This is a genomic window from Citrobacter sp. 506 (assembly GCF_050434985.1).
Classification (GTDB): Bacteria; Pseudomonadota; Gammaproteobacteria; order Enterobacterales; family Enterobacteriaceae; genus Citrobacter; species Citrobacter braakii.
On the sequence record NZ_JBNDJN010000003.1, the window covers coordinates 286,138 to 401,480 of the forward strand.

General features: G+C 53.1%; 101 protein-coding genes, 3 tRNA genes, 2 pseudogenes and 1 other annotated feature (2 of these 107 only partly in view). Of the genes and pseudogenes, 64 read left to right on the plus strand and 42 right to left on the minus strand.

The genetic code is table 11. The features are described from left to right. On the plus strand, nucleotides 1-136 hold the final stretch of the coding sequence (locus ABIE10_RS14330; protein ID WP_019078313.1) for a DUF1435 domain-containing protein. Its footprint begins 140 nt before the window's first position; 136 of the gene's 276 nt are visible here — the last part of the coding sequence; its start codon lies off the left edge, out of view; the stop codon is at nucleotides 134-136. 39 nt (nucleotides 137-175) lie between these two features. Here the strand turns inward: ABIE10_RS14330 and ABIE10_RS14335 are convergent. The 4 genes from ABIE10_RS14335 to rsmC form a co-directional block, all read right to left on the minus strand. After that, nucleotides 176-261, minus strand: a tRNA-Leu gene (locus tag ABIE10_RS14335). 31 nt (nucleotides 262-292) lie between these two features. Continuing rightward, nucleotides 293-378 (minus strand) — tRNA-Leu (locus ABIE10_RS14340). A gap of 28 nt (nucleotides 379-406) precedes the next feature. After that, nucleotides 407-493: transfer RNA gene (locus ABIE10_RS14345), tRNA-Leu, on the minus strand. Between the two features lie 209 nt (nucleotides 494-702). Continuing rightward, the gene (gene rsmC, locus ABIE10_RS14350) at nucleotides 703-1,731 is read right to left on the minus strand and encodes a 16S rRNA (guanine(1207)-N(2))-methyltransferase RsmC (RefSeq protein WP_016151599.1); all 1,029 of its coding nucleotides are present in this window, start codon (nucleotides 1,729-1,731) and stop codon (nucleotides 703-705) included. Between the two features lie 103 nt (nucleotides 1,732-1,834). On the opposite strand from rsmC, the gene holD reads away from it, so the two are divergent. The 8 genes from holD to ABIE10_RS14390 all read left to right on the plus strand — a co-directional run bounded on the left by holD (nucleotide 1,835) and on the right by ABIE10_RS14390 (nucleotide 8,344). Further along, nucleotides 1,835-2,248, plus strand: coding sequence for a DNA polymerase III subunit psi (gene holD, locus ABIE10_RS14355; RefSeq protein ID WP_003837254.1), 414 nt, complete (start codon nucleotides 1,835-1,837; stop codon nucleotides 2,246-2,248). Continuing rightward, entirely contained in the window at nucleotides 2,217-2,663 is a 447-nt protein-coding gene (rimI, locus tag ABIE10_RS14360; RefSeq protein WP_005123887.1) for a ribosomal protein S18-alanine N-acetyltransferase, read from the plus strand. The genes holD and rimI overlap by 32 nt, the downstream gene beginning before the upstream one ends. Nucleotides 2,664-2,677: 14 nt before the next feature. Next, complete coding sequence (yjjG, locus tag ABIE10_RS14365; protein WP_016151600.1) at nucleotides 2,678-3,358, plus strand: pyrimidine 5'-nucleotidase; 681 nt, start codon at nucleotides 2,678-2,680, stop codon at nucleotides 3,356-3,358. Nucleotides 3,359-3,450: 92 nt separating this feature from the next. Then, on the plus strand, nucleotides 3,451-5,040 hold the full coding sequence (gene prfC / locus ABIE10_RS14370; protein WP_016151601.1) for a peptide chain release factor 3: 1,590 nt from the start codon (nucleotides 3,451-3,453) through the stop codon (nucleotides 5,038-5,040). Between the two features lie 305 nt (nucleotides 5,041-5,345). Further along, complete coding sequence (gene osmY, locus ABIE10_RS14375) at nucleotides 5,346-5,963, plus strand: molecular chaperone OsmY (RefSeq protein WP_016151602.1); 618 nt, start codon at nucleotides 5,346-5,348, stop codon at nucleotides 5,961-5,963. Between the two features lie 127 nt (nucleotides 5,964-6,090). Further along, on the plus strand, nucleotides 6,091-6,252 hold the full coding sequence (locus ABIE10_RS14380) for a DUF1328 domain-containing protein (RefSeq protein WP_003019081.1): 162 nt from the start codon (nucleotides 6,091-6,093) through the stop codon (nucleotides 6,250-6,252). A 245-nt stretch (nucleotides 6,253-6,497) separates the two neighbouring features. Then, nucleotides 6,498-7,571 (plus strand): patatin-like phospholipase family protein, encoded by a 1,074-nt coding sequence (locus ABIE10_RS14385; protein ID WP_429156108.1) that lies wholly within the window; start codon nucleotides 6,498-6,500, stop codon nucleotides 7,569-7,571. Beyond that, nucleotides 7,568-8,344 (plus strand): metal-dependent hydrolase, encoded by a 777-nt coding sequence (locus ABIE10_RS14390; protein ID WP_216403933.1) that lies wholly within the window; start codon nucleotides 7,568-7,570, stop codon nucleotides 8,342-8,344. The genes ABIE10_RS14385 and ABIE10_RS14390 overlap by 4 nt, the downstream gene beginning before the upstream one ends. A 32-nt stretch (nucleotides 8,345-8,376) precedes the next feature. On the opposite strand, the gene ABIE10_RS14395 is transcribed toward ABIE10_RS14390, so the two are convergent. After that, entirely contained in the window at nucleotides 8,377-9,240 is an 864-nt protein-coding gene (locus ABIE10_RS14395) for a YjjW family glycine radical enzyme activase (protein WP_103766857.1), read from the minus strand. Next, nucleotides 9,212-10,762, minus strand: a complete 1,551-nt coding sequence (locus tag ABIE10_RS14400) for a YjjI family glycine radical enzyme (RefSeq protein WP_095715613.1) — start codon at nucleotides 10,760-10,762, stop codon at nucleotides 9,212-9,214. The genes ABIE10_RS14395 and ABIE10_RS14400 overlap by 29 nt, the downstream gene beginning before the upstream one ends. A gap of 261 nt (nucleotides 10,763-11,023) precedes the next feature. Between ABIE10_RS14400 and deoC the strand changes: the two genes are divergently transcribed. From deoC to deoD, 4 genes are all read left to right on the plus strand, one after another. Beyond that, nucleotides 11,024-11,803: a deoxyribose-phosphate aldolase gene (gene deoC / locus ABIE10_RS14405; RefSeq protein ID WP_016155634.1), complete on the plus strand. Its 780-nt coding sequence runs from the start codon at nucleotides 11,024-11,026 to the stop codon at nucleotides 11,801-11,803. Between the two features lie 179 nt (nucleotides 11,804-11,982). Continuing rightward, nucleotides 11,983-13,305, plus strand: a complete 1,323-nt coding sequence (gene deoA, locus ABIE10_RS14410) for a thymidine phosphorylase (protein WP_016151609.1) — start codon at nucleotides 11,983-11,985, stop codon at nucleotides 13,303-13,305. 50 nt (nucleotides 13,306-13,355) lie between these two features. After that, complete coding sequence (deoB, locus tag ABIE10_RS14415; RefSeq protein ID WP_047500118.1) at nucleotides 13,356-14,579, plus strand: phosphopentomutase; 1,224 nt, start codon at nucleotides 13,356-13,358, stop codon at nucleotides 14,577-14,579. Nucleotides 14,580-14,778: 199 nt separating this feature from the next. After that, nucleotides 14,779-15,498, plus strand: a complete 720-nt coding sequence (deoD, locus tag ABIE10_RS14420; RefSeq protein ID WP_000224864.1) for a purine-nucleoside phosphorylase — start codon at nucleotides 14,779-14,781, stop codon at nucleotides 15,496-15,498. Nucleotides 15,499-15,582: 84 nt separating this feature from the next. On the opposite strand, the gene lplA is transcribed toward deoD, so the two are convergent. Next, entirely contained in the window at nucleotides 15,583-16,599 is a 1,017-nt protein-coding gene (lplA, locus tag ABIE10_RS14425) for a lipoate--protein ligase LplA (protein WP_016151611.1), read from the minus strand. Nucleotides 16,600-16,619: 20 nt separating this feature from the next. Further along, a complete protein-coding gene (locus ABIE10_RS14430; protein ID WP_016155636.1) occupies nucleotides 16,620-17,261 on the minus strand; it encodes a YtjB family periplasmic protein in 642 nt (213 codons plus the stop codon). A 115-nt stretch (nucleotides 17,262-17,376) separates the two neighbouring features. Between ABIE10_RS14430 and serB the strand changes: the two genes are divergently transcribed. The 3 genes from serB (at nucleotide 17,377) to nadR (ending at nucleotide 21,106) form a co-directional block, all read left to right on the plus strand. Then, complete coding sequence (gene serB / locus ABIE10_RS14435) at nucleotides 17,377-18,345, plus strand: phosphoserine phosphatase (RefSeq protein ID WP_429156114.1); 969 nt, start codon at nucleotides 17,377-17,379, stop codon at nucleotides 18,343-18,345. 83 nt (nucleotides 18,346-18,428) lie between these two features. After that, nucleotides 18,429-19,811 carry a DNA repair protein RadA gene (gene radA / locus ABIE10_RS14440; RefSeq protein ID WP_016151613.1) on the plus strand — a complete coding sequence of 461 codons (1,383 nt, stop codon included), beginning with the start codon at nucleotides 18,429-18,431 and terminating at the stop codon, nucleotides 19,809-19,811. Nucleotides 19,812-19,876: 65 nt separating this feature from the next. Next, a complete protein-coding gene (gene nadR / locus ABIE10_RS14445; protein ID WP_016151614.1) occupies nucleotides 19,877-21,106 on the plus strand; it encodes a multifunctional transcriptional regulator/nicotinamide-nucleotide adenylyltransferase/ribosylnicotinamide kinase NadR in 1,230 nt (409 codons plus the stop codon). A gap of 99 nt (nucleotides 21,107-21,205) precedes the next feature. Here nadR and ettA read toward each other — a convergent pair whose 3' ends face one another. Then, nucleotides 21,206-22,873, minus strand: coding sequence for an energy-dependent translational throttle protein EttA (ettA, locus tag ABIE10_RS14450; RefSeq protein ID WP_003019019.1), 1,668 nt, complete (start codon nucleotides 22,871-22,873; stop codon nucleotides 21,206-21,208). Between the two features lie 409 nt (nucleotides 22,874-23,282). Between ettA and sltY the strand changes: the two genes are divergently transcribed. Beyond that, entirely contained in the window at nucleotides 23,283-25,220 is a 1,938-nt protein-coding gene (sltY, locus tag ABIE10_RS14455; RefSeq protein WP_109017571.1) for a murein transglycosylase, read from the plus strand. 89 nt (nucleotides 25,221-25,309) lie between these two features. Next, a complete protein-coding gene (gene trpR, locus ABIE10_RS14460) occupies nucleotides 25,310-25,636 on the plus strand; it encodes a trp operon repressor (protein ID WP_019078321.1) in 327 nt (108 codons plus the stop codon). Nucleotides 25,637-25,711: 75 nt separating this feature from the next. Here trpR and yjjX read toward each other — a convergent pair whose 3' ends face one another. Further along, nucleotides 25,712-26,227, minus strand: a complete 516-nt coding sequence (yjjX, locus tag ABIE10_RS14465; protein WP_200046620.1) for an inosine/xanthosine triphosphatase — start codon at nucleotides 26,225-26,227, stop codon at nucleotides 25,712-25,714. A 52-nt stretch (nucleotides 26,228-26,279) separates the two neighbouring features. Here yjjX and gpmB point away from each other — a divergent pair, with 52 nt between their 5' ends. Further along, on the plus strand, nucleotides 26,280-26,927 hold the full coding sequence (gene gpmB / locus ABIE10_RS14470; RefSeq protein ID WP_016151619.1) for a 2,3-diphosphoglycerate-dependent phosphoglycerate mutase GpmB: 648 nt from the start codon (nucleotides 26,280-26,282) through the stop codon (nucleotides 26,925-26,927). On the opposite strand, the gene robA is transcribed toward gpmB, so the two are convergent. Then, the gene (robA, locus tag ABIE10_RS14475; protein WP_016151620.1) at nucleotides 26,924-27,793 is read right to left on the minus strand and encodes an MDR efflux pump AcrAB transcriptional activator RobA; all 870 of its coding nucleotides are present in this window, start codon (nucleotides 27,791-27,793) and stop codon (nucleotides 26,924-26,926) included. The genes gpmB and robA overlap by 4 nt on opposite strands. Before the next feature lie 211 nt (nucleotides 27,794-28,004). Between robA and creA the strand changes: the two genes are divergently transcribed. The 4 genes from creA to creD are packed head-to-tail and all read left to right on the plus strand — an operon-like array spanning nucleotide 28,005 to nucleotide 32,029. Then, nucleotides 28,005-28,478, plus strand: coding sequence for a protein CreA (gene creA, locus ABIE10_RS14480; protein ID WP_016151621.1), 474 nt, complete (start codon nucleotides 28,005-28,007; stop codon nucleotides 28,476-28,478). Between the two features lie 12 nt (nucleotides 28,479-28,490). Then, nucleotides 28,491-29,180, plus strand: coding sequence for a two-component system response regulator CreB (gene creB, locus ABIE10_RS14485; RefSeq protein ID WP_047500122.1), 690 nt, complete (start codon nucleotides 28,491-28,493; stop codon nucleotides 29,178-29,180). After that, a complete protein-coding gene (gene creC / locus ABIE10_RS14490; protein WP_103766853.1) occupies nucleotides 29,180-30,604 on the plus strand; it encodes a two-component system sensor histidine kinase CreC in 1,425 nt (474 codons plus the stop codon). Before creB ends, creC begins: the two co-directional genes overlap by 1 nt. Nucleotides 30,605-30,661: 57 nt before the next feature. Further along, nucleotides 30,662-32,029 carry a cell envelope integrity protein CreD gene (gene creD / locus ABIE10_RS14495; RefSeq protein ID WP_323667698.1) on the plus strand — a complete coding sequence of 456 codons (1,368 nt, stop codon included), beginning with the start codon at nucleotides 30,662-30,664 and terminating at the stop codon, nucleotides 32,027-32,029. Nucleotides 32,030-32,090: 61 nt separating this feature from the next. Here the strand turns inward: creD and arcA are convergent, their stop codons facing one another. Continuing rightward, on the minus strand, nucleotides 32,091-32,807 hold the full coding sequence (gene arcA / locus ABIE10_RS14500; RefSeq protein WP_001194359.1) for a two-component system response regulator ArcA: 717 nt from the start codon (nucleotides 32,805-32,807) through the stop codon (nucleotides 32,091-32,093). A gap of 95 nt (nucleotides 32,808-32,902) precedes the next feature. Between arcA and yjjY the strand changes: the two genes are divergently transcribed. From yjjY to thrC, 6 genes are all read left to right on the plus strand, one after another. Beyond that, a complete protein-coding gene (yjjY, locus tag ABIE10_RS14505) occupies nucleotides 32,903-33,043 on the plus strand; it encodes a protein YjjY (protein ID WP_042998021.1) in 141 nt (46 codons plus the stop codon). Nucleotides 33,044-33,442: 399 nt separating this feature from the next. Further along, the gene (locus ABIE10_RS14510) at nucleotides 33,443-34,129 is read left to right on the plus strand and encodes a tRNA/rRNA methyltransferase (protein WP_016151625.1); all 687 of its coding nucleotides are present in this window, start codon (nucleotides 33,443-33,445) and stop codon (nucleotides 34,127-34,129) included. Between the two features lie 206 nt (nucleotides 34,130-34,335). Further along, nucleotides 34,336-34,462, plus strand: a sequence feature (Thr leader region). Next, a complete protein-coding gene (gene thrL, locus ABIE10_RS14515) occupies nucleotides 34,341-34,406 on the plus strand; it encodes a thr operon leader peptide (protein ID WP_032337689.1) in 66 nt (21 codons plus the stop codon). Its footprint overlaps the feature before it by 66 nt. Nucleotides 34,463-34,485: 23 nt before the next feature. Next, nucleotides 34,486-36,948 (plus strand): bifunctional aspartate kinase/homoserine dehydrogenase I, encoded by a 2,463-nt coding sequence (gene thrA, locus ABIE10_RS14520; protein ID WP_047500133.1) that lies wholly within the window; start codon nucleotides 34,486-34,488, stop codon nucleotides 36,946-36,948. A gap of 1 nt (nucleotide 36,949) precedes the next feature. After that, nucleotides 36,950-37,879 (plus strand): homoserine kinase, encoded by a 930-nt coding sequence (thrB, locus tag ABIE10_RS14525; protein WP_016155645.1) that lies wholly within the window; start codon nucleotides 36,950-36,952, stop codon nucleotides 37,877-37,879. Nucleotides 37,880-37,882: 3 nt separating this feature from the next. Next, nucleotides 37,883-39,169, plus strand: coding sequence for a threonine synthase (thrC, locus tag ABIE10_RS14530; RefSeq protein ID WP_047414490.1), 1,287 nt, complete (start codon nucleotides 37,883-37,885; stop codon nucleotides 39,167-39,169). 84 nt (nucleotides 39,170-39,253) lie between these two features. On the opposite strand, the gene yaaA is transcribed toward thrC, so the two are convergent. Both yaaA and ABIE10_RS14540 read right to left on the minus strand, forming a co-directional pair. Continuing rightward, nucleotides 39,254-40,027, minus strand: coding sequence for a peroxide stress protein YaaA (gene yaaA / locus ABIE10_RS14535; RefSeq protein WP_016155647.1), 774 nt, complete (start codon nucleotides 40,025-40,027; stop codon nucleotides 39,254-39,256). Nucleotides 40,028-40,104: 77 nt separating this feature from the next. After that, the gene (locus ABIE10_RS14540; protein ID WP_103928888.1) at nucleotides 40,105-41,535 is read right to left on the minus strand and encodes an alanine/glycine:cation symporter family protein; all 1,431 of its coding nucleotides are present in this window, start codon (nucleotides 41,533-41,535) and stop codon (nucleotides 40,105-40,107) included. 274 nt (nucleotides 41,536-41,809) lie between these two features. On the opposite strand from ABIE10_RS14540, the gene tal reads away from it, so the two are divergent. From tal to ABIE10_RS14555, 3 genes are all read left to right on the plus strand, one after another. Further along, complete coding sequence (tal, locus tag ABIE10_RS14545; protein ID WP_016151631.1) at nucleotides 41,810-42,763, plus strand: transaldolase; 954 nt, start codon at nucleotides 41,810-41,812, stop codon at nucleotides 42,761-42,763. Between the two features lie 110 nt (nucleotides 42,764-42,873). Then, nucleotides 42,874-43,461: a molybdopterin adenylyltransferase gene (gene mog / locus ABIE10_RS14550; protein ID WP_200080205.1), complete on the plus strand. Its 588-nt coding sequence runs from the start codon at nucleotides 42,874-42,876 to the stop codon at nucleotides 43,459-43,461. A gap of 124 nt (nucleotides 43,462-43,585) precedes the next feature. Beyond that, complete coding sequence (locus ABIE10_RS14555; RefSeq protein ID WP_047500141.1) at nucleotides 43,586-44,893, plus strand: MFS transporter; 1,308 nt, start codon at nucleotides 43,586-43,588, stop codon at nucleotides 44,891-44,893. Between the two features lie 35 nt (nucleotides 44,894-44,928). On the opposite strand, the gene satP is transcribed toward ABIE10_RS14555, so the two are convergent. After that, on the minus strand, nucleotides 44,929-45,495 hold the full coding sequence (gene satP / locus ABIE10_RS14560) for an acetate uptake transporter (protein WP_047358362.1): 567 nt from the start codon (nucleotides 45,493-45,495) through the stop codon (nucleotides 44,929-44,931). A 611-nt stretch (nucleotides 45,496-46,106) separates the two neighbouring features. Between satP and dnaK the strand changes: the two genes are divergently transcribed. From dnaK to nhaR, 4 genes are all read left to right on the plus strand, one after another. Continuing rightward, nucleotides 46,107-48,029 carry a molecular chaperone DnaK gene (gene dnaK / locus ABIE10_RS14565; RefSeq protein ID WP_016151634.1) on the plus strand — a complete coding sequence of 641 codons (1,923 nt, stop codon included), beginning with the start codon at nucleotides 46,107-46,109 and terminating at the stop codon, nucleotides 48,027-48,029. Nucleotides 48,030-48,114: 85 nt separating this feature from the next. Further along, nucleotides 48,115-49,248, plus strand: a complete 1,134-nt coding sequence (dnaJ, locus tag ABIE10_RS14570) for a molecular chaperone DnaJ (protein ID WP_008786151.1) — start codon at nucleotides 48,115-48,117, stop codon at nucleotides 49,246-49,248. 209 nt (nucleotides 49,249-49,457) lie between these two features. Further along, nucleotides 49,458-50,624: a Na+/H+ antiporter NhaA gene (gene nhaA, locus ABIE10_RS14575; RefSeq protein WP_016151635.1), complete on the plus strand. Its 1,167-nt coding sequence runs from the start codon at nucleotides 49,458-49,460 to the stop codon at nucleotides 50,622-50,624. A gap of 38 nt (nucleotides 50,625-50,662) precedes the next feature. Next, complete coding sequence (gene nhaR / locus ABIE10_RS14580; protein WP_429156129.1) at nucleotides 50,663-51,562, plus strand: transcriptional activator NhaR; 900 nt, start codon at nucleotides 50,663-50,665, stop codon at nucleotides 51,560-51,562. A 48-nt stretch (nucleotides 51,563-51,610) separates the two neighbouring features. On the opposite strand, the gene ABIE10_RS14585 is transcribed toward nhaR, so the two are convergent. Continuing rightward, a complete protein-coding gene (locus ABIE10_RS14585; RefSeq protein WP_429156130.1) occupies nucleotides 51,611-53,650 on the minus strand; it encodes a glycoside hydrolase family 31 protein in 2,040 nt (679 codons plus the stop codon). A 40-nt stretch (nucleotides 53,651-53,690) separates the two neighbouring features. Beyond that, a complete protein-coding gene (locus tag ABIE10_RS14590) occupies nucleotides 53,691-55,064 on the minus strand; it encodes an MFS transporter (protein ID WP_103766848.1) in 1,374 nt (457 codons plus the stop codon). A 778-nt stretch (nucleotides 55,065-55,842) separates the two neighbouring features. Between ABIE10_RS14590 and ABIE10_RS14595 the strand changes: the two genes are divergently transcribed. Both ABIE10_RS14595 and ABIE10_RS14600 read left to right on the plus strand, forming a co-directional pair. Further along, nucleotides 55,843-57,324, plus strand: a complete 1,482-nt coding sequence (locus ABIE10_RS14595) for a glycoside hydrolase family 18 protein (protein ID WP_019078334.1) — start codon at nucleotides 55,843-55,845, stop codon at nucleotides 57,322-57,324. A 257-nt stretch (nucleotides 57,325-57,581) separates the two neighbouring features. Beyond that, a complete protein-coding gene (locus ABIE10_RS14600) occupies nucleotides 57,582-58,307 on the plus strand; it encodes a winged helix-turn-helix domain-containing protein (RefSeq protein ID WP_103766847.1) in 726 nt (241 codons plus the stop codon). Between the two features lie 110 nt (nucleotides 58,308-58,417). Here ABIE10_RS14600 and ABIE10_RS14605 read toward each other — a convergent pair. After that, a pseudogene (locus ABIE10_RS14605) lies at nucleotides 58,418-58,760 on the minus strand (transposase domain-containing protein); the annotation flags it as partial. A gap of 68 nt (nucleotides 58,761-58,828) precedes the next feature. Beyond that, a complete protein-coding gene (gene rpsT / locus ABIE10_RS14610; RefSeq protein ID WP_003018940.1) occupies nucleotides 58,829-59,092 on the minus strand; it encodes a 30S ribosomal protein S20 in 264 nt (87 codons plus the stop codon). A 105-nt stretch (nucleotides 59,093-59,197) separates the two neighbouring features. Between rpsT and ABIE10_RS14615 the strand changes: the two are divergent. From ABIE10_RS14615 to ABIE10_RS14655, 9 genes and pseudogenes are all read left to right on the plus strand, one after another. Next, nucleotides 59,198-59,413 (plus strand): annotated as a pseudogene (locus tag ABIE10_RS14615) (DUF2575 domain-containing protein). Between the two features lie 7 nt (nucleotides 59,414-59,420). Further along, nucleotides 59,421-60,359: a bifunctional riboflavin kinase/FAD synthetase gene (ribF, locus tag ABIE10_RS14620; RefSeq protein WP_003829725.1), complete on the plus strand. Its 939-nt coding sequence runs from the start codon at nucleotides 59,421-59,423 to the stop codon at nucleotides 60,357-60,359. Nucleotides 60,360-60,396: 37 nt separating this feature from the next. Beyond that, on the plus strand, nucleotides 60,397-63,213 hold the full coding sequence (gene ileS / locus ABIE10_RS14625; RefSeq protein WP_016151638.1) for an isoleucine--tRNA ligase: 2,817 nt from the start codon (nucleotides 60,397-60,399) through the stop codon (nucleotides 63,211-63,213). Continuing rightward, complete coding sequence (gene lspA / locus ABIE10_RS14630) at nucleotides 63,213-63,710, plus strand: signal peptidase II (protein WP_003018932.1); 498 nt, start codon at nucleotides 63,213-63,215, stop codon at nucleotides 63,708-63,710. Before ileS ends, lspA begins: the two co-directional genes overlap by 1 nt. 117 nt (nucleotides 63,711-63,827) lie before the next feature. Continuing rightward, the gene (fkpB, locus tag ABIE10_RS14635) at nucleotides 63,828-64,277 is read left to right on the plus strand and encodes an FKBP-type peptidyl-prolyl cis-trans isomerase (protein WP_003018929.1); all 450 of its coding nucleotides are present in this window, start codon (nucleotides 63,828-63,830) and stop codon (nucleotides 64,275-64,277) included. 1 nt (nucleotide 64,278) lies between these two features. Beyond that, nucleotides 64,279-65,229 (plus strand): 4-hydroxy-3-methylbut-2-enyl diphosphate reductase, encoded by a 951-nt coding sequence (ispH, locus tag ABIE10_RS14640; protein WP_047500149.1) that lies wholly within the window; start codon nucleotides 64,279-64,281, stop codon nucleotides 65,227-65,229. Nucleotides 65,230-65,295: 66 nt separating this feature from the next. After that, the gene (gene rihC, locus ABIE10_RS14645; RefSeq protein WP_016155659.1) at nucleotides 65,296-66,210 is read left to right on the plus strand and encodes a ribonucleoside hydrolase RihC; all 915 of its coding nucleotides are present in this window, start codon (nucleotides 65,296-65,298) and stop codon (nucleotides 66,208-66,210) included. A gap of 97 nt (nucleotides 66,211-66,307) precedes the next feature. Further along, nucleotides 66,308-66,871 carry a glucose-6-phosphate isomerase family protein gene (locus ABIE10_RS14650; protein ID WP_429156136.1) on the plus strand — a complete coding sequence of 188 codons (564 nt, stop codon included), beginning with the start codon at nucleotides 66,308-66,310 and terminating at the stop codon, nucleotides 66,869-66,871. Then, nucleotides 66,864-67,646, plus strand: a complete 783-nt coding sequence (locus tag ABIE10_RS14655; RefSeq protein WP_047414458.1) for a glucose-6-phosphate isomerase family protein — start codon at nucleotides 66,864-66,866, stop codon at nucleotides 67,644-67,646. The genes ABIE10_RS14650 and ABIE10_RS14655 overlap by 8 nt, the downstream gene beginning before the upstream one ends. A gap of 41 nt (nucleotides 67,647-67,687) precedes the next feature. Here the strand turns inward: ABIE10_RS14655 and ABIE10_RS14660 are convergent, their stop codons facing one another. The 5 genes from ABIE10_RS14660 to ABIE10_RS14680 are packed head-to-tail and all read right to left on the minus strand — an operon-like array spanning nucleotide 67,688 to nucleotide 72,001. Continuing rightward, the gene (locus tag ABIE10_RS14660; protein ID WP_016151643.1) at nucleotides 67,688-68,506 is read right to left on the minus strand and encodes a PTS system mannose/fructose/sorbose family transporter subunit IID; all 819 of its coding nucleotides are present in this window, start codon (nucleotides 68,504-68,506) and stop codon (nucleotides 67,688-67,690) included. Next, on the minus strand, nucleotides 68,506-69,306 hold the full coding sequence (locus ABIE10_RS14665; RefSeq protein ID WP_429156139.1) for a PTS mannose/fructose/sorbose/N-acetylgalactosamine transporter subunit IIC: 801 nt from the start codon (nucleotides 69,304-69,306) through the stop codon (nucleotides 68,506-68,508). Before ABIE10_RS14665 ends, ABIE10_RS14660 begins: the two co-directional genes overlap by 1 nt. A gap of 10 nt (nucleotides 69,307-69,316) precedes the next feature. After that, nucleotides 69,317-69,811, minus strand: a complete 495-nt coding sequence (locus tag ABIE10_RS14670) for a PTS system mannose/fructose/N-acetylgalactosamine-transporter subunit IIB (RefSeq protein WP_003837349.1) — start codon at nucleotides 69,809-69,811, stop codon at nucleotides 69,317-69,319. A gap of 11 nt (nucleotides 69,812-69,822) precedes the next feature. Then, nucleotides 69,823-70,251 (minus strand): PTS sugar transporter subunit IIA, encoded by a 429-nt coding sequence (locus tag ABIE10_RS14675; RefSeq protein WP_016151645.1) that lies wholly within the window; start codon nucleotides 70,249-70,251, stop codon nucleotides 69,823-69,825. Nucleotides 70,252-70,255: 4 nt separating this feature from the next. Further along, entirely contained in the window at nucleotides 70,256-72,001 is a 1,746-nt protein-coding gene (locus ABIE10_RS14680) for a class I mannose-6-phosphate isomerase (protein ID WP_047417256.1), read from the minus strand. Nucleotides 72,002-72,188: 187 nt separating this feature from the next. Between ABIE10_RS14680 and ABIE10_RS14685 the strand changes: the two genes are divergently transcribed. The 5 genes from ABIE10_RS14685 (at nucleotide 72,189) to caiF (ending at nucleotide 79,669) form a co-directional block, all read left to right on the plus strand. Continuing rightward, on the plus strand, nucleotides 72,189-73,196 hold the full coding sequence (locus ABIE10_RS14685) for a LacI family DNA-binding transcriptional regulator (RefSeq protein ID WP_016151647.1): 1,008 nt from the start codon (nucleotides 72,189-72,191) through the stop codon (nucleotides 73,194-73,196). Nucleotides 73,197-73,329: 133 nt separating this feature from the next. Beyond that, nucleotides 73,330-74,151, plus strand: coding sequence for a 4-hydroxy-tetrahydrodipicolinate reductase (gene dapB, locus ABIE10_RS14690; protein ID WP_016151648.1), 822 nt, complete (start codon nucleotides 73,330-73,332; stop codon nucleotides 74,149-74,151). A 456-nt stretch (nucleotides 74,152-74,607) separates the two neighbouring features. Beyond that, a complete protein-coding gene (carA, locus tag ABIE10_RS14695; protein WP_103283466.1) occupies nucleotides 74,608-75,756 on the plus strand; it encodes a glutamine-hydrolyzing carbamoyl-phosphate synthase small subunit in 1,149 nt (382 codons plus the stop codon). A 17-nt stretch (nucleotides 75,757-75,773) separates the two neighbouring features. Continuing rightward, nucleotides 75,774-79,001, plus strand: a complete 3,228-nt coding sequence (gene carB / locus ABIE10_RS14700; RefSeq protein ID WP_047498316.1) for a carbamoyl-phosphate synthase large subunit — start codon at nucleotides 75,774-75,776, stop codon at nucleotides 78,999-79,001. Between the two features lie 272 nt (nucleotides 79,002-79,273). Beyond that, nucleotides 79,274-79,669, plus strand: coding sequence for a carnitine metabolism transcriptional regulator CaiF (gene caiF / locus ABIE10_RS14705; RefSeq protein WP_016151651.1), 396 nt, complete (start codon nucleotides 79,274-79,276; stop codon nucleotides 79,667-79,669). Between the two features lie 42 nt (nucleotides 79,670-79,711). On the opposite strand, the gene caiE is transcribed toward caiF, so the two are convergent. From caiE to caiT, 6 genes are all read right to left on the minus strand, one after another. After that, nucleotides 79,712-80,308 carry a carnitine operon protein CaiE gene (gene caiE, locus ABIE10_RS14710; protein ID WP_049042508.1) on the minus strand — a complete coding sequence of 199 codons (597 nt, stop codon included), beginning with the start codon at nucleotides 80,306-80,308 and terminating at the stop codon, nucleotides 79,712-79,714. A gap of 60 nt (nucleotides 80,309-80,368) precedes the next feature. Next, a complete protein-coding gene (gene caiD / locus ABIE10_RS14715) occupies nucleotides 80,369-81,154 on the minus strand; it encodes a crotonobetainyl-CoA hydratase (RefSeq protein WP_000004376.1) in 786 nt (261 codons plus the stop codon). A gap of 54 nt (nucleotides 81,155-81,208) precedes the next feature. After that, nucleotides 81,209-82,762: a crotonobetaine/carnitine-CoA ligase gene (gene caiC / locus ABIE10_RS14720; protein ID WP_429156145.1), complete on the minus strand. Its 1,554-nt coding sequence runs from the start codon at nucleotides 82,760-82,762 to the stop codon at nucleotides 81,209-81,211. A gap of 62 nt (nucleotides 82,763-82,824) precedes the next feature. After that, nucleotides 82,825-84,042: an L-carnitine CoA-transferase gene (gene caiB / locus ABIE10_RS14725; protein WP_429156147.1), complete on the minus strand. Its 1,218-nt coding sequence runs from the start codon at nucleotides 84,040-84,042 to the stop codon at nucleotides 82,825-82,827. 105 nt (nucleotides 84,043-84,147) lie between these two features. Beyond that, nucleotides 84,148-85,290 (minus strand): crotonobetainyl-CoA dehydrogenase, encoded by a 1,143-nt coding sequence (gene caiA / locus ABIE10_RS14730; protein WP_003018898.1) that lies wholly within the window; start codon nucleotides 85,288-85,290, stop codon nucleotides 84,148-84,150. A 34-nt stretch (nucleotides 85,291-85,324) separates the two neighbouring features. Continuing rightward, nucleotides 85,325-86,842: an L-carnitine/gamma-butyrobetaine antiporter gene (gene caiT / locus ABIE10_RS14735; RefSeq protein WP_019078351.1), complete on the minus strand. Its 1,518-nt coding sequence runs from the start codon at nucleotides 86,840-86,842 to the stop codon at nucleotides 85,325-85,327. Nucleotides 86,843-87,323: 481 nt separating this feature from the next. Between caiT and ABIE10_RS14740 the strand changes: the two genes are divergently transcribed. The 9 genes from ABIE10_RS14740 (at nucleotide 87,324) to folA (ending at nucleotide 95,615) form a co-directional block, all read left to right on the plus strand. Continuing rightward, nucleotides 87,324-88,094 (plus strand): electron transfer flavoprotein FixA, encoded by a 771-nt coding sequence (locus tag ABIE10_RS14740; RefSeq protein WP_016155670.1) that lies wholly within the window; start codon nucleotides 87,324-87,326, stop codon nucleotides 88,092-88,094. A 15-nt stretch (nucleotides 88,095-88,109) separates the two neighbouring features. Continuing rightward, nucleotides 88,110-89,051 carry an electron transfer flavoprotein subunit alpha/FixB family protein gene (locus ABIE10_RS14745; RefSeq protein WP_016155671.1) on the plus strand — a complete coding sequence of 314 codons (942 nt, stop codon included), beginning with the start codon at nucleotides 88,110-88,112 and terminating at the stop codon, nucleotides 89,049-89,051. A gap of 49 nt (nucleotides 89,052-89,100) precedes the next feature. Then, nucleotides 89,101-90,387 (plus strand): FAD-dependent oxidoreductase, encoded by a 1,287-nt coding sequence (locus ABIE10_RS14750; protein ID WP_047358345.1) that lies wholly within the window; start codon nucleotides 89,101-89,103, stop codon nucleotides 90,385-90,387. Continuing rightward, complete coding sequence (fixX, locus tag ABIE10_RS14755) at nucleotides 90,384-90,671, plus strand: ferredoxin-like protein FixX (protein WP_000203736.1); 288 nt, start codon at nucleotides 90,384-90,386, stop codon at nucleotides 90,669-90,671. Before ABIE10_RS14750 ends, fixX begins: the two co-directional genes overlap by 4 nt. A gap of 109 nt (nucleotides 90,672-90,780) precedes the next feature. Further along, nucleotides 90,781-92,124 (plus strand): MFS transporter, encoded by a 1,344-nt coding sequence (locus ABIE10_RS14760; protein WP_016151659.1) that lies wholly within the window; start codon nucleotides 90,781-90,783, stop codon nucleotides 92,122-92,124. Nucleotides 92,125-92,214: 90 nt separating this feature from the next. Continuing rightward, complete coding sequence (locus ABIE10_RS14765; protein WP_003018880.1) at nucleotides 92,215-92,448, plus strand: YgdI/YgdR family lipoprotein; 234 nt, start codon at nucleotides 92,215-92,217, stop codon at nucleotides 92,446-92,448. Between the two features lie 103 nt (nucleotides 92,449-92,551). Beyond that, the gene (gene kefF, locus ABIE10_RS14770; protein WP_016151660.1) at nucleotides 92,552-93,082 is read left to right on the plus strand and encodes a glutathione-regulated potassium-efflux system oxidoreductase KefF; all 531 of its coding nucleotides are present in this window, start codon (nucleotides 92,552-92,554) and stop codon (nucleotides 93,080-93,082) included. Next, nucleotides 93,075-94,937 (plus strand): glutathione-regulated potassium-efflux system protein KefC, encoded by a 1,863-nt coding sequence (kefC, locus tag ABIE10_RS14775; protein ID WP_016151661.1) that lies wholly within the window; start codon nucleotides 93,075-93,077, stop codon nucleotides 94,935-94,937. The genes kefF and kefC overlap by 8 nt, the downstream gene beginning before the upstream one ends. Nucleotides 94,938-95,135: 198 nt before the next feature. Further along, entirely contained in the window at nucleotides 95,136-95,615 is a 480-nt protein-coding gene (gene folA, locus ABIE10_RS14780) for a type 3 dihydrofolate reductase (RefSeq protein ID WP_016151662.1), read from the plus strand. A gap of 94 nt (nucleotides 95,616-95,709) precedes the next feature. Here folA and apaH read toward each other — a convergent pair whose 3' ends face one another. Genes apaH through lptD form a run of 6 tightly spaced genes read right to left on the minus strand, consistent with a single transcriptional unit; the run spans nucleotide 95,710 to nucleotide 102,455 of the window. Continuing rightward, complete coding sequence (gene apaH, locus ABIE10_RS14785; RefSeq protein ID WP_429156155.1) at nucleotides 95,710-96,558, minus strand: bis(5'-nucleosyl)-tetraphosphatase (symmetrical) ApaH; 849 nt, start codon at nucleotides 96,556-96,558, stop codon at nucleotides 95,710-95,712. Nucleotides 96,559-96,568: 10 nt separating this feature from the next. Next, nucleotides 96,569-96,946, minus strand: a complete 378-nt coding sequence (gene apaG / locus ABIE10_RS14790) for a Co2+/Mg2+ efflux protein ApaG (protein ID WP_003018867.1) — start codon at nucleotides 96,944-96,946, stop codon at nucleotides 96,569-96,571. A 2-nt stretch (nucleotides 96,947-96,948) separates the two neighbouring features. Then, nucleotides 96,949-97,770, minus strand: coding sequence for a 16S rRNA (adenine(1518)-N(6)/adenine(1519)-N(6))-dimethyltransferase RsmA (gene rsmA / locus ABIE10_RS14795; RefSeq protein WP_003018865.1), 822 nt, complete (start codon nucleotides 97,768-97,770; stop codon nucleotides 96,949-96,951). Next, nucleotides 97,763-98,755: a 4-hydroxythreonine-4-phosphate dehydrogenase PdxA gene (pdxA, locus tag ABIE10_RS14800; protein WP_429156158.1), complete on the minus strand. Its 993-nt coding sequence runs from the start codon at nucleotides 98,753-98,755 to the stop codon at nucleotides 97,763-97,765. Before pdxA ends, rsmA begins: the two co-directional genes overlap by 8 nt. Continuing rightward, nucleotides 98,755-100,041: a peptidylprolyl isomerase SurA gene (gene surA / locus ABIE10_RS14805; protein WP_131380614.1), complete on the minus strand. Its 1,287-nt coding sequence runs from the start codon at nucleotides 100,039-100,041 to the stop codon at nucleotides 98,755-98,757. Before surA ends, pdxA begins: the two co-directional genes overlap by 1 nt. A 53-nt stretch (nucleotides 100,042-100,094) precedes the next feature. After that, nucleotides 100,095-102,455, minus strand: coding sequence for an LPS assembly protein LptD (lptD, locus tag ABIE10_RS14810; protein WP_316147050.1), 2,361 nt, complete (start codon nucleotides 102,453-102,455; stop codon nucleotides 100,095-100,097). A 343-nt stretch (nucleotides 102,456-102,798) separates the two neighbouring features. On the opposite strand from lptD, the gene djlA reads away from it, so the two are divergent. After that, a complete protein-coding gene (djlA, locus tag ABIE10_RS14815; protein ID WP_429156161.1) occupies nucleotides 102,799-103,614 on the plus strand; it encodes a co-chaperone DjlA in 816 nt (271 codons plus the stop codon). Nucleotides 103,615-103,708: 94 nt separating this feature from the next. On the opposite strand, the gene rluA is transcribed toward djlA, so the two are convergent. The 3 genes from rluA to polB all read right to left on the minus strand — a co-directional run bounded on the left by rluA (nucleotide 103,709) and on the right by polB (nucleotide 109,815). Beyond that, nucleotides 103,709-104,368 carry a bifunctional tRNA pseudouridine(32) synthase/23S rRNA pseudouridine(746) synthase RluA gene (gene rluA / locus ABIE10_RS14820; protein WP_235117100.1) on the minus strand — a complete coding sequence of 220 codons (660 nt, stop codon included), beginning with the start codon at nucleotides 104,366-104,368 and terminating at the stop codon, nucleotides 103,709-103,711. Nucleotides 104,369-104,379: 11 nt separating this feature from the next. Continuing rightward, on the minus strand, nucleotides 104,380-107,286 hold the full coding sequence (gene rapA, locus ABIE10_RS14825) for an RNA polymerase-associated protein RapA (protein ID WP_101700374.1): 2,907 nt from the start codon (nucleotides 107,284-107,286) through the stop codon (nucleotides 104,380-104,382). A gap of 177 nt (nucleotides 107,287-107,463) precedes the next feature. Further along, nucleotides 107,464-109,815, minus strand: a complete 2,352-nt coding sequence (polB, locus tag ABIE10_RS14830; RefSeq protein ID WP_429156164.1) for a DNA polymerase II — start codon at nucleotides 109,813-109,815, stop codon at nucleotides 107,464-107,466. A 600-nt stretch (nucleotides 109,816-110,415) separates the two neighbouring features. Here polB and ABIE10_RS14835 point away from each other — a divergent pair. After that, on the plus strand, nucleotides 110,416-110,799 hold the full coding sequence (locus ABIE10_RS14835) for a DUF4751 family protein (protein WP_016155677.1): 384 nt from the start codon (nucleotides 110,416-110,418) through the stop codon (nucleotides 110,797-110,799). 44 nt (nucleotides 110,800-110,843) lie between these two features. Here the strand turns inward: ABIE10_RS14835 and araD are convergent, their stop codons facing one another. Genes araD through araB form a run of 3 tightly spaced genes read right to left on the minus strand, consistent with a single transcriptional unit; the run spans nucleotide 110,844 to nucleotide 114,819 of the window. Next, on the minus strand, nucleotides 110,844-111,539 hold the full coding sequence (gene araD / locus ABIE10_RS14840; protein WP_103766839.1) for an L-ribulose-5-phosphate 4-epimerase: 696 nt from the start codon (nucleotides 111,537-111,539) through the stop codon (nucleotides 110,844-110,846). Between the two features lie 57 nt (nucleotides 111,540-111,596). Then, complete coding sequence (gene araA, locus ABIE10_RS14845) at nucleotides 111,597-113,099, minus strand: L-arabinose isomerase (RefSeq protein ID WP_016155678.1); 1,503 nt, start codon at nucleotides 113,097-113,099, stop codon at nucleotides 111,597-111,599. 10 nt (nucleotides 113,100-113,109) lie between these two features. Next, nucleotides 113,110-114,819, minus strand: coding sequence for a ribulokinase (gene araB, locus ABIE10_RS14850; RefSeq protein WP_016151675.1), 1,710 nt, complete (start codon nucleotides 114,817-114,819; stop codon nucleotides 113,110-113,112). A gap of 339 nt (nucleotides 114,820-115,158) precedes the next feature. Between araB and araC the strand changes: the two genes are divergently transcribed. Next, nucleotides 115,159-115,343, plus strand: partial view of an arabinose operon transcriptional regulator AraC gene (araC, locus tag ABIE10_RS14855; RefSeq protein WP_003018834.1) — the 5' end (the start) only. The gene runs 661 nt beyond the window's last position; only the first 185 of its 846 coding nucleotides appear in the window; the start codon lies at nucleotides 115,159-115,161; its stop codon lies off the right edge, out of view.

A 115,343-nucleotide genomic window follows, 5' to 3' on the forward strand; every position in this document is an offset into this window, starting at 1 on the left:
GATGATTGTATTAGGATTACTGTTGACTTCACTCATGCTGTACCACAAGCGTTTGCGGCATTTTGTCCTGTTGCCTTCATGTGCGGCGCTGATCGGCGGCATTGTTCTGGTGATGATGAACGGGAATCAGGGATGAACAAAACAGGGAAGAAAATCGAGAGGGAAATAAGATAATTGGTGCGAGGGGGGGGACTCGAACCCCCACATCCTAAGGACACTAACACCTGAAGCTAGCGCGTCTACCAATTCCGCCACCTTCGCACAGTCATCTTATTTTTTGATATCGCCTCGTTGGTGCGAGGGGGGGGACTCGAACCCCCACATCCTAAGGACACTAACACCTGAAGCTAGCGCGTCTACCAATTCCGCCACCTTCGCCCAGTGCGAGCAATATCAACGTGGATTATGGTGCGAGGGGGGGGACTTGAACCCCCACGTCCGAAAGGACACTAACACCTGAAGCTAGCGCGTCTACCAATTCCGCCACCTTCGCATACCATCGACACTCAAAAAAGTATCGTTACCACGGAGGCGCATTCTAGTGGTTTTCAACTTTTCGTCAATAGTTAATTGCCCAGGACGCGCTTAATTGATGTAAAAATGGGCGCTAAACGCAGGCCGTGTAAACGAAGTGCCACCCCGCATTTCGCAAACCCTGCCGGATGGCGGTGCAGGCACCTTATCCGGCATGGGATGGCCGTTCTACTTCTTCGCCTGACGCGTCATGATGGTGCGATAGACCTTGAAGCGACCGGTCTGCGCGATAACTTCGTGGAAGCCAAACACTTCATCCAGTACCTTCGGATAAGGCAGGAAGGCGTTCGCCACGATACGCAGTTCACCGCCGCTGTTGAGGTGGCGCACTGCGCCGCGAATCAGCGTTTGCGCGGCATCGAGGCTGGTCTGCATCCCATCGTGGAACGGTGGGTTGGAGATGATCATATCAAAGCGACCCGTCACGTCAGAAAAGACGTTACTGGCGATTACGTCTCCTTCAATACCGTTGGCAGCAAGCGTTGCGCGGCTGGCTTCAACGGCGGCGGCACTAACATCGCACAGGGTTAAGCGCACTTTTGGCGAGTGGCTGGCTAAGGCGACGGAGAGTACACCTGCACCGCAGCCGACATCCAAAACTTTGCCTTTGGTGTGCGGCGTCAGCGTGGAGAGCAGCAGTTGGCTGCCAACATCCAGGCCGTCACGGCTGAATACGCCCGGCAGCGTTTTGATGGTCAGATTTTCGGTCTGGTATTCATCCCAGTATTTTTCTGCATCAAAGACCGGCTGTTTTTCCAGACGACCATGGTACAGGCCACAGCGACGCGCGCTGTCGACTTTGTTCAGCGGCGCGTATTCGGCCAGCATCTGCTCTGCGCTACGAACGCCGCTGCGGTTCTCACCAACAACAAAAATATCGGTGCCCACCGGTAACAGCGACAGAATGTTCATCAACTGGAACTGGGCTTCCGGCTTATTCTTCGGCCAGTAGTAGATCAGCGTATCGCTATCGGCAACGTCATCGGCCTGCGCGACGAGGCTAAAGCGAACGTTGTCACCCATCTGGCGGTTAAGCACCTGCCAGTGGTGAAGCTGCTGAGTGTGCGCACGGCTGGCGGCGCATTCAAAATGGGCAGGCAGGTCATCCTGCAAATCACCGGCAAACAGAATACGGCTTTGTTCGAAATCATCACTGTGGCGCAGCAAGACTTCACTTGCCGGGGTAAAAGCAGACATGGAGTGCTCCTTAAATTGTACAGCGGGGGATTATAGTTGTTTGATGGCACGGATTCGACAAATTTGCTATATTTGCGCCCCTGATAGACAGGAGTGTTTCGCTATGACATCCCGACGAGACTGGCAGTTACAGCAACTGGGCATTACGCAGTGGTCATTGCGTCGTCCCGGCGCACTGCAGGGCGAGATCGCGATTTCAATTCCTGCGCACGTCCGTTTGGTGATGGTTGCTGCACAATTACCCGCACTAACTGAACCGTTGATGAGCGATATTTTACGCGCATTAACCGTCAGCCCGGATCAGGTTTTACAACTGACGCCTGACCGTGTCGCCATGCTGCCGCAGGGCAGTCGCTGTAATAGCTGGCGGCTGGGAACCGAAGAGCCGCTGCTGCTGGAGGGCGCTCAGGTCGAGAGTCCTGCGTTTAATGAATTACGGGAAAACCCCGCGGCCCGCGCCGCGTTATGGCAACAAATCTGCGCATATGAACACGATTTCTTCCCTCGAACCGACTGATTTACCTGCAGCATTTCAGATTGAAAAACGCGCCCACGCTTTTCCGTGGAGTGAAAAAACATTTGCCAGCAACCAGGGCGATCGCTACCTCAATTTTCAGTTGAGGGTTGACGACGTAATGGCCGCCTTTGCGATTACACAGGTCGTGCTGGATGAAGCTACGCTGTTCAATATTGCCGTCGATCCTGACTTTCAGCGCCGGGGCCTGGGGCGTGAGCTACTGGAATACCTGATCGATGAGCTGGAAAAGCGTGGCATTTTGACACTGTGGCTTGAAGTGCGCGCCTCAAATGCTGCCGCTATCGCGCTGTACGAAAGCCTGGGCTTTAACGAGGCGACGATCCGGCGCAATTACTATCCGACGGCCGATGGTCATGAAGACGCCATTATAATGGCATTGCCAATCAGCATGTAAGACAAGGTGTAATGATGAAGAAGTGGGACTGGATTTTCTTTGATGCCGACGAAACGCTGTTTACGTTTGACTCGTTTACCGGCTTACAGCGGATGTTTCTCGACTATAGCATTACCTTTACCGCTGAAGATTTTCAGGACTACCAGGCCGTAAATAAACCGCTGTGGGTGGATTATCAAAACGGTGCGATAACCTCATTACAACTCCAGCACGCTCGTTTTCAGAGCTGGGCTGAACGCCTGAAGGTTGAGCCAGGCCAGCTTAATGACGCCTTTATCAATGCGATGGCGGAGATTTGCTCGCCGTTGCCAGGGGCGGTTTCTCTGCTCAATGCGATTCGTGATAAAACAAAAATCGGTATTATTACTAACGGCTTTACGGCGTTGCAGCAAATCCGCCTTGAGCGGACGGGGCTGCGCGACTATTTCGACCTGCTGGTGATTTCTGAGCAGGTTGGCGTGGCAAAACCCGATCCCCGTATTTTTGACCATGCGCTGGAGCAGGCGGGCAATCCTGAGCGTTCTCGCGTACTGATGGTGGGCGACACCGCAGAGTCCGATATTCTTGGCGGCATTAACGCCGGGCTATCCACCTGCTGGCTAAATACGCACCACCGCGAGCAGCCAGCGGGCATTCAGCCGACCTGGACCGTGGCGTCATTAAGTGAACTGGAGCGGCTCCTGTGTAAACACTGATTGCCTCCCCCCCGTTGATGGGTAAAATAGCCGCAATTTTTCGTATTCAACTTGCACGGCCTGTTGCCGTGCTTACCTAAGAAGATTTGACTATGACGTTGTCTCCTTATTTGCAAGAGGTGGCCAAACGCCGCACTTTTGCCATTATTTCTCACCCGGATGCCGGTAAAACGACAATTACTGAAAAGGTACTGTTATTCGGACAGGCGATTCAGACCGCCGGTACGGTAAAAGGCCGTGGCTCCAGCCAGCATGCGAAATCTGACTGGATGGAAATGGAAAAACAGCGTGGTATCTCCATTACCACCTCTGTGATGCAGTTTCCATATCATGACTGCCTGGTAAACCTGCTGGACACCCCAGGGCACGAAGACTTCTCTGAAGATACATACCGTACTCTGACGGCGGTGGACTGCTGCCTGATGGTCATCGACGCCGCAAAAGGTGTTGAAGACCGGACCCGTAAGCTGATGGAAGTTACCCGTCTGCGTGATACCCCGATCCTGACCTTTATGAACAAACTCGACCGTGACATCCGCGATCCGATGGAGCTGCTGGATGAAGTCGAGAATGAACTGAAAATCGGCTGTGCGCCGATCACCTGGCCGATTGGCTGCGGTAAGTTGTTCAAAGGCGTCTATCACCTATATAAAGACGAAACTTACCTGTACCAGACGGGTAAAGGGCACACCATTCAGGAAGTGCGCATTGTTAAAGGTCTGAACAACCCGGAACTCGATGCCGCCGTGGGGGAAGACCTGGCGCAGCAGCTGCGCGACGAGCTGGAGCTGGTGCAGGGCGCGTCTAACGAGTTCGACCATGAGCTGTTCCTCGCGGGCGAAATCACCCCGGTATTCTTCGGTACCGCGCTCGGTAACTTCGGCGTTGATCATATGCTGGATGGCTTAGTGGAGTGGGCGCCTGCGCCGATGCCGCGTAAAACCGACACCCGCGTCGTTGAAGCCTCAGAAGAAAAGTTCACCGGCTTCGTGTTTAAAATTCAGGCCAACATGGACCCGAAACACCGTGACCGCGTGGCGTTTATGCGCGTGGTGTCCGGCAAGTACGAGAAAGGTATGAAAATGCGCCAGGTGCGCATTGGTAAAGACGTGGTTATCTCCGATGCGCTGACTTTTATGGCCGGTGACCGTTCTCACGTGGAAGAAGCGTATCCGGGCGATATTCTGGGTCTGCACAACCATGGCACTATCCAGATTGGCGATACCTTTACCCAAGGCGAAATGATGAAGTTCACCGGTATTCCGAACTTCGCGCCGGAGCTGTTCCGTCGCATTCGTCTGAAGGATCCGTTGAAGCAGAAACAGCTGCTGAAAGGGCTGGTTCAGCTGTCCGAAGAGGGCGCAGTGCAGGTTTTCCGTCCGATCGCTAATAACGATCTGATCGTGGGCGCTGTTGGTGTGCTGCAGTTCGACGTGGTGGTTTCACGCCTGAAGAGCGAATACAACGTTGAAGCGATTTATGAGTCGGTCAACGTAGCGACAGCACGCTGGGTAGAGTGTTCTGACGTCAAGAAATTCGAAGAATTCAAGCGTAAAAACGAAATTCAGCTGGCGCTGGATGGCGGCGATAACCTCACTTATATCGCGCCGACCATGGTTAACCTGAATCTCACCCAGGAACGTTACCCTGACGTTCAGTTCCGCAAAACGCGCGAACACTAATCGACCTTCAGGGCACGGTATCCGCCGTGCCCTACAACTTTTCCTGTCTTTTAAATCCCTTGCGGAATGTTCTTAAAACCTCTCGTTTTTCTTTTGTTTGCACGTTTTTTAGTCAATCTGGACTGCGATCACGAAATCCTGAACTATATTTAACAATGTGATGACATAAATGTCGGCGTTAAATGCTTTTTAGGCTGCCTGTTGCAGCTTCTATTGCTGATATTTATTCCACTTACAAGATTAGTTGCTGGCTCAAGCCGTTTACGGCAGAGCGCAGCTTTTAGCAAACATACAGGAATACATCGATGACAATGACAGGACTTAAGATTTCTAAAACGCTGCTGGCCGTGATGCTGACCTCCGCTGTTGCAACGGGTTCTGCTTATGCAGAAAACTCCACGACGGATAAAACGCAATCCGGCGTCGAAAGTGCGGGGCAGAAAGTCGATAGCTCCATGAACAAAGTCGGTAATTTCATGGATGACAGCACCATCACTGCGAAAGTAAAAGCCGCGCTGGTGGATCACGATAGCATTAAGAGCACCGACATTTCCGTTAAAACCGACCAGAAGGTGGTGACGCTAAGCGGGTTTGTTGAAAGCCAGGCACAGGCCGAAGAGGCCGTTAAAGTCGCCAAAGGCGTTGAGGGTGTGACCTCCGTTAGCGACAAACTGCACGTACGTGATAGCAAAGACACTTCTGTAAAAGGCTATGCGGGCGATACGGCAATCACCAGTGAGGTAAAAGCCAAGCTGCTGGCCGATGATATTGTCCCTTCCCGCAAAGTGAAAGTTGAAACCACCGATGGCGTGGTACAGCTTTCAGGAACCGTTGAATCACAGGCTCAAAGCGATCGCGCTGAGAGCATCGCCAAAGCGATTGATGGCGTGAAAAGCGTCAAAAACGATCTTAAAACTCACTAATTAGACTTAATTCGTCCTCCCGACGTTTGTCGGGAGGCGTGTTGTGCACCACACTGAAAATATCGCCGATGGGCAGCCTGAGTGCTCATATCAAGCGGTGACATTAACTATGGTAAAGGAGAAGCGCATGTTTCGATGGGGCATCATATTTCTGGTTATCGCGTTAATTGCCGCTGCACTGGGTTTTGGTGGACTGGCGGGTACCGCTGCTGGCGCAGCGAAAATTGTTTTTGTGGTGGGGATCATTCTGTTTCTGGTCAGCCTGTTTACAGGTCGTAAACGGCCCTAGCGACATCCCCTTTATTCTTCAAGTTAAAGGTGCGCTGGCTACGCGTGCTCGCCCGTATCACTTACCAGAGTAAGCAGATCGGGATTCACGCCCTTGCCGCCTTCTTGTGACTCGAATTATTTTGGGGATTAACCGTAAAGATAACTTGCTACTAAGCCAGTCCACCGGACTGGCTTTTACGGTTTTAGCATCAGGCAATTTGCGTTACTTTGTTGTTCTATTACAAAAACAACAGGAAGGCAGAGGTGGGGCAGAGAATACCCGTCACGCTCGGTAATATTGCGCCGTTATCGTTACGTCCGTTTCAACCAGGCAGTATGGCGCTGGTGTGTGAGGGCGGCGGACAAAGAGGCATCTTCACCGCTGGCGTACTGGATGAATTCATGCGCGCGCAGTTCAACCCTTTTGATCTCTTCTACGGGACATCCGCTGGCGCGCAAAACCTTTCAGCCTATCTTTGTAACCAGCCGGGTTACGGCCGTAAAGTCATCATGCGTTACACTACCCGACGTGAATTTTTTGACCCGGTGCGCTTTGTGCGCGGGGGAAATTTAATCGATCTCGATTGGCTGGTGGATTCGACCGCGTCCCAGATCCCGCTGGCGATGGATAACGCCGAGCGCCTGTTTGCCGCAGGGAAATCGTTTTATATGTGCGCCTGTCGGGGCGATGACTACACGCCAGGCTATTTTTCGCCGAACCGGCAAAACTGGCTCGATCTTATTCGTGCCTCCAGCGCGATTCCAGGGTTCTACCGCGCAGGGGTTGCGCTGGATGGTGTGAATTATCTCGATGGGGGAGTCAGCGACGCCATTCCCGTGCAGGAAGCGGCGAAGCAGGGGGCAAAAACGCTGGTGGTTATCCGCACCGTGCCTTCGCAAATGTATTACACCCCGCAGTGGTTCAAGCGTATGGAACGCTGGCTGGGCGAAAGCAGCCTGCAACCGCTGCTGAATCTGGTCCAGCACCATGAAGCCAGCTATCGCGCGATTCAGAGTTTTATTGAGAAACCGCCGGGCAAGCTGCGTATCTTTGAGATCTACCCGCCCAAACCGCTCCATAGCATGGCATTAGGAAGCCGTATTCCGGCGCTGCGGGAAGATTACAAGACCGGACGCCTGTGTGGTCGTTACTTCCTGGCAACCGTCGGCAAGCTGCTGGCGAAAAATGCGCCGCTGCCTCGTCAGACGCCGAAGATTGTGGTGCCGGGACCGGTCGTGGTTCCACCTGCGCCGGTGGCTAACGACGCTCACGCCCCCGTGGTGACCAATGCGCCTCAGGCTAACGACACGACGTTTAATAATGAGGATTTGGCGTGAGTTATCGTTTTATTGATACGCATTGTCACTTTGATTTTCCGCCGTTTACGGGCGATGAATCTGCCAGTATTCAGGGCGCGGCTGACGTCGGCGTGCAAAGCATTATCGTTCCGGCCACCCAGGCGGCAAATTTTTCCCGTGTACTGGCGTTAGCGGAAAATTACCCTCCATTGTTTGCCGCCCTGGGGCTGCACCCCATTGTTATTGAACAACATAGCGATGACTGTCTGGAGCAGTTGCAGCAGGCGCTGGATAAGCGCCCGCAAAAGCTGGTGGCGGTAGGCGAGATTGGGCTGGATCTTTATCGGGACGATCCGCAATTCGATAAGCAAGAGCGGCTGCTGGAAGCGCAGCTTAAGCTGGCGAAGCGTTACGAACTGCCGGTGATCCTGCATTCGCGGCGCACTCATGACAAGCTGGCGATGTACCTGAAACGCCATGCTTTACCGCGAACCGGCGTGGTGCATGGATTTTCCGGGAGCGTGCAGCAGGCCGAACGTTTTGTGCAACTGGGCTACAAAATTGGCGTGGGCGGCACCATTACCTATCCGCGCGCTAGTAAAACCCGCGAGGTAATGGCGCAACTGCCGCTGGACTCACTGCTGCTGGAAACTGACGCGCCGGATATGCCGCTCAACGGCTTTCAGGGACAGCCCAATCGCCCGGAGCAGGTGGTCAGAGTCTTTAATGTCCTCTGCGAGCTGCGCCTGGAACCTGCGGATGTTATCGCTGATGCGCTGTATCGCAATACGACGGCGTTATTTGATTTTTAATTGCCGGACGACGGATACGTCGCATCCGGCAATTACAGGTACAGCGCCGGGAAGATCAAATTATCCACTCCGCGCTCGCGCAATCCTTGCGCCAGTTGCTCCACATCCTCAGGCGTGGCGCTCGGCCAGTCCTTCGCTTCGCCGTACACCCCGTGCGCATGAAAGGCATTTAGCCGCACCGGAACATCACCTGAACGTTTGATAAACGCCGCCAGCGCATCGATATGCTGTAGATAATCCACGTGGTCAGGAATAACCAGCAGGCGCAGTTCCGCAAGTTTTCCCTGCCCAGACAAAAAGGTAATGCTTTGTTTAATCAGCGTGTTATCGCGGCCAGTCAACTGTCGATGACACGCGCTATCCCAGGCTTTTAAATCGAGCATTACGCCGTCGCATACCGGCAGTAGTTTTTGCCAGCCGGTTTCGCTCAGCATGCCGTTGCTGTCTACCATGCAGGTCAGGTGTTGCAACTGCGGATCGGTTTTGATCGCGTTAAACAGCGCCACGATAAACGGCAACTGGGTGGTCGCTTCGCCGCCGCTGACCGTAATTCCTTCAATAAACAGCACCGCCTTGCGAATATGCTGCAGCACTTCATCAACGCTCAGGGTTTGCGCCATCGGCGTGGCCTGCTGTGGGCACATGTGCAGGCAGGTATCGCACTGCTGACATACGTCGGATTGCCATCTCACTTTCCCCGCACTCAGGCTCAGCGCTTCATGCGGGCAATGCAGGACACATTCCCCGCAGTCGTTGCAGCGTCCCATCGTCCACGGATTGTGGCAATTTTTACAGCGCAGGTTACATCCTTGCAGAAACAGAGCCAGGCGACTGCCCGGCCCGTCGACGCAGGAGAAAGGAATGATCTTACTTACTGAAGCGCATCTGCTGTTCATGGCTAATCACGCGAGGTTGTCGTTCCAGAATGCGCGTATTGCGCGCGGCTTCTTCGCCCAGCCAGGTGGTGTTGGTGCGTGAACCTTCGGCGCGATATTTTTCCAGATCCGACAGGCGTACCATATAGCCGGTGACGCGGACCAGATCGTTACCACTCACGTTGGCAGTAAACTCACGCATCCCAGCTTTAAACGCCCCGAGGCACAATTGCACCAGCGCCTGAGGATTGCGCTTGATGGTTTCATCCAGCGTGAGAATGTCGCTGATCCCAGCGTGATAATACGCATGATGCGGTGCGACGGTTTGCAGGTGAGTGATCGGATCCGGCTCATCGCCGTAGGGCAGACGCGCGCCCGGCGTGGTGCCGATGTCAGAACTGATCCCTGACTGTGCGTGCAGCATTGCGCGCTGCTTCCAGCCAAATTTCACCGGGGTACTTTCTACAAACTCCGCCAGTTGGGCGCTGATGCGATAGCCGAGCTGATTGGCGACCTCGTCTTTTCCGTAGCGAGCATTCTGCCCCGCCTTATCGCACAGCAGATTCACCGCCTCCGCCAGGCCATACATGCCGAACATAGGGACAAAACGTTCGGGATCAATCAACCCTTCCTGCACCAGGAAGCTATTCTCAAAGAAATGTGATTTTTCATAGAGGAATTCACATCGTGAATCAATGATGGCGATTTGCTGCTGGCAATAGTGCGGTAGGGTGCGCGTAAAGAAGTCATCGACAGAGGTGCTGCGCTCTGCGATGGCTTTCAGATTGAGCCTGACCAGCGTGCTTCCACCCCCGGCGAGCGGCAACGAGTTGTAACAGCTGACGACGCCATACTGACCTTTTGTGAAAATTTTATCATTTTCGGGGCCGTTGGAAATGTGCGGCTTACTGCACTCGCAGATATTTTTCGCCACGTTGAGCAGCAGGTCGTCAGGTGTAATTTGCGGATCATAAATGAACGTCAGATTAGGCGAAACCTGCTTTAACTCTGCGTCTGCGCGTAAAATTGCACGGGTGACAGGCGTATCAGCGGGGCCGATATTGGCATGCATAAATGCGTCTGGCAGGGTTCTGTCGAGATAACGCCAGAAACGTTTTATTCGAATATCGATCTCATCTTGTGTTAGAATTCTAACATACGGTTGCAACAGAACGTCGAGCTGGCCGAGATAGACCGGCATCGAGGTGACTGACGGAACGTGGTGATACAGGATGGTGAGTAAGGATAACGCGTCATCAAGATCCCTGGCTCCTTCCAGTTCCAGCCATGAGGAACCGTTGGCCAGAAAACGCGCGTAGTCGGGTAAAACATAGCGCGGTTTGAACGGGGCATGACCTTCATACATATCGCAGATCACCCCGTCATCCAGCGCCTGGCGAGCCTCAGCAGGTAGTTGCGGGTAAGGCAGCGCGTTTTCAGCCTCCAGCGCCAGGAAGTGGCGTTTCTGCTCAGGGCTGAGCACCGGACTGGTCACGATTTGTTGGCAACGCTGTTGCAGCGCGAGTTCGCTTGAAGTGGGCATCGTTGATTCCTTTTTATCCCGAAGGTGTAACGCCATTGTAGAAAGCAACGCCGCCACAACCTTTGATCCGGATGCGCCTGATGCCACCGCATCCCTTCTTGAAAGGTGATTTATTTGAAGTAGATCTCATTAGAGTAATGCAAATCTGTATGTGGTTTTCATTAACTGTGATGTATATCGAAGTGTAATAGCGAGCGGATGTTAGAATACTAACAAACTCGCAAGGTGAAATTTTATACGGCGATGCCGTTGGAGAATGTTATGACCGATTTAACAGCAAGCAGCCTGCGTGCACTGAAACTGATGGACCTGACCACCCTGAATGACGACGACACCAATGAAAAAGTGATCGCGCTGTGTCATCAGGCGAAGACCCCGGTAGGCAACACTGCCGCTATTTGCATCTATCCGCGTTTCATCCCTATCGCGCGTAAGACGCTGAAAGAGCAAGGCACTCCGGACATCCGTATTGCAACCGTGACCAACTTCCCGCACGGCAACGACGACATCGAGATTGCGCTGGCTGAAACCCGCGCGGCGATTGCCTACGGCGCAGATGAAGTTGACGTGGTGTTCCCTTACCGTGCCCTGATCGCCGGTAACGAGCAGGTTGGTTTTGATCTGGTTAAAGCATGTAAAGATGCGTGTGCGGCGGCAAACGTGCTGCTGAAAGTGATCATCGAAACCGGTGAGCTGAAAGAAGAGAGTCTTATCCGTAAAGCGTCTGAAATCTCCATCAAAGCGGGTGCTGATTTCATCAAAACCTCTACCGGTAAAGTGCCGGTAAATGCGACGCCGGAAAGCGCACGCATCATGATGGAAGTGATCCGCGACATGGGCGTTTCTAAAACTGTAGGTTTCAAACCGGCAGGCGGCGTGCGTACCGCAGAAGATGCACAGCAGTTCCTGGCGATTGCTGACGAACTGTTTGGCGCTGACTGGGCCGATTCCCGTCACTATCGTTTTGGCGCATCCAGCCTGCTGGCGAGCTTGCTGAAAGCGCTGGGTCACGGCGATGGTAAGAGCGCAAGCAGCTACTAATTACTCGTCATACTGCAAGCCGCAGGTGCGTTAGCTGCACTCCCTCACCCCAGTCACTTACTGTAGTAAGCGCCTGGGGATGAGCTTCCTTGCCGCTTCCTGCGACTCGAATTGTTTAGAGTAATCATTCATTGCAGTGGGTTTTCCGCTGCATTTAACCTGATTTATCGGGGGTTACCATGTTTCTCGCACAAGAAATTATTCGTAAAAAACGTGATGGTCATGCGCTGAGCGATGAAGAGATTCGCTTCTTTATCAATGGGATTCGCGACAACACCATCTCTGAAGGGCAAATCGCCGCCCTGGCGATGACCATTTTCTTCCACGATATGACAATGCCTGAGCGTGTTTCGCTGACCATGGCAATGCGTGATTCAGGAACCGTGCTGGACTGGAAAAGCCTGCAACTGAACGGCCCGATTGTGGATAAACACTCTACCGGCGGCGTGGGTGACGTAACGTCACTGATGTTAGGCCCGATGGTCGCTGCATGTGGCGGCTATATTCCGATGATCTCCGGACGTGGTCTGGGTCATACCGGCGGTACGCTCGATAAACTGGAAGCCATCCCAGGGTTTGACATCTTCCCGGACGATGCGCGTTTCCGTGAAATTATTAAAGACGTGGGTGTGGCGATTATTGGGCAAACCAGCTCGCTCGCACCGGCGGACAAACGTTTTTATGCCACCCGCGATATTACCGCGACGGTGGATTCCATCCCGCTGATTACCGGCTCTATCCTGGCGAAAAAGCTGGCGGAAGGACTGGATGCGCTGGTGATGGATGTGAAAGTAGGCAGCGGCGCCTTTATGCCGACCTATGAGCTTTCTGAAGCGCTTGCCGAAGCGATTGTCGGCGTGGCGAACGGAGCGGGTGTACGTACCACCGCGCTGTTAACCGATATGAACCAGGTACTGGCATCCAGCGCAGGTAACGCGGTAGAAGTCCGCGAAGCGGTGCAGTTCCTGACAGGTGAATACCGCAATCCACGTCTGTTAGACGTCACGATGGCGCTGTGCGTGGAAATGCTGATCTCCGGCAATCTGGCGAAAGACGATGCCGAAGCCCGTGCGAAATTGCAGGCGGTGCTGGATAACGGCAAAGCGGCAGAGATTTTTGGTCGCATGGTTGCGGCGCAGAAAGGCCCGACCGATTTCGTCGAAAATTATGCGAAGTACCTGCCGACGGCAATGCTCAGCAAAGCGGTATATGCTGATACCGAAGGTTTTGTCAGCGCTATGGATACCCGTGCGCTGGGAATGGCGGTTGTTTCCATGGGCGGCGGTCGTCGTCAGGCTTCGGACACCATTGATTACAGCGTTGGCTTTAGCGACATGGCGCGTCTGGGCGACAGCGTAGACGGACAGCGTCCGCTGGCGGTGATCCACGCCAAAGATGAAGCCAGCTGGCAGGAAGCGGCGAAAGCGGTCAAAGCGGCAATTAGCCTTGACGATAAAGCGCCAGAAATTACACCGACAGTCTATCGTCGTATTACCGAATAACTGTATACTGATCTGATCGCTTTTTTGCGGCGCAGATGTTGGAGAACAAGATGAAACGTGCATTTATTATGGTGCTGGACTCCTTTGGTATTGGTGCGACTGAAGATGCGGATCGCTTTGGCGACGTAGGCTCAGACACTATGGGACACATTGCAGAAGCCTGTGCGAAAGGCGAAGCTGACAAGGGTCGCAAAGGTCCACTGAATCTGCCTAACCTGACCCGTCTGGGCCTGGTGAAAGCTCACGAAGGTTCTACCGGTAAAATTGCTGCTGGTATGGACGGTAACTCGGAAGTGATTGGTGCCTACGCCTGGGCGCATGAACTCTCTTCCGGGAAAGACACGCCGTCTGGCCACTGGGAAATCGCGGGTGTTCCGGTTCTGTTTGACTGGGGTTATTTCTCCGATCATGACAACAGCTTCCCGCAGGAACTGCTGGATAAACTGGTCAAACGTGCCAACCTGCCGGGCTACCTCGGCAACTGCCACTCTTCCGGTACCGTGATCCTGGATCAACTGGGTGAAGAGCATATGAAAACCGGCAAGCCGATTTTCTATACTTCCGCAGACTCCGTGTTCCAGATTGCCTGTCACGAAGAGACTTTTGGCCTGGATAAACTCTACGAACTGTGTGAAATCGCTCGTGAAGAACTGACCGAAGGTGGTTACAACATCGGTCGTGTTATCGCGCGTCCGTTTATCGGTGATAAAGCGGGTAATTTCCAGCGTACCGGTAACCGTCACGATCTGGCCGTTGAGCCGCCAGCACCGACCGTGCTGCAGAAACTGGTCGACGAGAAAGACGGTCACGTGGTTTCCGTCGGTAAAATCGCGGATATCTACGCTAACTGCGGCATCACCAAAAAAGTGAAAGCTACCGGCCTGGACGCGCTGTTCGACGCCACCATCAAAGAGATGAAAGAAGCGGGTGATAAGACCATTGTCTTCACTAACTTCGTTGATTTCGACTCTTCCTGGGGACATCGTCGCGATATCGCTGGTTACGCTGCAGGTCTGGAACTGTTCGACCGCCGTTTACCTGAACTGATGGAACTGGTGGGTGAAGATGACATTCTGATCCTGACTGCTGACCACGGCTGTGACCCGAGCTGGACCGGCACTGACCACACCCGTGAGCACATTCCGGTGCTGGTTTACGGCCCGAAAGTGAAACCAGGTTCTTTAGGTCACCGTGAAACTTTCGCGGATATTGGCCAGACGCTGGCGAGCTACTTTGGTACATCGCCGATGGACTACGGTAAAAACATGCTGTGATACCCGTTGTCTTTCGCGCTGTAGATGCGTTGACTTCATTCGCTCACCCCGGTCACATAGGTAATCTATGTTCCCGGGGGTTCCGAATTCGTCGCCTTCCTAAAACGCGAAATCCTTAGGGTATTTGAATTCGTTTTGTCGGTTGGGTAAGGCATTGCTACCCCCCCGACAAAAACAATAAATCAAAAGGGAACTGAAGATGGCAACTCCACATATTAATGCAGAAATGGGTGATTTCGCTGACGTCGTATTGATGCCGGGCGACCCGCTGCGCGCAAAGCATATTGCTGAAACTTTCCTCGAAGATGTTCGTGAAGTGAACAACGTTCGCGGCATGTTAGGTTTCACCGGTACTTACAAAGGCCGTAAGATCTCCGTTATGGGGCACGGGATGGGTATCCCGTCCTGCTCTATCTACACCAAAGAGCTGATCACCGATTTTGGCGTGAAGAAAATCATTCGCGTAGGCTCCTGCGGCGCTGTGCGTATGGACGTTAAACTGCGTGACGTGGTTATCGGTATGGGCGCCTGCACCGACTCCAAAGTAAACCGTATCCGTTTTAAAGATCATGACTTCGCAGCTATCGCTGACTTCGACATGGTGCGTAACGCAGTTGATGCGGCAAAAGCGCTGGGCGTAGACGCGCGCGTGGGCAACCTGTTCTCCGCTGACCTGTTCTACTCTCCGGACGGCGAAATGTTCGACGTAATGGAAAAATACGGCGTGCTGGGCGTGGAAATGGAAGCGGCGGGTATCTACGGCGTTGCGGCTGAGTTTGGTGCGAAAGCGCTGACCATCTGCACCGTGTCCGACCATATCCGTACTCACGAGCAGACCACTGCCGCTGAACGTCAGACGACCTTCAACGACATGATCAAAATCGCACTGGAATCCGTTCTGCTGGGCGATAAAGAGTAAGTGTTGTGATGCCCGGTAGCGCTGCGCTTACCGGGCTACAATCGATGTATGCCGGACCGCCATCCGGCATTTTCAGGCCAGCGTTTAGCTCACTGCACTGGCAATCCACGCTGACAGCTCGCGTAACTCTTTCTCCTGCTGTGGGAAATCAACCAGCAGCGCTTCGCACTCCTGTTGCAGCATATCCGCACGGTACAAACACCCCTGCAGACGACCCGCCAGCGCTTCTAACGGCGCGGGATTGAGGCTGTCGGTAAAGACCTGCGTACGGGTGATATGACCTTTTTCCACGTCGAAATGCAGCTCAACGCCGCCCCAGGTGAAACGCTCGTCCAGAAGGTGCGAGAACGCAGGCGCCTGACCAAAATTCCACTCCCAACTGCTCTGACGGGCAAAGGTTTCGGCAAAGTTCGGCAGATCCGGGGTTTTGTCCGGCGAGATAATTTCCGCTTCGACACGTTCGCCGTAGTGGGCAAAAAAGGCTTCCGTGATGGCCTGACAGACCTGTTGATGGGTGATGCCCGGCAACAGCTCCGTTAGATTCGCTACGCGTGAGCGAACCGAGGTGATGCCTTTGGCGGCGAGTTTCTTTTTATCCGGATTGAGATAGTTTGCCAGGCGGCTGAGATCGGCGTTCAACAACAGCGTGCCGTGGTGGAATCCGCGGTCTTTCGTTTCCCGATAAGCAGAGCCGGAAACTTTGCGATCGCCGTCTGGCGTTTTCACGACCAGATCGTTACGCCCGGAGGCGTCGGCGTCTACGCCCAGCGCGTTCAGGGCATGGAGGACAATAGCGGTAGAGATGGTTTTGTCGTACTCCGGTTTACCGGCCATAAAGGTAAAGCAGGTATTGCCTAAGTCATGGAACACCGCGCCGCCGCCGCTGCTGCGACGGGCGAGCCGCACGTTGTCTTCTTCCATACGGCGGGTATTACACTCTTTCCACGGGTTTTGCGCCCGGCCAATCACCACCGTATCGGCGTTACGCCACAAGAACAGGACGCGCTGCGTGGCGGGCATCTGGCGAAAAATGCACTCTTCGACCGCGAGGTTAAACCACGGATCGTAAGAGTCTGAGATAAGCAGGCGTAGTGTCGTCATGGTCGATTTCCTTTCTGTTATTACTCTTTCTTCTCGTTGTCTTCTTCCTGTACCGGTTTGTTGGCGGTCAGCAGGAAAGGGGATTGCTGCCAGCGGGTGCGCTTGCCTTGCAATAAGGTACGGGTGAGCACCACGCCAATTGCCAGTGACAGAAGCAGCATTAGGCGTAAGATGTTGGTGGTGTTATCCACCTGCTTGGCTTCGGTGGCGAGCGTGTGGGTATCCAGCGTCAGGCGTAGATAGCCCAGCGGACCATTTCTTCCCTGAATGGGCTCGACAATCTGCTGGTTAAAATAGCCCCCGGCTTTTTTGCCGTCCAACGCCAGTCGGTCTCGAACGTTGACGCTCTCACCGGTGCGTGTAATCAGGTCTCCCTTTTCATCGTAGACGCCCGCATCCAGAATACGGCTACTTTCCGTGAGCTGCGAGAGTACCGCTTTAATGCGTTTTTCATCCGGCGTTTCGGTACGCATCAGCGGGGCGACGTTCAAGGAGACCTGGCGAGCCAGCGTGCGCGCCAGCTCTTCGAGCTGCGGATTACGCTGCTGTTGGTGGCTTTGACTAAACCAGGACGCGCCCTGCATCAGAGCAACGAGCAGCGCAAGGCAGGACAATACAATCACTGCACGATGAAGTCGGAATTTCAGTTTTGTGCGAGCCATATTCCACCTGCTGAAAATTTGAGACTTAATGTTGCCAGAAGCGCTGGTTACAGGGTAGCCTCATGCGTTATTTTCCCCTGATGATTCCGACCCGAACGATTTTACAGGAGCTTTAATGCCTAACATTACCTGGTGCGATCTACCTGAAGATGTTTCTCTGTGGCCAGGTCTGCCTCTCTCTTTAAGCGGTGATGAAGTCATGCCGCTGGATTACCACGCGGGCCGCAGTGGCTGGCTGCTGTACGGTCGTGGGCTGGATAAACAACGGTTAACGCAATACCAGAGCAAACTGGGTGCGGCGATGGTGATCGTGGCGGCGTGGTGCGTTGAGGATTATCAGGTGATTCGTCTGGCGGGCTCGTTAACGCCGCGTGCGGCAAAACTGGCGCATGATGCCAAACTGGATGTTGCGCCACTGGGTAAAATTCCGCATTTGCGCACGCCGGGTTTGCTGGTGATGGACATGGATTCAACGGCTATCCAGATCGAGTGTATCGATGAAATTGCCAAACTGGCGGGAACCGGCGAAATGGTTGCCGAAGTCACCGAACGCGCGATGCGCGGCGAGCTGGACTTTACCGCCAGCTTGCGCAGCCGCGTGGCGACGTTGAAGGGCGCTGATGCCAATATTTTGCACCAGGTGCGCGAAACGCTACCACTGATGCCTGGCCTGACTCAGCTGGTGTTAAAACTGGAAACGCTCGGCTGGAAAGTGGCAATTGCCTCCGGCGGTTTTACCTTCTTTGCCGATTATCTGCGTAACAAACTACGTCTGACGGCGGCTGTGGCAAACGAGCTGGAGATCATGGACGGTAAATTCACCGGCAACGTGATCGGCGATATCGTCGATGCGCAGTACAAAGCCAACACCCTGACCCGCCTGGCGCAGGAGTATGAGATCCCGATGGCGCAGACGGTGGCGATCGGCGATGGCGCCAACGATCTGCCGATGATTAAAACGGCTGGACTGGGTATAGCGTATCATGCCAAACCCAAAGTGAATGAAAAGGCGGAGATTACGATCCGTCACGCTGACCTGATGGGCGTGTTCTGCATTCTCTCTGGCAGCATGAACCAGAAATGATTTAATTGCCTGATGGCAAAGTGACCGTAGGCCGGATAAGCGCCCACGCTGTCCGGTAAACGCGCTAACGAAAGAGGTAAAACGTGGCCAAAGCTCCAAAACGCGCCTTTGTTTGTAACGAATGCGGGGCCGATTACCCGCGCTGGCAAGGGCAATGCAGCGCCTGTCAGGCCTGGAACACCATTACCGAGGTACGCCTTGCTGCGTCACCAACGGTGGCGCGTAACGAGCGGCTCAGCGGCTATGCCGGGAATGCGGGCATCGCAAAAGTGCAGAAGCTGTCTGATATCAGCCTTGAAGAGTTGCCGCGTTTTTCCACCGGATTTAAAGAGTTTGACCGCGTGCTGGGCGGCGGTGTGGTGCCCGGCAGCGCCATCCTGATTGGCGGTAACCCCGGCGCAGGGAAATCAACGCTGCTGCTGCAAACGCTGTGCAAGCTCGCTGAGCAGATGAAAACCCTGTACGTCACCGGCGAAGAGTCCTTGCAACAGGTGGCGATGCGCGCGCATCGACTCGGTCTGCCGACGGCGAATCTGAACATGCTGTCGGAAACCAGTATCGAACAAATTTGCCTGATTGCCGAAGAAGAACAGCCGAGGTTGATGGTTATCGACTCCATTCAGGTGATGCACATGGCGGACATTCAGTCTTCGCCGGGCAGCGTGGCACAGGTGCGCGAAACCGCGGCTTACCTGACCCGCTTTGCCAAAACGCGCGGCGTGGCGATTGTCATGGTCGGCCACGTCACCAAAGACGGCTCGCTGGCCGGTCCAAAGGTGCTGGAGCACTGTATTGACTGCTCGGTGCTGCTCGACGGCGATGCCGATTCTCGTTTTCGTACTCTGCGTAGCCATAAAAACCGCTTTGGCGCGGTGAATGAGCTGGGCGTCTTTGCCATGACCGAACAGGGGCTGCGTGAAGTTAGCAACCCTTCCGCTATCTTCTTAAGCCGTGGCGATGAAGTCACCTCCGGCAGTTCGGTTATGGTGGTCTGGGAAGGCACGCGCCCGTTGCTGGTGGAGATTCAGGCGCTGGTCGACCATTCGATGATGGCGAATCCGCGTCGTGTTGCGGTCGGCCTGGAGCAGAACCGTCTGGCGATTCTGCTGGCCGTGCTGCATCGTCACGGCGGCTTGCAGATGGCGGATCAGGACGTGTTCGTCAACGTGGTCGGCGGCGTGAAGGTTACCGAAACCAGCGCCGATCTGGCACTGCTACTGGCAATGGTTTCCAGCCTGCGCGACCGACCGCTGCCGCAGGACTTAGTGGTCTTTGGCGAAGTGGGACTGGCGGGCGAAATTCGTCCGGTACCCAGCGGCCAGGAGCGTATTTCCGAAGCGGCGAAGCACGGCTTTCGTCGGGCGATTGTTCCTGCCGCCAACGTGCCGAAAAAAGTGCCGGAAGGGATGCAGGTCTTTGGCGTTAAGAAGCTTACGGATGCTTTAAGCGTGTTTGACGACCTATAATAAAATACCCGTCGTCTTTCCGGCGGTATTGGGTATTACGTTTATTTTTACAGCAGGAGGCTCTTGTGTCATTTGATTATCTGAAAACTGCCATTAAGCAAAAGGGCTGTACCCTGCAACAGGTGGCAGATGCCAGTGGCATGACCAAGGGATATTTAAGTCAACTGCTGAATGCCAAAATTAAAAGCCCCAGCGCGCAAAAGCTGGAGGCGTTGCACCGGTTTCTCGGGCTGGAGTTTCCGCGCCAGCAGAAGAATATCGGTGTGGTATTCGGTAAGTTTTATCCGCTGCATACCGGCCATATCTATCTTATCCAGCGCGCGTGTAGTCAGGTCGATGAACTGCATATCATCATGGGGTATGACGACACGCGCGATCGCAGTCTGTTTGAAGACAGCGCTATGTCGCAACAGCCCACGGTGCCCGATCGTCTACGCTGGCTGCTGCAAACCTTTAAGTATCAGAAAAATATCCGTATTCATGCCTTCAACGAAGAGGGTATGGAGCCGTACCCACACGGTTGGGATGTGTGGAGCAACGGGATCAAAACGTTTATGCAGGAGAAAGGGATCCAGCCTAACTGGATTTACACCTCTGAAGAGTCAGATGCCCCGCAGTATCTGGAACATCTGGGGATCGAAACCGTGCTGGTGGATCCCAAACGAACGTTTATGAACATCAGCGGCGGGCAAATCCGTGAGAACCCGTTTCGCTACTGGGAGTATATTCCTACAGAAGTGAAGCCGTTTTTCGTGCGCACTGTGGCGATCCTCGGCGGAGAGTCGAGCGGAAAATCGACGCTGGTGAACAAGCTCGCCAATATCTTTAACACTACCAGTGCGTGGGAATATGGGCGTGATTACGTCTTCTCCCATTTGGGCGGTGATGAGATGGCGTTGCAGTATTCCGACTACGATAAAATCGCCCTGGGACAAGCCCAATACATTGATTTTGCTGTCAAGTATGCCAATAAAGTGGCGTTTATCGACACCGATTTCGTTACCACTCAGGCCTTCTGCAAAAAGTATGAAGGGCGTGAACACCCGTTTGTGCAGGCCCTGATTGACGAGTATCGCTTTGACCTGGTGATCCTGCTGGAGAACAACACTCCATGGGTGGCGGATGGCTTACGCAGTCTCGGCAGTTCAGTTGACAGAAAAGCGTTTCAGTCGCTGCTGGTCGAGATGCTGCAGGAAAACAATATCAATTTTGTGCACGTTCAGGAGCCCGACTATGACGGTCGATTTCTGCGCTGCGTGGAGTTGGTGAAAGAGTTGATGGGCGAGCAGAGATAGCGTAAATGCCGGATGGCGTTGCGCTTATCCGGCCTACAAGTCGCACTAACCTCGTAGGCCGGATGAGGCGTAACGCCGCCATCCGGCGCTTAACGGTAATTACTTGGAAATACGCTTGTACTTAATACGCTTCGGCTCCAGCGCATCTGCGCCCAGCGTGCGTTTCTTGTACTCTTCGTATTCGGTAAAGTTACCTTCAAAGAATTCAACCTTACCTTCATCCTGGTAATCCAGAATGTGGGTTGCGATGCGGTCGAGGAACCAACGGTCGTGCGAGATAACCATCGCGCAGCCCGGGAACTCCAGCAGGGCGTTTTCCAGCGCGCGCAGGGTTTCGATATCCAGGTCGTTGGTTGGTTCATCAAGCAGCAGCATGTTGCCGCCAACCTGCAGCAGCTTCGCCAGGTGCAGACGACCGCGCTCACCGCCGGAGAGTTCGCCTACGCGTTTACCCTGATCAACACCTTTAAAGTTGAAGCGGCCTACGTAGGCGCGGCTTGGCATCTCGGTGTTGCCGATCTTCATGATATCCAGCCCGCCGGAAACTTCTTCCCACACGGTTTTGCTGTTGTCCATGGCGTCACGGAACTGGTCAACGGAAGCCAGCTTGACGGTTTCACCCAGTGTGATGGTGCCGCTGTCTGGCTGTTCCTGACCGGACATCATACGGAACAGGGTAGATTTACCCGCGCCGTTCGGACCGATGATGCCGACGATGGCGCCTTTCGGTACGGAGAAGCTCAGGTCGTCAATCAGAACGCGATCGCCGTAGGATTTACGCAGATTGGTGACTTCAACGACTTTATCACCCAGACGTGCTCCAGGTGGGATAAACAGTTCGTTGGTTTCGTTACGCTTCTGGTATTCGGTGTTGTTCAGCTCTTCAAAGCGTGCCAGACGGGCTTTACCCTTAGACTGACGGCCTTTAGCGCCCTGACGCACCCACTCCAGCTCTTTCTCAATGGATTTACGGCGAGCCGCTTCCTGAGACGCTTCCTGCGCCAGACGCTGATCTTTCTGCTCCAGCCAGGAGGAGTAGTTGCCTTCCCATGGAATACCTTCGCCGCGGTCAAGCTCCAGAATCCAGCCCGCAACGTTGTCGAGGAAGTAACGGTCGTGGGTAATCGCCACCACGGTGCCTTCGAAGTCGTGCAGGAAGCGTTCCAGCCACGCAACGGATTCGGCGTCCAGGTGGTTAGTCGGTTCGTCGAGCAGCAGCATGTCTGGTTTTTCCAGCAGCAGGCGGCACAGCGCGACGCGGCGGCGTTCACCACCAGAGAGGTTCTCAATTTTAGCGTCCCAGTCCGGCAGACGCAGGGCGTCAGCGGCACGCTCAAGCTGCACGTTCAGGTTATGACCGTCGTGCGCCTGAATGATCTCTTCAAACTTGCCCTGTTGCGCAGCGAGTTTATCGAAGTCGGCGTCCGGCTCGGCGTACTTTGCGTACACTTCATCCAGACCTTTCAGCGCGTTAACCACTTCGGCAACCGCTTCTTCCACGGATTCACGAACAGTATGTTCCGGGTTTAGTTTCGGTTCCTGCGGCAGGTAACCGATTTTAATGCCAGGCTGTGGGCGAGCTTCACCTTCGATATCGGTATCAATGCCGGCCATGATGCGCAGCAGGGTCGATTTACCCGCGCCGTTCAGACCAAGTACACCGATTTTGGCGCCAGGGAAGAAGCTCAGTGAGATGTTTTTAAGAATATGACGTTTCGGCGGAACGACTTTGCCGACACGATGCATGGTATAAACAAATTGGGCCACGTTGGACTCGCCTCTTTATTTATCCCGTCATACTTCAAGCTGCAGATGCGTTGGCTGTGAGTTACTCGGCTCATCCATGAGCCTCGCCCTTGCGGGCCGCTGCTCCGCAGCGTTCAAATCTGTTCCTGACAGATTTGTCGTTCCCCCCAGTCACGCACTTTTGTACGCTCAGGGGATTTACTCCCTCGCCGCCTTGCTGCAACTTGAATTATTCAGGGCTAATTATTGGTAAATAGTTATCAAAGGCGAAGTGTAGCCTTTTTCATTGCCCAATCCCAGCCAGCAGATCTCACTCGCAACAAAAGTAAAAAAGTGTCCGTGACGTGGCGCATTCTGCAATGTCTGGTTAGCATGAACTAATTAAGCGGCATGATGCTGCACAGACGTAACATGAGAAGAGGAAGAGCTTGTGGACAAAGCCAATCAATTTACCTGGCGCCTGCTGGCGGCCAGCGTATGTCTGCTGACGGTCAGTCAAGTGGCGCGAGCCGATTCCCTGGATGAGCAGCGCAATCGCTATGCGCAAATTAAACAGGCCTGGGATAACCGACAGATGGATGTCGTAGAGCAGATGATGCCCGGCCTGAAGAATTATCCTCTGTATCCTTATCTGGAATATCGTCAGATTACTGACGATCTGATGAATCAGCCCACCATTACCGTTACCAATTTTGTGCGCGCCAACCCGACGCTGCCCCCCGCGCGTACTCTGCAATCACGTTTCGTGAATGAACTGGCGCGACGGGAGGACTGGCGTGGACTACTGGCGTTCAGCCCAGAAAAACCGGGTACCACGGAAGCGCAATGCAACTATTACTTTGCGAAATGGAGCACCGGGCAAACCGAAGAGGCCTGGCAGGGCGCGAAAGAACTGTGGTTGAGCGGGAAAAGCCAGCCCAACGCCTGTGACAAATTATTTGGCGTATGGCGCGCCTCAGGAACTCAGGATCCGCTGGCGTATCTGGAGCGTATTCGTCTGGCGATGAAAGCCGGGAATACCGGTCTGGTCACGGCGTTGGCTGGACAAATGCCCGCGCAATACCAAACTATCGCTTCGGCGATCATCGCGCTGGCCAACGATCCGAATTCGGTGATGACCTTTGCACGCACCACTGGCGCGACGGATTTCACCCGACAGATGGCGGCGGTGGCTTTTTCCAGCGTGGCGCGTCAGGACGCGGAAAACGCCCGCCTGATGATCCCGTCTCTGGCGCAGGCGCAACAGCTGAATGACGAGCAAACCCAGGAGCTGCGCGACATCGTCGCCTGGCGTCTGATGGGCAATGACGTTACCGATGAACAGGCCAAATGGCGCGATGACGCCATTATGCGCTCGAATTCCACCTCGCTTGTGGAGCGACGTGTACGCATGGCGCTGGGAACCGGCGATCGTCGTGGTCTGAATACCTGGCTGGCGCGTCTGCCAATGGAAGCAAAAGAGAAAGATGAGTGGCGTTACTGGCAGGCGGATCTGCTGCTTGAGCGCGGGCGCGAGGCGGAAGCCAAAGAGATCCTGCACCAGCTCATGCAGCAGCGCGGTTTCTATCCGATGGTGGCGGCACAGCGTCTGGGTGAAGAGTACGAGCTGAAAGTGGATAAAGCTCCGGCAAACGTTGACTCTGCGCTGACTCAGGGACCGGAAATGGCACGTGTGCGCGAGCTAATGTACTGGAACCTGGACAATACCGCGCGCAGTGAATGGGCGAATCTGGTCACCAGTCGCACGAAGTCTGAGCAGGCTCAGCTGGCGCGTTACGCGTTCAACAATCACTGGTGGGATCTGAGCGTACAAGCGACAATCGCCGGTAAGCTGTGGGATCATCTGGAAGAGCGTTTCCCGCTGGCCTACAAGGATCTGTTTACACGCTACACCAGCGGCAAGGATATTCCGCCAAGCTATGCGATGGCGATAGCGCGTCAGGAAAGCGCCTGGAACCCGAAAGTAAAATCGCCGGTTGGTGCCAGCGGGCTGATGCAGATTATGCCGGGCACGGCGACGCATACGGTGAAAATGTTCTCGATTCCAGGTTACAGCAGCCCGAGCCAACTACTGGATCCTGATACCAACATCAACATTGGTACCAGCTATTTACAGTATGTCTATCAGCAATTCGGTAATAATCGCATTTTCGCGTCGGCGGCCTATAACGCCGGACCGGGGCGCGTTCGCACCTGGCTTGGTAATAGCGCGGGTCGTATCGATGCTGTCGCGTTTGTCGAAAGCATTCCATTCTCTGAGACGCGTGGCTACGTGAAGAACGTGCTGGCTTACGATGCGTACTATCGCTATTTCCTTGGTGATAAACCGGAGTTGATGAGCGACGCAGAATGGCAACGTCGTTACTGATCGTGTCGGTTGTGTTATGCTATCGTACTCGTTAAAGAGTACAAAAGGGGGAGGCAAGCACGCTTCCCCCGCAACGATGGCGATAACTTATGACTCAGCAATCACCCTATTCGGCAGAGATGGCAGAACAGCGTCACCAGGAGTGGTTACGTTTTGTCGATCTGCTTAAACACGCCTATGAACAAGACTTACACCTGCCCCTGCTCAATTTGATGTTAACGCCGGATGAGCGCGAAGCGCTGGGCACGCGCGTGCGTATCATTGAAGAGCTGCTGCGCGGCGAGATGAGTCAGCGCGAGCTTAAAAACGAGCTCGGGGCGGGGATCGCCACCATTACACGGGGGTCGAACAGCCTCAAATCTGCACCGGTGGATCTGCGTCATTGGCTGGAGCAGGTGCTGCTAAAAAATGCCTGATGGCGCTTCGCTTTCAGGCCTAATTATGTGGCGCGGTTGTGGCCGGATAAGGCGAAGCCGCCATCCGGCACAACGCTATAAATACACTGCGTTATGAAACGGGCTGAGCGCCAGAATCACCGCCTGGTGGTAGACGCTTGAGCGCGTCAGCTTGCCCGCGGTAAAGACGCCGATAGCGCCCTCTTTACGGCCAATCTCATCAATACCCGTGTAGTCCGACATCACCGGACCGAGCGCTTCGCCCTGACGGACTCTGGCGAGAATGACAGCCGGCAATGGCAGCGTGGCTGAACGGGCTTCGCCGCGCTGGACGCCATTATCAATCACCACCCAACTGAAGGTCGCATCGTCGTCAATTCCCGCTTCAATAGCGACCCAAAAATCAGCCTGCGGGTGCAGACGGCGCGCATTATCAACGCGATTTCGTGCGCCAGTGCGCGTTTCCTGGTTTCCGAAAGGTTGTTCCGGCACGCCACTCTCGACGGCGACGGGTTCAATATGGCAGGATCCTTCCCCGAAAATCTCTTCAAATGCCCGCAGAATTGCCTGAATTTTGGCAGGATTGGTGGTCGCAGAGATAACCTTGTGCATAATTAAGCTCAGTTTGAAAATTCATCGCATCGCAGTATAACGGAAAAAAAGCATGTTACAGGTATACCTTGTTCGCCATGGCGAAACGCAGTGGAACGCCGAGCGACGTATTCAAGGCCAGTCAGACAGCCCACTGACCGCTAAAGGTGAACAGCAAGCCATGCAGGTGGGCGAACGCGCCCGCACGTTTGGTATTACGCATGTCATCAGCAGCGATTTAGGTCGTACACGACGCACCGCAGAAATCATCGCCCAGGCCTGTGGCTGTGATATCACCTATGACTCACGTTTGCGCGAGCTGAATATGGGCGTGCTGGAGCAACGCCATATCGATACGCTGACGTCGGAAGAAGAGGGCTGGCGTCGCCAGTTGGTGAACGGTACGGTGGAGGGGCGTATTCCTGAAGGGGAATCGATGCAGGAACTGAGCGATCGCGTCCACGCGGCGCTGGCATCCTGTCTGGAGTTGCCGCCGGGGAGTCGTCCGCTGCTGGTCAGTCACGGTATTGCACTGGGTTGCCTGGTGAGTACGATTCTGGGATTACCGGCATGGGCTGAACGTCGCCTGCGTCTGCGCAACTGTTCTATTTCTCGCGTCGATTACCAGGAAAGTTTGTGGCTGGCGCCGGGATGGGTAGTTGAAACGGCAGGGGACATCTCACATCTGGACGCCCCTGCGTTAGACGAACTGCAGCGCTAGCGGCGAATCGGAATCAGGAATTCGCAGCGCAGGTTGATCGGGCGATCTCCCGCTTTGGCATCTTCTGCCGGGTAGTATCGCTCGATATCCTGCCCTTTACGGCGCGTCAGGTTCAGCATTGGCATGCATGTGCCATAAACCGTCAGGATAAACTCCTGTACGCCGGTCCCCAGCCCTTCATAGGTAAACATCACATACTCGCCGCCCTGTAGCAGGATAGGCTGTGCCGACGGCACATAACCATTGGCCTGTTCCGGCGTCAGTGCTGTGGTGTAAAACACTTCCTGCTCATCATCTTTTTCGAGGCTCGGACGCGTTTCGTTCAGCCCGTACAGCACCGGTGGGATTGCAGGAGCCTGGCTAAGGAAGTCGCGCCAGAACTGAATTCGCATTTCATGACGGAAATCTGAAATCTGCTCCAGCGAGCAGGAATAGCTTTGCGTGGTGCCAAGCAGTTGCGTATCTTCCAGCGTGACAAACTCGTGCGCAGGCATGGCAAATTCACCCAGTCGCATAGGCGGGCGAATACCAAACGCGCTCCATTCCGGCGAACGGCGATACAGCGCAGGCGTCTGGGAAAACTGTTTCTTGAACGCGCGGGTAAAGGTTTGTTGAGAGTCAAAGCGATATTGCAGCGCAATATCCAGAATTGGGCGTGCAGTCAGGCGCAGCGCCACTGCGGATTTCGATAAACGACGGGCGCGGATATAGGCGCCAATAGCATGGCCCGTCACGTCCTTAAACATTCTCTGCAGGTGCCACTTGGAATAGCCTGCTTTTGCCGCCACATTGTCAAGCGACAAAGGCTGATCCAGATGACCTTCCAGCCAGATTAATAGGTCGCGAATAATGCCAGCCTGATCCATAAAATATCCTCATCCTTTCAACAACGAGTACCTGACGTCAGGTATGAGGATAATAGCATTTTTTGCTGTTTTAGCATTCAGTGTTTTTTTTGCTCATAAATGCTTTTTTCGATCATTCGAAAGCGTGATTATTGTAATCCTGTGATCTGTATACGTTTTATCTTAGAATGTCGAATAATTACACAGAGTAACTTTTAAAAATGGTAACAATATGAAATATAAGAGCTTAATCATTTCCTCAATTCTGCTGATGTTGGCGCAGGTCGCCCATGCGGAGCAGATTGGATCTGTCGATACGGTGTTCAAAATGTTTGGGCCGGATCATAAAATTGTGGTCGAAGCGTTTGACGATCCTGATGTTACCAACGTGACCTGCTACGTGAGCCGGGCGAAGACCGGCGGCATCAAAGGTGGGCTGGGGCTGGCGGAAGATACCTCCGATGCCGCCATTTCCTGTCAGCAGGTGGGGCCGGTAGAACTGAGCGACAGAATCAAGAACGGCAAAGCGCAGGGCGAAGTGGTATTTAAAAAACGTACCTCGCTGGTGTTTAAATCCTTACAGGTCGTGCGTTTTTACGACGCGAAACGTAATGCACTGGCCTATCTGGCCTATTCAGATAAAGTGGTCGATGGATCGCCAAAAAATGCCATCAGCGCGGTGCCCATCATGCCGTGGCGGGAATAACAAGGAAGCAAAATGCAACAACCGTTGATCTGGTTGGTTGAGGATGAGCAGGGCATTGCCGATACGCTCATCTACATGCTGCAGCAGGAAGGTTTTAGCGTGGAAGCGTTTGAGCGTGGGTTACCTGCGCTGGAGAAATCTCGCCAGCGTTGTCCTGATGCGATCGTTCTGGATGTCGGACTACCGGATATCAGCGGTTTTGAACTGTGTCGACGCCTGCTGGAGCGGCATCCAGCGTTGCCGATCCTGTTTCTGACCGCGCGTAGCGATGAGGTGGATCGCCTGCTGGGGCTGGAAATTGGCGCGGATGACTATGTTGCCAAGCCTTTCTCACCGCGCGAGGTGTGCGCCCGCGTGCGTACGTTGCTGCGGCGGGTGCAGAAATTCTCTGCTCCTTCATCGACGACGCGCTGCGGCGATTTTGAGCTTAATGAGCTGGCCGCGCAGATTACCTGGTTCGGCAAGCCGTTAAACCTGACGCGCTATGAATTTCTGTTGCTGAAAACGCTGCTGTTGTCGCCGGGGCGCATTTACTCACGCCAGCAGTTGATGGATTTAGTCTGGGCCGATGCACAGGACACCTTTGACAGAACGGTCGATACCCACATTAAAACGCTGCGCGCCAAGCTGCGGGCTATCAACCCTGAGCTTTCCCCCATCAATACGCATCGCGGTATGGGATATAGCCTGAGGAGCGTCTGATGCGCATTGGCATGCGTTTGTTGCTCGGCTATTTTCTGATTGTTGCCGTCGCCGCCTGGTTCGTTTTGTCGATCTTTGTGCAGGAAATTAAACCAGGCGTCCGCCGGGCGACCGAAGGCACTTTGATTGATACCGCCACGCTGCTGGCTGCGCTGGCGCGCGATGACTTGCTCTCTGACTCTCCCGCCAACGGCAAGCTGGCGCAGGCATTTTCGCAACTGCATAACCGCCCATTCAGCGCCAATATCAGCGGCATTAACAAAGTCCGTAATGAATACCATGTCTACATGACGGACGCGCAGGGTAAAGTGTTGTTTGATTCCGCAAACCAGGTTGTCGGTCAGGACTATTCTCGCTGGAACGACGTGTGGTTAACCTTGCGTGGGCAATATGGCGCCCGCAGTACGCCGCAAAACCCGAACGATCCGGAAAGTTCAGTGATGTACGTGGCCGCGCCGATCGTAGACGGCGGACGTATTATCGGAGTGCTTAGTGTCGGTAAACCGAACGCGGCGATGGCGCCAGTGATTAAACGCAGTGAACGGCGGATGCTGTGGGCCAGCGCCGTATTGCTGGGCATTGCCTTAGTGATTGGCATCGGGATGGTATGGTGGATAAACCGCTCCATCGCCCGGCTGGCGCGCTATGCCGACTCCGTTACCGAGAATCGCCCCGTCCCACTGCCTGATTTAGGCAGCAGCGAGCTACGTAAACTGGCGCAGGCGCTGGAAAGTATGCGACTGAAGCTGGAGGGCAAAAACTACATTGAGCAGTATGTTTATGCATTAACGCATGAACTGAAAAGTCCGCTGGCGGCCATTCGCGGCGCGGCTGAGATTTTGCGCGAAGGTCCGCCGCCGAACGTGGTTGCGCGCTTTACTGATAATATTCTGACGCAAAATACGCGTATGCAGGCGCTGGTCGAAACCCTGTTACGCCAGGCGCGACTGGAGAATCGACAGGACATTACGTTGACGGCAGTGGCGGTAGATGCGCTGTTTGCTCAGCTCAAAGAGGCGCGTAGCGTGCAACTGGCGGCAAAAAACATCACGCTTACCATTATGCCTTCATCGCTTAGCGTCGCCGCCGATCCTGCGTTACTGGAGCAGGCAGTGGGGAATTTGCTCGACAACGCTATCGACTTCACGCCACAGGACGGGACGATTACGCTGAGCGCGCATCAGCAGGATGAACTGGTCACGTTGCAGATAATCGACAGCGGCAGCGGGATCCCCGACTTCGCGTTGCCGCGTATTTTTGAGCGTTTCTATTCGCTGCCCCGTGAAAATGGGCATAAGAGCAGCGGTTTAGGGCTGGCGTTTGTCAGTGAGGTTGCGCGACTGCACGAGGGGACGGTGACATTGTGCAACCGACCACAAGGCGGCGCACAGGCCTCGTTTACGCTTCACGCTCACTTCACATAACTTCAAATTCTCCGCACATAGCTGTTCTACCTTGCTGATATTGCAAAGGAGAACGCTATGTTTAAATCACCCCTGTTTTGGAAAATAGTCACCTTAGGTGGCGCAATACTGCTGCTGTTAATCCCGCTGACGATGGTCAGGCAGATCATCGTGGAGCGATCGGATTACCGCGATGAAGTCGAAGATGCTATCCGACAGAGCACCAGCGGGCCGCAAAAGATGGTAGGACCGCTGATAGCCATTCCGGTAACGGAACTTTACACCTCACTGGAGGATGGCAAAGAAATCCAGCGTAAGCGTAGCTATATCCATTTCTGGCTGCCGGAATCGTTGGTAGTTGAGGGGAATCAGAACGTTGAAGCGCGTAAAATCGGTATTTATGAGGGCCAGGTCTGGCACAATGATGTTTCGGTGAAGGCTGAGTTTAACGCCGAACGGTTGAGTGATTTAAATCATCCAAATATCAGCATCGGCAAACCGTTTATTGTGGTTGGCGTGGGGGACGCGCGTGGGATTGGCGTGGTAAAAGCGCCGCAGGTCAATGGAACGTCGCTGGCCGTTGAGCCTGGGACGGGGCTGGATGGACGTGCGCAGGGGATCCACATTCCGCTACCCGATGCGAGCTGGGCTGAGCAAAATCTGAGCATGGCGTTGTCGCTTAATTTGAGCGGAACCGGCGATTTCTCCGTCGTTCCGGTTGGACGTAACAGTGAAATGACCTTAACCAGCAACTGGCCACATCCCAACTTTCTTGGGGACTTTCTCCCGGCTAAGCGCGAAATTAGCGAATCAGGATTCAAGGCTCAGTGGCAAAGCAGCTGGTTTGCGAACAACCTCGGCGAGCGCTTTAACGACGAAAAGATTGGTTGGCAGGGCATGCCAGCGTTTAGCGTCGCCGTCGCCACGCCTGCAGATCAGTATCAGTTAACGGACAGGGCAACAAAGTATGCCATCCTACTGATTGTGCTGACCTTTATGTCTTTCTTCGTACTTGAAAGTATGACCAATCTGCGCCTGCACCCGATGCAGTATCTGCTGGTGGGGCTATCGCTGGTAATGTTTTATCTGCTGCTGCTGGCACTGTCAGAACACATCGGTTTTACGGCGGCGTGGATAACGGCAAGTCTGGTGGGGGCGTTGATGAACGGTGTGTATCTGCAGGCGATATTGCAGGGCTGGCGGAACAGTATTTTGTTCACCGTGGCGCTGCTGGGGTTGGATGGTGTGATGTGGGTGCTGCTACGTTCACAGGATAGCTCTTTACTGCTGGGAACCGGCGTGCTGTTGTTCGCGCTGTGTGGGGTCATGTTCCTGACGCGTCATCTTGACTGGCACTCGCTGGCACAGCCAAAAACAAAGCCAAAATCTACAGAACTTCCAGAGCTTCAGCCTGCGCAGAGCGACGAATTTCGCTTGTGGAAATAGGGCAGTAGGGGAAATGAAAAACGGCGCATAAAGCGCCGTTTTTATACCAGTGAGGATTGAATTAATCCTGCAGGTCGCCGCAGAAACGGTAGCCTTCACCGTGAATGGTGGCGATGATTTCTGGCGTATCCGGCGTTGATTCGAAATGCTTACGAATGCGGCGGATCGTCACGTCAACGGTACGGTCATGCGGCTTCAGTTCGCGACCGGTCATTTTTTTCAACAGTTCTGCGCGAGACTGGATTTTGCCCGGATTCTCACAGAAGTGAAGCATGGCGCGGAATTCGCTGCGTGGCAGTTTATACTGCTCACCGTCAGGACCAATCAGAGAGCGGCTGTTGATGTCCAGCTCCCAGCCATTGAACTTGTAGCTTTCGACGCTACGGCGTTCTTCGCTGACAGTACCCAGGTTCATGGTACGGGACAGCAGGTTACGAGCACGGATAGTCAGTTCGCGCGGGTTAAACGGCTTGGTGATGTAATCGTCTGCGCCGATTTCGAGGCCGAGAATTTTATCGACTTCGTTATCACGGCCCGTCAGGAACATCAGCGCAACGTTAGCTTGTTCGCGAAGTTCGCGTGCTAACAGCAGGCCATTTTTCCCAGGCAGATTGATATCCATAATCACAAGGTTGATATCATATTCAGAGAGAATCTGATGCATTTCCGCGCCATCTGTCGCTTCGAATACATCATAGCCTTCTGCTTCGAAAATGCTTTTCAACGTGTTGCGTGTTACTAACTCGTCTTCAACGATAAGAATGTGCGGGGTCTGCATGTTTGCTACCTAAATTGCCAACTAAATCGAAACAGGAAGTACAAAAGTCCCTGACCTGCCTGATGCATGCCGTAAATTAACATGATCGGCGTAACATGACTAAAGTACGTAATTGCGTTCTTGATGCACTTTCCATCAACGTCAACAACATCATTAGCTTGGTCGTGGGTAGTTTCCCTCTGGACCCGACAGTGTCAAAAACGGCTGTCATCCTAACCATTTTAACAGCAACATAACAGGCTAAGACATGCCGGACACCCAATAAAACTACGCTTCGTTGACATATATCAAGTTCAATTGTAGCACGTTAACAGTTTGATGAAATCAACGTATCCAAATGTTTGCTTTCATCACAAAATTGCAATATTACAACTAGTTGCACGAGCAAATTAATAAATGTAATGAATCCAACCGGTGCGATCCATTTTAAATTAAATTATCATGGATAAACAGAGGGATATGCAACTTTTGTTAACATAAAAAGCAATAGTACACCCGGGAAATAGTTTAGCATTTTTTAATGGATGCGAAATGCTTTTTCAGTGATTTCTGTTAAAAATATGTAAATTCGCACTGCGTAATATGTTGAAGCACGTCACATTTTTCCTTGCAGACTGGCCAAAAAGAGTATCGAAATGCGTTTAACAATTATTCTGGTTGCCCCCGCCAGAGCGGAAAATATTGGTGCGGCTGCCCGCGCTATGAAGACTATGGGGTTCACCCAATTACGCATCGTTGACAGCGAAGCCCACCTGGAACCCGCCACGCGATGGGTCGCGCATGGTTCTGGCGATATTATTGATAATATTAGCGTTTTTTCAACGTTGGCGGAGGCGCTGTACGACGTAGATTTTACCGTCGCGACCACTGCGCGTAGTCGGGCGAAGTTCCATTACTACGCTACCCCGGTCGAACTGGTTCCTCTGCTGCAGGAAAAATCAACGTGGATGGATCACGCCGCGCTGGTTTTTGGTCGTGAAGATTCAGGGCTGACCAACGAAGAATTGGCCCTGGCGGATGTACTCACCGGTGTACCTATGGTGGCTGACTATCCTTCACTCAATTTGGGGCAGGCGGTGATGGTGTATTGCTATCAATTAGCAGGTTTAATACAACAACCCGTCAAAAACATTGAGGTGACGGATGAGCTTCAGCTACAGGCATTGCGCGCGCGCGTTTTGCGTTTATTAGCCACGCTGAACGTTTCTGACGACATCAAGTTGACGGACTGGCTGCAACAGCGAATGGGTCTGTTAGGGCAGCGAGATACGGCAATGTTGCACCGTTTTTTACATGATATAGAAAAAAGCATCACGAAATAAAATATCGACCTGCATTTGTTGTGTGGTGTTTTGCTCTGGATTCAAGTAGGGGTGACATACTGTATTGGTCGAAACTAAAAGGGCAAGCAGTCGCTCGTGAACAAGTTTCGGAATGTGACCAATTTAAAAATTTATTGACTTAGATCAGCAGATACTTTAACCCTAAAAGAATACAGGACAGATAATAAATAATTACAGAGCACACAACATCATGAAACGCATCAGCATCACCATTACCACAACCATCACCATTACCACAGGTAACGGTGCGGGCTGACGCGTACAGGAAACACAAGAAAAAGCCCGCACCTAAACAGTGCGGGCTTTTTTTTCGACCAAAGGCAATGAGGTAAACCATGCGAGTGTTGAAGTTCGGCGGTACATCAGTGGCAAATGCAGAGCGCTTTCTGCGGGTTGCCGATATTCTGGAAAGCAATGCCAGACAGGGGCAGGTCGCGACCGTTCTTTCTGCCCCCGCAAAAATTACCAACCATCTGGTGGCGATGATTGAGAAGACCATCGGTGGTCAGGATGCTTTAGCCAATATCAGCGACGCCGAACGCATTTTCTCTGAGCTGTTGGTGGGTCTTGCCGCCGCGCAACCGGGTTTCCCGCAGGCTCCGCTCAAAGCCTTTGTTGAACAAGAGTTTGCACAGATTAAGCACGTCCTGCACGGTATCAGCCTGCTGGGTCAGTGCCCGGACAGCATCAATGCTGCGCTTATTTGCCGTGGTGAAAAAATGTCGATCGCCATCATGGCTGGCCTGCTGGAAGCGCGCGGGCACAACGTGACGGTCATCGACCCGGTAGAGAAATTGCTGGCGGTAGGCCATTACCTCGAATCTACCGTTGATATCGCCGAATCTACGCGCCGCATTGCCGCCAGCCGTATTCCTGCGGACCATATGGTTCTGATGGCAGGATTTACCGCCGGGAATGAGAAAGGAGAGTTAGTGGTGCTGGGGCGTAATGGCTCTGACTACTCTGCCGCCGTACTGGCCGCCTGTTTGCGCGCCGATTGTTGTGAGATCTGGACCGATGTCGATGGCGTATATACCTGCGATCCGCGCCAGGTACCCGACGCCCGACTGCTGAAGTCGATGTCTTATCAGGAAGCGATGGAGCTTTCTTACTTCGGCGCTAAAGTGCTGCACCCGCGCACCATTACCCCTATTGCCCAGTTCCAGATCCCGTGCCTGATTAAAAATACCGGCAATCCACAAGCGCCCGGCACGCTTATCGGTGCCAGCAGTGATGATGACGATTTGCCGGTAAAAGGGATTTCTAACCTCAATAACATGGCGATGTTTAGCGTCTCCGGCCCTGGGATGAAAGGCATGGTGGGGATGGCGGCGCGTGTTTTTGCCGTGATGTCGCGCGCGGGCATCTCGGTGGTGCTGATCACCCAATCCTCTTCTGAATACAGCATCAGCTTCTGCGTCCCGCAGGGCGACTGCGCGCGTGCGCAACGCGCCATGCAGGATGAATTCTATCTCGAGCTGAAAGAAGGCTTGCTGGAGCCGCTGGCGGTGACTGAGCGTCTGGCGATCATCTCGGTCGTTGGCGATGGTATGCGCACGTTGCGTGGCATCTCGGCGAAATTTTTTGCCGCGCTGGCTCGCGCGAACATCAATATCGTGGCAATCGCCCAGGGCTCGTCTGAGCGTTCCATTTCGGTAGTGGTGAATAACGACGACGCGACCACTGGCGTGCGTGTGACCCATCAGATGCTGTTCAACACCGACCAGGTGATTGAAGTATTTGTCATTGGCGTTGGCGGCGTGGGCGGTGCGCTGCTGGAGCAGCTTAAACGTCAGCAAACCTGGCTTAAAAAGAAGCATATCGATTTGCGCGTGTGTGGTGTGGCGAACTCGAAGGCCCTGCTGACCAACGTCCATGGTCTGAATCTGGAAAACTGGCAGTCGGAGCTGGAAAGCGCGAAAGAGCCTTTCAACCTGGGGCGCTTAATTCGTCTGGTGAAAGAATATCATCTGCTCAATCCGGTGATTGTCGACTGTACGTCAAGTCAGGCGGTCGCGGATCAGTATGCGGATTTCCTGCGCGAAGGCTTCCATGTGGTCACGCCGAACAAAAAGGCCAACACGTCGTCGATGGATTACTACCATCAGTTGCGTTTTGCAGCGGCGAAGTCTCGTCGTAAATTCCTGTACGACACCAACGTAGGCGCGGGCTTGCCGGTAATTGAGAACCTGCAAAATCTGCTCAGCGCGGGCGATGAACTGCAACGTTTCTCCGGCATTCTTTCTGGTTCGCTGTCGTTTATTTTCGGCAAGCTGGATGAAGGCATGAGCTTCTCCGAGGCCACCACCATGGCGCGTGAGCTGGGCTATACCGAACCCGATCCGCGTGACGATCTATCCGGTACGGACGTGGCGCGTAAGCTGTTGATCCTGGCCCGTGAAACCGGTCGTGAGCTGGAGCTTTCTGACATTGTTATTGAGCCGGTCCTGCCAAAAGAGTTTGATGATTCCGGTGATGTTTCCGCGTTTATGGCGAAATTGTCGCAGCTGGATGACGCCTTTGCCGCGCGTGTGGCGAAAGCCCGTGATGAGGGGAAAGTATTACGCTATGTTGGCAATATTGAAGAGGATGGCGTCTGTCGCGTGAAAATAGAGGCCGTAGACGGCAACGATCCGCTGTTCAAAGTGAAAAACGGTGAAAACGCGTTGGCGTTTTACAGCCACTATTATCAGCCGCTACCGTTGGTTCTGCGCGGATACGGCGCGGGTAACGACGTGACGGCGGCGGGCGTATTTGCCGACCTGCTACGTACCCTTTCATGGAAGTTAGGAGTCTGACATGGTGAGAGTTTATGCCCCGGCTTCCAGCGCCAATATGAGCGTCGGGTTTGATGTGCTCGGAGCGGCGGTAACCCCGGTGGACGGTTCGCTGTTAGGCGATGTGGTATCCGTTGAGGCGGCTGACCATTTCAGCCTCAACAACCTCGGTCGCTTTGCCAATAAGCTGCCGCCTGAGCCGCGAGAAAATATTGTCTACCAGTGCTGGGAGCGATTCTGTCAGGAGCTGGGTAAAAGCGTTCCGGTGGCGATGACGCTGGAAAAAAATATGCCGATTGGTTCCGGGTTAGGCTCCAGCGCGTGTTCCGTTGTGGCGGCGCTGGTCGCCATGAACGAGCATTGTGGTAAACCGCTCAACGATACGCGCCTGTTGGCGATAATGGGTGAGCTGGAAGGGCGTATCTCCGGCAGTATTCATTACGATAACGTCGCCCCGTGCTTTTTGGGCGGTATGCAGTTAATGATCGAAGAAAACGGCATTATCAGCCAGCAGGTGCCAGGCTTTGATGAGTGGCTGTGGGTACTTGCGTATCCGGGGATTAAAGTGTCGACGGCAGAAGCGCGGGCGATTTTACCTGCGCAGTATCGCCGCCAGGATTGTATCGCCCACGGGCGGCATCTGGCTGGGTTTATCCATGCCTGCTATTCCCGTCAGCCAGGGCTTGCCGCGAAGCTGATGAAAGATGTCATTGCTGAGCCGTACCGTACCCGCCTGCTGCCAGGCTTTAGCCAGGCGCGTCAGGCGGTAGCGGAAATCGGGGCGCTGGCCAGCGGAATCTCCGGTTCGGGGCCGACGCTGTTCGCTTTGTGCGACAAGCCGGATACGGCGCAGCGTGTAGCAGACTGGCTGGGTAAAAATTATCTGCAAAATCAGGAAGGCTTTGTTCATATTTGCCGGTTGGACACGGCGGGCGCACGGGTACTGGGATAATCAATGAAACTGTATAATCTGAAAGATCATAACGAACAGGTCAGCTTTGCACAGGCCGTCACGCAAGGGCTTGGCAAGAATCAGGGATTGTTTTTTCCGCACGATTTGCCGGAATTCAATCTGTCAGAAGTCGATGAGATGTTGAACCAGGATTTCGTTAGCCGCAGCGCGAAGATCCTTTCCGCATTTATCGGTGATGAAATCCCACAGGAGATTCTGGAACAGCGCGTGCGTGCGGCGTTTGCCTTCCCGGCACCGGTTGCTCAGGTTGCCGTGGATATCGGCTGTCTGGAGCTGTTCCACGGCCCAACGCTTGCATTTAAAGACTTTGGCGGGCGCTTTATGGCGCAGATGCTGACGCATATCAGCGGCGACAAACCGGTCACCATTCTGACGGCGACCTCTGGAGACACTGGTGCGGCAGTCGCACATGCCTTTTATGGCCTGAAAAATGTGCGCGTGGTGATCCTTTATCCGAACGGCAAGATTAGCCCATTACAGGAAAAACTGTTCTGTACACTGGGTGGCAATATTGAAACCGTGGCGATTGATGGCGATTTTGATGCCTGTCAGGCGCTGGTGAAACAGGCGTTTGATGACGAAGAGCTGAAGGTAGCTTTGGGGCTGAATTCGGCTAACTCAATCAACATTAGCCGTCTGCTGGCGCAAATCTGTTACTACTTTGAGGCCGTGGCTCAACTGCCGCAAGAGGCGCGTAATCAGCTGGTTATTTCCGTTCCCAGCGGCAACTTTGGCGATCTGACCGCCGGGCTGCTGGCAAAATCACTGGGCTTGCCGGTGAAGCGTTTTATCGCGGCGACCAACGTCAACGATACGGTTCCACGCTTTCTTGCACAAGGTGAGTGGGCGCCGAAAGCGACTCAGGCGACGTTGTCGAATGCGATGGATGTCAGCCAGCCAAATAACTGGCCGCGGGTGGAGGAACTGTTCCGCCGTAAAATCTGGCGTCTGAATGAGCTGGGTTATGCCGCTGTTGACGATGCCACTACTCAGGACACGATGCGTGAGCTGCATGAGATGGGGTACACCTCAGAACCGCATGCGGCGGTGGCTTACCGTGCGCTGCGTGACCAACTGAACCCTGGCGAGTACGGCCTGTTCCTCGGCACTGCGCATCCGGCCAAGTTTAAAGAAAGCGTTGAAGAGATTCTTGACCTGACGCTGGCTCTGCCAAAAGCGCTGGCGGAACGCGCGGACCTGCCGCTGCTTTCTCATCACCTGCCTGCTGATTTTGCTGAACTGCGCAAGCTGATGATGACCCGCGGTTAACGGTTGTGCCCGCTGGCGCTTTGCTTAGCGAGCCTACAAAACCTGTCGGCCGGATCGGGCGTTCGCCGCCATCCGGCCTTTTTACTACTGCTCCTGGCGCTTAAACACCAGTTCGCCATTTCCTGACGCTTCTTCATCAAAGAAATAGCCTTCGCTGTTAAAGGCGGTCAGCTGTTCTGGCTGCGTTAAGCGGTTCTCAATAATGTAGCGACTCATCAGGCCGCGCGCTTTTTTGGCATAGAAGCTGATGACTTTGAACTTGCCGTTTTTCTCGTCGAGGAAGACCGGTTTGATAAGCTCCGCATTGAGCTTTTTCGGCTTCACGGATTTAAAATACTCATCCGAGGCGAGGTTAATCACTACGCTGTCGCCTTGCGCTTCCAGCGCTTCGTTAAGTTTATCGGTGATGGTATCTCCCCAGAACTGGTAGAGATCTTTACCTTTCGCATTGGCCAGACGAATACCCATCTCCAGACGGTAAGGCTGCATCAAATCCAGCGGACGCAAAACGCCGTACAGCCCGGACAACATCCGTAAGTGTTGCTGAGCGAAGTCGAAATCCGCTTCGCTGAAGGTTTCAGCCTGCAGTCCGGTATACACGTCGCCTTTAAACGCCAGAATGGCCTGGCGCGCGTTTTCCGGCGTGAAGTCAGGCTGCCAGTCATGGAAACGCGTGGCGTTCAGATCCGCCAGCTTGTCGCTAATTCCCATCAGCTTGCCAATTTGCGGAGCAGAGAGTTGGCGCGCCACGTGAATAAGCTGCTGAGAGTGATCCAGCAGTTCGGGCAATGTATGACGTGTCGTTGCCAGCGGACTTTGGTAGTCGAGCGTTTTTGCAGGTGAAATCAGAATCAGCATATCCAGTCCTTGCAGGAAATTTACTGCGACTTTAGCAAAAAAAACGACAGAATTGATCGATGGTTGCGATTGACGCGCTATCCGCGCGGCGTCTCATCCCAGCTTTCGGGCGCAAGTTGTTGTCTGATATCAGGATAACGGCGCGGATCGAATTCTGGGCGCACCCCGAGTTTGCGTTGGCGTAGATAGTCGCAGGCGATCGTCTGCACAACCGGTGAAAGCAGCAGAATCGCCGTCAGGTTAGTGATGGCCATACACGCCATAATGATGTCCGCCAACTGCCAGACCAGCGGAACGCTGACTAACGTTCCGCCGATAACGGTGCTCACGGTGGCGATCCGTAATAGCCAGATGACGCGGATATTGTCCAGCTTCAGGAAAACGAGGTTGTTTTCCGCATAGATGTAGTTGGCCACGATAGAGCTAAAGGCAAACAGAATCACAATTAACGCCACGAATCCGGCACCCCATTCTCCCGTCACTGAAACCATCGCTTTCTGGAGTAACTGGATGCCTTCCATCGGTACATAGCTGGCGTCATTACCCGCCAACAGAACAATCATCGCGCTGGCCGTACAGAGAATCAGCGTATCAACTAATACTCCGATCATTTGCACAATGCCTTGTGCCGCAGGATGCGGAGGCCAGGATGCTGCTGACGCGGCCGCGTTCGGAGTTGATCCCATTCCGGCCTCATTAGAAAACATACCGCGTTGAAAGCCGCTGGCAATGGCCTGGCTTAGTGTATACCCGGCGGCACCGGCTGCGGCTTCCTGCCAGCCAAAGGCACTTTTTATAATGGTCATGATAATGCCGGGGAGCTGTCCGAAATGCCACAGACAGATGACGATGCTGCAACCGACCCACAACAGCGCCATCATCGGAACGAACCATTGCATCAGGCGGGCAACGCCTTTAATGCCGCCAATGATTGCCAATAATGACACTATTGCCAGTGCGATACCGGTAAAGAGGGGAGGGATATCAAAAGCAAAGGTCAGCGCATGAGAGACCGAATTTGCCTGAACGCTGTTAAAAATCAGACCATAAGCAATGAGTAAAAAGATGGCAAAAAGAACGCCCATCCAGCGCATGCCCAGCCCACGCTCCATATACCACGCAGGACCGCCGCGAAACTGTCCCTTGCTGTCGCGCTCTTTATACAGTTGGGCAAGAGAGCTCTCGGCAAATGACGTCGCCATACCAATGATCGCCGAGACCCACATCCAGAACACGGCTCCCGCGCCGCCAGCGGCAATCGCCAACGCCACGCCCGCCAGATTTCCGCTACCGATACGTGCGGCAAGACTGGTGCATAAAGCCTGAAAGGAAGTTAAACCGCCCGGCTGCGGGCTGATGCTGTTTTTAAGACTTTTGCCAAACTGGCGAATATAGCGAAACTGAATAAACCCTGTACGCCAGGTGAACCAACATCCTGCGCCAAGCAGGAGGTAGATCATCACCGATCCCCAGAGTATTTCATTAATAAATGAGAAAAAATCAGGCATTAACATCCCTCTTGTTGATGCCGGTAAGCGCGAATATTCCCATGTAAGCGCTACCAATAATCGACCAGTATATACCTTATAAGGTGATTGATTACGGGAGTTTATCATAACAATCGTTATATCCCTTAATTGCGCATCACAGGCTTGGCGATGCGTAATCAGGGCTGAGCGGCTGGTCGGACAATCCAGGCGGTTGCGCTGAGAGTGCGTCGTGCTATCATCAGGGAAGATCGGTTACATCCCCCTAACAAGCTGTTTAAAGAGAATCGCTATCATGACGGACAAATTGACCTCCCTTCGTCAGTTCACCACAGTAGTGGCCGACACCGGAGACATCGCGGCAATGAAGCTGTATCAGCCTCAGGATGCCACAACTAACCCTTCTCTCATTCTTAACGCAGCGCAGATCCCGGAATACCGCAAGCTGATTGATGACGCTGTAGCCTGGGCTAAGCAGCAGAGCAACGACCGTGCGCAGCAGGTCGTCGACGCGACCGACAAGCTGGCAGTAAATATCGGTCTGGAGATCCTGAAACTGGTCCCAGGTCGTATCTCCACTGAAGTTGACGCTCGTCTGTCCTACGACACCGACGCGTCCATCGCTAAAGCAAAACGCCTGATCAAAATGTACAACGATGCTGGCATCAGCAACGATCGCATCCTGATTAAACTGGCTTCAACCTGGCAGGGCATCCGTGCCGCTGAGCAGCTGGAAAAAGAAGGCATCAACTGTAACCTGACTCTGCTGTTCTCCTTCGCGCAGGCGCGTGCATGTGCAGAAGCTGGCGTATATCTGATTTCTCCGTTCGTTGGCCGTATTCTTGACTGGTACAAAGCCAATACCGACAAGAAAGAGTATGCACCGGCAGAAGATCCGGGTGTGGTTTCCGTAACGGAAATCTACGAGTACTACAAACAGCACGGTTACGAAACCGTAGTTATGGGTGCGAGCTTCCGTAACATCGGCGAAATCATTGAGCTGGCAGGCTGCGATCGTCTGACGATTGCTCCGGCACTGCTGAAAGAACTGGCGGAAAGCGAAGGTGCTATCGAACGTAAACTGTCTTTCTCCGGCGAAGTGAAAGCGCGCCCTGCACGCATCACCGAAGCTGAGTTCCTGTGGCAGCATAACCAGGATCCGATGGCTGTAGACAAACTGGCGGACGGTATCCGTAAGTTTGCTGTAGACCAGGGTAAACTGGAAAAAATGATCGGCGATCTGCTGTAATCATTAGTGCGTGGCCCTGATATGGGTCACGCTACCTCTTCTGAAACCTGTCTGTCCTTCCCTTCGCAGTGTATCATTCTGTTTAACGAGACTGTTTAAACGGAATAATCATGAATACTTTACGCATTGGCCTGGTTTCCATTTCTGACCGTGCTTCCAGCGGCGTTTACCAGGATAAAGGTATCCCGGCCCTTGAAGAGTGGCTGGCGTCAGCCCTTACCACCCCTTTTGAGCTGCAAACGCGATTGATCCCGGATGAACAGGCGATCATCGAACAGACCTTATGCGAGCTGGTTGATGAAATGAGCTGTCATCTGGTGCTGACTACCGGCGGAACGGGTCCGGCCCGTCGTGACGTAACGCCTGATGCGACGCTTGCCGTAGCCGACCGTCAGATGCCGGGCTTTGGTGAGCAGATGCGCCAGATAAGCCTGCACTTTGTGCCAACGGCGATTCTTTCCCGTCAGGTTGGCGTGATTCGCAAGCAGGCGTTGATCCTGAATCTGCCTGGGCAGCCAAAATCGATCAAAGAGACGCTGGAAGGTGTGAAAGATGCCGACGGTAAGGTTATCGTGCCGGGTATTTTTGCAAGTGTACCGTATTGTATACAGCTATTAGATGGGCCGTATGTGGAAACCGCAGCGACTGTTGTAGCATCTTTTCGTCCTAAAAGCGCAATACGCGATACAAAAGCCTGAAAGTAGCCCGATCGTGACATAAGTGCCAATGACAGTGGAGTATTGAATTGTTTACGATATAGTAATTTTTGCTTTACATATATCGACGAACAGATTCAATTACTTCACTGACTCATGGTTTGCTATGTCACAACACACTCGACCGCTGAATCGCCAGGATTATAAAACCCTTACGCTTGCTGCCCTTGGTGGTGCGCTTGAGTTTTATGATTTCATTATCTTTGTCTTCTTTGCTGCTGTTGTTGGCGAGCTCTTCTTCCCCGCAGACATCCCTGAATGGCTACGTCAGGTGCAAACCTTCGGCATTTTTGCCGCCGGCTATCTGGCGCGTCCGCTGGGGGGCATCATCATGGCGCACTTTGGCGATCTGGTCGGGCGCAAGAAAATGTTCACCCTGAGCATTTTGCTGATGGCGATACCGACGCTGGCGATTGGTCTTTTGCCTACTTACGCCTCAATGGGGATCCTCGCGCCGCTGCTGTTACTGCTGATGCGTATTTTGCAAGGCGCTGCCATCGGCGGAGAAGTTCCGGGCGCGTGGGTGTTCGTGGCGGAGCATGTACCGGAGCGTCGCATCGGCATTGCCTGCGGAACGCTGACTGCCGGCCTGACGGTGGGAATTTTGCTGGGGTCGGTGGTTGCGACGCTGGTGAACACCAGCCTGACGCAGCAGGCGGTGCATGATTACGGCTGGCGTATTCCTTTCCTGCTGGGGGGCGTGTTTGGGCTGGTGGCGATGTACCTGCGTCGCTGGCTGCAGGAGACGCCCATATTTCTCGAAATGCAGCAGCGTAAAGCGTTGGCGCAAGAGCTACCGGTGAAGTCAGTGGTGAGCAAACATAAAAAAGCGGTGGTTATTTCAATGCTGCTGACCTGGCTGCTATCGGCTGGGATTGTGGTGGTGATCCTGATGTCACCAGTCTGGTTGCAGAAGCAGTATGGCTTTGCGCCGGCGCTAACGTTACAAGCCAACAGTGTCGCTACCATTATGCTGTGCGTCGGTTGCCTGCTGGCTGGGTTTATTGTCGATCGGGTCGGCGCCAGCAAAACCTTTATTGTCGGCAGCCTGATGCTGGCCTGTTCAAGCTGGTTTTTCTATCACCTGACCGGCAGCCATCCCCAGCATTTGTTCCTGTTATACGGGCTGGTGGGGTTATGCGTTGGCGTGGTGGGGGCTGTGCCTTATGTGATGGTGCGGGCATTTCCGGCGGAAGTCCGCTTTACCGGAATATCCTTTTCTTACAACGTGTCGTACGCCATTTTTGGTGGTCTGACGCCAATCGCCGTCACGATGTTAATGAGCGTGTCGCCAATGGCTCCGGCCTGGTATGTGCTGGCGTTATCGCTGGTAGGGCTAGGTTTGGGGATTTGGCTGCGACAGGATCTTTATCATCGCGATTCGAGCGTACAGGCAGAGTTACAGCGCTTGTAAGGAATATCCCCCCGTCAGGGGGGGATAGCATCAGATTAGTGCGCTTCACCAATCGGCAGGATGGTACGGCCAAACTGTTCGTTCAGCACTTCACCCATCGCCAGGTAAATGGCGCTTGCGCCACACACTAAGCCTACCCAGCCAGCAACGTGAATGATCGCTTCGTTACCCGCAATGTTGCCAACGGCCAGCAGGGCGAACAGCACAGTCAGGCTCAGGAACACGAACTGCAGCATGCGCGCGGCTTTCAGCGTACCGAAGAACATGAACAGAGTGAACACGCCCCACAGACCGAGGTAAGCGCCCAGGAACTGACTATTGGTTGCATCCGCCAGGCCCATTTTCGGCATCAGCAGGATCGCAACCAGCGTCAGCCAGAACGAACCGTAGGAGGTAAAGGCGGTTAAACCGAAGGTGTTGCCTTTTTTATATTCCAGCAGTCCGGCAAAAATTTGCGCGATACCGCCGTAGAAAATGCCCATCGCCAGAATAATAACGTCCAGAGCGAAGAAACCCGCGTTGTGCAGGTTAAGCAGAATGGTGGTCATGCCAAAGCCCATCAGGCCCAGCGGTGCCGGATTAGCCAACTTAGTGTTGCCCATAATTCCTCAAAATCATCATTGATTGAATGGTGAAATAGTTTCCCCGAATAACGATCGCTGTCTTCGGGGCGCGGCATGATAATCAGGGGAGAAGGCACTGTCTATGATCTAACGAAGGGAAAATGAATTATTTTCCCTGTGATGGGCATCACACTAGCCAGTTACGGCGGTGCTGCTCAGCAGAAGGCCCATAAGCAGGCTGGCGGAAAGGGTTAACACAGATTTCATGGAGTTTCTCTTTGACGGCTGCAAAAGTGTGTGACTTCAGACCAGATTACCGTCGTCATAAAAACGATTCATGCTCGTAATCTTTTATTTTTATTGCAATTTTCATGTGAATGGCTTTCCTGATTTAATTGGTTTTATGAATTAATTCTGGTTGGCGACTATTCATTTTTCTCTCTTTTTGCCTTTTTTCTGCGAATTTATTGCCACAAGGCTAAAAAAATTTTTCATGCCCCCCTTGATGACGTGGGTTACGACCCCATCTTGTAGACAACCGCAGTGGTGAGTCTGAAAAAAAACGATTCAGGGTAGTTGAAACCGCACGTTTCGCCCTTATTACAGATTCACAACCACATGATGACCGAATTTTTAGTGGAGACGTTTAGATGGGTAAAATTATTGGTATCGACCTGGGTACTACCAACTCTTGTGTAGCGATTATGGATGGCACTACTGCACGTGTGCTGGAGAACGCCGAGGGCGATCGCACCACGCCTTCTATCATTGCTTATACCCAGGATGGTGAAACTCTGGTTGGTCAGCCGGCTAAACGTCAGGCAGTGACAAACCCGCAAAACACCCTGTTTGCGATTAAACGCCTGATTGGCCGCCGCTTCCAGGACGAAGAAGTGCAGCGTGATGAAGCCATCATGCCGTACAAAATCATCGGTGCTGACAACGGTGATGCATGGATTGACGTAAAAGGTCAGAAAATGGCACCGCCGCAGATTTCTGCTGAAGTGCTGAAAAAAATGAAGAAAACGGCTGAAGATTACCTGGGTGAACCGGTAACTGAAGCAGTTATCACCGTACCTGCATATTTTAACGATGCTCAGCGTCAGGCAACCAAAGACGCCGGCCGTATCGCAGGTCTGGAAGTAAAACGTATCATCAACGAACCAACCGCAGCTGCACTGGCTTACGGTCTGGATAAAGAAGTCGGCAACCGTACTATCGCGGTTTATGACTTGGGTGGTGGTACTTTCGATATCTCTATTATCGAAATCGACGAAGTTGACGGTGAAAAAACCTTCGAAGTTCTGGCAACCAACGGTGATACCCACCTGGGTGGTGAAGACTTCGATAGCCGTATGATCAACTACCTGGTTGACGAATTTAAGAAAGATCAGGGTATCGACCTGCGTAACGACCCGCTGGCGATGCAGCGTCTGAAAGAAGCCGCTGAGAAAGCGAAGATCGAACTGTCTTCCGCTCAGCAGACCGACGTGAACCTGCCGTACATCACTGCAGACGCGACTGGTCCGAAACACATGAACATCAAGGTGACCCGTGCGAAACTGGAAAGCCTGGTTGAAGACCTGGTCAACCGTTCTATCGAGCCGCTGAAAGTTGCTCTGCAGGATGCTGGTCTGTCTGTTTCCGACGTTCAGGACGTTATCCTGGTCGGTGGTCAGACTCGTATGCCGATGGTACAGAAGAAAGTTGCTGAGTTCTTCGGTAAAGAGCCGCGTAAAGACGTTAACCCGGACGAAGCTGTAGCAATCGGTGCTGCCGTTCAGGGTGGTGTATTGACCGGTGATGTGAAAGACGTGCTGCTGCTGGACGTTACCCCGCTGTCTCTGGGTATCGAAACCATGGGTGGCGTGATGACTGCACTGATCGCGAAAAACACCACTATCCCGACCAAGCACAGTCAGGTGTTCTCTACCGCTGAAGACAACCAGTCTGCGGTAACCATCCACGTGCTGCAGGGTGAACGTAAACGTGCCGCTGATAACAAAGATCTGGGTCAATTTAACCTGGATGGCATCAGCCCGGCTCCGCGCGGTATGCCGCAGATCGAAGTTACTTTTGACATCGATGCCGACGGTATTCTGCACGTTTCCGCGAAAGACAAAAATAGCGGTAAAGAGCAGAAGATCACCATCAAGGCTTCTTCTGGTCTGAACGAAGAAGAAATTCAGAAAATGGTTCGTGAAGCAGAAGCGAACGCAGAATCTGACCGTAAGTTTGAAGAGCTGGTTCAGACCCGTAACCAGGGTGACCATCTGCTGCACAGCACTCGCAAGCAGGTTGAAGAAGCAGGCGACAAACTGCCGGCTGATGACAAAACTGCCATCGAGTCTGCACTGACCGCGCTGGAAACTTCTCTGAAAGGCGAAGACAAAGCGGATATCGAAGCGAAAATGCAGGCGCTGGCACAGGTTTCCCAGAAACTGATGGAAATCGCTCAGCAGCAGCACGCACAGCAGCAGGCTGGCGCAGCAGGTGCTGATGCTTCTGCAAACAACGCGAAAGATGACGACGTTGTCGACGCTGAGTTTGAAGAAGTGAAAGACAAAAAATAATCGCCCTTTGAACGGGTAATTACTGGCACGGGCGAAGAGGTTTCCTCTCCGCCCGTGCACGCATGTTAGGGGCAGATAAAAAGAGATGGCTAAGCAAGACTATTACGAGATTTTAGGCGTTTCCAAATCAGCGGAAGAGCGTGAAATCAAAAAGGCCTACAAGCGCCTGGCCATGAAATATCACCCGGACCGCAACCAGGGTGATAAAGAGGCCGAAGCCAAGTTTAAAGAGATCAAAGAAGCGTACGAGATCCTCACCGATGCGCAAAAACGTGCGGCTTATGATCAGTACGGCCATGCAGCGTTTGAGCAAGGCGGTATGGGCGGTGGCGGCGGTTTTGGCGGCGGGGCCGACTTCAGCGATATCTTTGGTGACGTGTTTGGCGATATCTTTGGCGGCGGTCGCGGTCGTCAGCGCGCCTCACGTGGTGCTGATTTACGTTACAACATGGATCTCACTCTGGAAGAAGCCGTGCGTGGCGTCACCAAAGAGATCCGTATTCCGACGCTGGAAGAGTGTGATGTTTGCCACGGCAGCGGTGCGAAGGCGGGCACGCAACCCCAGACCTGTCCAACCTGTCACGGTTCTGGTCAGGTGCAGATGCGTCAGGGCTTTTTTGCCGTACAGCAGACCTGTCCACACTGTCAGGGCCGCGGTACGTTGATTAAAGACCCGTGCAACAAATGCCATGGTCATGGTCGCGTTGAGAAGAGCAAAACGCTGTCCGTTAAGATCCCGGCTGGGGTTGATACTGGCGACCGTATTCGTTTAGCGGGTGAAGGTGAAGCCGGTGAACATGGCGCGCCAGCAGGCGATTTGTACGTTCAGGTGCAGGTAAAACAGCACCCAATTTTCGAACGTGAAGGCAATAACCTGTACTGCGAAGTGCCGATTAACTTTGCGATGGCAGCGCTGGGCGGCGAGATTGAAGTGCCGACGCTGGATGGTCGCGTGAAGTTAAAAATCCCGGGCGAAACGCAGACCGGCAAACTGTTCCGCATGCGTGGTAAAGGCGTTAAGTCAGTACGCGGCGGCGCACAGGGCGATCTGCTGTGCCGTGTGGTGGTTGAAACCCCGGTAGGCCTCAACGACAAGCAGAAGCAGTTGCTGAAAGATCTGCAGGATAGCTTTGGCGGCCCGACCGGCGAGCAAAACAGTCCGCGCTCTAAAAGCTTCTTCGATGGTGTGAAGAAATTTTTTGACGATTTGACGCGCTAATTCTCGACTCAATTATCTTTGATAAAAAGCCTGGGACTGAAAAGTTTCAGGCTTTTTTATTTTTGTTTTCCGTTCGGAAAATCCTGAACGACTTTATTTGAATAGCTCGTTAAAACCGATCTATTCATCATGAATAATCTAATTTTAACGAGCTTTCTGAAGGTGTAAGATAGTATTTACGAAGTATTCACCCAATAGAGAGAATAAAAGTGAAACATCTGCATCGTTTTTTTAGTAGTGACGCCTCAGGGGGCATCATTCTGATCATCGCTGCCGTGGTTGCTATGCTGATGGCAAATATCGGGGTTACCAGTGGATGGTACCACGCCTTTCTGGAAACGCCCGTTCAACTGCGGGTTGGCGCGCTTGAGATCAACAAAAATATGCTGCTGTGGATCAATGACGCGTTGATGGCGGTGTTCTTCCTGTTGATCGGTTTGGAAGTGAAGCGTGAGTTAATGCAAGGTTCGCTGGCCAGTCTGCGCCAGGCTGCGTTTCCGATCATTGCCGCTATCGGGGGCATGATTGTCCCGGCGCTGCTGTATCTGGCATTCAACTATGCTGACCCTATCACCCGTGAGGGTTGGGCGATCCCGGCGGCAACGGATATCGCTTTTGCATTAGGCGTGCTGGCGCTGTTGGGCAGCCGTGTCCCGCTGGCGTTGAAAATCTTCCTGATGGCGCTGGCGATAATCGATGACCTCGGCGCTATTGTGATCATCGCGTTGTTCTACACCAGCGATCTCTCGCTGTTGTCGCTGGGCGTTGCCGCGTGCGCGATCCTTGTCCTGGCAGCATTGAATCTGTGCGGTGTAAGACGTACCGGTATTTATATTCTGGTTGGCGTAGTGCTGTGGACGGCCGTACTGAAGTCTGGCGTGCATGCAACTCTGGCGGGCGTGATCGTCGGTTTCTTCATTCCGTTGAAGGAAAAACACGGGCGTTCACCGGCGAAGCGTCTGGAGCATGTTCTGCACCCGTGGGTGGCATACCTGATCCTACCGTTGTTTGCCTTCGCTAACGCGGGTGTCTCACTGCAGGGCGTCACCATTGATGGACTGACCTCGGTGTTACCGCTGGGGATCATTGCTGGCCTGTTAATCGGGAAACCACTGGGTATCAGCCTCTTTTGCTGGTTGGCGTTACGCTTCAGGATGGCGCAATTGCCGGAGGGAACGAATTTCCAGCAAATTATGGCGGTCGGCATTCTGTGCGGCATTGGCTTTACGATGTCGATTTTCATCGCCAGCCTGGCGTTTGGGACCGTCGATCCTGAGCTGATTAACTGGGCGAAACTGGGGATACTGATCGGTTCTTTGCTGTCGGCGGTAATAGGTTACTGCTGGTTACGCACCCGGTTGAACGCAGCAGCCTGACGGGATAACCCTTTCGTGACAATTTTCAGGGAGAGTGTATGTCTCATATAAACTACAACCACCTGTACTACTTTTGGCATGTATATAAAGAAGGATCTGTGGTTGGTGCAGCAGAGGCGCTTTATCTGACACCGCAGACCATTACCGGGCAGATTAAAGCGCTTGAGGAACGCTTACAGGGAAAGTTGTTCAAGCGGAAGGGGCGTGGACTGGAGCCCACCGAATTAGGCGAATTGGTTTTTCGTTATGCGGATAAGATGTTCACGTTAAGCCAGGAAATGCTGGATATCGTGAACTATCGCAAAGAGTCGAATTTACTGTTCGATGTCGGCGTAGCGGATGCGTTGTCCAAACAGCTGGTCAGCAGCGTGCTGAATGCCGCAGTCGTTGAAGATGAACAAATCCATCTGCGTTGTTTTGAATCAACGCACGAGATGCTGCTTGATCAGCTCAGCCAGCATAAACTGGATATGATTATCTCCGACTGCCCGATCGATTCTACGCAGCAGGAAGGGTTGTTCTCAGTGCGGATTGGCGAATGCAGCGTGAGCTTTTGGTGCACCCAGCCATTGCCTGAGAAACCATTTCCGGCCTGCCTCGAAGAGCGTCGATTGCTGATCCCAGGGCGCTGTTCGATGCTCGGGCGTAAGCTGCTGAACTGGATTAACTCCCAAGGGCTGAACGTTGAAATCCTTGGCGAGTTTGATGACGCCGCGCTGATGAAAGCGTTTGGCGCAACGCATAACGCTATTTTTGTTGCGCCTACGCTTTATTCCCACAATTTCTATGCCGATGATTCAATTGTTGAAATTGGACGCGTAGAGAATGTAATGGAGGAGTATCACGCCATATTTGCGGAAAGAATGATCCAGCATCCAGCGGTGCAGCGTATTTGCAATGCGGACTACTCGGCATTATTTAAGCTGCAATCAACCTGATCGTCGTAATGCTTCCGGCTGCGGTGGTTGCCTACAGCCGGAAGGATTCTATAGCTTTAATAAATTCCGGTATTTACCACTTTCGCGGATAAATACCGGAATTCTGTTCAGTGGTGCGGCATAGCGCAGCGTTTGTCCTCCCGCATAACTCTCGCCGGTCACAAGTTCCGTCCATGTTTCCCCTTCTGGTAGCCAGATGTCACGTTCACGCATACCTTCGTGCATGACGGGCGCAATCAGTAGGTCGGGGCCAAAACAGTACTGATCGGTAATTTCCCAACTCCTTGTCTGCTCTGGGAATTCAAAAAACAGGGGGCGCATTACCGGCGCATTGCGTTCGTGCGTTTCCACCATCAGAGCTTTGATGTACGGCTTTAGCTTTTCACGCAACGTCAGACAGCCGGTCAAAACTTCACACACCTCCTCGCCATAGCTCCACACTTCGTTCGCCGCACCGGTCGGGCATTGGGCAATACCATCACGGTAAGCATGTTCCGGTAAAATCTGCGGATCGCGGTTACCGTGCAGACGCATCACCGGGCTAAAGACGCCCCACTGAAACCAGCGAATCAGCAACTCATGAAATTGCGGGTCGTGAATATTACCGCCATGAAAACCACCGATATCCGTCGTCCACCACGGTATCCCCGCGATTCCCATATTGAGTCCGGCGGCAAACTGATTGCGTAGCGATCGAAACGAAGAGTGGATATCTCCGGACCAGACCAGCGCGCCGTATTTCTGGCTCCCGGCCCAGGCGCAACGTAGCAGGTTGATAACCTTGTCTTCGCCATCGGCTTTCATGCCATCAAAAAAGGTTTGGGCGTACATTCGCGGGTAGATATTGCCCACTTCCAGCACTGGCCCGGCGTGATAGCGATAGTTGTCGTAATCGTAAACGCTGAACTCAGGTTCAGCTTCATCTAACCAGAAGAGCTTCACGCCTTTATCGTAATAGTTGCGCTTAGCTTTACCCCAGACGTAGTCACGAGCGCCTGGATGAGTGGCGTCAAAAAAAGTGGTATTGCCGAGGAAATCCATATTGATCGGTATTCCGCGTTCCGTTTGCACCAGCCAGCCGTTTTCATGCATCTCCCGATAGCTCTCGGTGCGGTTATCCACCGTCGGCCAGACAGAGACCATCAGCTCAATGCCCAGTGATTTTAGCTCGGCGATCATGGCGCCGGGATCGGGCCAGTCGCGCTGGTCGAACATCCAGTCCCCCTGATTTGGCCAGTGGAAGAAATCGATAACGATAACCGAGATGGGCAAGTTGCGTCGTTTATACTCGCGGGCGACCGCCAGCAGCTCTTCCTGAGTACGATAGCGGAGTTTGCACTGCCAGAAACCCATGGCGTAATCCGGCATCATCGGCGGTGTGCCAGTAGCAAGCGCGTAAGCCTGGCTGATTTCTGCGGGGGTATCGCCAGCGGTGATCCAGTAGTCCAGTTGTTCGCTGACCTGAGCTTCCCATTCAGTGACGTTGTGGGCGAAGGTTACGCGACCAACTGCTGGATTGTTCCATAAAAATCCGTAGCCCAGACTTGAAAGCATAAATGGTACTGAGGCTTGGGAGTTACGCTGTGCCAGCTCCAGAACGCACCCTTTAAGATCCATATTGGCCTGCTGATACTGGCCCATGCCATAGATTTTTTCCCCTTCGGCGGCTTCGAAGCGGGCTTTAATCGAATATTTTCCTCCCGGAATAGGGCGGAATTCGCGCCCTTCAAGGTTTAGGGCGCTGACGTACTGACCGTGTGAAGACTCGTCCTCACCGATTTCGCCCCGCAGACGCCAGAACTCCTGCAACAGGGGCTTATGCGAATGGCGGTAAAAGGTGACTTGCCCTTTTTGATTGACGACAGCGATAATTTTACCGTTAGTCAGCGTCGCCTGGTGGTGCTCATAAACAATATGGCAGAGGCTTTCTGCGACGGGCTCATTCAATGCCCAGTCCTCATTTCTCATTACCGGTAGATGACGGCCGCTGCGCACGCGTAGGCTGTTCTCGCCCCAGGGTTCAATCCACAAATAGCGATCGTTTTGCTGCCAGACCAGGCGACGCGGGTCATGTTGCACAAATGGCATGGTGGTGCCTCCCGTATTTCGAGGGTGAAGGTAAGGTATGTTATTGATTGATGGTTACCAGATCGTGGCGAATCTTCTCTTCCATCGCTTCGTATTTACGGAAGAAAAGCAGCGGGATCGCCGCGAGCGTGAAGAGCAAGGCAGGCGTCCAGATAAAGGCCCAGGTAATTCCTTCCAGACCTGCAGCGTTCTGGGCGTGGTTCGGAACATAGCCAAAACTGTTCATGATCCAGGCGGCGAAAGCGGTACCTAGGCCACTGCCCATCTTGATGCAGAAAGTACTGCCGAAGGCGATAAGAATGCCGGTAGCCTTGATACCCGTTTTCCATGCGCCGAAGTCGACGGCGAAGCCCAGCATGGCAAACGGCATTGAGCAGGCGATTCCGCTGCCGATATTTCCGAGCACCCAGGCAGCGATGAGGAAAGGAATGTTGTCCGCCGCCAGCCACATCAGGACGCCGCCTAAGGTGGCGACCAGTAAGCCGCCTACCCATATCCAGGTTTTAGCCAGGTATTTGCTAAAGAAAGGAATGGCGATGATAAACAGGATCTGAATTGTCGCCAGGCTGTTAATCAGCGGAACCAGATCTTTGCGGTCAAGGTTGTAGGTTAGATAGTAGACAATCGTCGTGGAGCGCTGCTGCAGGGCGATCCAGAAGATCAGGTTTGCCAGCACCATCAGGATCCATGGCCAGTTACCTTTCATCGCCGTGAAACTTTTTTTCATCGGCAATCTTGGTTCTTGCTGTATTTTATCCGCATCCATTTCACGGATATTTTTAAAGGCGAAAAGCGTTAGTGAACAGGATATGACGGCAAACAGAATCGCCGTATAAATAAATCCTGTATGATCGTTTCCGTTACCTAAAAATGCAACAAGGGGCAATGCAGTGGCATTCATTAATAAAACCCCAATTTGCCCGCCGGTCATTCTCCAGGAATTTAATACCAGCCGCTCCTTGGGGGATAGGGTCATCAGGGGTAATATTGCGCTGAGTGGTGTATTAAGTCCGGTAAATAAAATGCTGGCAATCATGTAGGATATTGCTGCATAGATGGCTTTTCCTGTCATACTGATATCGGGAGACCAAAATGACAGCGCGCTGAATACACCAAAAGGCAGCGGTAACCATAAAAACCAAGGGCGGCATTTACCGTAACGCGAACGCGTCTTATCGATGATGATTCCCCAGATGGGGGCGTCTATACCATCTACAATACGCGCCAGTAGCAGGATAACCCCGGCTACGGCGAGGCTGATACCCGCAACGTCCGTGTAGAAATATAAGATGTAGGTTGAACCGAAACAGTACAGTAGATTACCTGCCACATCTAAAGAGCCGTAGCTAATACGCTGTAGTAAAGATAATGATGCTGACCCGCAAGACTGGGTATCCTCAATAACAGAACTCATAATGATAACTCCGATATTGGTGCGATACGCCCAGAAAAACAGCTTTTACTTTCTAAGCAATAGGGTGTTTTTTATTTTTTGTTTCCAGAAAACGTTAGCCTTTGGATTGAGATAGTGGTTAATTGGTTTTATGAAAAATAGTTAACTCTGGCATCGTGATCAATTATCAAATCTTACTTCAGGATTGCGTTTATTCGTTTTTGGATGAGTAATTATTTCATTTGTTATGGTGGTCACAATTTCATCTACAATGAAATTAAAAAAGTTAAACAGTGAAAGAAAATAACTTTCATGTACCTGGTGAGGTGGCGGACTGAAAGGAGGAGCGGGCAGGAGGAGTACTGATCAAGATCAGTGAATGACGGTTGCTGTCGAATCAGGCTGTAAACGACAGGCATAAAAAACCCGCTTACGCGCAAGGCCGCGCCGCTTAAGAGAACGGTATTGGGTTGTGGGAGGGGGGTTACTCGGCCAATCGGTACACTGCGCCCTGCCACCTTATGGCAGGGTTACTGGCGTGTGCTGAGCAAAGTGGATGTGCCGGAGAAAAAATTTTTAAGATCAAACAGAAAGTAATTTCCTGAGACCCTCCAGCCCGCTTCTTACCCTATCTCATAACCTGTTTTATACAGAAAATGAGATCTCATCAAATCGATATCTCATGGTTTCAAAGCGTTTGTGATTAGCACCCCTCGCATAATGGGAGCATTACATAGGTGTCCCACCGGACGTATGGGACACACTATTTCTTCTATGACTCATTAACGAGGTAAGCATTATGACTAACAGCAAACTGGTACAAAATGATTCGCTCAGTACAAAAGAGTACGAGCAGAACGGATTTGTGGCGGCCACGGAAACCAATGAGTTTAGCTATACATCGGCGCGTGTTGCGAAGGTAGCCTATAACGAGTACAAGCCCAACGAGTTTAAAGTGTCCGGTTACTGGACGGACTGGTCGCAATATGACGGCCGTCTCGATGGTGATTTCGCGCCTTCCAGCTGTGGGCGCGGCGTTGACCTGGCGTTATTAGACCCCTTTGCTTACGATAAAATTACGCTGGGTTTCTGCGGGATCGTCGGCGATACCGGCGAGAAAGCGACGACCATCAACAATGCCGCAGTCGACTTCCAGCGTACGCAATGGCAACCCACTTTTGTCGATGCGTGGGGAGATGTTGCCTCCTACCGCAACTGCGGCTTTGCGGGCTGGGTAAGCAATGATTACATGGCGCTTTTCCATCAGTACGATGCACAGGGCGTTCTGGGGGGGTTACGCGATGTACAGAAAAAGAACCCGAATCTCCATCTTTCAATGAGTATCGGCGGCTGGACCATGAGCCAGGCGTTCCACTTTATGGCTAAGGATCCACATAAACGTGCGCTATTCTGCGACGGCCTGACCGATCTGTTCACCCGATTCCCGATGTTTAGCGAAATCGATCTGGATTGGGAATATCCGGGTGCCCCGGGAAATACCGGTAATACCTACGATGATACTGACGCACCAAATTTTGCTGCCTTGATTAAGGATGTGAAAGCCGCGCTGAATAAAATCAATCGCAGTGATGTGAAAATTAGCGTTGCCGCGGCTGGTGACATCGAGAAACTGAAAAAAGCCAATATTCCAGCGCTCATTGATGCGGGGGTCTGGGGCATTAATTTAATGACCTACGACTTCTTTGGTACGCCGTGGGCTACCGAGCTGGCGCATCATACCAATCTCTACCCGAATGGCAGCGCGAATAACTGGAGCGTAGAGACCGCCGTTAATTATCTGGAGTCGATTGGGGTGCCGCTTAAACAGGTCTTTATCGGTTATGCCGGTTATAGCCGTAATGCCCATGATGCGACGATCCAGAGCGTATCTCCGCTGAAAGGAACTTACACGCCAGGATACGGCACGACGGTCGGAACATTTGAATCCGGCTCAACGGAATGGTACGACCATATCGCAAATTATCTTGATCTGGAAAACCAGACCGGTCGCAATAATTTTATTGTTTACACCGATGAAGTGGCGGATGCGGATTTCCTGTATAACCCACAGTCTAAAGTCTTTATGTCGCTGGATACCCCGCGCACCGTGAAGGCCAAAGCCGAGTACGTAAAATCCCGCGGCCTGGGCGGCCTGTTTACCTGGACGGCGGATTTGGATCGTGGCCCGCTGGTGAATGCGGCTCGCGAAGGGCTGGGCTGCGAAATGACGCGGCAAACTGTTGATATGAGACCGTTCTATTTTAAAGGTATTACAAAGTAAGCGCTCATGTCCCCCTGTAAAGGGGGACATTTTCGGCTGTCTCATCGTGTAAAAAACATAGATAAGTAAATAAATATTGTGTATCAGGTGAATTATTATTTTGGATTGAATAAGTAAATTTATATTACATTTTATGACATTGCCTTCTTATTTTTAGATTTTTTTATGGTTTTTTACATCAGGTTTGACAATTCTCTCAGTTAGATGATTATTTTTGGTACTAAAATAATGCATCTCAATAGTTAATGGATTTTCAAATGGTTACATCATTCATGATTGGAAATGATTTATTGTTTGATACAAGTGAAATGGTTCTTCATCATCTTAAGGATGGGGAAAGTATTCATTTATCCGGCGTGAAAGGTCGCTGTTTGAAGTGTCTCATCTCACATACCCAACAAGATATAACGACAAAAAAGCAAATTTGCGATGAGGTATGGGGACAATTTGGTTTATTCGCCAGCGATAGTACGTTATTGCAGACGATTTATGCCTTGCGGCGGGATTTGCGGGATATAGAGATGACGGATTTAATCGTGACCCATCCCCGACTGGGCTACCAGATCAATCCGGCCTATAGCGTTACACCGGTTGCTGAATTAGGCGCTGAAAAAAATGAACCTGCTGCCATTGAGGTATTTTCCTGTCCTTCTGACACTGATATTCTCAGTGCTCATTATGAAATTCAGAAAAAAACCGAAGGCAAAAAAACAGACGTTGCCGTTAATCTCTCCCTGCATAAGGCGAGGGTTATTTTAGCGTTCCTGACATTTGTATTGACTACAGTATTAGTACTCCTGACAGTGTTTTTCTACAGGGAAGAGTTACGTCTTCATAATGGCGGGAAAAACCTGTATTTAAATCCTGAAACGGGAAAAGATAGTCATGGACAAAAAGGATTTATCCTGTGCCAGTGCAATAAGTACGATACAAGCGAAAATTGCAAAAATCATGAATATATATGTAAAAAAGTGACTTCATGATATTTTTCGTTACGTAATGCAACTTAAGTTTATTATGCGTTTGGTGGATAAGGCGAGAGCGTCATCTTGCCACCGAAAAGCTCGGTTAACCGTCGTTCGGCAAGATGATGCGTCCAGTGATGAGCCGGTTAGATGAAATAATGCCTCAAGCGGTTCATCACGGAATTTCCAGCAGGTCTGATTAATAGAGTTGGCAGCCAGAGAGCCATCCAGAACAAGCTCGAGTTTTGTCACCGCATCGGTGATGTAGAGATCATAATGAAGCTCATTCCGATAATTAACCAGATAACAAGTTCCGCGGAGAGTTTATGCTTTCTGATACTGGCTTTATCTGTGGAGCGAAGGACCTGAGAGACATTCAGGAGGTATTGAGTGCCGAAAAGAGGAAAGAGATTCGGGTTCAGCCCAAATTGTATCGCATAGCGACAGGTTGAAAGTATGAAAAAGCCCCATCAAAAATGATGGGGCTTATTGTGCTACGCTTGCGTGATTTTTTTCACAAAGCGACAACAAGCAGGCGATTAAGCCAGTTTGTTGATCTGTGCAGTCAGGTTTGCTTTATGACGTGCAGCTTTGTTTTTGTGGATCAGACCTTTAGCAGCCTGACGGTCCACGATCGGTTGCATTTCGTTAAATGCTTTCAGTGCAGTAGCTTTGTCGCCAGCTTCGATAGCTGCGTATACTTTCTTGATGAAAGTACGCATCATAGAGCGACGGCTAGCGTTGTGCTTGCGGGCCTTTTCAGACTGAACGGCGCGCTTCTTAGCTGATTTGATATTAGCCAAGGTCCAACTCCCAAATGTGTTCTATATGGACAATTCAAAGGCCGAGGAATATGCCCTTTTAGCCTTCTTTTGTCAATGGATTTGTGCAAATAAGCGCCGTTTAAATTGCAGCACTCGTTGCGTAGTGATGGCGCAGGATTCTACCAGCTTGCGGGGCGTGAATACAGCCTTTCCACGAGAAAAATTGCATTGGTGTGCCCGTGAAGGGCGTCAATTTGTTTCATAACGATGAAAACCATCCTCTTTCTGTTTCGTAGAAACAATCGCCGGTTAACGTTGAACGCGGTACAGGGTATACTTTCACGATTTTCACTGTTTTGAGCCAGACATGAAGCTGATACGAGGCATACATAATCTCAGTCAGGCCCCGCATGGGTGTGTGCTGACTATTGGTAATTTCGACGGCGTGCACCGTGGCCATCGTGCGTTGCTGCAGGGCTTACGGGAAGAAGGGCGCAAACGCAATTTACCGGTGATGGTGATGATTTTCGAGCCGCAGCCGCTGGAGCTGTTTGCGACGGACAAGTCACCTGCGCGCCTCACCCGCCTGCGGGAAAAACTGCGTTATCTGGCGGAGTGCGGCGTTGATTACGTGCTGTGCGTGCGTTTTGACAGGCGCTTCGCGGCATTAACGGCGCAGACCTTCATCAGCGATCTGCTGGTGAAGCGCCTTGGTGTACAATTTCTTGCCGTTGGTGATGATTTCCGCTTTGGCGCTAGCCGTGCGGGCGATTTCTTGTTATTACAGGAAGCGGGCGCTGAGTATGGTTTTGATATCACCAGCACCCAAACCTTCTGTGAAGGCGGTGTGCGCATCAGCAGCACCGCGGTACGTCAGGCGCTGGCGGAAGATAACCTGCAACTGGCTGAAAGCCTGCTTGGGCATCCTTTTACTATCTCAGGACGCGTAGTTCACGGTGACGAGTTAGGGCGCACTATCGGTTTTCCGACGGCAAACTTACCGCTTCGTCGCCAGGTTTCTCCGGTGAAAGGGGTTTATGCGGTTGAAGTAATGGGGCTGGGTGACAAACCTTTACCCGGCGTCGCCAACATCGGCACACGCCCAACGGTAGCAGGCGTACGCCAACAGTTGGAAGTGCATCTATTGGACGTTGTAATGGACCTGTATGGTCGCCATATAGATGTAGTACTGCGTAAAAAAATACGCAGCGAACAGCGATTTGCCTCGCTGGATGAACTAAAAGCGCAGATTGCGCGTGATGAGTTGACTGCCCGTGAATTTTTTGGGCTAACAAAACCGGCTTAATGCCTATACGAGTTTTAAATACGGAACCGAGAATCTGATGAGTGACTATAAATCAACCCTGAATTTGCCGGAAACAGGGTTCCCGATGCGCGGCGATCTCGCCAAGCGTGAACCGGGAATGCTGGCGCGTTGGACTGATGATGACCTGTACGGCATCATTCGTGCGGCCAAAAAAGGCAAAAAAACCTTCATTCTGCATGATGGCCCTCCTTATGCGAATGGCAGCATTCATATTGGTCACTCGGTTAACAAGATTCTGAAAGACATTATCGTGAAGTCCAAAGGACTCACGGGATTCGACTCGCCTTACGTTCCGGGCTGGGACTGCCACGGTCTGCCTATCGAGCTGAAAGTAGAGCAGGAATACGGCAAGCCGGGCGAGAAGTTCACCGCCGCTGAGTTCCGCGCCAAATGCCGTGAATACGCAGCGACGCAGGTTGACGGTCAGCGTAAAGACTTTATCCGTCTTGGCGTGCTGGGCGACTGGTCGCATCCGTACCTGACCATGGACTTCAAAACTGAAGCCAACATCATTCGTGCGCTGGGTAAAATCATCGGTAACGGTCACCTGCACAAAGGTGCGAAGCCGGTGCACTGGTGCGTTGATTGCCGTTCCGCGCTGGCGGAAGCGGAAGTTGAGTATTATGACAAAACCTCCCCGTCCATCGACGTTGCGTTCCACGCCGCCGATCAGGACGCGGTAAAAGCGAAATTTGGCGTTTCTGACGTCAATGGCCCGATCTCACTGGTTATCTGGACTACCACCCCGTGGACGTTACCGGCGAACCGCGCAATCTCTCTGGCGCCTGATTTTGACTATGCGCTGGTGCAGATTGACGGGCAGGCTGTGATTCTGGCGAAGGATCTGGTTGAAAGCGTCATGCAGCGTATTGGTGCGGCTGAATACACTATTCTGGGCACCGTAAAAGGCGCCGAGCTGGAACTGCTGCGCTTTACCCATCCGTTTATGGGCTTTGACGTGCCGGCTATTCTTGGCGATCACGTTACGCTGGATGCGGGTACCGGTGCGGTCCATACCGCCGGCGGCCACGGCCCGGATGACTACGTCATTAGCCAGAAATACGGTCTGGAAATCGCTAACCCGGTTGGCCCGGACGGCGCATATCTGGCGGGTACCTATCCGGATCTGGACGGTGTGAACGTCTTTAAAGCCAACGACAAAATCGTTGCGCTGCTGAGCGATAAAGGCGCTCTGCTGCACGTTGAGAAGATGCAGCACAGCTACCCGTGCTGCTGGCGCCACAAATCGCCGATCATCTTCCGTGCGACTCCGCAGTGGTTCGTCAGCATGGATCAGAAAGGTCTGCGCGCGCAGTCGCTAAAAGAGATCAAAGGCGTGCAATGGATCCCGGATTGGGGTCAGGCACGTATTGAATCGATGGTTGCCAACCGTCCTGACTGGTGTATCTCCCGTCAGCGTACGTGGGGTGTGCCGATGTCTCTGTTTGTTCACAAAGATACCGAAGAGCTGCATCCGCGTGCTATCGAACTGATGGAAGAAGTGGCCAAACGCGTTGAAGTTGACGGCATCCAGGCGTGGTGGGATCTCGATCCGAAAGATATCCTCGGCGATGAAGCTGACCAGTATGTCAAAGTCCCGGATACGCTGGACGTGTGGTTCGACTCCGGTTCAACCCACTCATCCGTTGTGGACGTGCGTCCTGAGTTTGCAGGCCATGCGGCAGATATGTATCTGGAAGGTTCTGACCAGCACCGCGGCTGGTTCATGTCTTCTCTGATGATCTCCACTGCAATGAAGGGCAAAGCGCCATACCGTCAGGTACTGACCCACGGTTTCACCGTTGATGGTCAGGGTCGTAAAATGTCCAAGTCTATCGGTAACACCGTAAGCCCGCAGGACGTAATGAACAAACTGGGCGCGGATATTCTGCGTCTGTGGGTCGCTTCTACCGACTATACCGGCGAAATGGCCGTTTCTGACGAAATCCTGAAACGTGCTGCCGACAGCTATCGTCGTATCCGTAACACCGCGCGCTTCCTGCTGGCGAACCTGAACGGGTTCGATCCGGTAAAAGATATGGTGAAACCGGAAGAGATGGTGGTGCTGGATCGCTGGGCGGTAGGTTGTGCACAAGCGGCGCAGGAAGAGATCCTGAAAGCTTATGAAGCCTATGACTTCCACGAAGTAGTACAGCGCCTGATGCGCTTCTGCTCCGTAGAAATGGGTTCGTTCTACCTCGACATCATCAAAGACCGTCAGTACACCGCGAAAGCGGACAGCGTGGCGCGTCGTAGTTGCCAGACTGCGCTGTTCCATATTGCAGAAGCGCTTGTACGCTGGATGGCGCCGATCATGTCCTTCACCGCCGATGAAATCTGGGGTTACCTGCCGGGCGAGCGTGAGAAGTACGTCTTTACCGGTGAATGGTACGAAGGTCTGTTTGGCTTAGGCGAAACCGAAGCGATGAACGATGCCTACTGGGACGAGTTGCTGAAAGTGCGCGGCGAAGTGAACAAGGTCATCGAGCAGGCACGTGCTGATAAGAAAGTCGGTGGTTCGCTGGAAGCGGCGGTTACTCTGTACGCTGAACCAGAACTGGCGGCGAAACTGACCGCGCTGGGCGAAGAGTTGCGCTTTGTTCTGCTGACCTCCGGTGCGACGGTTGCGGATTATGCAGCGGCTCCTGCTGACGCTCAGCAGAGCGAACTGCTCAAAGGTCTGAAAATCGTACTGAGCAAAGCCGAAGGTGAGAAATGTCCGCGCTGCTGGCATTACACTACCGATGTCGGCCAGGTGGCGGAACATGCAGATATCTGCGGACGCTGTGTCAGCAACATCGCCGGTGATGGCGAACAACGTAAGTTTGCCTGATGAGTAAGCCTCTATGTTCAACAGGACTACGCTGGCTGTGGCTGGTGGTAGTCGTGCTGATTATCGATTTAGGCAGCAAATACCTGATCCTCCAGAACTTTGCTCTGGGGGATACGGTGTCGCTGTTCCCGTCGCTTAATCTGCACTATGCGCGTAACTATGGTGCGGCGTTTAGCTTCTTAGCCGACAGCGGTGGCTGGCAACGTTGGTTCTTTGCCGGTATCGCCATTGGTATTTGCGTTATCCTGATGGTGATGATGTATCGCTCGAAGGCGACGCAGAAGCTAAACAACATCGCGTATGCGTTAATCATTGGCGGTGCGCTGGGCAACCTGTTCGACCGCCTGTGGCACGGCTTCGTGGTTGATATGATTGACTTTTACGTCGGTGACTGGCATTTCGCGACATTCAACCTTGCCGATACGGCGATCTGTATCGGTGCGGCATTGATTGTCCTCGAAGGCTTCTTACCGTCGAAAGAGAAAAAAGCCGCATAAAAAAATGCCGGATGGCGCTATGCTAATCCGGCCTACAATATACTGCGATCCTTGTGGGCCCGGTAAGCGTAGCGCTATCGGGCAAACAGGCGGCAGCAATTTTAAAGAGCAACCTGCATGTCTAAATCAGTACAGAGTAACAGTGCGGTGCTGGTGCACTTCACCCTTAAGCTCGACGATGGCTCCACCGCAGAGTCAACCCGCAATAACGGCAAGCCTGCGCTGTTTCGCCTGGGCGACGGTTCTCTGTCTGAAGGACTGGAACAACACCTGCTGGGGTTAAAAGAAGGTGATAAAACCACTTTTGCTCTGGAGCCGGATGCCGCCTTCGGCGTGTCCAGCCCGGACTTAATTCAGTATTTCTCGCGTCGGGAATTTATGGACGCGGGCGAGCCAGAAATTGGCGCTATCATGCTCTTTACCGCAATGGACGGCAGTGAGATGCCTGGTGTGATCCGCGAAATCAACGGTGACTCGATCACGGTTGATTTCAACCATCCGCTGGCCGGGCATACCGTTCATTTTGATATTGAAGTGCTGGAAGTCGAACCGGCACTGGAGGCGTAAAATGCAGATCCTGTTGGCCAACCCGCGCGGTTTTTGCGCTGGCGTAGACCGCGCTATCAGCATTGTGGAAAACGCGCTGGCTATTTACGGCGCACCGATTTATGTCCGTCATGAAGTGGTGCATAACCGCTATGTGGTGGATAGCCTGCGCGAGCGCGGCGCTATTTTTATTGAGCAAATCAGCGAAGTACCGGATGGCGCGATCCTGATTTTCTCCGCTCATGGCGTGTCTCAGGCGGTGCGTAACGAAGCCAAAGGCCGCGACCTCACGGTTTTTGATGCGACCTGCCCGCTGGTAACGAAAGTGCATATGGAAGTTGCCCGCGCCAGCCGTCGCGGTGAAGAGTCAATTTTAATTGGTCACGCCGGGCATCCGGAAGTTGAAGGCACGATGGGCCAGTACAGTAACCCGCAGGGGGGAATGTATCTGGTCGAATCACCTGAAGATGTGCTGAAACTGAATGTAAAAAATGAAGGCAAATTGTCCTTCATGACGCAGACTACTCTCTCCGTTGATGACACCTCTGACGTCATTGACGCGCTGCGAAGCCGTTTCCCGAAAATTGTCGGGCCGCGCAAAGACGATATCTGTTATGCCACGACCAACCGCCAGGAAGCGGTCCGTGCGCTGGCAGAGCAGGCCGATGTTGTGCTGGTGGTCGGCTCGAAAAACTCTTCTAACTCCAACCGTCTGGCTGAACTGGCCCAACGAATGGGGAAAGCGGCGTATCTGATTGACGATGCGACCGATATCCAGGAAGCGTGGGTGAAAGAAGCCAGGTGCGTGGGCGTGACGGCCGGTGCCTCGGCGCCTGATATCCTGGTGCAAAACGTGATTGCTCGCCTGCAGGAGCTTGGCGGTGGGGAAGCTATTCCACTGGAAGGGCGTGAAGAAAACATCGTTTTCGAAGTACCGAAAGAGCTGCGTGTGGATGTTCGTGAAGTAGAGTAAGTCTTTCCGGTTACGATTATGAGAAGATGCCAGGCTTAACGTCTGGCATTTTTTTATGGAGAAACCATGCGCTTACCGATCATTCTTGATACCGATCCCGGCATTGATGATGCTGCCGCTATTGCCGCCGCGCTGTTTGCCCCTGAGCTGGATCTGCAACTGATGACCACGGTAGCAGGTAATGTGTCGGTGGAAAAAACCACCCGTAATGCATTGCAACTGCTGCACTTCTGGAATGCGGATATTCCACTGGCGCAGGGGGCATCGATGCCGCTGGTGAGACCGCTACGAGATGCCGCTTCCGTACACGGTGAATCAGGTATGGAAGGGTATGAATTTGTCGAACACGACCGCCAGGTGATGGCAAAACCTGCCTTCCAGGCCATTCGCGATGCGTTGATGCATGCCCCGCAGCCTGTGACGCTGGTGGCAATTGGCCCCCTGACCAACATTGCGCTGCTGCTGACTCATTATCCTGAATGCATATTCAACATTCACCGTCTGGTGATTATGGGCGGTTCTGCCGGGCGCGGGAACTTCACGCCAAACGCCGAGTTTAATATTGCTATCGATCCCGAGGCCGCCGCAAAAGTCTTCCAGAGCGGGCTGGAGATTGTGATGTGCGGGCTGGATGTCACTAATCAGGCCATGCTCACCCCTGACTATCTGGCGACGTTGCCGCAGCTTAACCAGACGGGAAAAATGCTGCACGCGCTGTTTAGCCATTACCGTAGCGGCAGTATGAATACGGGGCTACGAATGCACGACCTGTGCGCTATTGCCTGGCTGGTGCGCCCGGAACTGTTTACCCTGCAGCCGTGCTTCGTGGCGGTTGAAACCCAGGGGGAATATACCTCGGGTACGACGGTGGTGGACATTGAAGGACGTTTAGGGCATCCGGCAAATGCCCAGGTCGCGCTAGGGCTGGACGTTGAGGGGTTCCAGCAGTGGGTGGCAGAGGTACTGACGCTGGCACCTTGAGGCTGTGATCCGGCCCGCAATATGCAGATAGCGATAGCAGGTTAATCGATTAATCTGCTAATCTGATCCTGTTGTTCTCCTCGGGCCGGAGACACATATGAACCTTTCTTTTATCCAGCCACCGCAGGTGGCGTGGGCAAGCGGCGCTTTAGCTGATGGCCTGTTATTGCGTAAATCCACCCGTATTGAGGATCTTCCAGACGTTTTTGCCGATGAACACGCCCGTCAACAGCTGGCTGGCGAGCAGGTCGTGTATGACGTCGAGATGCTGGATACCTCTCCCGCTGAAGGTGAACTCTACACCGGCGTTACCCATCTTTACCCTGGCCGGGTCGGCTGTGAGTATTTTATGACCCGCGGGCATTTCCATGCGCGCCGCGAACAGGGGGAAGTCTATTTTGGTCTGCGTGGCACCGGTTTGCTGCTGTTGCAAACTGAGCAGGGCGACGCGAGGCTGGAAAAAGTATTCGCGGGATCTGTCCATATTATCCCCGGCTTTACCGCGCATCGGTTAATCAACACCGGGGAAGAGGTTCTGTCGGCGCTCGCCGTATGGCCAGGGATTGCGGGTCATGATTATGTAGCGCTCGCCAGCGGCTTCAGAATAAGGGTCTTTGAGGAACATAAGACGGTTCAGGCGAAGGAGGTACAGAATGGGTGACTTAGCGCATTCTTACGGCCTGGATATGACGGTCCATCATCACCCGCTTGGTTTTAGCTATGGGGATGAGGTTACCGGGCCGATGCCGGAGATTCGTCAACTTGACCAGATTCGCGCCTCGCTGCGCGATCCGCACTGTGAAGGGCCGCAAGAGGTGTATGCCATAGCGATGGATGTGGCGCGAATGCAGGATCGCGAAGAGTTGAAAAAGCGGATGCTGTTGTTTGGCGTGGTGACCTATGCGGCGGGACGGCTGGGAGAAGAGCCGGTGCGTAGTCAAGGACATATTCATCGTATTAGTCAGCACAGCGGCTGGTCTCCGCCAGAGCTTTATGAAATCTGGCAGGGAAAAGCGATCATTTATATGCAGGAATATGTTGAGGACGACCCAGGCCGCTGTTTTGCTGTAATTGCCGGGCCCGGTGAGAAAGTGTTGGTACCACCCGGTTGGGGGCATGCGACTATATCCGCAGACCCGGATGTACCGTTAACCTTTGGCGCGTGGTGCGATCGTGAATATGGTTTTGAGTACGACGCCGTGCGTGCGCATAAAGGACTGGCATGGTATCCGCTGCTGCAGGGCAACAACGTTATCTGGCAGCATAATCCGCGTTACATCCCTGGACGACTGCAGGCCGTTACGCCCAGACAATATACGGAATTCTCGATTACCTCCGCACCTGTTTATCAACAATTCATCGAGGACCCGGCGCGTTTCCAGTTTATCTCACGCCCGGACAAGCACCCCGAGCTATGGCAAAACTTTCATCCATAAAAAAACCGGGGCATAGCCCCGGTTGTACCGTTTTCTGTGTGTTATCCCGCAAACAGGCCCGTGGCAACGCCGAGGGCGGCCAGTATCAACAGTAAAATCATCGCTTTCACTGGTGATACACCGCGCTTGGCCATCAGATACCAGGTACCAAGAACCACAATCAGCGGCAGTAACTGCGGGAAGATACCGTCCAGCATCTGTTGAACATGGATATTCACCCCATCTTTGGTAATAAACTCCAGTCCGGTGCCAAGTTTAACGTAGCTGGCCGCCACGCCCCCCATGACAAACACACCCAGCAGCGATAACGCTTCACGCAGACGGGCAGACTTGCTGCTCACCAGCATTTCCACCGAGCCAGAACCCATTTTGTAGCCTTTCAGGAACAAGAACCACGAACCGGGAATGATGATGGCCAGCCAGGCAACGGTATAAAACAGCGGCCCCAGAATGTTACCGCCGGCCGCCAGGGCCATACCGATGCTGAGCAGGATAGGGATCAGCATGCCTGGGATCATTGAATCGCCGATCCCGGCAATAGGGCCCATCAGGCCAACCTTCAGGGTATTGATGGTCTCCCCATCGATCGGCTCACCGTTCGCTTTTTTCTCCTCCAGCCCCAGCACCATGCCGTTTACGATCGCGCCTATCTGGGGTTCCGTATTATAGAATGAGGCATGACGGCGCAGCATTTCAGTACGTTGGGCTGCGTCGGGATAGAGCTTTTTCGCCACCGGAAGCATACTCAAACAAAAGCCAAAAGATTCCAGACGTTCAAAACTCATCGATGACAAGTTGTGCATCATCCATGCGCGCCAGCAGCGGCGAAGATCTTTACGCGTAAGTGTACGTTCTTCCATCAGAATTCATTCTCATCATCATCGGCTACCGACTTTGCATTCGCGGCCTGCGGCGGTTCCGGTTTGTAGTTGTAATGGATCAACGCCAACAGCGAACCGACGATCACCAGCGCGACCATGTTGAGTTTTAAAAATACGATGCAGACAAAACCGACGAGGAAGTAGATCAGCATGGTGTAGTTTTTGATGATCTGCTTCAGCAAAATCGCGATCCCGACGGCGGGTAAAATGCCGCCCAGTACGTTCATCGTTGACAGAACTATTTTCGGCAAGCTGTCCATAAAACCGCTGATATATTGCGCGCCGAAGTAAACCGCAATAAAAGTTGGAACAAAACGCAGGACAAAGTTTGTCACCTGTGGCCAGATGGCGCTGTTCAGGTAAATACCGCGTTCGTCGCCCCGTTCCAGCGCCACATCTGCCCGGTGATTCCAGAAAGAGTTCAGTACCATCATCGCGTTAAACAAAATGGTTCCGGCGATACCGATGGTCGCCGCCAGCGCGACCGCGACCTCGGGGCCTTTTCCTGAAAGGATCCCTAAGGCGATTGCGGGGTAAGCGACAAAGTTGAGATCGGCCGGCATCGAACCGCCAGGCGTTACCATCGCGATATATACCGCCTGAACCGCGACGCCAATCATGATCCCGGTTTTAATGTCGCCGAGAATAATCCCGACCAGCATTCCGGAAATCAGCGGGCGGGTGATCAGATACCAGCCGCCGGTCAGCCCCAGAAGCCAGGGACTGCTGAGGGCGCCGAGATAGCAAAGTATGCCAATCAACGTAGCTTCGATAATCATCGTGCGCTCCTTATTTCAGCTTCTGACGTGCGTCCTGCCAGCTGTAGCAACTGGCATCAGGAACCAGGCGAAACTCAACCAGGTGTCCATGTTGCGTCAGCCAGTCAAAGGCGGCAATTTCATCCCCGTTGACCGACTGATTCGGGCCGATGGTGGTGGTATCAGCACGCGCGCTCATCGGACCTACATTAATCTTGCCGTTGGCATTTTTCAGGCTGATACCTGCTTCTTCAATGCGTTTGAGCGTGACGGGGGATTTGCCAATGACGAAATAACGTTTCTCGCTGGCAATGACTTTTGGCAATTTTTCAATCGCGGTGGCGGTATCAAACAACCAAACTTTGGTGTCCTGTACGGCGCCTTTCATCACCGAAGAGAGCAAAGGGTCGGCCGCGACGGCGTCGTCTATAGCGACGATCCCATCACAGGGCAGCTCTTTGGCCCAACGTGTCACGAGCTGCCCATGGATTACGCGGTCATCGATACGTACAAAAGAAATACTCATAGTGGTTTCCTTTAAAAATCGTCGGACTGAACGGATAAAACCGGGGCGGCTTTAATCAGCGTGGGTATCGTCAGCGCCAACAGCTCGACGGCTGCGGCGTGAACATCCGTTAAATGGCAAATCTCCTCGCTTTGTAACAGCATCGGGAAATTGACCCCCGCTACGACGGCAACGGGAGGAACCGTTTGTGAAGAAAAAGCATGATGGCAGGCGACATTCCACGGCGTACCGCTTTGCATGTCACACAGCACCAGTACGCCGTCAGCGTCTTTTCCGGCACTGGTGAGAACCTGAGAGAACGTCTCTTTAAACCCTTCGATACCTGCCTGTTCACTCAGCGTGACGGGGTAAACATGCGGTAATTCTCCATAAACCATACGACCGCTGGCGAGAAGCGCGTCTGCCAGGGGACCATGGGTGGCAACAATTACGTTAATCATGCGCTTATCCTCTAACCCAGGCTTTAATCGTGGCGAGCTGTTGACCGACGCCTTTGCCAAACGGTGAAATACGATATTCTCCGACGGCGGCAGGGATGATAAAGGTCTCTGCATAGTTGACGACAAACGGGGGAAACGCACCGCTCGGGCTTTCAACAACGGCCTGCGCACCTTCGACCAGGTTCAGGACGTTGACGCCGCCATGGGTATGGTGAGTGACCGGTGCCGTAAACCAATGGCGACGCGTTTCGATAAATTCGCGTTCGTGCATTCCGGTTCTTTCTTCCCGCCAACCCTCTCCTTCAGCCAGGGGTTCAATACGGTTGACGAGATTGTCGTGCACCCATTGCGTGTCGCGCTGCCAGTCAATAACCTGCTGACCGTGATCCAGATGCACCGGACGCGGTAATCCGTCTAACCCTAAGCGGCCCCAATCCCACAGCTTGAAGGTGAAGATATAGGGCGTTGCGCTGATCTCCAGCACCATGGTTCCTGCACCCGAGCAGTGTACGGTTCCGGCGGGGATCAGGAAGTGATCGTGTTTATGTGCAGGGATCTGGTTAACGAATCGTTCATCATCAAAGGTTTTTTCGCCACGACCCGCGGCCCGGAGGTCGTCGAGCATATCCTGTGGTGCGATCCCGGTTTTGGTCCCGAGATACACCACGGCGTCCGGCTCGGCTTCGAGAATGTAATAGCTCTCATCCTGTGTATAGTGCATACCAAACTGCTGTTGAATGTACTCCGTGAGCGGATGAACCTGAAAACTCAAATTCTGGCCGCCAATAGTGTCGAGGAAGTCAAAACGGATCGGGAATTCCGCGCCAAAGCGCGCGTGAACTTTTTCACCCAGCAGGGGGCGGGGACAGGTCAGTACCAGATCCTGAGAGGGGATCTCGATCCGCACGTTGCCAAAACGCAGTAACAGGCTGTTTTCCTCGGGCACGCAATCAAAACACCACGCGTAATTGGGGGCTGAGGGATCGAGATCGAAGCGTTGTTTCATCCATTGCCCGCCCCAGACGCCTGGGTCAAAGAAAGGGGCAACGCGAAACGGTTGTTCGGTGGTTTGTTGCAGACCGGCGCGTAACGCGTCGCCGCTGACCATCGCGGGACTATTTTCTACCGTGGTATCGAGCAAATAATCGGCGCGTTTGAGTAACGGCGTTTTATGTTTGTCGAATACCCGCCATTCAATGAAAAAAGCACGTTTGTAACGACGAAGAATATCTTCATCCTGGTTTTCTGCACCCCAGTTACCCAGCCCGTTATGACGCATACGCTGTTGAATTTCCCAGCGCGGAAGATCGGCATAAACCAGTACGTCACCAGGGTGTGCCAGCGCAGCGCCTGAGCCGTACACGACAACCAGCCCTGAGGTAACGGCATCAATCTGTTGGCGGAGTTGGCTGAGTTTGTCGCTATCAAAAAATTCATCCAGGTGATGACAGGAGAGAACGCCGAATACGCGATCGTCGGTAAGGTTACGCGCCAGTAAATCATGCAGGGCCTGCTCATCGCGGCGGGCGGATTCAATATTCAGCACCAGTGCGGTATCTAATGTCGTAACAAGCTGTTGCTCCAGCTCGTCAAGCCGCACGCCCGGATAGCAATCCACGATCAATACGGTTTTGGCGGCGGTAGAAACCCTGGTGTTAAGCACTGAATGAATTGACGACCAACCCTGCCAGGCGTGGTTGTCATAGCCCTGAACGTTAACCTCAGGGAATTTATTATAGGTTGTACGCATATTCTGTCTCCGTGTTGGCTTATTTAAGATTAATCGATTAACCTTATTTTCATAGTGTGGTTAACGCGATTAACCCGCCATAATCAGAATCCAGTGCGGTGAAATGCACGTTAGCGTGATGTGAATCACACGTAAAAAGGCAATGTTTCGGTTATTCGATTAACCTTCGAAATAAACAGGAGAGGTCATGACTACAGTCACGCTGGCGCAGGTTGCTGAACGCGCGGGAGTCTCCACGGCAACCGTTTCAATGGTGTTGCGTAACCGGGGGCGCATTTCTCAGGCCACACGTGACAGGGTGCTCAAAGCGCTGGACGATGCCGGCTACGTTTATAATCAAACCGCCGCCAACCTGCGTAACCGGAGCAGTAATCAGGTCGGATTGTTGTTACACGATATCACTAACCCTTTTTACGGTGAGATGACTGCAGGGCTAAGCCATGAGATGGAGCGACATGACCTGCTTCTGTTTCTGGCAAACAGTGAAGAGTCAGGAGAAAGGCAGCAAAAATTTGTCGACTCGTTGATGCGCAATAATGCCTGCGGCATGGTGCTCTGCGCGGCGCGCGAAACACCGACCTCCTTCTTCGAGGCGCTGAAAAGGCGCAATATTCCCGCCATCATGGTGGTTCGCCCTCTTAGCGACCCTGATTTTGATTTTGTGGGAACCGACAACTTTCTCGGTACGCAAATGGCCACCACCCATTTAGTCAAAATGGGGCATAAGAATATTGCGTTTATCGGTGGTAGCCCAAGTTCCGGGAGCCGGGCACAGCGTATCGGTGGATTCACCAGCACGTTGCTGGAGCAGGGAATATCGCCGAATCCGCAATGGATAGTGGCGACACAGGCCAGCCAAATTGACGGCGCAAAAGTGGCAGAGTCGCTTCTTATGCGGTTCCCGGAAATTACCGCCGCCGTTTGTTATCAGGATATTGTGGCGCTTGGGGTTATGCAGGCATTACGTAAAATGGGGCGTGAACCAGGGCGCGATTTTGCGCTGGTGGGGTTCGATGACATCACTGAAGCGGCGCTGGTACAACCTGCGCTCACCACCGTGTCGGTGGCCGCAAAAGAGATAGGTCGCAAGGCTGGGGAGCTACTTTATAGTCGCATTCAGGGAAATGACGAACCTCCGAAACGCATTATTCTGCCACCTGCGCTGGTGGTCAGAGAATCATGTGGTTTTCGCTGATCGTCATGCCTTTTACTGATATCTCTCCCTGTTTATCATTAAATTCTAATTATCGACGTTTTCGGCTGGCGGCGCAGCGATGTGCTGGTTAATCTGAAAACGATTTACGTAAAATTAACAAAAGAGAATAGCTATGCATGATGCACAAATCCGCGTTGCCATCGCGGGAGCCGGAGGGCGCATGGGGCGTCAGTTGATTCAGGCCACTCTTGGCATGGATGGCGTACAGCTCGGCGCGGCGCTGGAGCGCGAAGGTTCTTCTTTGCTGGGAAGCGATGCCGGAGAGTTAGCGGGAGCCGGTAAAACGGGCGTTACCGTGCAAAGTAGTCTTGAGGCGGTGAAAGATGATTTTGATGTTTTCATCGATTTTACTCGCCCAGAAGGCACGCTGGCGCATCTGGCGTTTTGCCGCCAGCACGGTAAAGGGATGGTGATTGGCACCACTGGCTTTGATGACGCGGGCAAACAGGCTATTCGTGATGCTGCGCAGGACATTGCTATCGTTTTCGCCGCGAACTTTAGCGTTGGCGTTAACGTCATGCTTAAGCTGCTGGAGAAGGCGGCGAAAGTGATGGGTGATTACACCGATATTGAGATTATTGAAGCCCATCACCGTCATAAAGTGGATGCGCCGTCAGGCACTGCGCTGGCGATGGGGGAGGCGATTGCCGGGGCGCTGGATAAAGATTTAAAAGAGTGTGCCGTCTATTCGCGTGAAGGTTACACCGGTGAGCGCGTACCCGGTACGATCGGTTTTGCCACGGTGCGGGCGGGAGATATCGTTGGTGAGCATACCGCGATGTTTGCCGATATTGGCGAGCGCATTGAGATCACGCATAAAGCCTCCAGCCGCATGACCTTTGCCAATGGCGCAGTACGATCGGCAATTTGGCTGAAATCAAAGTCAAACGGTCTTTTTGATATGAAAGATGTGCTTGATTTACGCAGTTTATAACTTTTATTACCCTTCGTGATGTGGTTATTGTAATCATAACGATTTGATTACATAGGGCAATATTTTATTGCCCTTTTATTTTTCCGCTTTTTAATTTGATTTTTTATTTAATGGCCTGTTTTTTGGTGTTTTGCAGGGTTATTTTGTTATTTCAATGTAAATTTTGACCAAATGGTCCACTTTTATCTGTCGCGCTTCCTGTTTTTACACTCTTTATCTTCCGCAAGCGTTTTCCACCCCAAGTTAGCTGATCTTTTTGCCTGTTAAATCGTGTGTTTTATCCCAGTGGCGTAAAATAATAATAAAAAATGCCCTTTTGGGTAGACTTTTACGTGGGCTATCTCTAGAATGCCGCCGTTTGCCAGAAATCCATAGGTAAGCAAATTTGCATTGATTCATGAGGTGTTAATGAATTAATATGCAAATAAAGTGAGTGAATATTCTCTGGAGGGTGTTTTGATTAAGTCAGCGCTATTGGTTCTGGAAGACGGAACCCAGTTTCACGGTCGGGCCATAGGGGCAACAGGTTCGGCGGTTGGGGAAGTCGTTTTCAATACTTCAATGACCGGTTATCAAGAAATCCTCACTGATCCTTCCTATTCCCGCCAAATCGTCACTCTTACTTATCCTCATATCGGTAATGTCGGCACCAATGAAGCCGATGCAGAATCTTCTCAAGTACATGCGCAAGGCCTGGTCATCCGCGACCTGCCGCTGATTGCCAGCAACTTCCGCGATACCGAAGATCTCTCTTCTTACCTCAAACGCCATAATATTGTGGCAATTGCCGATATCGATACCCGTAAGCTGACGCGTTTGCTGCGTGAAAAGGGCGCACAGAATGGCTGCATTATCGCGGGTGATAACCCGGATGCGGCGCTGGCGCTGGAAAAAGCGAAAGCCTTCCCGGGTCTGAACGGCATGGATCTGGCGAAAGAAGTGACCACCGCGGAGCCTTATAGCTGGACGCAAGGTAGCTGGACGCTGGCCGGTGACCTGCCGGAAGCTAAATCCGCCGATGAACTGCCGTTCCACGTAGTGGCCTACGATTTTGGCGCTAAACGTAACATTCTGCGTATGTTAGCGGATCGCGGCTGCCGCCTGACGGTTGTGCCGGCGAAAACCTCTGCTGAAGATGTTCTGAAGATGAATCCGGACGGTATCTTCCTGTCCAACGGCCCTGGCGATCCGGCGCCGTGCGACTACGCGATTACCGCGATTCAGAAATTCCTCGAAACCGATATTCCGGTATTTGGCATCTGCCTCGGCCATCAACTGCTGGCGCTGGCAAGCGGTGCGAAGACCATTAAGATGAAGTTTGGCCACCACGGCGGCAACCATCCGGTAAAAGATATTGATAACAACACCGTGATGATCACCGCTCAGAACCACGGTTTTGCGGTCGAGGAGGCCTCCATGCCTGCCAACCTGCGCGTGACCCACAAGTCGCTGTTCGACGGCACCCTGCAGGGGATTCATCGTACCGACAAACCGGCGTTCAGCTTCCAGGGGCACCCTGAAGCAAGCCCGGGTCCACACGACGCTGCGCCGCTGTTCGACCACTTTATCGAGTTAATTGAGCAATACCGTCAGTCCGCGAAATAATCAGGAGTAAAAGAGCCATGCCAAAACGTACAGACATAAAAAGTATCCTGATTCTGGGCGCGGGTCCGATCGTTATCGGTCAGGCGTGTGAGTTTGACTATTCCGGCGCGCAGGCGTGTAAAGCCCTGCGTGAAGAGGGTTACCGCGTTATTCTGGTGAACTCCAACCCGGCGACCATCATGACCGACCCGGAAATGGCCGATGCCACCTACATCGAGCCGATTCACTGGGAAGTGGTACGCAAAATCATTGAGAAAGAGCGCCCGGATGCGGTGCTGCCAACCATGGGCGGTCAGACGGCGCTGAACTGTGCGCTGGAGCTGGAACGCCAGGGCGTACTGGCTGAGTTCGGCGTGACCATGATTGGCGCGACGGCGGATGCCATTGATAAAGCGGAAGACCGTCGTCGCTTCGACATCGCGATGAAGAAGATTGGTCTGGACACCGCGCGTTCAGGCATCGCTCACACCATGGAAGAAGCGCTGGCGGTTGCCGCTGACGTCGGCTTCCCGTGCATAATCCGTCCGTCTTTCACCATGGGTGGCACCGGCGGCGGTATCGCCTACAACCGCGAAGAGTTTGAAGAAATTTGCGAACGCGGTCTGGATCTTTCCCCAACCAACGAACTGCTGATTGATGAATCGCTGATTGGCTGGAAAGAGTACGAGATGGAAGTGGTGCGTGATAAAAACGACAACTGCATCATCGTCTGCTCCATCGAAAACTTCGACGCGATGGGCATCCATACCGGTGACTCCATCACCGTTGCGCCAGCCCAGACGCTGACCGACAAAGAATATCAAATCATGCGAAACGCCTCGATGGCGGTACTGCGTGAAATCGGTGTTGAAACCGGTGGTTCTAACGTCCAGTTTGCGGTAAACCCGAAAAACGGCCGTCTGATTGTTATCGAGATGAACCCGCGCGTCTCCCGCTCCTCGGCGCTGGCGTCCAAAGCAACCGGCTTCCCGATTGCTAAAGTCGCAGCCAAGCTTGCGGTAGGTTACACCCTCGACGAACTGATGAACGACATCACCGGCGGGCGGACTCCGGCTTCGTTTGAGCCGTCCATCGACTACGTTGTGACGAAAATTCCACGCTTCAACTTCGAGAAATTTGTTGGCGCTAACGACCGTCTGACCACCCAGATGAAATCTGTCGGTGAAGTGATGGCGATTGGCCGCACCCAGCAAGAGTCTCTGCAAAAAGCGCTGCGCGGTCTGGAAGTGGGCGCGACCGGCTTCGACCCGAAAGTAAGTCTGGATGACCCGGAAGCGCTGACCAAAATCCGCCGCGAGCTGAAAGACGCGGGCGCCGAGCGTATCTGGTACATCGCCGATGCTTTCCGTGCTGGTCTGTCCGTCGATGGCGTGTTCAACCTGACCAACATCGACCGCTGGTTCCTGGTGCAGATTGAAGAACTGGTGCGCCTGGAAGAAAAAGTCACAGACCTTGGTATCAACGGCCTCGACGCTGACTTCTTGCGCGTACTGAAGCGCAAAGGTTTCGCCGATGCGCGTCTGGCGAAACTGGCCGGCGTACGCGAAGCGGAAATCCGCAAGCTGCGTGACCAATATAACCTGCACCCGGTCTACAAGCGCGTGGATACCTGCGCGGCAGAATTTGCCACCGACACCGCTTACATGTACTCCACTTATGAAGACGAGTGCGAAGCGAATCCAACTCAGGATCGTGACAAGATTATGGTGCTGGGCGGTGGTCCAAACCGTATCGGTCAGGGCATTGAATTCGACTACTGCTGCGTACACGCCTCGCTGGCGCTGCGCGAAGACGGTTACGAGACCATCATGGTCAACTGTAACCCAGAAACCGTTTCTACCGACTACGATACCTCTGACCGTCTGTACTTCGAGCCGGTAACGCTGGAAGACGTGCTGGAAATCGTGCGCATCGAGAAGCCGAAAGGCGTTATCGTGCAGTACGGCGGCCAGACTCCGCTGAAGCTGGCGCGCGCGCTGGAAGCGGCAGGCGTGCCGGTTATCGGCACCAGCCCGGATGCTATCGACCGTGCGGAAGACCGTGAACGCTTCCAGCAGGCGGTTGACCGTCTGAAGCTGAAACAACCGGCTAACGCCACCGTGACCGCCATTGAAATGGCGGTTGAGAAGGCGAAAGAGATTGGCTACCCGCTGGTGGTGCGTCCGTCCTACGTTCTCGGCGGCCGCGCGATGGAAATCGTCTACGACGAAGCCGACCTGCGTCGCTACTTCCAGACCGCGGTCAGCGTTTCTAACGATGCGCCGGTACTGCTGGACCGTTTCCTTGATGACGCGGTTGAAGTGGACGTGGACGCCATCTGCGACGGCGAAATGGTGCTGATTGGCGGCATCATGGAGCACATCGAACAGGCGGGCGTGCACTCCGGTGACTCCGCATGTTCTCTGCCTGCGTATACCCTGAGCCAGGAAATTCAGGATGTGATGCGCCAGCAGGTGCAGAAACTGGCCTTCGAACTGCAGGTTCGCGGTCTGATGAACGTCCAGTTTGCGGTGAAGAATAACGAAGTTTACCTGATTGAAGTGAACCCGCGTGCGGCGCGTACCGTTCCGTTCGTCTCCAAGGCAACGGGCGTACCGCTGGCGAAAGTTGCAGCGCGCGTGATGGCCGGGAAAACGCTGGCACAGCAGGGCGTCACCAAAGAAGTTATTCCGCCGTACTACTCGGTAAAAGAAGTGGTGCTGCCGTTCAACAAGTTCCCGGGCGTTGATCCGCTGTTAGGGCCAGAAATGCGCTCTACTGGTGAGGTGATGGGCGTGGGCCGTACCTTCGCGGAAGCGTTCGCCAAGGCACAGCTCGGCAGCAGCTCCACCATGAAAAAACAGGGTCGTGCGCTGCTCTCCGTTCGCGAAGGCGATAAAGAGCGCGTGGTTGACCTGGCGGCGAAGCTGCTGAAGTTTGGTTTCGAGTTGGATGCGACGCACGGCACCGCGATTGTGCTGGGCGAAGCGGGTATCAATCCACGTCTGGTGAACAAGGTGCATGAAGGCCGTCCGCACATTCAGGACCGTATCAAGAATGGCGAGTACACTTACATCATCAACACTACCGAAGGCCGTCAGGCTATTGAAGACTCCAAGCTGATTCGCCGCAGCGCACTGCAGTACAAAGTGCATTATGACACCACCCTGAACGGTGGTTTCGCAACGGCGATGGCGCTGAATGCCGATGCTACCGAGAAGGTGACCTCGGTTCAGGAAATGCACGCGCAGATCAAAAAGTCATAAAAAAAAGGCCCGGTGATAATTGCGCTAACCGGGCCTGCAATATAATTTGGAAAGGGTTTCTGTAAAGAAACCCTTTTTTATCTCTCATAAGGTCATTCCTGGCCAACCGTGTTTCCATAACCACATTTTCAATGTAATAAGCACGATATTGCTCACACTAATCAACATTCAAGTCGCATACTATCCCTTATATCCACAATTTTAATATGGCTTAGTTTTTATTAATTTGGACAGGCCGTAGCCAGATTTTTAATTTGTGAAATGGTGTGCTTATGTGTGAAAAATATGTTGAAAGACCGCTTTATTTGTTAATTGCTGACTGGATGATGGCTGAAGATCGTTGGATCACAGCAAAGGAAATTTCCCGCCATTTTGATATTGAACACTGCAAAGCAATTAATACGCTCTCTTATATTCTGTCGGAAGTGGGAGAAATTGTTTGTGAAGTTAAGATGATCCCTAATCAAATTGCAGGCCGCGGCTGCCAGTGCCAGCGTTTGGTGAAAGTCATCAGTATTGATTCTCATCTCTACAGACGATTGAATCACAATTTGCAGGAAAAAAAGGTGAGTGTGGCGAAAACGCCGCGACTGCCAGCGGTTCCCCCAACAGAGCTTAACCGTGAGCAGAAATGGCAGATGATGCTCTCCAAGAGCATGCGTCGATAATGGTGATTTGCCGGATCGGCGTGAGCGCTTCTCCGGCATAAATTACCGTGCTGATTTTGGCTTTACGTCCGTCGTGCCTTTCAGGCGCGGCCGGTTTTTTTCGACCTGCGTTAATGGCAAGGTTTCGTGTAGTCCTGTTTGGCAGCGGATTACAAGGTCCTGATATTCTTTGGTGTTCAGCCGTTTCCAGTCCAGCTCCTGGTCCGTGACTTCACGCAGTACGCGAACCGGTGAACCAACCAGCATCTGCCTTGCCTCTCCCTGAAATCCGGCTTTGACAAAGCTCATGGCGGCGACAATGCTCTCTTCGCCAATCACCGCGCCGTCCATAATCACGCTGTTCATGCCAATCAGCGCATCTCTGCCCACCACGCAGCCGTGCAGAATTGCGCCATGGCCGATGTGTCCATTCTCATGCACGATAGTGTCGGTGTCGCAGTAGCCATGCATGATGCAGCCATCCTGCAGGTTAGAACCGGCTTCCAGAATCAGGCGACCATAGTCACCGCGCAATGAGGCGTGTGGACCAATATAAACCCCGGCCCCCACAATGACATCGCCAATCAGCACAGCGCTGGGATGGACATAGGCATCCGGATGTACCACCGGAATCAGGCCCTCAAAGGCGTAATAGCTCATTGTCTTATCTCGGTTTTATTGCCGGATTGCGGCGTAAATACCTTATCCGGCATAGGCACATTAACGACCTTTCCATACCGGATCGCGTTTTTCCGCAAATGCCTGTGGTCCTTCGAGCGCATCTTCCGAGTGCAGCACCGATGGATAGTGCTTCAGCACACCGCTGCGGATGTACCGGTAGCCTTCTTCCACCGGCATTTCGCTGGTCGCACGGTAAATCTCTTTCAGCGCGGCGATAGCCAGCGGGGCGCTATTTACCAGCTGCTGCGCCAGTTCGCGCGCGCTATCCATCAGTTCGCTCTGGCTGACAACGCGGTTGACGATGCCCCAGCGCAGTGCTTCTTCGGCGCTCATTCGTCTGCCGGTCATCACCATTTCGTTGACGATAGCTGGTGGCAGCAGTTTAGGTAGACGCAGTACGCCGCCGCTGTCAGGCACGATCCCGAGTTTTGCTTCCGGCAGCGCGAAGCTGGCATTTTCCGCACAGACGATAAAATCCGCCGCCAGCGCCAGCTCAAAACCGCCGCCAAACGCGTAGCCGTTTACCGCGGCGATGACCGGCTTATCGAGGTCGAAAATTTCGGTTAAACCAGCGAAGCCGCCTGGGCCAAAATCGGCATCCGGCGCTTCACCTTCGGCCGCCGCTTTTAAGTCCCAGCCCGCAGAAAAGAATTTCTCTCCGCCGCCGGTGATAATTGCTACGCGTAATTCCGGGTCATCACGAAAATTAAGAAAAGCTTCCCCCATTGCAAAGCTGGTTTTAGCGTCAATGGCATTGGCTTTAGGCCGGTCAAGGGTAATTTCCAGGATCGGGCCGTTACGGGTCAGATGTAATGATTCACTCATAGTTCATCTCCAGATAATTAGGTTTCCCGGCCGGAGGAATTCCGACCGGAAGGGTTATTTCAGATTTTTTTTGATTATTTTTCCTGAACAATTGCGCGGCAGGTCGGTTCTTATCTCCATAAAAGAAGGAACCTTGAATTTCGCCATATTGTTTTCGCAGAAGCTGAAGAACTCAGCTTCGCTTAATGTTTCGCCCTCATTAAGGACGACAAAAGCTTTAATGGCTTCATCACGGATCGAGTCTTTAATACCGACAATCACAATGTCCTGAATTTTCGGATGCGCAGAAATAATATTTTCCAGCTCGACGCAGGAGACATTTTCCCCACCGCGTTTAATCATGTTGCAGCGTCTGTCGACGAAATAAAAAAAACCGTCCGCATCCTGGTAACCCGAATCACCGGTATGTAACCACCCTTCAGGTTCCAGCGCTTTGGCAGTAGCGTCGGGTTGCGCGTAGTACTCTTTGAAGATTGTTTTTCCCGGCACGCCTTTAATGCAGATTTCGCCAATTTCTCCGGCGGGCAGGGGACGGTTGTGATCGTCACGGATTTCGGCTTCATAGCTAAAACCCACGCGACCAATAGAAGGCCAGCGCCGTTTGTCTCCAGGGCGATCGCCAATAATGCCCACGATGGTTTCGGTCATACCGTAGGAGGTCAGCAGTCTGACGCCAAAGCGTTCGATAAAGGCATCTTTTTCCTGTTCGGATAAATTGAGATAGAACATCACTTCGCGCAGGTGATGCTGTCTGTCCGTTGTGGCTGCGGGTTGGACCATCAGCGTTCTGATCATCATCGGGATGCATTCGGTGACCGTCGCCTGATATCGACGCACCTGATCCCAGAACGCCCTGGCGCTGTACTTCTCCACCAGCACAAAGGTGCTGCCTGCGGAGAAGGCAGCCATGGCAGCCGTACACTGACAGTCTATATGGAAAGCGGGCATCACCGTCATATAGACGTCATCATCGCGCAGAGCGATTTGCCAGGAGGTGTAGTAGCCCGCAAAGCGCAGGTTGTAGTGGGTAATCACCACCCCTTTAGGCCGCGAGGTGGTGCCTGAGGTAAACAGAATTTCCGCCGTATCGTCAGTGGATAACGCAGGCGTATAGCACAGATTAGTCGACTGGCGGGCTTGCAGTTGGGTAAAGTGGCTCACGCCGTCGTCAACCGGAAGCTGCTCGCCAATCAGACAGATATGATTAAGCGGAGTGGTATTTTCCAGCCGTATCTGGCGGTACATAGGATAAAACTCGGCACTGGTGACCAGCAGGCTCACCTGGCTGTTTTGCAGGATCCAGGCGCTCTCTTCGCCCAGCAAGCGGGCATTAATCGGCACCATAATGGCGCCAATTTTTGCCAGTCCAAACCAGCAAAAGATAAATTCCGGACAGTTATCCAGATGCAATGCGACCTTGTCGCCCTTGCGGATCCCTAAGGAATGGAAAAGGTTCGCCGTGCGGTTTATCTCTTCATTGAGCGAGGCATAGCTATACTGCCGAACGATTCCTTCGCAGGATTCGAAAATTAACGCCGTTTTATCTCCGTACACCCCGGCCAGGTCGTCCCACATCTGACGTAAGTTTTGTCCGCCAACGATATCCATAATGCTTTATCCACTGAAATCAGGCGTGAGCGCTAACCAACCAGCGGGTCAGCGCGTCGCGTTTATTCCTCAACTCTGGCCAGGCCTTTGCCGACCAGCTCATTTATGTCTGCTTCGCTATAACCAATGTTTTTCAGAATGGCGGCGGTATCCATGCCGTGTGACGGCATGCCACGCCAGATTTTCCCTGGGTTGTTTTTAAATTTCGGCATGATGTTCGGCCCTTTGCAGGTGCGGCCGTCCATCGTTTGCCACTGAGTAATGGATTCACGGGCAACGTACTGCGGGTTGCCTTCCAGTTCAGGAATGGTCAGTACCTTCGCGCAGGCGATATTCAGCTCAGCAAAGCGCGCCTGGACTTCGGCGATGGTGTGCTTTGCCAGCCAGGCGTCCAGTTTCTCTTCCACGAGCGGGCCGTAAGGGCATTCCACGCGATGGATAAGCTGGGTGCCTTCCGGGACTTCCGGTGTGCCAAGAATGTGGGCGAGGCCAATATCCTTGAAGCACTCGTTGATTTGCGTGATGCCGACCAGCTCCATGACGATATAGCCATCGGCGCATTTATAGAGACCGCAGCCAGCGTAATACGGGTCTTTGCCTTTGGTCATGCGTGGACAAATTTCGCCACCGTTGAAGTAGTCCATCATGAAGTACTGACCCATGCGCAGCATCACTTCGTACATGGCGATATCAATGCTTTCACCCTTACCCGTTTCGCGTACTTTGTGCAGGGCTGCCAGCGCTGCTGTCGTCGCGGTCATCCCGGAGAAGTAATCGGCGGTGTACGGGAAGGCAGGCATCGGCTGATCAACATCACCGTTTTGGATCAGATAGCCGCTGAACGCCTGCGCGATGGTGTTATATGCCGGAAGATTGGTGTACTCCTCGGTACCAAACTGGCCGAAGCCGGAAAGGTGGGCGATAACCAGTTTCGGGTTATGTTCCCACAGCACGTCATCGGTAATACCGCGGCGAGCAAAGGCCGGGCCTTTACTGGCTTCAATGAAAATATCGGTGGTTTCCATGAGCTTCAGAAACGCTTCCCGGCCTTCATCTTTGAAAATATTCAGCGACAGGGCGTGCAGGTTGCGGCGTGAGAGCTGTGGATAGTTAGGTTGCACGCGGATGGTATCGGCCCATGCGACGTTTTCAATCCAGATAACCTCAGCACCCCATTCGGCGAACATCTGTCCGGCGAACGGGCCGGCAATTTCGATCCCTGAAAAAACCACGCGTACCCCGGCAAGTGGGCCAAAGGTTGGCATTGGTAAATGATTCATAATTTTGCTCCTGGCATTTTTTGTAGGCCCGGTAGGCGCAGCGCCACCGGGCATGTTGCCGGATGGCGGCGTAAACGCCTTATCCGGCCTACGAATCGTGCTGAATTAGCGGTATTGCTTGAGTACCGCACGACCCAACGTCAGGATCTGCATTTCATCAGAGCCACCAGAAACACGGTCAACGCGCAGATCGCGCCAGAAACGCGTGATGCGATGGTTACCCGCGATACCTACACCGCCCAGCACCTGCATGGCGGTATCGACCACTTCAAACGCAGCGTTGGCGCAGAAGTATTTGCACATTGCCGCATCGCCCGAAGTAATGGTGCCGTTATCCGCTTTCCATGCCGCTTCAAGCAGCATGTTTTTCATGGAATTCAGTTTGATCGCCATATGCGCGAACTTCTCCTGAATCAGCTGGAAACGGCCGATCGTTTCGCCAAACTGCACGCGCTGATTGGCGTAGCGCGCGGCGTCTTCAAAAGCGCACATTGCCGTACCGTAGTTGGTCAGTGCGACAAGGAAACGTTCATGATCGAACTCTTCTTTCACGCGGTTGAAACCATTACCTTCCCGACCGAACATGTCTTTCTCGTCCAGTTCAACGTCGTCAAAGGTGATTTCACAGCAGCTATCCATGCGCAGACCGAGTTTCTCCAGCTTGTTGACCTTGATACCCGCTTTGCTCATGTCAACGAACCACTCGGTGTAAACAGGTTTATCCGGCGATGCACCATCTCTCGCCATAACCACGATGTACGGGGTATAGGCGCTACTGGTGATAAAGCACTTACTGCCATTAAGATAAACCTTACCATTTTTACGTGTATAAGTGGTTTTCAGGCTGCCAACATCCGATCCCGCTCCCGGTTCGGTGATGGCAGAGTTCCACATCTGCTTACCGGTGCCCTGGAACGCCATGATTTTATCGATTTGCTCCTGAGTCCCTTCACGCAGGAACGTGTTAAAACCGCCCGGTAACTGGTACAGCACGTAGGTTGGTGCGCCCAGGCGTCCGAGTTCCATCCAGACTGCAGCGACGGTAACAAAACCCGCTTCCAGTCCACCGTGTTCTTCAGGAATCAACAGACTATCAATGCCCATATCCGCCAGCGCTTTAACAAAACGCTCAGGGTAGACGCTGTCACGATCGCACTCGGCAAAATAAGCTTCCCAGTTCTCACTGGCCATCAATTCACGAATACCGGCGACAAACAGCTCCTGCTCGTCATTTAAGTTGAAATCCATCTTTCAGCCTCTTGATCAATTGGGTTAATAAGAATTACTTGTCTTTCCAGTGCACTTTGGCGTCTTTAATAAAGGACAGCGTCACCATGATGTTGACGAAGAACAGCGGACATCCTCCGGCGATAATCGCGGTCTGAATCGGCTTCAGCCCACCCAGCGCCAGCAGAACGATACCGATGATGCCGACCAGAACGGACCAGCCGATACGCACTAACAGCGGCGGTTCTTCACCATCGCGGACTTCACGACAGGTGGACATCGCCAGGGTGTAAGAGCAGGCGTTAATCAGCGTCACCGTGGCAATAAAGCAGAGGATGAAGAATCCCCACATGGTGGCGGTGCTGAGCGGTAAAGCAGCCCAGGTTTCGATAATGGCGCGCGCCACGCCGTGTTGTTCAATCAGCTGCGGGATGTTGAGAATGTTTTTATCCATCAGCAGCAGCGTGTTGCTGCCAAGGACTGTCCACAGGATCCAGGTCGACGCGGTCAGGCCCAGCACCATCCCGAAGCACAGTTCACGGACGGTACGACCACGCGAAATACGGGCCAGGAAGATACTCATCTGGATGGCGTAAATGACCCACCACGCCCAGTAGAAGACGGTCCAGCCCTGTGGGAAGCCGCCTTTACCGATGGCATCGGTATAGAACAGCATCCGCGGCAGATACATCAACAGCATGCCGACGGAGTCGGTGAAGTAGTTCATGATGAAGCTGGCGCCGCTGACGATAAACACCCAGCCCAGCATCAGGAAGCTCAGATAGCTACGCACGTCGCTGGCGATCTTCACCCCTTTTTGCAGGCCGCAGGCCACGCAAATGGCGTTCAATATGATCCAGCAGGTAATGATGATTGCGTCGAGTTGCAGCGTATGCGGAATACCGAACAGATACTGCATGCACTCGGTTACCAGCGGAGTGGCCAGACCGAGGCTGGTACCCATCGCGAAGATCAGCGCCACCAGATAGAAGTTATCAACGATGGTGCCGAACAGCCCTTTTGCATGCTTCTCGCCCACTAACGGTACCAGCGTGGAGCTGGGACGGATGACGTCCATCTTGCGCACAAAGAAGAAGTAGGCGAAAGCCACGGAAAGGAAACTGTAGGTTGCCCACGGCAACGGTCCCCAGTGGAACAGGCTGTACGCCAGGCCCAGCTCTTTCGCGCCCGTGGAGTTAGGTGCGAGAGCAAACGGCGGGGTGGAGATGTAGTAGTAGATCTCGATGGAACCCCAGAACAGCACCGCGGCGGATGTACAGGAAGCGAACATCATAAAAATCCAGCTGGCGGTACTAAACTCTGGTTTTTCGTCGCCTAATTTCTTTTTGGCATACGGGCCAAAGACCAACCAGAACCAGCCGAAGAGCATGACGACCATATACCATTCAAATGCCCAGCCCCAGACATTGGTGACATAACTGAATACCGCATTAATAACGACGTTAGCGGCATCGAGATCTCTTACAGTTAGCCAACAAAGTATCCCAACTATTATTAATGGCGGAAAAAAAACCTTCGGTTCAATTCCCGATTTTCTCTTTTCATTTTTCATAAGTGAATTCCAGTGTGAAAACGAAACTTATTTAGCGTGCCCGTGCATGATCGTTTGTTTATTTATTATTAATGATTTGTTGATAACTTTTTAACCTCTGGGAGCGCCTCAGTGAGTAACCCATAATGAGTATTCATATCGGGTGGTTCTGTTATCTTAGTCACACTTTTTTATGCTGAGTAATTCGCTTAAAAATTTGATGTTTTTTGTTTTTAATCAATTAGTTGAATGTGGTTTTTTAACTTTTTTAAGTGGCTGGCGTTCAATATTGTTGAACCCGCAGACAATATTGAAAATTTTCATATTTGACGTGATTCTTTCAATATTGGTGAGGTGCATAACACTATTGAAAGTTACGAATTTCAATGTGTGACATTTTCAATATTGGTGATTAAGGTTTTATTTCCGAATTAAAGAGCGTGATATCTGTATTTAACACTGCCGATATAAATACGTTTCCTTCATGATTTCTGGAGATGCAATGAAGATAATTACTTGCTACAAATGCGTACCTGATGAACAGGATATTGCGATTAATAATGCTGATGGTTCACTCGATTTCAGCAAAGCGGATGGCAAAATAAGCCAGTATGATCTGAATGCGATCGAAGCGGCTTGTCAGTTGAAACAACAGTCAGGAGAGGCCCTGGTTGTGGCCATGAGCGTCGGCGGCAAAGCGCTGACCAATGCAAAAGGGCGAAAAGATGTGCTTTCCCGTGGCCCAGATGAACTGATTGTTGTTATTGACGATCAATTTGAGCAGGCGCTGCCGCAACAAACTGCCAGCGCGCTGGCAGCCGCCGCGCAAAAAGCAGGTTTCGATCTGCTTATTTGCGGTGACGGTTCTTCCGATCTTTATGCTCAGCAGGTTGGTCTGCTGGTGGGCGAAGCGCTGAACGTTCCGGCGATTAACGGCGTGAGTAAAATCCTCTCTCTTACTGACAGCACTTTGACGGTAGAGCGTGAACTTGAAGATGAAGTCGAAACTCTGAGCATTCCGCTTCCGGCGGTGATCGCGGTCTCAACGGACATCAACACCCCACAAATCCCTTCCATGAAAGCCATTCTTGGCGCGGCGAAAAAACCGGTTCAGGTCTGGTCGCCGGCAGACATTGGCCTGAACAGCGCGCAGGCATATTCCGAACAACACGTTGCTGCACCGAAGCAGCGCGAGCGTCAGCGCGTTGTAATTGAAGGTGACGGTGAAGAACAGATTGCCGCGTTTGTCGAGAATCTTCGCAAAATCATTTAATTATCAGGGGATGTTATGAACAAATTTTCCAGTATCTGGGTATTCAGCGATACCCCTTCTCGTCTGCCGGAACTGATGAATGGTGCGCAGGCTTTAGGTGAAAAAGTTAACACGTTTGTGCTGAGTGAAGCGGACTGCGCGACGGCATGCCATTTAGGCGCAGATGATGTCTGGTTACTCAGCGGTAAACCAGAAGACCGTATGGTCGAAGACTACGCTGATGTGATGGCCGAAACTATTCGTCAGCACAGCGAGGGCGGGGCGGTGCTGCTGCCGAATACGCGTCGCGGCAAGCTGTTAGCGGCAAAACTGGGTTTTCGCTTGTCGGCAGCGGTCTCAAATGACGCCAGTGCAGTCGCCGTGCAGGACGGAAAAGCGGCGGTAAAACATATGGTCTACGGCGGCCTGGCGATGGGGGCAGAAACAATCGCTTCACCGTTCGCCGTGATAACGCTCAGCAGTGGAACGTTTGACGCGCAGCAACCGGATACCGCCCGCAGCGGCGAGGTGCACAGTGTGTCATGGCAGGCTCCGGCTGTAGCCGTTACTCGTACGGCAACTCAGGCACGTCAGAGCAACAGCGTCGACCTCGACAAAGCCCGTCTGGTGGTTAGCGTGGGACGCGGGATCGGCAGCAAAGAAAATATCTCGCTGGCGGAGGCGCTGTGCCAGACGATTGGTGCCGAGCTGGCGTGCTCCCGTCCGGTGGCGGAAAACGAGAAGTGGATGGAGCACGAACGCTACGTCGGCATCTCCAACCTGATGCTCAAGCCGGAACTGTATCTGGCCGTGGGGATCTCCGGGCAGATCCAACATATGGTCGGCGCCAACGGCGCGCAGACGATTTTCGCCATCAACAAAGATAAAAATGCGCCGATCTTCCAGTATGCGGATTTTGGCATCGTTGGCGATGCACTGAAGATCCTGCCTGCGCTGACGGCTGCTTTAGCGCGTTAAACCATTTCGGGCAGGATGCGAAGGTGTCCTGCCGCTGACAGGAGTACGTATGTCCGAAGATATCTTTGATGCCATCATCGTGGGTGCAGGTCTGGCGGGTTCGGTTGCGGCGCTGGTGCTGGCTCGGGAGGGCGCACAGGTGCTGGTTATCGAGCGCGGCAATTCTGCTGGCGCGAAGAATGTCACCGGTGGGCGCATGTATGCGCATAGCCTGGAGAACATCATTCCCGGTTTTGCTGAGCAGGCCCCCATTGAACGCATCATCACCCACGAAAAACTCGCCTTTATGACCGACAAAGGGGCGATGACCATCGACTATTGCAACGGCGAAGACGCCAAATCGTCGCAGGTTTCTTACTCTGTCTTACGCAGTAAATTTGACGCCTGGCTGATGGAACAGGCCGAAGAAGCTGGCGCTCAGCTCATCACTGGTATCCGCGTGGATAACGTTGTGCAGCGCGAGGGCAAAGTCGTGGGCGTGGAAGCCGATGGCGATATTCTGGAAGCCAAAGTGGTGATCCTTGCCGACGGAGTGAATTCTCTGTTGGCTGAAAAGTTGGGTATGGCAAAGCGCGTCGAGGCATCGCATGTTGCCGTCGGCGTAAAAGAGCTGATCGAGTTGCCGAAATCGGTAATTGAAGATCGTTTCCAGTTACAAGGGAACGAAGGGGCTGCCTGTCTGTTTGCCGGATCGCCCACCGATGGGTTGATGGGTGGTGGCTTTCTCTATACGAATGAAACGACCCTTTCTCTGGGACTGGTCTGCGGCCTTCATCATCTGAAAGATGCGAAAAAATCGGTTCCGCAAATGCTGGAAGATTTCAAACAACATCCGGCGGTTGCCCCGCTGATCGCCGGTGGCAAGCTGGTGGAATATGCCGCGCACGTCGTACCGGAAGCCGGTATCAACATGCAGCCAGAACTGGTGGGGGACGGCGTACTGATTGCTGGTGACGCTGCCGGAATGTGTATGAACCTCGGCTTTACCATTCGCGGTATGGATCTCGCCATATCCGCAGGTGAAGCGGCGGCGAAAACGGTGCTTTCCGCAATGAAGCGCGACGATTTTAGCAAGCAGTCGCTGGGGGAATACCGTCAGCATCTGGACGAAGGCCCGATGCGCGATATGCGCATGTATCAGAAGCTACCCGCTTTTCTTGATAACCCACGCATGTTTACCGCTTATCCGGAAATGGCGGTCAGCATTGCGCGCGACCTGTTCACCGTGGATGGTTCGGCACCGGTGCCAATGCGTAAAAAAATCCTGCGCCATGCGAAGAAAGTGGGCTTCATCAACCTGATGAAAGATGGCCTGAAAGGAGTGACCGTATTATGACATCTCCCGTCAACGTGGACGTCAAACTGGGCGTCAATAAGTTCAATGTGGATGAAGACAGTCCACATATCATTCTCAAAACCGATCCTGATAAACAGGCGCTGGAGGTGCTGATTAAGGCCTGTCCGGCTGGCCTGTATAAAAAGCAGGATGACGGTAGCGTACGTTTTGATTATGCCGGATGCCTGGAATGCGGAACGTGCCGCATTCTCGGACTGGATACAGCGCTGGAAAAATGGGAATACCCGCGTGGGACGTTTGGCGTGGAGTTCCGCTACGGCTAAACCTGGTGCCGGATGGCGGCTTCGCCTTATCCGGCCTACAGGAACAATGCGTAGGCCTGATAAGCGTAACGTCATCAGGCATTAAGTTAAAATAAAACAGGACATAACCATGCAGCAGCCCAGGAACTTTGATGACATCAAATTCACCTCTATTCACCGCCGGATAATGCTGTGGGGAAGCGGTGGGCCGTTTCTGGATGGTTATGTGCTGGTGATGATTGGCGTGGCACTGGAACAGCTCACGCCAGCATTGAAACTGGATGCGCAGTGGATTGGTCTGCTGGGCGCCGGTACGCTCGCGGGTCTGTTTGTGGGGACGTCGCTGTTTGGCTACATTTCCGACAAGGTCGGGCGGCGCAAAATGTTCATTATCGATATTATCGCCATTGGCGTGATATCGGCGGCAACCATGTTTGTCTCCTCGCCCGTTGAGCTGTTGGTAATGCGCGTGCTGATCGGCATTGTAATTGGTGCCGACTACCCGATCGCCACCTCGATGATTACCGAGTTCTCCAATACCCGCCAGCGCGCTTTCTCCATCGGTTTTATCGCCGCTATGTGGTATGTCGGCGCCACCTGTGCCGATCTGGTCGGCTACTGGTTGTATGATGTTGAGGGCGGATGGCGCTGGATGTTGGGCAGCGCGGTGATCCCCTGCATTTTGATCCTGATTGGGCGTTTCGATCTTCCTGAATCGCCGCGCTGGCTGCTGCGTAAAGGTCGGGTGAAAGAGTGTGAGGAGATGATGATCAAACTGTTCGGCGAACCGGTGGTGTTCGACGAAGAAGCGCCGCAGGAGACGCGCTTTCTTCAGCTATTTAATCGCCGTCATTTCCCGTTTGTACTGTTTGTCGCCGCTATCTGGACTTGTCAGGTGATCCCGATGTTTGCCATTTATACCTTTGGTCCGCAGATTGTGGGGCTACTGGGGCTTGGTGCCGGGAAAAGCGCCGCGTTGGGAAATGTGGTAATCAGCTTGTGCTTTATGTTGGGGTGCATTCCTCCCATGTTCTGGCTTAATAGCGCGGGCCGACGACCGCTGTTAATTGGCAGCTTCATTATGATGACGCTGGCGCTGGCCGTTCTAGGGTTAATCCCTGATATGGGCGCGTGGCTGGTGGTGCTGGCGTTTGCCGTATACGCGTTTTTCTCTGGGGGACCAGGAAACCTGCAATGGCTATACCCTAACGAACTGTTTCCCACTGATATTCGTGCGTCTGCCGTCGGGGTGATTATGTCCTTAAGCCGTATCGGCACCATTGTTTCAACCTGGGCGCTGCCAGTGTTCATCACCAAATACGGGATCAGTAATGTCATGTTGATGGGGGCGGGAATTTCGCTGATCGGCCTGCTCGTGTCCATCGCTTTCGCCCCGGAAACGCGAGGTCTGACGCTGGCGCAAACCAGCCAAATGACGATCCGCAGTAAACCCGTGACCAGGACGGGTTATTAGGAGTGTTCTGTATTTTCCCTGCAACTCAGTCAGTTAGCCTACAGTTAACGGGTATATCACTGAAAACGACTGAAAAGCAGGGAGAACACCATGCAAAAACATATTCTGATCACCTCTATTTTTACCGCAGCAGCACTGTTCACCGTAGCCGGTTGCTCCTCGAACCAGGCGGTTAAAACGACCGATGGCAAAACAATCGTGACCGACGGCAAACCGCAAGTTGATGATGATACAGGCCTGGTGTCGTACAAAAATGCGCAAACGGGTAAGACGGAACAAATTAACCGCGATCAGGTTAAAGATATGAGCGAACTGGATAACTAGTTCAGTTTTCTCCATTCAACCACTCAATAATATTGACTGTTAGCCTGCGGATTAACTGACTAAACTCACTGTTATTACAATAATGCAGTGAAACAGGCTAATCATGATCCTCATCATTTATGCGCATCCCTATCCGCAGCACTCGCATGCGAATAAGCGGATGCTTGAACAGGCAAGGATGCTGGAGGGCGTGGAGATCCGCTCGCTCTACCAGCTTTACCCCGACTTCAATATCGATATTGCCGCTGAACAGGATGCGCTGGCGCGCGCTGATTTGATTATCTGGCAGCATCCTATGCAATGGTATAGCACACCTCCCTTACTCAAGCTGTGGATGGATAAGGTCCTTTCACACGGTTGGGCATATGGCCACGGCGGGACTGCGCTCCACGGTAAACATCTGCTGTGGGCAGTGACGACCGGCGGCGGCGAAAACCACTTTGATATTGGCTCCCACCCCGGATTTGATGTGCTTTCCCAGCCCTTACAGGCAACGGCGCTCTACTGTGGGCTCAAATGGCTGCCGCCGTTTGCGATGCACTGTACGTTTATCTGTGATGATGAAACTCTGCAGGCGCAGGCGCGTCATTACAAACAGCGTCTGTTGGAGTGGCAGGAGGTTCATCATGGATAACCATACGCTAATACAGGCGCTGATTTATCTCGGATCGGCGGCGCTGATTGTCCCCATTGCCGTGCGACTGGGGCTAGGGTCAGTGCTGGGGTATCTCATCGCAGGGTGCATTATTGGACCATGGGGCCTGAGGATGGTGACCGATGCTGAATCAATCCTGCATTTTGCCGAGATTGGCGTGGTGTTGATGCTGTTTGTCATCGGTCTGGAGCTGGATCCGCAACGTTTGTGGAAACTGCGGGCCTCGGTGTTCGGTGGTGGTGCGCTGCAGATGGTGGTATGCGGCGGTCTGATTGGTTTGTTCTGTATGTTCCTCGGCCTACGCTGGCAGGTAGCGGAACTGATCGGCATGACGCTGGCGCTTTCCTCCACGGCTATTGCTATGCAGGCGATGAATGAGCGGAACCTGATGGTTTCGCAAATGGGACGCAGCGCGTTTGCCGTGCTGTTGTTCCAGGATATCGCCGCTATTCCTCTGGTGGCGATGATCCCATTACTTGCGGCGAGCGGAGCATCGACAACGCTTGGGGCGTTTGCGCTCTCCGCCCTTAAGGTGGCGAGCGCCCTGGTGCTGGTGGTGTTGCTGGGGCGTTATGTGACGCGTCCGGCCTTGCGTTTTGTCGCTCGTTCTGGCCTGCGGGAAGTATTCAGTGCCGTTGCGCTGTTCCTCGTTTTTGGCTTCGGTCTGCTGTTGGAAGAGGTTGGACTGTCGATGGCGATGGGGGCGTTCCTGGCTGGCGTGCTGCTGGCAAGCTCTGAGTATCGTCACGCGCTGGAAAGCGATATCGAGCCATTTAAAGGGCTGCTGCTGGGACTGTTTTTCATCGGCGTCGGGATGTCTATCGACTTTGGTACGCTGATTGATAATCCCTTGCGCATTATCATTCTGTTGGTCGGTTTCCTGGTTATCAAAACCGTCATGCTGTGGCTGATAGCGAAACCCTTACAGGTGCCGAACAAGCAGCGCAGATGGTTTGCCGTGTTATTAGGGCAGGGCAGTGAGTTTGCCTTCGTGGTGTTTGGCGCGGCGCAAATGGCAAACGTGCTTGATCCTGATTGGGCGAAATCTCTGACGCTGGCGGTGGCGCTGTCGATGGCGGCGACGCCGATTTTACTGGTAATTCTGACGCGTCTGGAAAAATCGGCGACCGGTGAAGAGCGGGAAGCAGATGAAATCGACGAGGAACAACCTCGTGTGATCATTGCCGGGTTTGGGCGATTTGGTCAGATAACCGGTCGTCTGTTGTTGTCAAGCGGGGTCAAAATGGTGGTTCTTGATCATGACCCGGACCATATCGAAACGCTGCGTAAATTCGGCATGAAGGTTTTCTATGGCGATGCGACGCGGATGGATCTGCTGGAGTCTGCCGGGGCAGCTAAAGCTGAAGTTATTATTAACGCCATTGACGATCCGCAAACCAGCCTGCAACTGACCGAAATGGTGAAACAGTATTTCCCGCATCTGCAAATTATTGCCCGTGCGCGCGACGTGGATCATTACATTCGCCTGCGCCAGGCTGGCGTGGAGATGCCGGAACGTGAAACCTTTGAGGGCGCGCTGAAGACCGGACGTCTGGCACTGGAAGGTCTTGGGCTTGGACGCTATGAAGCGCGTGAGCGGGCCGATGTATTCCGCCGCTTCAACACGCTGATGGTTGAGGAGATGGTGAAAGGGGAAAATGACGCAACGTCCCGCGCGGCGGTATATAAACGCACCAGCGAAATGCTGAGTGAAATTATTGCGGAAGATCGTCAGCACTTATCATTAATTCAACGCCATGGCTGGCAAGGCACGGATGAAGGTAAGCATACGGGCGACGTCGCCGATGAGCCGGAAGTGAAACCGTCAGCATAGGGTAAAAAATGTGATGTTCTGCAAACTTTACTGCTAATTGGCTGTTTTTGAACTACTGTAATGCTGGCGTACCACCTTAAATAGGTCGGTTCGCCAGCAGAACGGAAAATTTTCATGCTCATCCTCTTTCCGCCAGTCGACGAAAGATTGCGCTTTCCGTATAGTGGCGACAATTTTTTTGTATCCGGGAAACATTCAATGATCAGTCTGATTGCGGCGTTAGCGGTAGATCGCGTCATCGGTATGGAAAATGCCATGCCATGGAACCTACCTGCCGATCTCGCCTGGTTTAAACGTAATACCTTAAACAAGCCGGTTGTCATGGGACGCCACACGTGGGAATCCATCGGGCGACCGTTGCCAGGGCGCAAAAATATCGTCATCAGCAGCAAGCCTGGCACCGACGATCGCGTGCAGTGGGTGAAGTCTGTTGAGGAAGCGATCGCGGCCTGTGGCGATGAACCTGAAATCATGGTTATTGGCGGTGGGCGTGTGTATGAGCAGTTCCTGCCGAAAGCGCAGAAACTGTATCTGACACACATTGATGCGGAAGTTGAAGGGGATACGCATTTCCCGGACTACGAACCGGATGACTGGGAATCGGTGTTCAGTGAATTCCACGATGCTGACGCGCAAAACTCCCACAGCTACTGCTTCGAGATTTTGGAACGTCGTTAATGTGGATGCCTGATGGCGTTGCGCTAATCAGGCCTACAGATTGCACATTCGTTTGCCGGATAAGGTGTAAGCACCGCCATCCGGCAGACGACTATCAGGCGTTGACGGCCTCGCCGGGATCCAGACTCAGATGGCGATTTGATGGCTGTACAAAGTACTGTTTGTCTTCCCAGCGTAGACAGGTGAGATCCCCGCCCCAGCAACACCCCGTATCTAACGCGTAAATACCTTCTGGTGTGCCTTTGCCCTCCAGCGATGCCCAGTGCCCGAATGCAATGCTATAGGCTTCACTGACAGGCCCAGGAATGGCAAACCACGGCTTCAGCGGGGCAGGCGCATCTTCTGGCGACTCTTTGCTGTACATGTCCAACTGACCGTTGGGGAAGCAGTAACGCATGCGGGTAAACGCGTTGGTAATAAAACGCAGGCGCGCCAGCCCCGTCAGCTCCGGGGTCCAGTTATTTGGCATGTCGCCGTACATGGCATCAAGGAAGAATGGATAAGAGTCGCTCGACAGCACGGCTTCAACATCGCGAGCACAGTCCTTCGCCGTCTGCAGATCCCACTGTGGGGTAATCCCTGCATGCGCCATGACCAGTTTCTTCTCTTCATCAACCTGCAACAGCGGCTGGCGACGTAGCCAGTTAAGCAGCGTGTCAGCATCCGGTGCCTCAAGCAGCGGCGTGAGCCGGTCTTTCGGTTTATTACGGCTGATGCCAGCAAACACGGCCAGCAGGTGTAAATCGTGATTACCGAGGACTAACCGCACGCTGTCGCCCAGCGATTTAACGTAGCGCAAAACGTCTAACGACCCTGGCCCACGCGCGACCAGATCGCCGGTGAGCCATAAGGTGTCTTGTTCTGGATTAAAGTCAACCTGGTGCAGCAAGGCTACCAGTTCATCGTAACAACCGTGAACGTCGCCAATGAGGTATGTTGCCATAGCTATTGTTTTAATGAATGAGTGTAGGAACGGCGAGTCGGAACACGGGAATGTCGATGGTAAAGGCGATCCCTTGCTCATCGATCATTTCGTAATGACCCTGCATGGTGCCCAGCGGTGTTTCAATCACCGCACCGCTGGTGTACTGGTACTCTTCGCCAGGTTCGATGTGGGGCTGAACGCCAACCACGCCTTCGCCCTGAACTTCGGTTTCACGGCCATGACCATTGGTGATCAACCAATAACGCCCCAACAGCTGCACAGGCGCTCGCCCCAAATTGCGGATAGTCACGGTATAAGCAAAAACGTAACGTTCATCATCAGGTGAGGATTGCGCCTCAATGTAGACGCTTTGTACCTGAATGCACACTCGGGGCGAATTGATCATGTTTAACTCTCCTTCGATGGCGCGTTTTCTGACAGATAGTTAGCCATCCGACAGTATTGCGCGACAGAGATATTTTCCGCTCGCATCGCCGGATCAACGCCCAGCTCTGTTAGTACTTCAACGCTAAACAGGTTACCGAGACTATTACGTACCGTTTTGCGACGCTGATTAAACGCTTCAGTGGTAATACGGCTCAGCACACGAACATCTTTAACGGGGTACGGCATTGTCGCGTGAGGGACCAGACGTACCACGGCGGAATCGACTTTAGGCGCAGGCGTAAATGCGGATGGCGGCACTTCAAGTACCGGGATCACATTGCAGTAATACTGCGCCATGACGCTTAATCGACCATACGCTTTACTGTTTGGCCCTGCAACCAGACGGTTGACCACCTCTTTTTGCAACATGAAATGCATGTCGGCGATGGCATCAGTATAGGAAAAAAGATGGAACATGAGCGGCGTGGAGATGTTGTACGGCAGGTTGCCGAATACGCGCAGCGGCTGACCCATCGTTTGTGCGAGTTCGCCGAAGTTCATGGTCATGGCATCTTGCTGATAAATCGTCAGCTTCGGCCCTAAAAACGGGTGTGTTTGCAGGCGGGCGGCGAGATCGCGGTCCAGCTCAATGACCGTGAGCTTGTCCAGGCGTTCGCCTACAGGTTCGGTCAACGCTGCCAGGCCCGGGCCGATTTCGACCATAGCCTGACCTTTCTGCGGGTTGATAGCAGAGACAATACTTTCGATCACAAACTGATCGTTGAGGAAGTTTTGCCCGAAACGTTTACGGGCTAAGTGGCCCTGATGGACTCGATTATTCATTGGTATTAACAATCATTTTGATGGCGAGATTAAGCGCCGTAATAAAACTGCCGACATCTGCTTGCCCACGACCCGCAAGTTCAAGCGCGGTGCCGTGATCGACGGATGTGCGAATAAAGGGCAGGCCCAGCGTGATATTCACACCGCGACCAAATCCCTGGTATTTTAGCACGGGGAGACCCTGATCGTGGTACATTGCCAGCACGGCATCCGCGTGGTCGAGATATTTGGGCTGAAACAGCGTATCTGCGGGCAGCGGGCCGTTTAATTTCATCCCCTGCGCACGCAGTTCATCAAGGACCGGAATGAGGGTTTCTATCTCTTCCGTTCCCATATGACCACCTTCACCGGCATGCGGGTTAAGACCGCACACCAAAATATGCGGATCGGCAATGCCAAACTTGGTGCGCAAATCATGATGCAAAATACCGATCACTTCTTTAAGCAGAGCAGGCGTAATGGCGTCGGCAACGGCTCTGAGCGGCAAATGAGTGGTTGCCAGGGCAACGCGCAGCGCTTCAGTCGCCAGCATCATGACGACTTTCTTCGCCTGTGAGCGCTCTTCAAAAAACTCGGTATGTCCGGTAAACGGGACGCCTGCGTCATTGATTACGCCCTTGTGTACCGGACCGGTAATCAGCGCCGCAAACTCACCTTGCAGACAACCATCGCAGGAGCGAGCCAGCGTATCCACCACATATTGTCCGTTCTCTACCGCCAACTGACCCGCGATAACAGGCGCCCGCAGAGCAATCGGCAACAGCGTCAACGTACCTGCTGATTGCGGTCTGGCTGGGGTATCTGGAGAGTATGGGAGGAGTGAAAGCGGTAAACCGAGCATTGCTGCCCGGTCACTGAGGAGTGCGGCATCCGCACAGACAACGAGTTCTACAGGCCACTCACGCTGGGCGAGCTGAACCACCAGGTCCGGGCCAATCCCGGCGGGTTCGCCGGGAGTGATCACAACGCGTTGAATACGAGTCATTAGTTGCTCAGAACTTTAACGTAGGCGCTGGCGCGCTGTTCCTGCATCCAGGTCGCAGCTTCTTCCGAGAATTTACGGTTCATCAGCATACGATAAGCTCTGTCTTTCTGCGCCGCGTCAGTTTTATCAACGTTACGCGTGTCCAGCAGCTCGATCAGATGCCACCCGAAAGAGGAGTGCACCGGGGTACTCATCTGGCCTTTGTGAAGTTTGGTCAGCGCATCGCGGAAGGCGGGATCGAAAATATCCGCTGCAGCCCAGCCCAGATCGCCGCCCTGGTTGGCAGAACCCGGATCCTGAGAAAACTCTTTAGCCGCTGCCGCGAAGGTTGTTTTACCGCTCTTAATATCAGCTGCGATTTGTTCCAGCTTCAGACGCGCCTGTTGATCGGTCATGATCGGCGATGGCTTGAGCAGAATATGGCGGGCATGAACTTCAGTCACGGAGATGCTCTGGCTTTGACCACGCATATCGTTAACTTTCAGGATGTGGAAGCCGACACCAGAACGAATTGGGCCAATGATATCGCCTTTTTTCGCGGTGCTTAGCGCCTGGGCAAAGATGCCCGGCAGCTCCTGAATACGTCCCCAACCCATCTGGCCGCCTTTCAGCGCCTGCTGGTCAGCGGAATAGGTGATAGCCAGTTTGCCGAAATCGCTACCGTTACGCGCTTCATCAACAACAGAGCGCGCCTGACTTTCAGCCGCGTTAACCTGGTCAGAAGTTGGGTTTTCCGGTAATGGGATCAAGATGTGGCTCAGGTTCAGCTCGGTGCTGGCATCGTTTTGGTTGCCGACCTGCTGCGCCAGAGCATCCACTTCCTGAGGCAGGATAGTAACGCGACGGCGAACTTCGCTGTTACGCACTTCAGAGATGGTCATCTCTTTGCGGATTTGGTTACGATAGGTCGAATAGCTTAAGCCATCCTGTGCCAGACGGCTGCGCATCTGATCCAGCGTCATGTTGTTTTGCTTGGCGATGTTGGCAATCGCCTGATCCAGTTGCTCGTCAGAGATTTTAACACCCATCTTCTGACCCATCTGCAGGAGGATTTGATCCATGATCAAACGTTCCAGGATCTGATGACGCAGCGTGGCGTCGTCCGGTAACTGTTGACCAGCCTGACCCGCATTAAGTTTTACTGACTGCATTAAGCCATCGACGTCGCTTTCCAGAACGACGCCGTTATTGACGACGGCTGCGACTTTATCGACTACCTGTGGGGCAGCGAAACTGGTATTCGCGATCATGGCGATACCGAGAAGCAGCGTTTTCCAGTTCTTCATACTTTTTCCATTTCAATTAACCGCAAAGCGGATTACGTTGTAAATCAATCAGATCATAAAGAGCTTTGATACGGCAAAATGTTAGAACGCAACATTTGGTTGGTGCCGAGACCGTAGTTAGAACTCAGGCCGCGTAGTTCGATATTAAAGCCGATCGTGTTGTCATAAACTGCATGTTTCTGAGTGTCATCCCAGCCGTTCAGCTTACGTTCGTAGCCGAAGCGAATGGCGTAACAGCAGGAGTTGTACTGCAGACCCAGCATGGAATCCGCTTCTTTGTTCACGTTGGTATCAAAGTAGTAAGCCCCGACAATCGACCAGCGGTCAGCGATCGGGAAGCTTGCTACCGCACCCACCTGTGAAATCCCGTTTTCATATTGTGGTTTAGTCACATCACGGGAAGGCACTGCAGCCTGAATATACTCCGGGCTGGCATAACGGTAGTTCAATTGCAGCATACGGTTTTCGTCGCGACGATATTCGATGCTGCTGTTGCTGGTTGCGATGCTGTCCAGACGGGTATCGTACTGGATCCCACTGCGTAAACCCCAGCGTTCGGAGATGCGCCAGTAGGTGTCACCTGCCCATACCAATGAGCCCGTTTTGTCGTCATTCTCCCATTCGATATGGTCATCGCCGGTGCGAGACTCGGTGAAATAGTAGATTTGACCCACAGAAATATTAAAACGTTCAACGGCCGCGTCATCATAAACGCGAGATGTGACCCCGGTCGTTACCTGGTTGGCAGACGCGATGCGGTCCAGACCGCCATAGGTACGATCACGGAACAGGCCGCTGTAGTCAGATTGCAGCAGGGACGAGTCATAGTTATAGATATGACTTTGGTTGCGATACGGTACATACAGGTACTGCGCACGGGGCTCCAGCGTTTGGGTATAGCCCGGCGCTAACATGTTCATATCGCGCTCGAAGATCATCTTGCCGTCAACTTTAAACTGCGGCATGACGCGGTTGGCGGAATCATCGAGCTTGTTAACGTTACTCGGGTTGCTGTTGTACCAATCCAGGTTAGTCTGCTGATAGTGCGTTGCCAGCAGTTTCGCTTCGGTATTGATACTTCCCCAGTTATTCGACAACGGCAGATTAATTGTTGGTTCAAGGTGAACACGCGTCGCTTCCGGCATATTATCCGTGGTGTTCACAAAATGAACTGCCTGACCATAGATACGGGTATCAAACGGACCGACGTCATTCTGGTAAAAGTTAACGTCTAACTGCGGTTCGGCGGAATAACTACTTTTGTTCTGATCGTCAAAGACCTGGAACTGCTTGGTCGAAACCGTCGCATCAAAGTTTTGTACCGCATAGCCGACGCTGAATTTTTGCGTGGCGTAGCCGTCAGTACTGGAACCGTATTTATTATCAAAATCGTTAAAGTAGCTGGAATCGCTGACCTTGGTGTAGTCAACGTTGAAACGCCACACCTGATCCATCACACCAGAGTGTTGCCAGTAGAACAGCCAGCGGCGGGAATTGTCATCCTTCGGATGTTCATCCTCGTACACTTTATCGGAATTCAGATAGTCGAACTCCATCAGACCTGCACCCGCCTGGGTGAGGTAGCGGAATTCGTTCTCCCACATGATACCGCCACGACGGTGCATATAATGCGGCGTGATGGTGGCGTCCATATTGGGCGCAATGTTCCAATAATACGGGAGATAGAACTCAAAATAGTTATTGGTAGAGTATTTTGCGTTCGGGATCAGGAAACCAGAGCGACGCTTATCGCCGACGGGTAACTGTAAATAAGGACTGTAAAAGACCGGAACCGGACCCAGTTTAAAACGGGCGTTCCAGATCTCTGCGACCTGTTCTTCACGGTCGTGAATGACTTCGCTACCGACGACGCTCCAGGTATTGGAACCTGGCAGACAAGAGGTGAAGCTACCGTTTTCCAGAATGGTATAGCGGTTTTCCCCACGCTGCTTCATCAGATCGGCTTTTCCGCGCCCCTGACGACCTACCATCTGATAATCACCTTCCCAGATGTTGGTATCTTTGGTATTCAGATTAGACCAGCCCTTCGGCCCCTTCAGAATAACCTGATTGTCATCATAATGGACATTGCCCAGCGCATCGACGGTACGAACTGGCTCCGGCTGGCCTTCTGCCTGCTTCTGATGAAGCTGCACTTCGTCGGCCTGCAGGCGGCTGTTACCCTGTGCGATGTCCACATTGCCGGTAAACACCGCGTCATCCGGGTAATTCCCTTTCGCGTTGTCAGCAGTGATGGTGACGGGTAATTCATTAGTCTCGCCCTGTACCAGAGGACGGTCATAGCTTGGCACGCCCAGCATACACTGTGAGGCGAGATCGGCTGCCAGACCCTGATGGCTATAGAGGGCGCTGGCAATCATGGTGGCCAGAAGAGTGGGAATACGTTTTTTCATACGTTGTATTTATTGTTCCATCATCAGTAGCGTCGCGCGTGACAAACGGTCACAGCCTAACTTATCTCATCTTCACTTCGCTAGTATTAATCCTGCCCATTTTATCCCGCCACCTTTCAAGCTGCATCTTCGTTCCAGATGAATTGGTCACTGCGTTGCCGCCTTGTTGCAACTCGAAATCCAACGGGTATAGCGTTTGTGGTGTTAGGCACGGCATAGAATGACAGGTATGATAATGCAAATTATAGGCGATGTCCCACAATTGACCGCAGCCGTAAATCGGTAAAAGCACCTTATATTGTGGGACATATCCTGGCTGAGAGCAGAAAGATTTGGGGAGTCTATGCAGTATTGGGGAAAGATAATTGGTGTCGCCGTGGCCTTAATGATGGGCGGCGGCTTCTGGGGTGTGGTTCTGGGCCTGTTAATTGGCCACATGTTCGACAAAGCCCGCATGCGCAAAATGGCGTGGTTTGCCAACCAGCGTGAACGCCAGGCGCTGTTTTTTGCCACCACTTTTGAGGTGATGGGGCATCTGACCAAATCCAAAGGTCGCGTCACGGAAGCCGATATCCATATCGCCAGTCAATTGATGGATCGAATGAATTTGCACGGCGACTCGCGTACCGCCGCGCAACATGCCTTCCGGGTGGGAAAATCGGACAATTACCCATTACGTGAAAAAATGCGTCAGTTTCGCAGCGTCTGTTTTGGTCGCTTCGATCTGATCCGCATGTTTCTGGAGATTCAGATCCAGGCAGCTTTTGCCGATGGGTCGTTGCATCCGAACGAGCGTGAAGTGCTGTATGTGATTGCTGAAGAGTTGGGGATCTCACGTACCCAATTTGATCAGTTTCTGCGCATGATGCAGGGCGGCGCCCAGTTTGGCGGCGGATATCAGCAGCAGTCCGGCGGCGGTGGCTGGCAGCAGGCGCAACGCGGTCCGACGCTGGAAGACGCCTGCAATGTGCTGGGTGTGAAAGCGACCGATGATGCGACCACCATTAAGCGCGCATACCGTAAGCTGATGAGCGAGCACCATCCGGACAAACTGGTGGCGAAAGGCCTGCCGCCAGAAATGATGGAAATGGCGAAGCAAAAAGCGCAGGAAATTCAAAAAGCTTACGAGCTAATTAAAGAACAGAAAGGCTTTAAATAATCGTTATGCCGGATGGCAGCTAGCGCCTTATCCGGCCTACGTTAATGAATGTAGGCCGGGCAAGCGAAGCACCCGGCCTAAATGGGGCCTGCGTTTAAAAATCTGCCGGAACTTTAAACGTCATACTGTTGCCGTATTCGGGATGCGTGATAGTTAACATCTCTGCGTGCAGCAGCAGGCGCGGCGCTAACGCCAGGGCCTGTGGCGGGGCGTAGAAGCGGTCGCCCAGAATCGGATGCCCTAATGCCAGCATATGCACACGCAACTGGTGGGAGCGTCCGGTAATGGGTTTGAGCACGACCCGGGCGGTGTTATCTTCCGCGAACTCCACCACTTCATACTCGGTCTGCGCCGATTTTCCGGTCTTATAACACACTTTCTGCTTTGGCCGATTCGGCCAGTCGCAAATCAGCGGTAAATCAACCAGCCCCTCGGCCGGAGCGGGATGTCCCCAGACGCGTGCGACATACTGTTTCTTCGGCTCGCGTTCGCGAAACTGGCGCTTTAGCTCGCGCTCTGCCGCTTTAGTTAGCGCTACTACAATCACGCCGCTGGTTGCCATATCCAGACGATGTACGGATTCAGCCTGCGGATAATCGCGCTGAATACGCGTCATCACGCTGTCTTTGTGTTCATCCAGACGACCCGGCACGGACAACAAGCCGCTCGGCTTGTTGACCACCATAATGTGCTCATCCTGATACAGGATAACCAGCCAGGGTTCCTGCGGCGGATTATAGTTTTCCATCCCCATGTCAGGCTCCGTTACTGATGCGTCACGACAATCAGGCGCAGGGCATCCAGACGCCATCCCGCCTGATCCAGGCTTTCCATCACCTGCTGACGATTGCTTTCAATGGCGCTGAGTTCGTCATCACGGATGTTCGGGTTAACGGCACGCAGCGCTTCCAGACGGGAGAGTTCAGCCGTCAGCTTCTCGTCCGCTTCTTTGCGCGCCGCGTCGATCAGCGCGCGGGCCGATTTTTCTACCTGCGCTTCACCGAGTTGCAGAATGGCATGCACATCCTGCTGTACGGCGTTGACCAGTTTACTGCCGGTGTGGCGGTTAACGGCGCTGAGCTGACGGTTAAAGGTTTCGAATTCAACCTGCGCGGCAAGGTTGTTGCCGTTTTTGTCCAGCAGCATGCGTACCGGGGTTGGCGGCAGGAAGCGGTTTAACTGCAGCTGTTTTGGCGCTTGCGCTTCAACGACGTAGACCAGTTCAACCAGCAGTGTACCGACTGGTAATGCTTTGTTTTTCAGCAAAGAAATGGTGCTGCTTCCGGTGTCGCCGGAGAGGATCAGATCCAGACCATTACGGATCAGCGGATGCTCCCAGGTAATAAACTGCGCGTCTTCACGCGACAGGGCAACATCACGCTCAAACGTAATGGTACAGCCATCTTCCGGCAGCCCAGGGAAATCCGGCACCAGCATATGATCGGACGGTGTCAGTACGATCAAATTGTCGCCACGGTCATCCTGATTAATACCAACGATATCAAACAGGTTCATGGCGAAGGCGATCAGGCTGGTATCGTCGTCCTGTTCTTCAATACTCTCAGCCAGCGCCAGCGCTTTTTCGCCGCCGTTAGAGTGGATCTCCAGCAGGCGATCGCGACCTTGCTCCAGCTGTGCTTTCAGCGCGTCATGCTGTTCGCGACAGGTTTTGATCAGATCGTCAAAGCCATCGGTGTTTTCTGGCTCAGCCAGGTAGCCGATCAGATTGTTATATACCGTGTCATAGATGGTACGTCCGGTCGGGCAAGTGTGTTCGAACGCATCCAGACCTTCGTGGTACCAACGCACCAGCACGGATTGCGCGGTTTTTTCCAGGTATGGAACGTGGATCTGGATATCATGCACCTGACCAATACGGTCCAGACGGCCAATACGCTGTTCCAGCAGGTCCGGATTGAACGGCAGATCAAACATCACCAGATGGCTGGCGAACTGGAAGTTACGTCCTTCGGAGCCGATTTCAGAGCACAGCATCACCTGGGCGCCGCTATCTTCTTCGCTAAACCAGGCCGCAGCGCGGTCACGTTCAATGATCGACATCCCTTCATGGAACACGGCGGCGCGGATACCTTCGCGCTCGCGCAGAACCTGCTCCAGCTGAAGCGCAGTGGTGGCTTTCGCGCAGATGACCAGAACTTTTTGCGAGCGGTGGCTGGTCAGGTAGCCCATCAGCCATTCCACGCGCGGGTCAAAGTTCCACCAGGTGCCGGTGTCGCCTTCGAATTCCTGATAAATCTGCTCCGGGTAGAGCATGTCGCGCGCGCGGTCTTCCGCACTCTTACGCGCGCCCATAATGCCGGAGACTTTAATGGCCGTCTGGTATTGGGTTGGCAACGGCAATTTGATGGTATGCAGCTCGCGTTTCGGGAAGCCTTTCACACCGTTACGGGTATTTCGGAACAGCACGCGGCTGGTGCCGTGGCGGTCCATCAGCATCGAAACCAGCTCCTGACGCGCGCTCTGGGCGTCTTCGCTGTCGCTGTTTGCCGCCTGCAGTAACGGCTCAATGTCCTGTTCGCCAATCATGTCACCTAACATGTTCAGCTCATTGTTACTCAGCTTGTTGCCAGCCAGTAACATGGCGACGGCGTCGGCGACCGGACGGTAATTTTTCTGTTCTTCAACAAACTGGGCGAAATCGTGGAAGCGGCTTGGATCCAGTAGGCGCAGGCGCGCAAAGTGGCTTTCCAGGCCCAGCTGTTCCGGCGTTGCGGTCAGCAGCAGGATGCCTGGTACGCGCTCTGCCAGCTGTTCAACGGCCATATATTCACGGCTGGGCGCGTCTTCGCTCCACACCAGGTGATGGGCTTCATCGACAATCAGCAGATCCCATTCGGCATCACACAGGTGCTCCAGACGCTGTTTACTGCGACGGGCAAAGTCCAGCGAACAGATAACCAACTGTTCGGTTTCAAACGGGTTGTAGGCATCGTGCTGCGCTTCGGCATAACGCTCATCATCAAACAGCGCAAAGCGCAGGTTGAAACGACGCAGCATTTCGACCAGCCACTGGTGTTGTAACGTCTCCGGGACGATGATCAGCACGCGCTCCGCGGCGCCTGACAGCAGCTGTTGATGCAGGATCATCCCTGCTTCAATGGTTTTACCTAAACCCACTTCGTCTGCCAGCAACACGCGAGGGGCATGACGACGGCCGACATCATGGGCAATGTTGAGCTGGTGGGGGATCAGGCTGGTACGTTGACCACGCAAGCCACTCCACGGCATACGGTACTGCTCGCTCTGAAATTTACGTGCGCGATAGCGCAGCGCAAAGCGGTCCATACGATCAATCTGGCCGGCAAACAGGCGATCCTGGGGTTTACTGAAAACCAGTTTGCTGTCGAGCAGCACTTCACGCAGCGTTACACCGGTTTCTTCGGTATCAAGGCGGGTTCCGATATAGGCAAGCAGGCCGTTTTCTTCTTTTACTTCATCGACATGCAGTTGCCAGCCTTCATGGCTCGTTATCGTGTCGCCAGGGTTGAACATCACGCGGGTCACGGGGGAATCACTGCGCGCATACAGACGGTTTTCACCCGTCGATGAGAAAAGTAAAGTGACGGTTCGCGCATCCATGGCGACAACAGTACCAAGTCCCAATTCGCTTTCTGTATCGCTGATCCAGCGTTGACCAAGTGTAAAAGGCATATATGTTCGGCTCTATATCTTTAATTGCAGGCAATACTCGTCATTTTCCGGGCTAGTCCCCGTTATTGAGAGCATACGACCCCGCTACCAGGCTAATAAATCAGTGGTAGGGGTGTTAAATGGGTCCAGGAATGGAAAGGGCGCTATGGTACTGGATGGCGGCGGTTTCGTCACGCGTCAAAATAACCCCAGTTGTCCTGTGAGTAGTGTAGCAAAATTATCGTCAATAAAGGGAAGAATTCCCTCGGCAACCGGCTGGATCTGGCGGGTCAGATAATGCTCGTAATCAAGTGCAGATTGCTGATAATCAACAGGTTCAGGTCCATTTATCGTCCAGACATATTTAATCGTGCCACGATTCTGATACTGCTGTGGACGCCCCGGTTTGACATTCTGCTCATCGGCGAGCCGCGCGGCGCGAACGTGCGGCGGAACATTCCGCTGGTATTCGCTCAACGGGCGGCGCAGGCGTTTGCGGTACACCAGGTGTTCATCCAGTTCACCCGCCATCAGACGGTCGATAGTCTCGCGAACAAACTCTTGATAAGGCTCGTTACGAAAAATTCGCAGGTACAGCTCCTGCTGAAACTGCTGGGCCAGCGGCGTCCAGTCGGTGCGTACCGTTTCCAGACCTTTAAATACCATGCGTTGCTCAGCACCTGACTGAATCATTCCGGCGTAGCGTTTTTTGCTGCCGGTATCTGCACCGCGAATGGTCGGCATCAGAAAGCGACAAAAGTGGGTTTCAAATTCCAGCTCCAGCGCGCTGGTCAGGTTTTGCTGCTGCAGCGATTGCGCCCACCAGTTGTTGACATAGCTCACCAGCTCCCGACCAATCCGGGCCGCATCGTCTTCCGAGTGCGCCTTTTTAAGCCAGACAAAGGTGGAGTCGGTGTCGCCATAGATGACGTCGTAACCCTGAGCCTCAATCAGCGCTTTGGTCTGACGCATGATCGCGTGACCGCGCATGGTGATAGACGAAGCCAGCCTCGGGTCGAAAAAGCGGCAGGCGGTGGTGCCAAGCACGCCGTAAAACGCGTTCATGATGATTTTCAGCGCCTGTGAGAGCGGCTTATTGCCGCGGCGTTTGGCTTCATCACGCCCATGCCAGATCTGGGTAACGATTTCCGGCAGACAGTGCTTTTCGCGTGAGAACCAGGCGTCAAGGAACCCCTCGGTACTGTGTTCCCGATCCGGCTGTGCCATCCCTTCGATAAGTCCCACTGGATCGATCAAAAAAGTACGAATAATTGACGGGTACAGGCTTTTGTAATCCAGCACCAGCACGGAGTCGTACAAACCCGGGCGCGAGTCCATCACGTAGCCACCGGGGCTGGCGTGCGCGGGAACTTCCCCCATATTCGGTGCCACATAGCCCGCCCGGTGCATTCGCGGTAGGTAGAGATGGCCGAAGGCGGCAACGGAACCGCCGTGCCGGTCGACCGGCAGGCCGTTTACCGTCGATCGTTCCAGCAAAAATGGCATGATCTCGGTTTTATGAAAAATACGCGTGACCAGCTCACAGTCTTTGAGATTGTAGGTGGCGAGTGCGGGCTTATCCTGGGCAAACCGGCGATCTATTTCGTCCATCCTGTCCCAGGGATTATCTATCGACTTCCCTTCGCCCAGCAGCTCCTGTGACACCGTTTCCAGTGAAAAGGATGAGAAATTCCAGAATGCGGATTTAAGCGCCTCAATGCCGTCGATAATCAGGCGACCTTTAGCCTGCGCGAAGAATACGCCGTTTTTGAAGCCATGTTCGCGCCACTCCAGCTCGCTATTGTCACGGCCAAAACGCAGGGGAATGCGGTAACGTTCAGCATGCTTTTGCAGGACGCGTAAATCGAATTGCACGACGTTCCAGCCGATTACCACATCAGGATCGTGACGGGCAATCCAGTCGTTGAGCTTTTCCAGTAACTGCGGGCGGCTTGCGACATATTCAAGTTCAAAATCCAGCGCTGAGGCATCGCCGTTTGCCGGGCCGAGCATGTAGACAATACGCTGCCCACAGCCTTCAAGGCCGATACAGTAGAGTTCGCCGTGGCGCGTGGTTTCGATATCCAGCGAGACCCATTTCAGCGGCGGTCGATAGTCAGGGTTCGGCTTCAACCGGGCATTAACCAGCGTACCGTTATGTCTGTCGCCTTCAACCCACACAGGTGAGGTGATAAAACGCTCCATCAGATACCGTTCCGGCGGACGCACGTCGGCCTCGTAGACGGTAATTGCGTTTTCACGCAGCAGCTTTTCAAGCCGCATAAGCTGGCGATGTGAGCGGCAATACAGGCCGGAAACAGGCTGGCGGTGGAAGTCTTGCAATTGCAGCGGCGTCAGACGATAGCCGTTTTCATTGCGTAATAATGACGCTACGCGAGGAACCTGACTGACAGGAATAAACGCGACCGACTCCTGAGGCGCGAGCGTGACCTGTAGCGGCCCGTCGTCCGTAGCCAGCCAGAATGTGACCTCAGTTCCCTGCGGGGTGTCCCGCCAGTGCCGGGTTAAAATAAAGCCTGCCTGCGCCACGCTGCGTACCCATTAAAAAACCAGGCATTATTATAGCCTGGTTTACACGATTGTACTGTTATTTTGTACAGTTAAAAATGAGAGCTGCGGGCAGTTATTGTGACAGTAACAGTAAAATGCCCTCCGCAGTAAAAGTGTTACAGGATAGAGTTTGGTATTTAATAAATGAATGCCTTAATTGAAAACTCTTCCTTGAATTATTTTATTGGCCTGTCATGGCTATTTGTATCTATTATTCTTTTGTAATTATATTTGTTTCATAAATTGGAAGTCCGTTTCAGGATTTTTATGTCATTTTCGGAATCGTGCTCGTACGGTTTTGTTACTCATCCCTCGGTTCAGGAAAAATGGTTATTTTTTTTATTTGTTTTTATTCATGGTTAGTGTAACTATTTTAATCAAACACTCGGGTTACCAGGTTGAATATAATATATTTTTATGGCTTGCTATTGTCTGGATAAAAACGGATTTTCGGTTCGATTTCGTCGGGAATATCTCTCTGTATAATTTGATTTTTATCGCTGAATATAATTTTATTCATCAGATAGCTCGGGTGTTTTATATCAATAGCTTGGGTGCGTAGTGTTATGGAGGCCTATTATGGATATTTATACTCAGGCGTTACAGGTAGGATATGACCACTATTTATTTGTTAATACTCAGTTATCTAACCCTACAATTAAATCAGTAAGTCAATATATTGAGTATAGAACGTGGTCAGGTCAAATTTGGCGTACTGAGGTTATTGAACGTGGGAATGCTTTCTTTCACTGGCAAGGGCATGACAGAATAAATGGTCATCGTGATACTGTGATTAATTATCTGTTGAATGGACAGCGCTGGCAGTCAACGATTACAGATTACATTTTCTTTCATTCACTGGATGGTGAAGAGGCGCAGGGACATTATGACAACGTGATTAAATACGTTTGTGCTAATAACTGTGTGTATCGAAGTGCGTTTGCGGAATATATAAAGGAATAACCAGAGAGCGCGCCACCGAGATTTCGGGCGCGCTCAGATTGTTTTCACTGGCCGTAGTAGGCTTTTGCGCCGTGTTTACGCAGGTAGTGTTTATCTAACAGGGTTTGCTGCATATCCGGCAATTGCGGCGCGAGCTGGCGACAGAAGATCCCCATGTAGGCGACTTCTTCCAGCACGATGGCGTTGTGTACCGCATCTTCGGCGTTTTTTCCCCAGGCAAACGGACCGTGAGAGTGCACCAGCACGCCAGGCATCTGCGAAGCGTCAATGCCTTGTTTCTCAAAGGTTTCAACGATCACGTTACCGGTTTCCCACTCATATTCGCCGTTGATTTCTTCCTCGGTCATTTTCCGTGTGCAGGGAATCGATCCGTAGAAATAGTCCGCATGAGTGGTACCCGTGGCTGGAATCGACTGGCCCGCCTGCGCCCAGATGGTCGCATGACGCGAATGGGTATGAACAATGCCACCAATGGTCGGGAATGCCTGATACAGCAGACGGTGCGTTGGGGTATCGGAGGAGGGTTTCTTCGTACCTTCTATAACCTCACCGGTGGCGATACTGACTACGACCATATCTTCTGCGGTCATAACGCTGTAATCGACCCCGGATGGTTTAATCACAAACACGCCGCGCTCGCGGTCGACGGCACTCACGTTCCCCCAGGTCAAGGTAACCAGGTGGTGCTTAGGCAACGCCAGATTGGCTTCCAGCACCTGACGTTTGAGATCTTCTAACATGTTGATTCCTCTGTGCCGGATGGCGGGCAAACGCAGAGCCATCCGGCAACAACATAATTAACGTTTAAAACCGTAATAGACGTCGTTCCAGCGCAGCGCGTCCTTAAAGGCCGGCAGGCGGGTATCGTTGTCGATCACGGCGATCTCGATATCGTGCATTTCAGCGAACTGGCGCATATCGTTTAGATCCAGCGCGTGGCTGAAGACGGTGTGGTGCGCGCCACCGGCCAGGATCCAAGCTTCAGAGGCGGTTGGCAGATCAGGCTGGGCTTTCCACAATGCGTTAGCCACCGGCAGTTTCGGCAGGGAGTGCGGTGTTTGAACCGTGTCGATGCAGTTAACCAACAGGCGATAGCGATCGCCAAGATCGATCAGGCTGGCAACGACTGCCGGGCCAGTTTTGGTGTTGAAGATCAGACGAGCGGGATCGTCTTTACCACCAATGCCGAGATGCTGAACGTCGAGGATCGGTTTATCTTCCACCGCGATAGACGGGCACACTTCCAGCATGTGCGAGCCGAGCACCAGATCGTTGCCTTTCTCGAAGTGGTAGGTGTAATCCTCCATAAATGAGGTGCCGCCCTGCAGACCGGTTGACATCACCTTCATGATGCGAAGCAGAGCGGCGGTTTTCCAGTCGCCTTCGCCCGCAAAGCCGTAGCCTTGCTGCATCAGACGCTGTACGGCCAGACCCGGGAGCTGTTTCAGGCCGTGTAAATCTTCAAATGTCGTGGTAAAGGCGTGGAATCCGCCCTGTTCCAGGAAGCGCTTCATCCCCAGTTCAATACGGGCCGCTTCCAGTACGTTTTGACGTTTCTCACCGTGGACTTGCGTTGCCGCCGTCATGGTGTAGGTGCTTTCATACTCATCGATTAGCGCGTTGATTTCGCCGTCGCTAATGGAGTTCACTACCTGCACCAGATCGCCTACGGCCCAGGTATTTACCGAGAAGCCGAATTTGATCTGCGCAGCGACTTTATCGCCATCGGTGACCGCGACTTCACGCATGTTGTCGCCAAAACGGCAGACTTTCAGATGGCGGGTATCCTGTTTGGACACGGCCTGGCGCATCCAGGAGCCGATGCGTTCGTGCGCTTGTTTGTCCTGCCAGTGACCGGTGACCACGGCGTGCTGCTGACGCATACGTGCGCCGATGAAGCCGAATTCACGGCCGCCGTGCGCGGTCTGGTTCAGGTTCATAAAGTCCATATCAATGCTGTCCCACGGCAGGGCGGCGTTGAACTGGGTATGGAATTGCATCAGCGGCTTGTTGAGGATAGTCAGACCGTTAATCCACATTTTGGCCGGAGAGAAAGTGTGCAGCCAGACCACCAGACCTGCGCAGCGATCGTCGTAGTTAGCGTCACGACAAATAGCGGTAATCTCGTCAGGTGAAGTACCAAGCGGTTTTAAAACCAGTTTGCAGGGCAGTTTAGCTTCAGTATTCAGCGCGTTAACGACGTGCTCGGCATGTTGGGTTACCTGACGCAGGGTTTCAGGGCCATACAGATGCTGGCTACCAATCACAAACCACACTTCATAGTTATCAAAAATCGTCATTGTCGTGTCCTTAATGTGTCAGGGTTGCCTGGTCTACCGGGGTTTGTTGCGCCGGAGCGGCAGTCGGAAGATATTGTTGTTCAGCGCTAACCGCCCACTGCTGGTAGCGGCGGTAAAGCTGTTCAAAACGTTGAGCCTGCTCTGGTCGAGGTTGCAGCGTGTTTTCCACGGCGCTTGCCATCTGTTGCTGAGCGGCTGGGATATCGGTGTGTACTTTCGCGGCAACGGCGGCAAAGATAGCCGCACCGAGTGCGCAGCACTGGTCTGAAGCGACAATCTGTAGCGGACGGTTGAGCACGTCACAACAGGCCTGCATGATGACCGGGTTTTTACGGGCGATGCCGCCTAGCGCCATTACGTTGTTAACCGCAATGCCTTGTTCGGTGAAGCATTCCATGATGGCGCGTGCACCAAAGGCGGTGGCGGCAATCAGACCGCCGAATAGCGCTGGCGCGTCGGTTGCCAGATTCAGATCGGTAATCACTCCTTTCAGACGCTGGTTGGCATTGGGCGTACGGCGACCGTTGAACCAGTCGAGCACCACCGGCAGGTGATCCAGCGACGGATTTCTCGCCCAGGCTTCGGTTAGCGCTGGTAGCAGCTGTTTTTGGCTGGCTTTAATCTGGGTCTTCAGCTCCGGGTGCTGCGCGGCAAGCTGCTCCAGCGGCCAGCTCAGCACACGGCTAAACCAGGCATAGATATCGCCGAACGCGGACTGGCCTGCCTCGAGGCCAATAAAATGCGGCACCACGCTGCCATCAACCTGGCCGCAAATGCCTTTCACCGCGCGCTCGCCGACGCTGTGTTTGTCAGCAATCAGAATGTCGCAGGTCGACGTGCCAATGACTTTCACCAGCGTATTGGGCTGTGCGCCCGCGCCGACCGCGCCCATGTGGCAGTCAAAAGCGCCGCCTGCAATCACCACGCTTTCCGGTAGCCCCAGACGCTGCGCCCACTCGGCGCACAGGGTGCCAACCGGCAGGTCGGCTGTGAAGGTATCGGTAAACATCGGGTATTGCAGATGGCGGTTGAGGATGGGGTCGAGTTCGTCAAAGAAACTGGCTGGCGGTAGACCACCCCAGCTTTCATGCCACAGGGATTTATGCCCGGCGCTGCAGCGACCGCGACGAATATCCTGTGGACGTACGGTATTAGAGAGCAGGGCCGGAACCCAGTCGCACAGTTCAATCCACGAAACCGCGGCCTCGGCAACCGCGTGGTCCTGACGGGTCACATGCAGGATTTTGGCCCAGAACCATTCGCTGGAATAAATACCGCCGATATAGCGGGAGTAATCGATCTTGCCCGGTGTGTGGCACAGACGGGTAATTTCTTCAGCTTCTTCTACTGAGGTGTGATCTTTCCACAGGACAAACATTGCATTTGGGTTTTCAGCGAACTCCGGACGCAACGCCAGTACGTTGCCGTCGGCATCGATGGGGGCCGGGGTTGAACCGGTGCTGTCAACGCCAATCCCGACCACTTCCGCACGCTGTTTAACGCTCAGTTCGGCCAGCACGGTTTTCAGCGCCGCTTCCATTGATTCAATGTAGTCGCGTGGATGATGGCGAAACTGGTTGTTTGGGCCATCGCAATACTGTCCTTCCTGCCAACGTGGATACCACTCTACGCTGGTGGCGATTTCTTCACCGGTGGCACATTCCACTGCCAAAGCGCGTACTGAATCACTGCCAAAATCGAGGCCAATTGCAATCGCCATCGTCTTACTCCATCCAAAAATACGGGTATGGATAAACAGTAGTTAGTAGGGATAAAAACCGTCAGGCAGGATTCGCTAATCTTATGGACTAAAATGCTGTGGCATCACAAAGTGTGACGCCGTGCAAATAATCAATGTGGACATTTCTGCCGTAGTTATAGACACTTTTGTTAGCCGATTTTAACGTTGGCACAGTACATATTTTTTACAAAGTGCTTTTCACAAGCGGGGTTGATGGTCCATTACCGCAAACACAGCGGCCCGCAGGGGCGACGGCAATGATGTCTGGCGTAATATGGACAAATTGTTTCTTAGCAGAACATAGGGAGTATTGAAATTATGGCTGAAACGCAAAACGATCCCCTGCTGCCAGGCTATTCGTTTAACGCGCATTTGGTGGCCGGATTAACCCCCATCGAGGCGAACGGATACCTGGATTTTTTTATCGACAGGCCGCTGGGTATGAAGGGCTATATCCTCAATCTCACTATCCGTGGCGAAGGGGTTATCAATAATCAGGGCAA

Excerpts from the sequence above, each read along its gene's own strand:
- ABIE10_RS14655 (WP_047414458.1), top strand. The coding sequence starts at position 66,864 with ATGGGTGACTTAGCGCATTCTTACGGCCTGGATATGACGGTCCATCAT.
- thrA (WP_047500133.1), top strand. The coding sequence starts at position 34,486 with ATGCGAGTGTTGAAGTTCGGCGGTACATCAGTGGCAAATGCAGAGCGC.
- ABIE10_RS14595 (WP_019078334.1), top strand. The coding sequence starts at position 55,843 with ATGACTAACAGCAAACTGGTACAAAATGATTCGCTCAGTACAAAAGAG.
- apaH (WP_429156155.1), bottom strand. The coding sequence starts at position 96,558 with ATGGCAACATACCTCATTGGCGACGTTCACGGTTGTTACGATGAACTG.
- lptD (WP_316147050.1), bottom strand. The coding sequence starts at position 102,455 with ATGAAAAAACGTATTCCCACTCTTCTGGCCACCATGATTGCCAGCGCC.
- ABIE10_RS14835 (WP_016155677.1), top strand. The coding sequence starts at position 110,416 with ATGGATATTTATACTCAGGCGTTACAGGTAGGATATGACCACTATTTA.
- deoC (WP_016155634.1), top strand. The coding sequence starts at position 11,024 with ATGACCGATTTAACAGCAAGCAGCCTGCGTGCACTGAAACTGATGGAC.
- ABIE10_RS14395 (WP_103766857.1), bottom strand. The coding sequence starts at position 9,240 with ATGAACAGCAGATGCGCTTCAGTAAGTAAGATCATTCCTTTCTCCTGC.
- ABIE10_RS14685 (WP_016151647.1), top strand. The coding sequence starts at position 72,189 with ATGACTACAGTCACGCTGGCGCAGGTTGCTGAACGCGCGGGAGTCTCC.
- mog (WP_200080205.1), top strand. The coding sequence starts at position 42,874 with ATGAATACTTTACGCATTGGCCTGGTTTCCATTTCTGACCGTGCTTCC.
- carB (WP_047498316.1), top strand. The coding sequence starts at position 75,774 with ATGCCAAAACGTACAGACATAAAAAGTATCCTGATTCTGGGCGCGGGT.
- deoD (WP_000224864.1), top strand. The coding sequence starts at position 14,779 with ATGGCAACTCCACATATTAATGCAGAAATGGGTGATTTCGCTGACGTC.
- ABIE10_RS14675 (WP_016151645.1), bottom strand. The coding sequence starts at position 70,251 with ATGATTAACGTAATTGTTGCCACCCATGGTCCCCTGGCAGACGCGCTT.
- rluA (WP_235117100.1), bottom strand. The coding sequence starts at position 104,368 with ATGGGGATGGAAAACTATAATCCGCCGCAGGAACCCTGGCTGGTTATC.
- apaG (WP_003018867.1), bottom strand. The coding sequence starts at position 96,946 with ATGATCAATTCGCCCCGAGTGTGCATTCAGGTACAAAGCGTCTACATT.
- creB (WP_047500122.1), top strand. The coding sequence starts at position 28,491 with ATGCAACAACCGTTGATCTGGTTGGTTGAGGATGAGCAGGGCATTGCC.
- rimI (WP_005123887.1), top strand. The coding sequence starts at position 2,217 with ATGAACACGATTTCTTCCCTCGAACCGACTGATTTACCTGCAGCATTT.
- caiA (WP_003018898.1), bottom strand. The coding sequence starts at position 85,290 with ATGGATTTCAACTTAAATGACGAGCAGGAGCTGTTTGTCGCCGGTATT.
- deoA (WP_016151609.1), top strand. The coding sequence starts at position 11,983 with ATGTTTCTCGCACAAGAAATTATTCGTAAAAAACGTGATGGTCATGCG.
- araA (WP_016155678.1), bottom strand. The coding sequence starts at position 113,099 with ATGACGATTTTTGATAACTATGAAGTGTGGTTTGTGATTGGTAGCCAG.
- thrB (WP_016155645.1), top strand. The coding sequence starts at position 36,950 with ATGGTGAGAGTTTATGCCCCGGCTTCCAGCGCCAATATGAGCGTCGGG.
- thrC (WP_047414490.1), top strand. The coding sequence starts at position 37,883 with ATGAAACTGTATAATCTGAAAGATCATAACGAACAGGTCAGCTTTGCA.
- pdxA (WP_429156158.1), bottom strand. The coding sequence starts at position 98,755 with ATGACTCGTATTCAACGCGTTGTGATCACTCCCGGCGAACCCGCCGGG.
- satP (WP_047358362.1), bottom strand. The coding sequence starts at position 45,495 with ATGGGCAACACTAAGTTGGCTAATCCGGCACCGCTGGGCCTGATGGGC.
- ABIE10_RS14590 (WP_103766848.1), bottom strand. The coding sequence starts at position 55,064 with ATGAGTTCTGTTATTGAGGATACCCAGTCTTGCGGGTCAGCATCATTA.
- kefC (WP_016151661.1), top strand. The coding sequence starts at position 93,075 with ATGGATAACCATACGCTAATACAGGCGCTGATTTATCTCGGATCGGCG.
- ABIE10_RS14380 (WP_003019081.1), top strand. The coding sequence starts at position 6,091 with ATGTTTCGATGGGGCATCATATTTCTGGTTATCGCGTTAATTGCCGCT.
- trpR (WP_019078321.1), top strand. The coding sequence starts at position 25,310 with ATGACTCAGCAATCACCCTATTCGGCAGAGATGGCAGAACAGCGTCAC.
- nhaR (WP_429156129.1), top strand. The coding sequence starts at position 50,663 with ATGTCTCATATAAACTACAACCACCTGTACTACTTTTGGCATGTATAT.
- ABIE10_RS14510 (WP_016151625.1), top strand. The coding sequence starts at position 33,443 with ATGCGTTTAACAATTATTCTGGTTGCCCCCGCCAGAGCGGAAAATATT.
- ABIE10_RS14740 (WP_016155670.1), top strand. The coding sequence starts at position 87,324 with ATGAAGATAATTACTTGCTACAAATGCGTACCTGATGAACAGGATATT.
- yaaA (WP_016155647.1), bottom strand. The coding sequence starts at position 40,027 with ATGCTGATTCTGATTTCACCTGCAAAAACGCTCGACTACCAAAGTCCG.
- fkpB (WP_003018929.1), top strand. The coding sequence starts at position 63,828 with ATGTCTAAATCAGTACAGAGTAACAGTGCGGTGCTGGTGCACTTCACC.
- ABIE10_RS14650 (WP_429156136.1), top strand. The coding sequence starts at position 66,308 with ATGAACCTTTCTTTTATCCAGCCACCGCAGGTGGCGTGGGCAAGCGGC.
- osmY (WP_016151602.1), top strand. The coding sequence starts at position 5,346 with ATGACAATGACAGGACTTAAGATTTCTAAAACGCTGCTGGCCGTGATG.
- ABIE10_RS14670 (WP_003837349.1), bottom strand. The coding sequence starts at position 69,811 with ATGAGTATTTCTTTTGTACGTATCGATGACCGCGTAATCCATGGGCAG.
- tal (WP_016151631.1), top strand. The coding sequence starts at position 41,810 with ATGACGGACAAATTGACCTCCCTTCGTCAGTTCACCACAGTAGTGGCC.
- creC (WP_103766853.1), top strand. The coding sequence starts at position 29,180 with ATGCGCATTGGCATGCGTTTGTTGCTCGGCTATTTTCTGATTGTTGCC.
- caiD (WP_000004376.1), bottom strand. The coding sequence starts at position 81,154 with ATGAGTGAATCATTACATCTGACCCGTAACGGCCCGATCCTGGAAATT.
- ABIE10_RS14760 (WP_016151659.1), top strand. The coding sequence starts at position 90,781 with ATGCAGCAGCCCAGGAACTTTGATGACATCAAATTCACCTCTATTCAC.
- creA (WP_016151621.1), top strand. The coding sequence starts at position 28,005 with ATGAAATATAAGAGCTTAATCATTTCCTCAATTCTGCTGATGTTGGCG.
- ABIE10_RS14745 (WP_016155671.1), top strand. The coding sequence starts at position 88,110 with ATGAACAAATTTTCCAGTATCTGGGTATTCAGCGATACCCCTTCTCGT.
- yjjG (WP_016151600.1), top strand. The coding sequence starts at position 2,678 with ATGAAGAAGTGGGACTGGATTTTCTTTGATGCCGACGAAACGCTGTTT.
- ribF (WP_003829725.1), top strand. The coding sequence starts at position 59,421 with ATGAAGCTGATACGAGGCATACATAATCTCAGTCAGGCCCCGCATGGG.
- arcA (WP_001194359.1), bottom strand. The coding sequence starts at position 32,807 with ATGCAGACCCCGCACATTCTTATCGTTGAAGACGAGTTAGTAACACGC.
- caiT (WP_019078351.1), bottom strand. The coding sequence starts at position 86,842 with ATGAAAAATGAAAAGAGAAAATCGGGAATTGAACCGAAGGTTTTTTTT.
- ABIE10_RS14665 (WP_429156139.1), bottom strand. The coding sequence starts at position 69,306 with ATGATTATCGAAGCTACGTTGATTGGCATACTTTGCTATCTCGGCGCC.
- lspA (WP_003018932.1), top strand. The coding sequence starts at position 63,213 with ATGAGTAAGCCTCTATGTTCAACAGGACTACGCTGGCTGTGGCTGGTG.
- dnaJ (WP_008786151.1), top strand. The coding sequence starts at position 48,115 with ATGGCTAAGCAAGACTATTACGAGATTTTAGGCGTTTCCAAATCAGCG.
- ABIE10_RS14585 (WP_429156130.1), bottom strand. The coding sequence starts at position 53,650 with ATGCCATTTGTGCAACATGACCCGCGTCGCCTGGTCTGGCAGCAAAAC.
- fixX (WP_000203736.1), top strand. The coding sequence starts at position 90,384 with ATGACATCTCCCGTCAACGTGGACGTCAAACTGGGCGTCAATAAGTTC.
- yjjX (WP_200046620.1), bottom strand. The coding sequence starts at position 26,227 with ATGCACAAGGTTATCTCTGCGACCACCAATCCTGCCAAAATTCAGGCA.
- serB (WP_429156114.1), top strand. The coding sequence starts at position 17,377 with ATGCCTAACATTACCTGGTGCGATCTACCTGAAGATGTTTCTCTGTGG.
- caiC (WP_429156145.1), bottom strand. The coding sequence starts at position 82,762 with ATGGATATCGTTGGCGGACAAAACTTACGTCAGATGTGGGACGACCTG.
- ABIE10_RS14765 (WP_003018880.1), top strand. The coding sequence starts at position 92,215 with ATGCAAAAACATATTCTGATCACCTCTATTTTTACCGCAGCAGCACTG.
- caiF (WP_016151651.1), top strand. The coding sequence starts at position 79,274 with ATGTGTGAAAAATATGTTGAAAGACCGCTTTATTTGTTAATTGCTGAC.
- folA (WP_016151662.1), top strand. The coding sequence starts at position 95,136 with ATGATCAGTCTGATTGCGGCGTTAGCGGTAGATCGCGTCATCGGTATG.
- dapB (WP_016151648.1), top strand. The coding sequence starts at position 73,330 with ATGCATGATGCACAAATCCGCGTTGCCATCGCGGGAGCCGGAGGGCGC.
- lplA (WP_016151611.1), bottom strand. The coding sequence starts at position 16,599 with ATGACGACACTACGCCTGCTTATCTCAGACTCTTACGATCCGTGGTTT.
- holD (WP_003837254.1), top strand. The coding sequence starts at position 1,835 with ATGACATCCCGACGAGACTGGCAGTTACAGCAACTGGGCATTACGCAG.
- prfC (WP_016151601.1), top strand. The coding sequence starts at position 3,451 with ATGACGTTGTCTCCTTATTTGCAAGAGGTGGCCAAACGCCGCACTTTT.
- yjjY (WP_042998021.1), top strand. The coding sequence starts at position 32,903 with ATGACTAAAGTACGTAATTGCGTTCTTGATGCACTTTCCATCAACGTC.
- araB (WP_016151675.1), bottom strand. The coding sequence starts at position 114,819 with ATGGCGATTGCAATTGGCCTCGATTTTGGCAGTGATTCAGTACGCGCT.
- ABIE10_RS14555 (WP_047500141.1), top strand. The coding sequence starts at position 43,586 with ATGTCACAACACACTCGACCGCTGAATCGCCAGGATTATAAAACCCTT.
- kefF (WP_016151660.1), top strand. The coding sequence starts at position 92,552 with ATGATCCTCATCATTTATGCGCATCCCTATCCGCAGCACTCGCATGCG.
- ispH (WP_047500149.1), top strand. The coding sequence starts at position 64,279 with ATGCAGATCCTGTTGGCCAACCCGCGCGGTTTTTGCGCTGGCGTAGAC.
- gpmB (WP_016151619.1), top strand. The coding sequence starts at position 26,280 with ATGTTACAGGTATACCTTGTTCGCCATGGCGAAACGCAGTGGAACGCC.
- rapA (WP_101700374.1), bottom strand. The coding sequence starts at position 107,286 with ATGCCTTTTACACTTGGTCAACGCTGGATCAGCGATACAGAAAGCGAA.
- caiE (WP_049042508.1), bottom strand. The coding sequence starts at position 80,308 with ATGAGCTATTACGCCTTTGAGGGCCTGATTCCGGTGGTACATCCGGAT.
- caiB (WP_429156147.1), bottom strand. The coding sequence starts at position 84,042 with ATGAATCATTTACCAATGCCAACCTTTGGCCCACTTGCCGGGGTACGC.
- ileS (WP_016151638.1), top strand. The coding sequence starts at position 60,397 with ATGAGTGACTATAAATCAACCCTGAATTTGCCGGAAACAGGGTTCCCG.
- creD (WP_323667698.1), top strand. The coding sequence starts at position 30,662 with ATGTTTAAATCACCCCTGTTTTGGAAAATAGTCACCTTAGGTGGCGCA.
- rihC (WP_016155659.1), top strand. The coding sequence starts at position 65,296 with ATGCGCTTACCGATCATTCTTGATACCGATCCCGGCATTGATGATGCT.
- robA (WP_016151620.1), bottom strand. The coding sequence starts at position 27,793 with ATGGATCAGGCTGGCATTATTCGCGACCTATTAATCTGGCTGGAAGGT.
- djlA (WP_429156161.1), top strand. The coding sequence starts at position 102,799 with ATGCAGTATTGGGGAAAGATAATTGGTGTCGCCGTGGCCTTAATGATG.
- ABIE10_RS14680 (WP_047417256.1), bottom strand. The coding sequence starts at position 72,001 with ATGCGTACAACCTATAATAAATTCCCTGAGGTTAACGTTCAGGGCTAT.
- ABIE10_RS14430 (WP_016155636.1), bottom strand. The coding sequence starts at position 17,261 with ATGGCTCGCACAAAACTGAAATTCCGACTTCATCGTGCAGTGATTGTA.
- rsmA (WP_003018865.1), bottom strand. The coding sequence starts at position 97,770 with ATGAATAATCGAGTCCATCAGGGCCACTTAGCCCGTAAACGTTTCGGG.
- deoB (WP_047500118.1), top strand. The coding sequence starts at position 13,356 with ATGAAACGTGCATTTATTATGGTGCTGGACTCCTTTGGTATTGGTGCG.
- ABIE10_RS14660 (WP_016151643.1), bottom strand. The coding sequence starts at position 68,506 with ATGGAAGAACGTACACTTACGCGTAAAGATCTTCGCCGCTGCTGGCGC.
- ABIE10_RS14540 (WP_103928888.1), bottom strand. The coding sequence starts at position 41,535 with ATGCCTGATTTTTTCTCATTTATTAATGAAATACTCTGGGGATCGGTG.
- ABIE10_RS14750 (WP_047358345.1), top strand. The coding sequence starts at position 89,101 with ATGTCCGAAGATATCTTTGATGCCATCATCGTGGGTGCAGGTCTGGCG.
- araD (WP_103766839.1), bottom strand. The coding sequence starts at position 111,539 with ATGTTAGAAGATCTCAAACGTCAGGTGCTGGAAGCCAATCTGGCGTTG.
- dnaK (WP_016151634.1), top strand. The coding sequence starts at position 46,107 with ATGGGTAAAATTATTGGTATCGACCTGGGTACTACCAACTCTTGTGTA.
- rsmC (WP_016151599.1), bottom strand. The coding sequence starts at position 1,731 with ATGTCTGCTTTTACCCCGGCAAGTGAAGTCTTGCTGCGCCACAGTGAT.
- surA (WP_131380614.1), bottom strand. The coding sequence starts at position 100,041 with ATGAAGAACTGGAAAACGCTGCTTCTCGGTATCGCCATGATCGCGAAT.
- ABIE10_RS14400 (WP_095715613.1), bottom strand. The coding sequence starts at position 10,762 with ATGCCCACTTCAAGCGAACTCGCGCTGCAACAGCGTTGCCAACAAATC.
- ABIE10_RS14600 (WP_103766847.1), top strand. The coding sequence starts at position 57,582 with ATGGTTACATCATTCATGATTGGAAATGATTTATTGTTTGATACAAGT.